Consider the following 115,343-nt stretch of genomic DNA (forward strand, 5'->3'; position numbering starts at 1 on the left):
GCGATTAGGTACCACTATTTACAATCCTTAAAAAACCTATCAGAGGAACAAATCATTGATTGGAAACAACAAAAAACCAATGAAGATTATATCAAGGAAATCTCTCAAGACAAACTAAAAACAGAATTCACAACTATTACCCGAATCTATGACTATGTATGGTATGGGGAATTCCCTATAGATGACATAAAGTTTGGAACCCTGAGTACCGTTTTTGAAAAACTTAACCTAAGCCTCAAAGCCAATTGAATAGAAAAGGAAAAATATATATCGCCTTAGCAGTCTTTACTTTGTTGAGTATCGTGGCATTGGAAGCTACCAAACCCAAAGAGCTCAATTGGTTCCCATCCTATGCCAAACACCATAAAATCCCGTTGGGCACCTACGTGTTCCAAGAACAATTGCAGAGATTATTTTCAGAATCCCAACTTCTCAATGTAGACAGGCCTCCTTTTGAATATTTAGAAAACACTCCTGACTCCATTGGCTCCTACGTTTTTATAAACAATGAGATTAATTTTGGCCAAAGCGAGTTAGATAAACTATTAGATTGGACTTCCAAAGGCAACACGCTTTTTGTGGCAGCTTCTGTTTTGGAACAACAATTATTAGACACCCTAAAACTAGAGACTTCCCATTTAAGCCAATTTGATGGTTTTGGATTTGACTATGAATTACAACTAAAAAATAAAGTACTTGACACGGGCAAAGTAAGCTTCAATAATAAAGACGCCAAAGGGCTTTTAGCTTACTTCAGCAGTATTGATACTTTAAACTCGAAGATTGTTGGGATAATCGAGAAAATGAATAGTTCAGATTCGCTAAACCTCGCCCACCCAAATATCATTAAAACCCCTTTTGGAGAAGGAACAGTTATTGTGAGCTTATTTCCACAGGCCTTTACCAATTATTTTATGCTTACCCCTCCCAACCAACAATATACCGCCGGTTTGATGTCGTATCTCAATGAGGAGCAGCCCATATACTTGGATGAATATTATAAATCTGGTAAAATATTTTACAGCTCCCCTTTGTACCTCATGCTTAACAACAAGCATTTAAAATGGGCCTATTACATCATGCTTATCGGTGTTCTATTCTATATCCTTTTTGAAGGCAAACGCAAGCAAAGAGCTATTCCTATAGTAACACCATTACGCAACCAAACCCTTGATTTTACCAGAACTATTGCCAATATGTATTTTGAAAAGGGCAACCATCATGATATTGCGTTGCATAAAATTCAGCATTTTATGGATTACATTCGTACCCAACTTTACTTGTCTACCGAAACCGTCAATACTGAATTCATCAATAACCTGGCGGCAAGAAGCAACAACAGTGTTGAAGCTACCAAAAACTTATTCAACACCATCGAAAGAATATCCAACACTCCTAACATAACCGCCACGGAATTGGAAACACTAAACAACTTAATTGAAACTTTTAAATCCAAACATGCCTAAGGTGCATGCTTAAAATATTGTAACATGGATGAACAGATAACACCACAACAGGACAATTTGGAATTCAATAACCGTATTCCCCTGGAAGACCTTAAAAATGCCGTAGAACAAATTAAAGCGGAGCTACAAAAAGTCATTGTTGGTCAGGACCAATTTGTAGAATTACTTATCGTAGCCCTTTTGGCTGATGGTCATGCTCTTATTGAAGGAGTTCCCGGAATTGCAAAAACGGTTACAGCAAAACTATTTGCCAAGGTGTTGAAAACAGATTTCAATAGAATTCAGTTCACCCCCGATTTAATGCCGAGTGATGTGTTGGGAACCTCTGTATTGAACATGAAAACCTCCGATTTTGAATTTAAAAAAGGGCCTATTTTTTCAAACATTGTCCTGATAGACGAAATCAACAGAGCCCCAGCCAAAACACAAGCGGCCCTATTTGAAACCATGGAGGAAAGACAGGCGTCCATAGACGGTACCACTTATAAATTTGAAGCCCCTTTTATGGTTTTGGCCACGCAAAACCCAATTGAGCAGGAAGGCACCTATGCCCTTCCCGAGGCACAATTGGACCGTTTTCTATTCAAAATAAAAGTGGATTACCCATCTTTGGAGGAAGAAATTAAAATTTTGGACACCCATCACCAACGTCAGGGAAAACAACCACAAACGTTGATTTCTCCAATCTTGGATGCAGAACAATTGGCTGTATTTAAAGAGAAAACACAAGCCATTTTGGTAGAGGAAAAGATCATAAAATACATTGCTGAATTGGTGTCTAAAACCAGAAATCATCCACATTTATATTTGGGAGGTTCTCCAAGAGCATCCATTGCAATTTTGAATACTGCCAAAGCCTTTGCAGCAATTAGTGGTAGAGATTTTGTTATTCCTGAAGACGTTAAAAAGGCCATTGCTCCAGTATTAAACCACAGAATCATTTTAACTCCAGAACGTGAAATGGAAGGCATGACTACAGAACAGGTCATCGATATGGTTGTACAATCTGTTGAAGTGCCTAGATAAGCCATGAAGTTTATTAAATCCCTGTACATTCACAGTCGCTTTTTTGTCTACATGGCAATTGTCAGTCTATGTTTCTTAGCATCCTTTTGGCTTACTGCTTTATATGCTCTAGCTTGGGCCATGGTTTTGACACTTGGTATTCTGTTTGTCATGGATTTAATATTGCTATATCGCTTTAAAAATGCTATCGAAGGAAGACGTTTGCTACCCGAAAAATTTTCAAATAGCGATGAAAATGAGGTTCCTATTACAATATCCAACAGATATCCTTTTAAAACATTTATCCAGGTGATAGATGAACTTCCTGTGCAATTTCAAAAACGGGATTTTTCATATACATCTATTTTAGCTCCAAACGCTACCCATAATTTCAATTATTCAGTTCGTCCGGTGGAACGCGGTGAATATGTGTTTGCTCAATTGAATGTTTTTGCGTCTACGGCCCTTAAAATTGTTAAACGGAAATATCAATTTCAGAACGAGCAAATGGTAGCAGTCTATCCGTCCTTCATTCAAATGCAGAAATACGACTTTTTGGCTATTGGCAATAAATTGACTGAATTTGGTCTGAAAAAAATAAGACGTATTGGGCATACTTTGGAATTTGAACAAATAAAGGAATATGTTCCCGGTGATGATTTTAGAACCATCAACTGGAAAGCTACCGCCAAAAGGGCCCAATTGATGGCTAATCAATACCAAGACGAAAAATCGCAGCCCATTTACTCCATCATTGATACTGGACGGGTAATGAAAATGCCTTTCAATGAACTGAAACTTTTGGATTACGCTATCAATTCTACTTTAGCTTTTAGCAATGTTGCTTTAAAAAAACATGACAAGGTAGGACTAATGACCTTTTCAAAAAACATTGAAACCCTCTTGCCGGCCAACCAAAAATTGACCTATCTCAACAGGATTTTGGAGACGCTATACAATGTCAACACTCAATTTACCGATAGTGATTATAGCTTGCTTTATGCTCAAATAAAACGAAAAATCACTCATAGAAGTTTACTATTGCTTTATACCAATTTTGAGCATATCAGTGCCTTGAAACGGCAATTGCCTTTTCTTCAGGCTATTTCCAAAACACATATGCTGGTGGTCATTTTCTTTGAAAACACCGAATTGGAATCCCTTATTAACACGGATGCCGAAGATTTACAAAGCATCTACCATAAAACCATTGCGGAGAAATTCTCCTATGAAAAACGTTTAATGGTTAAAGAACTGAACAAACATGGCATCCAAACCATATTGACTGCTCCAGAAAACCTAACCATAAATACCATTAACAAATACCTCGAAATAAAAGCTCGAGGATTATTATAACAAAAAAACCACTGCTTACGCAGTGGTTTCACCAATCATTATCAATTAACACTCATTAGATGCTTTCATCTAACCAAGCCTTCATCATCCAAACGGTTTTTTCCTGTTCTGTAATAAAATCACTCATCATAGAATTGGTTCCTTCGTCACTAGCCTCACCTGCAGCCTCTAAAATCTCTCTTTCAATCTGCAACAATTCCTTTAAGGAATCTACAATCAGGCGGACCGCCTTTTCATCTTGTGAAATATTTTTTCCCACTGGTACTTTGGCACTTTTGGTGTAATCCTCAAATGTATGCAACGGTGTCGCTCCCAAAGTCAAGATACGCTCTGCAATTTCATCCACCTTCACATTGGCATCGGTATACAATTCTTCAAATTTCACGTGTAAATCGAAGAAACGCTTTCCTTTTATGTTCCAGTGAATTCCTCTTAAGTTTTGGTAATATATCTGAAAGTTAGCCAACAGCACATTTAGGTCTTCTGCAATGGCTTTTGTTTGTTTAGTATCTAATCCAATACTGTTAAATGTCATAACGTTTTGATTTTTAGGTTTAATACAAATTTACGGCATAATTAACACATTGCTCCATAAGTTTTATTAATAGTTTTTATATTTTTATAGCTTAAATTAATAACCCATGACCATAACCCAGCTTCACTATGTTTTAGCCATTGCGGAATACAAAAACTTTACCAAAGCCGCAGAAAAATGCTTCGTAACACAACCTACTTTAAGTACCCAAATACAGAAATTGGAGGACGAATTGGATGTGCTCATTTTCGACAGAAGTAAAAAACCAATAGAATTGACGGATGTAGGTCGGAAAATTGTTCAGCAGGCCCGAAATATTGTAAATGAATCAGACCGAATTCAAGATATTGTAGACCAACAAAAAGGCTATGTTGGAGGTGAATTTAGGTTAGGAATCATCCCAACCGTTATGCCTACTTTATTACCTATGTTCCTAAAAACCTTTATCAAAAGGCATCCAAAAGTAAAATTGATTATTGAGGAACTTACTACGGAAGAAATCATAACCCGTATTAGTGAAGGGCATTTGGATGCTGCCATTGCCGCAACCCCATTACAAAATGAGTCAATAAAAGAACGTGTATTGTATTACGAGCCTTTCGTTGCCTACATTCCTGAAAGCCATCGACTTCATGCAAAATCGAAAATTGGCACAGATGACCTTGAAATTGATGACATGCTCCTTTTGGAAGATGGGCATTGCTTTAGGGATGGCGTCATCAACCTCTGTAAAGTATTTAAAAGCCACGTAGACGACAATTTTCAATTGGAAAGCGGTAGTATTGAAACCTTGGTAAAACTCTCAAATGAAGGCCTTGGAATGACTTTATTGCCATATCTGCATACTTTGGAATTAAATGATAAACTCCAATCCAACCTACGTCATTTTGAAGAGCCCTCTCCTGCTCGCGAAGTCAGTATTATTTACCACAAAAGTGAGCTGAAAATGCAAATTATCGAGGCCCTTCAAACCGTGATTTCTGGCATTATTAGAGGCGCCATTGCCTTTCAGAATGTAAAAATTATCAGTCCGCTGCCGGCTTCAAAATAAACAGACAAACCTTTATAAATCATTATATCTCAACTATAGGCTATAGTTGAGATATAATGAATACTGTTGTTGGGAATTCACATCTCCACCAAACAAATCTTGGGCAATCGGTAAGGTATATTTTAATCCCAGTATAAATTTATTCTTTGAAACTTCAGCTCCCAAAGAACCATAAATGATATGGCCATTGGTATCGGCCAATGTTTCTCCATACTGCTCTATGCTTTCGTAAACATCTCCAGACACTCCTAGAAAGGGCCTCAATGTGGTGGTTTTCAAATTCACATCATAAAACACATTTGCAGCACTGCTGAACTGGTTTCCGAACTTATAGTCATTCTCGTTTTCAGTCTTCAGGTAATAAGCTAAACTAGCCCCTACTCCCAAGTTCTTCTTTTTATAACTATACAAAACGGTAGCAACCATATCCCAACTTCCAGTACCAACCTGAAACCCTGGGTTGACTCTATCGGTAAGTTGCTCTTCAAATTCTCCTGTTGGCAATTTCATTCCCAAACCAAAATTCAAGCCATGTCCAGACAGTTCTCTATTAGCAAACACCAAGCTATCCCTTTTCTGCTTTTTATAAAAATTAAGCTGGTACCATCCCATTATATTGATATCTCCCAAACCATGAATATGCTCTGTACGGTCATCAAAATGTCTGTACAAATCCTGAAATGGTACAATCGCACTTACATAAATATTTTTGGACAGTGGAACCCTTCCCCACAATTGATAGGTATGAAACGTTTCTTCACTTTTGGGTGAATTCGAAAAAATGCCATCCCTAGATTCAAAATCTTGATGGATATAGCGTACCCCAACAAAATTGGAAGTACTTAAATCTCCAAAACTGGAGCTCCCACTACTAGTGGTACAACCACATAAATCACAAGCTTGCGAAGCAGTTACAACCCCCAAACACAGAAATAAAGCGGTATAAAACGTCTGTTTTTTAATATTCTGAAAAACGTTCATCAGTCAAAAATTCATTATCGGTTAAAGTTTTCAAAAAGGCAATAAGACTTTCCTTTTCATAAGCATCCAAAGAGATACCATAGGTTTGATCCTCTCTTAATAATATTGGATCTACATTGCCATTTTCTACCATCCCATGGTCATAAAAATCCAACACAGCCTCTAGGGTTTGGAACCTCCCATCATGCATATAAGGATAGGATTTTTCTACATTTCGTAAACTCGGCACCCTAAACTTGTAAAGGTCATTTGGGTCTTCGAAAATGTCAAAACGTCCTTTATCATCCAATTGCGGATTGATGGGCAAACCATTGTCTCGATAGGTTTGATCTGTAAACAAATCGGTGGCATGGCAAGAAGCACATTTGTTTTCAAAAGTTTGCAAGCCATCCAATTCCATAGCAGATAAGGTAACGTCATCTTCATTGCGAACATATTTATCATATTTTGAATTGGAAGACACCATCATCACCATAAACTGTGATAATGCCTTGAGCATATTGGCAGCGTTCACGGCACCATCTTCAAAGGCCCTTTCAAACTGCTGTTGGTAATTAGGGTCGGACTTTAGCTTTTCAACCACATTGCCAATGGTTTCCCCCATTTCCAAATGACTCGTAATAGGAATAATGGGCTGCATATCAAGATGCGTAGCCGCTCCGTCCCACATAAATTCATTTAGAAAGGCCAAATTTTGAATTGGAAGAGAATTACGCAGGCCAATGGCACCATCAACACCATGACTCAAATTATGCCCATGGTGGGTAAAGGCAAAGGCCTGTTCATGGCAAAAAGCACATGGAATGGCATCATTCACCGAAAGCTTTCCTTCGTAAAACAAGGATTTCCCAAGCTCAAAACCTGCTTCGGTAAGTGGATTGTTATCCAAATTATAAGTCAATTCAGGGAAATTGGATGGCGCTTCCAAAGCTAAGGGTACTGGTACATAACCAACTTCCTGATCTTTGGAACAAGACAACACAAACACCTGAAGAAACATTATTACAATGATCTTTTTCATCACAACGTCATATTAAATGATAGTGCACAGGCTGGAACATCCTTTAGAATGCTCCAGACAAACACTAGCTTATTAATTAGTTATTATGAACATGATGTACTTCGAACATGCCAGGAAGATTGTTTGCAATTACAGGCGTTGTTTCAGAACTGGTATGCACCTGACCGTAACCATCGGCAAAATTCACAGAGGTTTCTCCATCAAAAACCTTGGCAAAATCCGCCTTGATATGTACTTCAGGGGAAGCTGTTTCTCTTACTCTTACGGTGTTTGGAAATGACAAGGTTACTTCTCTATAGTTGTCCAATGAAGTCCCCACACTTCCCATATGAATGTTCAAAGGTTCATCCACAAGCTCTCCTGTTGAAAAGGTGCCGTCAAAACGTGTAAATTTATACCCGGTTGCCCAAGACCACATCATTCCTGCCGCTTCGGCTTCTACAAGAAAATCGCCTTGTCCTTCAGCTCCCATCGCAAAACGCTCCTGATCAATCCCAATACCAAAGGTAATTTCAGTATAGTCGGCTGCATCAACATTGTCCAAGGTCACAAAAATCTCACCGGCATTGTTACCGTTGCTCTCATCAATAATAAAAGCGTTGTTTTCCAAAGGGTAGGTAAATGTATTTCCTTCGGCATCCTTTACGCGAATGTTGCTTATGATATATTTAAGGGTTTCCAATTGATAGGATTCTCCGTTGGACTTATTATAGGTCACGCCAAAAATAAAATCTTGGTCACCTACGCCATTGTCGAATTTTAAAGCTAGAGTTCCTGTTTGACCTGTTAAGTCTGTTGTATTATTGTCATCATCAGATGAACATGATATAATTGAGGTGCATAGCAATACTGCAAATGCAAATTTGATAATCTTCATTTGTAAAATTTAATATTGGGGTGCTTTTCATGGCAAGCACCATAAGCCTTGTAAAAAAATTGAATATTAAATTTTAGGCCATTGGAGGCTTGTAGATGGAGTGCTCAACTAGATGGGCATACTGCTTGTTGTAGTAGAATCTGGGTTTCTTCTGAAAGCTAAAATTGTTGCTTTTAAAGATTACTTCAGACTGTTGAACCAAAAACACCGGAAAAAAAGCTTCTGCCAAAAATGTAGCTTCGGTACTATCTTCTGAAGACGTTGAAGTAAGCTGCAATTGTTTTGCTAAATGACATTTACCATTACATTGCAACTGCGGTTTGTCCTTATTGACACAATAAGTTTCAATAATGTAGTCGATATTCAACTCATAATAGCCTATCTGGCCCAAGTAGAACATGGGGCGCAAGGAAAAAGCAAAAAGCAATATGAGAAGAAATATCTTTTTCAGAATGAAATTTTCGGCAAAGATAACTCGCTAATCCTTATTATTCTAAAAAAGAGTCATAAAAAAGGCCACCAATTGGTCGCCTTTTTCTTTATGCTTTTAAATAAATTAAACATTGATTTAGTTCTGGGTTTTGCTGTACAAGTGAATCGATAAAGATTCTAAGTTCGTCAATTTCATATGGTAATAATCTATTGACTGCCTTTTGTACCTCTTTGCAAAACAACGTAGCATCAAAACTCACTTTTTTAAGGATTGTTTTGGTGTACTCAAACATTGCTCTTGCCATGCGTTTGTTAGGTTTTTAGGTTTAAAGTAGATTTATGTATAGGCTCTTTTGTTAGATTTTCCATGTTTTAAATGTAGTAAAAAAACCTTTATGTCTGACCAAAATCTTCAAATTTTAACACGAAAAAACAAACATTAATACAGCTTTAAGAAACTATTATTAAAGCCTTAAAAACGGTTGTCCCCATCCAATAAATCGCCCAAACCGCCAAGAATACTGCCTTCTCCTTTACTTCGTCCTCCTGCCTGAGGCGCATTGGCCAATACCCTTCCCGCAAGTCGGCTGAATGGTAAAGATTGAATGTAAACCGTTCCTGGTCCCTGTAATCTGGCAAAGAACAATCCTTCTCCTCCAAAGATGGAGTTTCTTATACCTCCAACAAATTCAACGTCATAATCTACCTCCTTGGTAAACCCAACAATACACCCTGTGTCAACCTTAAGAACCTCTCCTGGTTGTAGAACTTTTTTGGCCAAAGTTCCTCCGGCGTGAACAAATACCATTCCGTCTCCTTCCAACTTCTGCATGATAAATCCTTCACCACCAAAAAGCCCTCTCCCCAAGCGTTTACTAAATTCTATACCAACACTCACTCCTTTAGCCGCACAAAGAAAAGCATCCTTTTGGCAAATAAACTTCCCTCCAAATTCGGTTAAATCCAAAGGCACAATTTTTCCAGGATAAGGCGATGCAAAAGATACATTTCGCTTTCCGGGTAGGGTATTATAAAACGCTGTCATAAACAGGCTCTCACCTGTTAAAATACGCTTACCAGCTCCCAAAATGGAGTCTAAAAAACCACCGCTCTTTGTAGAGCCATCTCCAAAAATAGTTTCCATCTTCACACCATCATCCATCATCATAAAACTACCGGCTTCGGCTACAACCCCTTCATTGGGATCGAGTTCAATTTCTACAAATTGCATTTCTTCTCCATAAATTCTATAGTCGATTTCGTGTGCTGTCATCTTTTCCTTTTTTAATTAAACATCTATAAGTTGTTCATTTTTACACTTTGTTACAGCCGCTCCTTTAATTTAATGGTCCATTCAAAACTAAATGAAGACACCTCTTCCCCTTCACTATTCACGCCTTTGGCATGCATTACAAAACTTTGCCCCTCCTTAGTAGCAATTGCCTTTTCTATAGCTTCATCCAATTTAAGACCATCCACACATTGGAACATAATTTTGCCCACAGCCTTTTTTGAAAAAGTAGAACTGTTGGAAGCTACCAACATAGAAATTGACTTTCCTGATTCCCTAATTTTAGAAAGTACCAAAGCCCCTGTGGTTAATTCGGCCGCCATTCCCTGAACAGCCCAAAACATGGATCGAAATGGGTTTTGGTTGATCCAACGATGCCTCACCCTAACCTCGCAACGTTCATCATCGATATAGGTAGCACGGACGCCCGTAAAGTAGGCTGCCGGTAATTTGTACATTAAGAAAAGGTTGATTTTTGCTGGAGTAAGCTTCATAATAACGATTAAAATTTCACTAAAAGTATTGAAAATTAAGGAATTGATTATTGTTAATATTTTGTTAATTTTAAGTACTTTGTATTGCATAATACCTTCTTTTGGATATATATTTGCATAAGAAACTATTATATGTTTTAAAACCATGCTAGACAATCACCAAAAAAATATCGCCACATTTATTCATTTATCCACCTTTTCAAGGTTTGTAATTCCCATGGGAAATTTTATCGGGCCTATTGTTTTGTGGATTGCGAACAAGGATAAATCGGAGTTTGTAGACCAACACGGCAAACAGGCCATCAATTTTCAAATTAGCATTTTATTATATGCCTTGATTATTGGAACCCTTACCGTTCCCTTTTTCGTTTTTAAATTGCTTCATGGCATAGACTTTATAGATTTTCACGGGTTGCACGATTTCCATATCAATATTGGCAAACCTTCACCACTTTTATATATAGGTGGTGGATTGGGAGTTTTGGCCTTTATAGGATTTATCCTGGAATTGGTTTTCATCATAAAAGCCAGTCTTAAGGCTAGAGATGGCGAACCGTTCCACTACCCTTTTACAATAAATTTCATCAAATAATCAATCAAAAAATGAACAGTTTAACTTTTAATTGCCCAGGACCATGACACGAACAGTATCAGGAAGTTTCCACCAAAAAATTAACCCAATGGACCTGTTGGCTCCATTGAAAAACAGCATTGACACATGAAAATAGAAAACACAAAAGCACAGATGCGCAAAGGTGTCCTTGAATACTGCATACTCTCCATTCTAAAAGATGACGATGCTTATGTTGCAGAAATTTTGGATACACTAAAAGACGCAAAAATGCTTGTGGTAGAAGGCACCATATACCCCCTACTAACAAGATTAAAGAATGCCGGGCTTCTCAATTACCGTTGGGAAGAATCCACCTCTGGACCTCCAAGAAAATATTACGGACTTACCGAAACCGGAAAGCTGTTTTTAAAAGAACTAAATACCACTTGGAGTGAATTGCAACACGCCGTAAACCTAGTAACAAGCCAAAAAAACAAACAAAATGAATAAAACAGTCAACATAAATTTAGCAGGTATATTTTTTCATATCGATGAAGATGCATACTTAAAACTGCAACGCTATCTTGAGGCTATCAAACGTTCATTTACCGACTCCCAAGGTCGCTCAGAAATCATTGCAGACATTGAAGCCCGCATTGCGGAACTGTTCAACGAACGTGTACAGCACGATAAACAAGTAATTGGCAACAAGGAAGTAGAGGAAGTCATCGCCATCATGGGGCAACCAGAGGATTATCTTGTGGATGACGAGATTTTTGAGGACGAACCAAAAACAAGCTACCAAAGCAAGTCTAGAACTTCAAAAAAACTGTATCGCGATACCGACAACTCTTATATAGGAGGTGTGTCTTCCGGTTTGGGACACTACTTAGGAGTGGATGCCATCTGGATTCGTTTGTTGTGGATTTTATTGGCTTTGGGCTCAGGAGGTACTTTCGTGTTCATCTATATCCTGTTTTGGGTATTGGTCCCGGAGGCCGTGACCACTGCTGAGAAACTCACAATGACCGGAGAGCCTGTAAACATCAGCAACATTGAAAAAAAAATTAAAGACGGGTTTGAAAATGTCTCCCAAACGGTATCGGACACCGTAAAAAGTATCGATTTGCCCAAACAGGGCAACAGAATCAAATCGACATCCAAATCGTTCTTTGATACCATTGGGGACATTATCATGTTCTTCCTTAAAATATTTGCCAAGTTTATTGGCATCATTTTAATCATTTTTGGAGCGATTTTGCTTTTTGGGCTTATCATCAGCTTGTTCTCTCTTGGAGGCTCTAGTTTCTACAGCCCTTGGTGGATGGATTACCCTGAAGCATTAAACACCACTGGACTGCCATTATGGGTAGGCTCGGTGCTATTGTTCCTGTTGTTTGGGATCCCGTTGTTTTTCATTTTCTATTTAGGATTGAAAATATTGATCAACAATCTTAAGTCCATAGGAAATGTGGCCAAATTCACCTTATTAGGATTGTGGTTATTGTCTCTAGTAAGCATCATTGTCATTGGAATTACTGAAGCATCTCATTTTGCTTTGGAAAATTCAGTCACTCAAACCGAAACCTTAGATCTTTCTAAAAAGGACACCTTGTCCATTAAAATGGTGTCCAGCGAATTTGATAAGTACAGATATGGTATGCACAGAGAAGGTGGCTTTGAAATCAAGTATAACAATGAAGACCAAAAGGTGATTTTCTCAAAGAATGTGATGCTTAACATTCGTTCTACCTCAGACAGTATGGCCTATTTGCAAATTGTAAAAGAAGCCAAGGGTAGCGACTATATTGAAGCTAGGGAAACGGCCGAGAAAATAGATTATGAGTTTGAGCTCAAAAACAACCAGTTATTGCTGAGCAACTATTTGCATACGGATTATAAAAACAAATTTTCCGATCAAAACGTTACCGTGATCCTGTATTTACCAGAAGGTATGGTGTTCAATTTACATGGCAATACGCGATCCTACTTAAGACACAATAGGAACAGTGACAATATTGCAACTTATGACGACACCTCTCACACTTTAAAAGTAATGGAAGACAACACCATTTGTTTGGATTGTGACGATAATGAGTTCAAAGTAAAAGTGAATGTCAATGATGAAAATTCAGGCCTTAACATTGATGAAGAAGGAGTTCGCTTTAAAAAGGACAGTGTTCAAATTGAAATTAACGACCAAGGACTGAAGGCTAAAAAAGAAGATGTAAAGGTCAACATTTCAGATGAGGGCATTGAAATTACCTCAGACGACAACTAAGCTACAGTTCATCATTAAAAATCGACAACCCATACGTTTATAAAACCATTCATCAACAACAAATCATACATTTACACAAGCAATTATCAATCAAAAAACAATCAGTTATGACAACCTTATCCAAAATTATTATTGCAGCCCTGTTGGGAGCTCTAGCAAGCTCCTGCAACCTGGATTTTAAAATTTCTGGGATAAAGGGCAATGGAAACGTAACTACTGAACAACGCCAGGTAACCGGCGAGTATACAGAAATAAAAATCAGTAGAGGACTTGATGTCTACCTAACACAAAGTGACACACCTAGCATTTCGGTGGAAGCCGATGAAAATCTTCAAGACGTTATAGTAACGGAAGTTGATGGAGATGTCTTGAAGATTTACGCTAACCAAAACATTTCCAGTTCAGCCTCTAAAAAGGTGATGGTGAATTTTGACAAAGTATCCAGAATCAAAGCCACTAGCGGCAGCGATGTGCATGGCACCAATACCATTGAAGGCGATCATTTTGTATTGGAAACTTCCAGCGGTAGCGACATGGAGTTGGACATACAGGCCAAATCCATCGATTGTAGTTCTTCCAGCGGAAGCGAATTGGACCTATCCGGAAGTACTACCGATTTTATTGCATCCGCCAGCAGCGGTAGCGATATTGATGCCGAAAACCTAAGCACCGAATCTTCGCACGTCAAAGCATCCAGTGGTGCAGGAATCAAGGTAAACACTTCCAAGGAACTCATTGCAACGGCCACCAGTGGCGGCGATGTAACCTACTATGGCAATCCAGAAAAGATAGAAAAAAGCGATAACGTTTCGGGAAGTATCAAAAAGCACTAGACAGCACAATAAACACCAACAAGCCAATCATTTTGAAAACCATTTCAAGCTCATTTTAGAGTTTGGGATGGTTTTTGTATATATTTGCTTAACGAACCTTAAATAAACCTAATGAGCAAAATCCTTTTAACGTTATGTATCGGCATAGGTTTTATTCTAACGGCCTCTGGCCAAAGCGACGATAAAATAAAAGGTGACAGGAATGTAACCATCAAGCAAACCTACATTGATGCATTCAACAAAATTATAGTTGGCGAGGACTTTTCAGTAGAAATCATCTATAACTCAAAGCCCTCCGTAGAAATTGAAACCGACGATAACCTACACGAAATCATTCTTTTTGAAGTAAAGGACAGCACCTTGGTCTTCAGCTCTTCAAAAAAAATTACCTCCTCCAAGAAAATGCACATTACGGTCAATTATAGTCATGACCTGAAATATATTGAAGTGAAGGACGATGGCGAAGTAAGGTCTCTCACTTCTTTGGAATTAAAAAATACCTCTCTAAAAACCTCTGGTTCTGCCCGTGCCTATCTCAACATTAATGCAACTAATTTTGAGTTTTCAAGCCATGACAAATCCAAGGTGAAATTGAATGTTTCTGCAGATAGCTCCAAGATTATCTTAAACGACAACAGCAAAACCGAAGCCTTGATCAACAGCAAATATGTAAAATTGGACATGTACCAACGTGCAGATGCCAATATTGAAGGGGCTTCAAAATCCTGCTTGATTCGCACTGATAACTCGTCAAGTTTTGAAGGAAAAGAGTTTACGGTTAAAACCTGTAATCTGGTAAGCGACCTCAGCAGTTATGTGGCCATTGGAGTTGAAGAAAATGTAACTATAGACGCCGCCGGAAATTCTGAAATATACCTGTACCACGAACCGCAAATAACCATCAACAAATTTACGGGAACGGCCAAACTTCAAAAAAAAGAAACTAATTAAATTCTATAATTATACTACACAAATGAGAAAATTAACCCCTTTAGTTTTTCTTCTGCTTGCAATGTTTGCTTGTAAAGAAGAAGACAAAAAACAAGAGGCGTCTTCTAATGTCAAAGAGGAAGCTCAAGCCTTTTTGGATGACTATTCCAAAACCTACAAAAAATTGTACTATGATTCTTCCAAAGCAGAATGGGCTGCCAATACACACATTGTAGCAGGTGACAGCACCAACGCTTACAACGTACAAAAAGCCAATGAAGCTTACGCTAAATTCACAGGAAGCACGGAAGTTATTGAAAAAACAAAACAGTTTTTAGAGCATAAGGACGAATTGGACATCGTGCAGGTACGCCAATTGAACACCATTCTTTACGGTGCAGGAAACAACCCTGAAACTGTTTCGGATATTGTATCCAAAAGAATTGCTGCTCAAAATGCACAAAGTGAAACCCTTTATGGTTTCGATTTTCAAGTGGATGGAAAATCAATAACTACTGGAGATATAGATAAAGTTTTAAGAGAATCTTCGAACGAAACCGAGCGTCTTAAAAACTGGGAAGCCTCAAAAGCAGTTGGAAAAGATCTAAAAGACGGCTTGGAAAACTTACGTCAATTGCGCAACCAAACGGTACAGGCTTTAGGTTATGACGATTACTTTAGTTACCAAGTTTCTGAATACGGAATGAACCGCCAGGAAATGCTTGCCGAAATGAACAAAATGGTGAAAGAGGTTTGGCCTCTATACCGCGAACTCCATACTTGGGCACGTTACGAATTGGCTAAAAAATATAATGCCGAAGTACCTGAGTACATTCCTGCCCACTGGTTGCCTAACCGTTGGGGACAAGACTGGAGTCCATTGGTAAATGTTGAAGGGTTGGATATTGACGCTGCCTTGGCTGACAAAGATCCTGAGTGGATTGTAAAAGAAGGAGAAAACTTTTATGTGAGCATTGGTTTCGATCCACTTCCAGCGAGTTTCTACGAAAAATCAAGCATGTACCCACTACCTGCCGATGCTGATTACAAAAAGAATAACCACGCTTCTGCATGGCACATGGATCTTGAAAATGATTTGCGTTGTTTGATGAGTGTAGAGCCTACAGCAGATTACTATGAGACCATTCACCATGAATTGGGACATATTTACTACTACCAAGCCTATACCAATCCAAATGTACCACCATTATTACGCGCTGGAGCCAATAGAGGGTACCACGAAGCCATTGGAAGTTTATTAGGATTGGCTGCAATGCAAAAGCCTTTCTTGGCCAGTAAAGGTCTAGTTGACGAAAGTGTACAAATTGACGAGACTCAAAACCTATTGAAAGAAGCCTTGAACTATGTTGTGTTTTTACCATTCTCTGCAGGAGTAATGAGTGAGTTTGAAAACGCTTTGTATGCAGAAAACTTACCAAAAGACCAATACAATGCAAAATGGTGGGAATTGGCTAAAAAATACCAAGGTATGGTACCTCCATCAGAAAGAGGAGAAGAATTCTGTGATGCTGCTTCAAAAACACACATCAATGATGATGCAGCTCAATATTATGACTATGCCATCTCCTACATTTTATTGTTCCAATTCCACGATCACATTGCTAAAAACATCTTACACCAAGATCCACATGCTACCAACTACTTTGGAAGCAAGGACGTAGGGACTTTCTTAAGAGGAGTATTGGAAACTGGAGCTAACAATGATTGGAGAGAGCTTTTAAAATCAAGTGTAGGAAGCGAAATGAGCGCGAAACCTATGCTGGATTACTTTGCGCCTTTAATGGACTATTTAAAAGAACAAAACAAAGGAAGAACTTATACGTTACCTGAAACAATATAAGTTCTTAAACAAATAGATATAAAAAATCCGAAGCAGTTACGCTTCGGATTTTTTTATTGTAGTTTTTGTAGTTTTAGTTGTAGTTTATGCTTTCTAATTGATATCCCCTTGTATGTAAACCGATACCGGGATATAACCTTTTCCGTCAACAAATTCTGCGTCCGGAACTTCAATTTTAAATGAGTGTGTCCCTTGAGAAACTTCTCCCAATTCATAACTTCTAATAGGAATAACATCTCCAGGACACCAGTTGTTCCAAGACGTCCATTGAGCTTCTGTTCTTGGTGAACTACCATAAATTCCGTTACCTTGAGTGTTATATTGACGATAAGGCTCACAAGATTTACCTCCAGGCTTATACATATCTAATTGGGTATTGTCAAAATATATAAAATGCTCTCTTCTCACATACTCTTCACCCCCAGAATTAGCTCCGTGATTGGAAGTTATCACATGTATTTTGGCATTGCTTAAATTTTCTTCAACATCGAAGGTAAATGTCTTGGTAGTTTCTCCTATAACATCTGTTCCATTGGAGTTATAGTTATTCACACGCACACTAGAAGCAATTGGCTCTAAATGTTGTGCCACATGCTCATAGGTTTTATCACTAGAAATAAACTTTAAAGTTCCTAAGAAGGTATCAATTCTTCCCGTACATCCTGACACTTCTTTTTGAGCCGCAGAAGAGACACCGAACACATATAATTCAATCCAAAAATCATAAGTACTACTGATTACTGGGTCATTGAATAACAAGGCTAAATTGCCAACTTCAAATTCGTAAGGCACTTCTGTAGGCTGATAATTTTTATTCATGAATGGTGTGATAAAACGTCCTATTTCGATGCGCTCTTCTACAATATCTGTACTAAATTCCGAACCACTAGGCACCAAATTTAAATACACACCACCAATTCTATCATAGTTATCACACAAAGCACCAATAGTTACTTGCATAGTTAACTCATCACTAAATAACTCAATCGCTTCAGCACTTAATTTAGTTATATTTGAAGCATTACTTTTTCGAATAACTCCCGCAGGTACCGGCTCACTTACAGTTCCTTGGTAACCATCATAAAATACCACCTCATCAAAAACAGTTACTTCGGTTGACTGATACGTTACTTCCAAAGCCAACAGCTCAGTTTCCAAAAGCGTTCCTTCATGCATATAGGTAGCCTTTACTTCATAAGTACCTATTTCTTCAGGAGTATATTCGTTAAAGGAAATTTCTTCTCCATTAATATAGTAAGTGGCCTCAGATGTTACATCAGTACCATTGTTTCCTTTTACACCAAAAGTGAAAGTATCCCCAATTTCAATGCTTTCAGCTTCCGCAGTAATTTCGATAGAAGTTAAAAGCATTTCTGTTACGGCGAAAGTAACAGTATTACTGGTAAGATTAGAACCGTTTAAAGCAAAGGTTGCCCTAGCAGTGTACTGTCCCTCCGCTTCCGGAGTAAATACATTTGATTGTAAAATAGTATTGTTCACCAAATATGTGGCATTCCCCGTCACGTTTTGGTTTTCATGGGTCATTACTTCAAAAGTAATGCTTTCTCCTAAAGGAATAGATTCTGCATTGGTAGATAAGGTAATTGCTGGACTTTCTGATTTCGTGCCATCATCATCGCTACAGGAAAGTGTTATAAAAAACACTGCTAAAAAACTAGCTAAAAGTAATTTTGAATATTGCTTCATAATTATAATTAGGGTTAATAAAGCCGCTAATTTAGAAAATAATACTTAAGCCCAAAGTTTTAACATGCCTTTAACCTATAATTAATTAAGAATTGCAAAATTTTAAATATGTCCTAATCAAATTCAAAATTCGACAAAAAAAAAAATCCGAAGTACAGACTTCGGATTTTATATTATTGAAGAAAAAATTTCTTTATGCTTCTACAGGCGCTTCTTTGGCTGCCAAATAACGTTCAGCATCTAAGGCCGCCATACATCCAGTACCCGCAGCTGTAATAGCCTGTCTGTAGACGTGATCTGCAGCGTCTCCACTAACAAATACACCCTCAACATTGGTTTTTGAAGTACCAGGTTTGTTGATAATATACCCTGTTTTATCCAAATCTAAATACTCCTTAAAAATATCTGTATTCGGTTTATGACCAATGGCCACAAAGAAGCCGGTAGCAGGAATGGTTTTAACTTCTCCTGTAACATTGTCTTTAACTTTTACACCCGTTACTACTTGTCCGTCCCCCAATACTTCCTCTGTTTCTGTATTGAATAGAATCTCAATATTCTTGGTATTTTTAACCCTATTGGCCATGATTTTTGAAGCGCGGAATACATCTCTTCTTACCAACATCGTTACTTTTGAACACAATTTTGATAGATAGTGAGCTTCTTCACAAGCCGAATCTCCTGCGCCTACAATCACTACCTCTTGATTTCTATAAAAGAAACCATCACAAACGGCACAGGCAGAAACCCCGCCTCCAAGCTTCAAATATTTTTGTTCAGAAACCAATCCCAAATATTTTGCAGAGGCTCCTGTAGAGATAATTACAGAATCACAGTGGATTTCCTTATGGTCATTTACCCAAACTCTGTGTACATCTCCAGAAAAATCAACTCTGGTAACCCAACCATCTCTAATATCGGTTCCAAAACGGCCCGCTTGCTTTTGAAGCTCCATCATCATTTCTGGCCCTGTGATTCCTTCTGGATACCCAGGAAAGTTCTCTACTTCATTGGTGGTGGTTAACTGCCCCCCTGGTTGGGTTCCTTGGTACAATACCGGTGCCATGTTAGCTCTAGCTGCATATATAGCTGCAGTATATCCTGCAGGTCCCGAACCTATGATAAGGCATTTTACTTTTTCAATTGTATCTGACATAATTTCTCTGATTTAATCTTAACAAAAGTAGAACTTTTACACAAAAACTTACATGGAAGTTATTAAAAGTTATTATACATCAATAGGAGACGTTTATTGGTCACTATAAACCACAAAAAACCCCGAAACATCCTTGCTTTACAAAATGTTCGGGGTAGATTTGTTTCAGAACTATTTGAGCTGTTTAAAACAACTTTTTAAACAATAAATAAGCACCATATTTTCCTACGGAATTTAACACTAACTGCATCCAATTGGAAGGTCGCAAATCTTCCTTCAAGCCACCTTTAACGCCTTTCAGTTCTTCCAAAGCAATCTTCCGTTCCAAATCCAACCGCTTTAAGTCGTGCTCTATTTCTGCAAACGAACTATACTTTTTCATAAAAATCAATTAAAGAATTTATGTGACATGGTCTGTATCACTTTTTTGTTGATAAGATGTCTAAGCAGGTACACCAAAAGGGCCAATAGCAAAAAGAAACCGCCAACTATGGTAGTGGACAAAGCATAGTCGTCCAAGACTCTCCCTAAGGCGATGGCAGCGGCAATGGCAAAAAAGAAAAAACCAATCAATATAAAACTGCCTATTAAAAGGGCCTTGCCCAATAAGCTCATAGAAATGGTGAGCTGTTCAAAGACCTTTAACTTGGCATATTCCTTGGATTTGATCAAAAATACTTCGCCCGAATCTACGGCTTTGGATGATGCTTCATTTAATGACTCAAACAAATTCATACTAGGCTTTTTGATATTTCTTGTTTTGAGCTTTTAGGTCCGCCAATTTTTTCTCCAAAACAGAGATAACGTCCTCCGCTTTTACACTGGCTTCTTTCACCAAGCTTTCCAAATTAGAACCAAGCGAGTCCTTATCATGGCTCATAAAACTTGAAACCTTATCTTTTAAATCGTGTGCCTTAGAACTGGCTTTATCCTTTAAATCATGTGCGGTACTGTTAAACTTGTCTGCTGCCGACATGGCTTCATCCGCGATGCGTTGTCTTGTAACACTACCCTTTTCTGGTGCAAAAAGAATTCCTAAAGTAGCGCCAACCGCGGTTCCTACCAAAAGTCCGAAAATTGAATTACTGTTGCTCATAATACTATTTTTTTTATGGATTAATATTTTCAGTGCTTGCTACTAATCGAATGGAAACTTCAAAATAAACATTTTGTAGTTCACTCACTAAAATTAACGCTAAAAGCTTAATTAACAATGACTAAACAAAATTATTTTTGTGAATTTCAAAAAAAATGGCCAATCAAAATTGATTGGCCATTTTATAGTAAGGTTCAGAAAAATTAACTCGTAAAATACGATAGAATAGCGACCACAATGACAACTAAAAGTACCGAAAGTACTATGTCGATTGTAGCATAACTACCTTTTGAAGCAGCTTTATCTTCAGCTGTCAAGGTTCCAAAAGAAAGACCACTGATTTTCTCATAATTTGGAGCCCCAGTAGCCAAACTAACAGTGACACATAAAATCACTGAGAAAATAAACATGAAGATAGCCATATGGGCAAAATTGATGGAGGCAAAACTAAACATAATGCTATCTACCGTTTCCCCGGAAGCAATTTGTGGCTGATAATAAATTTCAGATCCCAAACGTAAAATCAACAACACCAATCCCGTCATTAAAGTTGTAATGGCCGCTTGGGAATTGACACGTTTCCAGATAATCCCCAAAAGGAATACCGCAGTTACAGGAGGCGCAATATACGACTGTACATTTTGAAGATATTGGTACATCACACCACCTCCAATTTTTTCCATAATAGGAATCCAGATAATCCCCAATATTACAATAAAACCGGTAGCTACTTTACCAATGGTAAGCAATTCACGTTCGCTTTTTTGTGGTTTCAACTTCTTGTAAATATCAATAGTGAAAATCGTCGAGCAAGAATTGAACACTGATGCCAACGAACTCATAAGCGCTGCCATCAATCCTCCTGCAACCAAACCTTTCAATCCAACTGGCAACAAGGTTTTCACCAACATTGGAAATGCTCTATCCGCTTTCTCTACCCCGAACATTTCTGGGTTTTGAATGGTCAAAGCAAAAGCGATGATACCGGGAATCAAGAAAATCAAGATAGGCAACAACTTTAAATACGCTCCAAAAATGGCGCCTCTTCTACCTATTTTAATATTATGGGCTGCCAAGGTACGCTGCACGATATATTGATCGGTACACCAATACCAAACCCCTACAACGGTCCCTCCAAATAACATTCCTGTCCAAGGAAAATCGGGGTCAGTTATTGGACGCCACATGTTGAAATGATCTGGGCTCACCGCCGTAACAGTTTCCCTCAATTGCGACCACCCGCCTACTTCCTGCATTCCTAAATAGGTAATGATCATCGATCCCAAAATAAGGATAACCGTTTGAAGCGTTTCCGTATAAATTACGGCCTTCATCCCTCCCACTACGGTATAAATTCCAGTGAAAATGACGATGCCAATAGCGCCATACCAAAAAGGGATTCCCAACAATTCAGAAACCACAATTCCTCCGGCGTAAATGGTTACAGACACCTTAGTCAAAACATAAGCCAACAATGAAAAAACCGACAAGAACCATCTAGAGCGACTATCAAATCGTTTTTCCAAAAATTCGGGCATGGTAAAAGCACCACTCCTAATGTAAAATGGTAAAAACAACCATCCCAAAAGCAGTACAATCCAAGCATGCAATTCATAATGCGCCATTGGAGTGCCCGATTCAAAACCCGTCCCCGCTAATCCAACAACGTGCTCCGACCCGATATTTGAAGCAAAAATAGAGGCTCCAATAACGAACCAGCCCACATTACGGCCTGCCAAAAAGTAATCTTCTGTGTTTTTATTCTTTTGAAGTACAACCCATACCGCCACGGCAATAAGGGCCAAAAAATAGAGTCCCAAAACCCACCAGTCGGCGGTTTGCAAAACTGTTTCCATAAATAGTAGTTTAGTTATTAGGTATTATAATTTTTACTGTTGTAAGGTAAGACTTATATTTAAAATTTAATTGATTTTTTAATGGCCATAAGAAATTTGGGAGCTAACCTTTATCGTTAATCCCTATAACTTTAAAAATGACATATATCCGATTTAAATGTATTGGCTAATAATATTTTCAAACAACTCCTGTTTACCACTTTGCAATGGAATTTCACCATCTTCTGCAGCGATTTCATACAAATCTGACAAGTCCAACTTTCCTTTTTCAAACTCTTTACCTTTTCCTGAATCGAAAGAACTGTAACGCTGTTTTCTTAAGGAATCATAACCAGAATAGGAAATGATTTTGTCTGCTGTAATCAAAGCTCTGGCAAACGTATCGGCACCTCCAATATGTGCCAAAAAGATGTCTTCCAAATCGGTAGAATTACGACGGATTTTAGCATCAAAATTAACACCGCCCCCCTGCAAACCACCTGCCTTTAAAAACACTAACATAGCTTCGGTGACTTCTTGTATGTTGTTAGGAAATTGATCGGTGTCCCAACCATTTTGGTAATCCCCTCTATTCGCATCGATACTGCCCAACATTCCCGCCCGTGCAGCCACTTCCAATTCGTGCTGAAAAGTGTGCTGTGCCAAGGTTGCATGGTTAACTTCCACATTGATTTTAAAATCGCGTTCCAATCCATATTCCTTTAAAAACCCAATGGCCGTGGCGGTGTCAAAATCATATTGGTGCTTTGTAGGTTCCATAGGTTTGGGCTCAATGAAAAAAGTGCCTTTAAAGCCTTGCTTTCTGGCATAATCGCGAGCCATAGTTAAAAACTGGGCCAAATGGTTCAACTCCCTTGCCATATCTGTATTCAATAAGGACATATAACCTTCTCGACCACCCCAAAACACATAGTTTTCACCATTTAAGGCAATGGTCGCATCTATAGCTAATTTTACCTGTCCTCCTGCTCTTGCCAACACTTTAAAATCTGGATTGGTAGCTGCACCATTCATATACCTAGGGTGTGTGAAGCAATTGGAGGTTCCCCAAAGTAACTTTTTACCATGGAATTTCTGCTTATTCTTGATATAATCCACAATAGTACTCAAGCGCTTTTCCGATTCTGCAAAAGTTGGAGCTTCCTGAACCAGATCAAAATCGTGCATACAGTAATAATCAAATCCAATTTTGTCTAGGAACTCAAACGCGGCATCTGCCTTGTCTTTCGCGGCCTGAATGGGATCTGAAGACTGATCCCAAGGAAAATTCTGCGTGCCCACTCCAAAAGGATCGGCACCTTGGCCACAGAACGTATGCCAATACGCTACGGCAAACTTAAAATGCTCCCGCATGGTTTTCCCTGCCACTATCCTATTGGGGTCATAATATTTAAATGCCAATGGATTATGGGACAAATTCCCCTCATACTCGATATGTTTGATGCCCTTGAAATATTCTTTAGTTGCCATTTTAGTTATATTTAGTCAAGATTATGATGTTTAAATTTTATGAATATTAGCTTACAAATTGCTTAAATACCTTCGCCTCAAATCCAGCTCCCATAATTGAAACGCCTCTGTATATGGGCCTTTATCTTTAACGGGACCATAAGTGCAGACTTTTTCATTGTCTGAAAAAACGTCTTCCAAACTTTTAAAATCTCCCATACTTACCCCTGCCGCCCTTGCAGCTCCAATGGCCCCTGTAGTATCCAAAATGTCTATTTCGGAATCAATAAGGGTTGCCAAAGTGGTTGCGAATATTCCAGATCGGAATAGGTTATCGTTGCCTGCCCTAATATTGGACACCTTTACACCATCTCCTTTCATAATATTGACTCCGTACACAAACGAAAAGGCAATGCCCTCCAAAGCAGCCCTAAAAAGATGCTCAGAATGATGTTTATTAAAATTTAGGTTGAATATGGCCGCCCCGTCATTACTGTTGTTCATCATGCGCTCTACTCCATTTCCAAATGGAATAACCCGCAAACCATCAGAGCCAATAGGAACGTTTGCCGCCATGGCGTTCATCTGTTCATAGTTTTCACCTTTCAGCACATGTTCCTTCATCCAACTGTATTGAATCCCTGCGCCATTTATATTGAGAAGTTTGCCAATAATAGATTGTTCCGTGGTATAATTTACATGGGCAAAATTGTTGATACGAAGACTTTCTTGAGTGCTTTTATTGTCAGTTACAGCATACACGACTCCCGAAGTGCCTCCAGTAGCGGCAATTTCACCAGGTCTCAAAACATTTAAGGACAAAGCATTGTTAGGTTGGTCGCCTGCACGATATAGCACTGGAATGCCACTGGGCAACCCTGTAAGCTTTGCCGCCGATTTGGTCACGGATCCCTGAACAGAAAAAGTAGGCACCATGTTAGGAATCAAACCAGTATCAATTCCCATATAATCAAACAACCAATTCGCAGGGGTATTGGCCTTGAAATCCCACATAATCCCTTCGGAAAGTCCAGAAATGGTGGTAGTAGCTTCTCCTGTTAATTTGAGAGCAATAAAATCGCCGGGCAATAAAAACTTATGTACTTTTTCATAAAGCGAAGGTTCATTGTCCTTCACCCATTTGAGTTTGGATAAGGTGAAATTCCCTGGAGAATTCAAAAGATGTGTCATGCACTTTTCTTCTCCCAGATCTTGAAACACCTTATTTCCGATCATAGCAGCCCTACTATCACACCAAATAATGGAAGGTCGTAAAACCTCGAAATCCTTATCTACCAAAACCAAACCGTGCATTTGATAGGCAATGCCCACTCCCTTTATTCTAGCTTTGGCAACACCTGTGTCCTTGATTAATTTTTGTGTCAAGATACCCAGATATTCCCACCAAAGATTAGGGTCCTGTTCGGCCCAACCAGCTTTGAGGGACATAATCTCCATTTCCTTATCAGGATATTGGGCAAGTCCCAAAACCTTGCCAGAAGCAGCATTGACCAATGCGGCTTTTATTGATGAACTTCCTAAATCGTATCCTATATAATACATCTTGTGATTAGTTAATAACAGTGGTTTTCAAAAATGATTGCTGGAAGCGTACATTGCCAACATGCTCCCTACAAATCCCTTGGCTACTTTGGTACTCAATAATGAGGCATCCACATTTGCTTTCAGCAATCGCCAATCCTCATCTTTATGTTGTTTATAATAGAAATCGTAATATTTACTGCGCCCCACAATTTTCACCCAAAGGTTTTGATTGTGTTCCTCCAAAGCTTTGGAGGCCAAAATCTCTAACGAATCGCCAAAACTTTGCTCTAAGAATACCTCTGAGTTTCCCTGATCAGTCAAACGTTTACCTATAAATAAATAATGCTTTTCATTTTGAAAGGCCACCAACCCAGCAGCACCAGTTGATTGAGAAGGCACAAATGAAAATTCGGTAGCCACCTCAAAACTGGCATGCTGTTGCCGTCTCCCAATAAAGGAAAACTTGGTTTCCTCATGCATATTTTCATCTTGTGGCGTTACCAGTAATTGACCATTTTCCAAAGTGTACCATTGCGAATTGGGAGTTCTAATGAAATTCCAAATATTTCCCAATGACCCTGAATCAAAGTCATCTCTATTCACAAAATTGCCCGTGGTTGGAGGAATCTGTTCTGTATTTAACGCTAATTCGGGTCTTGTATACACAAATAGATGTGGATCATTGCCCTGTTCAAAAACAGGCCAACCGTTGGCTTCCCATTTCAAGGGCAGCATAAAGGTTTCCCTACCTGTGTTGTAATGGTCGTCACCATAAGGTCGACATCCTAAATATACGCCCCACCAATCGCCATTGGGCAATTCCACAAAATCGGCATGACCTGTTGTTGTAATTTGGTTGGAACGCTCTTTAGGCAAATGTCTTTGGGTCAATATCGGGTTGTTTTCATAACTGGTATATGGCCCGTAAATATGCTTGCTTCTAAACACCACTTCGGAATGGTTATAGCCCGTTCCCCCTTCCGCACAAAACAAATAATAGTAGCCATCCTTTTTGAAAATATGTGGAGCTTCAATCCAGACTGGCTCCTTGGCCATGTCAGTACCTCCATCAACCAATAATTTTTGATCAGAAATTACCTTCTGCTTTTTCAAATCGTATTCCCAGGTATAAATGGCTCTATGCCCATTGTGTTTGGAAATATTCCCTGGAGGTGGACCATTATGGGTAATGTAGATTTTACCATCGTCGTCAAAAAACAAATCAGGATCTATGCCGTCTATTTCGGGCAACCAAATGGGTTCGGACCAACCTTCCTCCGGATTTGTACTGGTCACGATAAAATTCCCTTTGGAACTTACATTAGTGCATATCACAAAAAAAGTTCCTTGGTGGTATCTAATAGTAGGTGCAAAAAGCCCTCTGGACACTCCTCCATTAAAATCTGCTTGTGATTTTCTAGTAATGACATGGCCAATCTGCTTCCAATTAACCAAATCACTACTTTTAAAAATAGGCAATCCAGGAAAATAGGAAAATGACGAAGTCACTAAATAATAAGCGTTTTCTGCCCTACAAATACTAGGGTCAGGATAAAACCCTGCCAATATTGGATTTACATATTCATTTTGTGTTGGAATGTTACTATCAAACATGGTATCCTGTCCTTGATATTCAAACCAATCAAAGGCGACTTCTTCATTATACGCAATCGGTTGCTTTAAATTGGAAAAAAATTTGGCATTGGAAACCAATACCAAACCCAAACTTATTAGCGCCACAAAAAGAATAAATTGATTTTTTAAAACTTTCATAACCCGAATCAAGGATGTGAGCAAAAATTATTTCTTGACAATTTACAAAAGTTTTACATAAAAATTAACAATTAAATAATTTTTATCTGTCTAATTTTCGTATTACTAATTTTTAAGCTAAAAAAATTCAACAATCGGTAATTTGTTAAAAAAGATTATTTTTGTAGGTACGCACAAACCTCATCCATGACACAAAAAAAGGACATTACCATCTATGATATTGCCAAGGCCCTCAATTTATCAACTTCCACGATTTCCAGAGCCTTAAAAAACCATCATAGCATTAGTAAAAAAACCATTGCAAAAGTAAAGCAAGCGGCTCAGGAAATGGGCTATTCCCCCAACATCATTGCAGCTAGTTTACGAAACAACAAGACCTATACTATCGGTGTTCTTATTTCAAGAATCAATCGTCCTTTTATTTCAGCCCTGATTAGTGGTATTGAAGAGCGGGCCCAAAAATCGGGATTCAACGTGATTATCACCCAGTCCAACGATTCCTATGAAAATGAAATCAACATGGCCCAGGCCCTATATAACAGTAGGGTAAGTGGAGTCATTTGTTCCTTGGCCATGGAAACTAGGGATACCTCCCATTTTAAACAATTTCTGGATAAAAATATCCCCATCGTGTTTGTGGATCGTGTGCCAAAGGACATTGAAACCTATAGAGTGATGATTGACAATTACTCGGCAGCCTACAAGGCCACAAAACACCTAATTGAACAAGGTTGTAAACGTATTGCCCACTTTGCGGGGTCACAATACATGAATATTTATAGCGAACGAAAACGAGGCTACATGGATGCCTTAAAGGATTACAATTTGGAAGTGAATGAAGACCTTATCATCCCATTCAGCACTTTAAGTTATGAGGAAGGGGAAAAGGCCACAAAAAAATTGCTTACAATGGATAATCCACCTGATGGCATCTTCTCTTCAAACGATACTACAGGGGTGAGCGCCATTCAAATAGCCAAACGTCTTAATGTGAAGGTTCCTGAAGAATTGGCGGTAATCGGGTTTAATGACGACCCTATTGCATCCATCATCGATCCTGGATTGTCAACCGTAACACATCCAGCATTTAAAATGGGACAAACCTCAGCTGAAAAAATAGTGAAACATCTTAAAAATGCTTTGGACGATGATATTACAGAAATCACCTTCCTAAATACCGAAGTGGTGGTTAGACAATCATCCAAACGTCATTAAAAAAGTCACTTTACCTTTTTTGGATTATCGAACTTCTACAGTGGTTTCCGCCATTTGGGGAGCACCCAAATCAGTACTCCTTCCCATAGGACTCGAACCTCCAATATAGATTTTAAAGGTCCCTGGTTCTATAAGTCGTTCCCCTTTGTCGTTTACCATTTCAAAGGCTTTGGGCCCTAGTTCAAACGTTAAGGTTTTGCTTTCTCCTGCATTAAAATGGCTTCTTTTTACCCCTTGCAACTGAAAATTGGGTACTTCAAAGCTCGCTTCCATATCGGCCACATATAATTGTACGACTTCATCGGAATCTACCTTACCTGAATTAGTAACCTCAACTGACACAGTTACGGTATCATTGGAAGTAATGGATTTTGAAGACAACTTTGGACTGCCATAAGTAAATAAAGTATAGGACAACCCAAAACCGAAGGGATACAAAGGTTCTTTTTCCATGTATTTATAGGTGCGCCCTTTCATAGTATAATCTTCATAGGCAGGCAGCTGTTCGTACGATTTCGGGAAAGTAATTGGTAAACGCCCTGAAGGCGACACCTTTCCAAAGATGATATCGGCAACGGCATTTCCTCCTTCTTCCCCAGGATACCAAACAAACAACACCGCATCCGACAAAGCTTCTACTTCAGCCAAGTCAATGGGACTACCACCGGTAACCACCGTGATAATAGGGCGCTCTCCTGCTTCCTTTCGTAATTTTCTCAAAAACTCCAATTGATTTTCCGGCAAACCATATTCAAAACGGTCGCCAAGAGTGGCTGAAGCGATAGATTCTCCTTCCTCTCCTTCCAAAAGTCCTGAAATCCCCAAAACCGCAATGGTAGCATCACTTTTCCCTGCATTTGGAGTAGTCCAATCTTGTGGATTGGAATTGGGGCGGTCCAACATAATTCCCATTCGGTACTGCAATTGACTGGCATGGTCTACTGCTCCTGCAATACCTTCCAAAACGGTGACCAATTTTGGATTCACACCAAAGTAATTCCCTAATAAAATATCAGAATTGGCAGCATTGGGCCCCGTTACAAAATAACGTGCCAAGTCATTCTTTAAGGGCAAAGCGCCGTTATTTTTCAACATGACAATTCCTTTTTGGGCCACTTCCCTCGCCAAAGCACGATGCTCATCACTATCCACAACATCTATTGGAATATCATCATAATGATGACTCCCTAGCGGATCAAAAAGCCCCAATTTAAATCGAGTTTTCAACAAAGTAGCCAATTCCCTGTCTACTTCAGCTTCCGTTAAAAGCCCTTGTTTTACTGCTTCAGGAATACCTTCCAAATAGGTACTACCACAATTTAAACTCACTCTATTTTTTACCGCCAAAGCCGAAGCTTGAGCAGCTGTTTCCACAGCGCCATGCCCTCCTTTATCAGATGGTGTGTAAAAATCAACGATGGCCCAACAATCACTCAACACATGCCCCTTAAATCCCCATTTGTTTAAAAGCACATCCGAGATCAAGTAGGTATTGGCACAGCAAGGAGCGCCATTGGTACTGTTATAGGCGCACATCACAGATTCCACATCGGCCTGTACCAAGGCCTCAAAAGCAGGCAAATAAGTTTCCCATAAATCCTTGGGATTGGCTTCGGCATCAAATTCATGGCGCAACTTTTCCGGTCCACTATGTACTGCGTAATGTTTAGCGCAAGCGGCTGTTTTTAAATAGTTGGGATTATCACCCTGTAGTCCCTTTACAAAAGCAGTCCCTAAACGAGACGTTAAATAAGGATCTTCTCCATAGGTCTCCTGCCCCCTGCCCCATCTAGGGTCTCTGAAAATATTGATATTGGGCGTCCAAAAGGTCAATCCGCTGTATCGTTTATAATACCCTTTAGCTTTGGCTGCATTGTGCATGGCTCTGGCTTCATCGGAAATGGCCGAGGAAACCCTTAAGGCCAATTCGTCATCAAAAGTTGCTCCCAAACCGATAGCCTGCGGAAATACTGTGGCTACTCCAGAACGTCCCACGCCATGCAATGCTTCATTCCACCAACTGTATGGCGGTATGCCCAATCGTTCGATGGCATTGGTGTTGTGCATCATTTGGTCGGCCTTCTCTTCCAATGTCAATCTTGAAATCAAATCCTGTACCCGTTCTTCCAAAGATAAAGACGGATCATAAAACGGAAAATCATAATCTTGGTGGGATTCTGCTAAAACAATATCTTCTGAAGAATCTGACGAGTCTTTAGAATTTACATTCTTTTGGCACGCAACAACCATCAAAAGAACCATTGCAAAACCTAATAAAGTAGGAAGGGATTTCTGTCTATGAAATGAAAACCGCATAATATTATGAAATTGATAATAAAACCAAATATCATTTAAAAAAACAATAAATGCAAACGATTGCATTTATTGTTTTGACAATAGCATTATTTTTGTTTATTTTACACTTAATTCCATTTTTAGAGGTTTTAGGGCTTCAAAAATGGGGTGTATAATAATTCTTGTTCCTATGCCTAGATGCTTAAAATGGCTTTTCTCTTTTAGTCTCATTTTGCTCTTCCAAAGTGCGACCTACGCAACCGATGGCTATAAACTGTGGTTGGACTATAAGACGATTTCAGATAGCGCGCTTTTAAAAGAATACCAATCATTACTTGGAGGGATTCAATTTTACGGAAACTCTGAAACCATTGAGAAAGCTAGCAGGGAAATCCAACAGGGAATTTCTGGCCTATTGGGAATGGATTCCGAAAAACTAAATGGAAAATATAGGCTTGTTATTGGCTCCTATAGCAACTTACCAAAAGACATAGCCCATCAGTTTTCAAAAGAGTTGGAATACCTCAACAAAGAAGGCTATGTGATAAAATCAATTTCCAATTCCATCGTAATAACGGCAAAAACCGATATAGGCGTTTTATATGGAACCTTTAACTTTTTAAAAAGGCTCCAAACCCAACAATCCATTGAAAACCTAAATATAACTGACAGTCCTAAAATAGACATCCGGATTTTAAACCATTGGGATAATTTGGACAGAACTGTTGAACGTGGCTATGCAGGGTTTTCACTTTGGAACTGGCACCAACTACCAGAATATAAAGATCCTCGTTACGAAGATTATGCAAGAGCCAATGCCTCAATAGGCATCAATGGCACAGTACTCACCAATGTCAATTCCAATGCCTTGGTGCTTACCCCTCAATATTTGGAAAAAGTGAAAGCCTTGGCGGATATTTTCCGTCCTTATGGCTTAAAAGTATACCTGACGGCGAGATTCTCTGCCCCAATGGAAATCGGCGGACTTAAAACTGCCGACCCTTTGCATGCCGAGGTCAAAAACTGGTGGAAAAATAAGGTAGAAGAAATTTACACTTATATTCCTGATTTTGGAGGTTTCTTGGTAAAAGCCAATTCCGAAGGGCAACCGGGACCTCAAAACTATGGTCGCAACCATGTGGATGGTGCCAATATGATGGCGGAAGCCTTGGCCCCTTTCAATGGCGTAGTGATGTGGCGTGCCTTTGTGTATTCGGAACATGATACTACCGATAGAGCCAAACAAGCGTATAATGAATTTGTGCCCCATGATGGCCAATTCAAGGACAATGTCATTATTCAAGTGAAAAATGGCCCTATCGACTTTCAGCCTAGGGAGCCCTTCCACCCAATGTTTGGCGCCATGGCCAATACCAATCTGATGATTGAATTTCAAATCACCCAAGAATATATGGGTGGCGCTACACATCTAGTCTATCAACCCAAATTATTTGAAGAGGTCTTCGAAGCAGACACCTACCGAAAAGGAAAAGGGTCTACCGTTGCAAAAGTGATTGATGGCAGCCTGCACAACAAAAAAATTACGGGGGTTGCTGGAGTTTCCAACATTGGAACCGATCGTAACTGGACCGGCCACCATTTTCTACAGGCCAATTGGTATGGTTTTGGCCGCTTGGCATGGGATCCTTATTTAAATTCCGAAGACATTGCCAAGGAATGGGTAAAAATGACCTTTTCCAATAAAGAGCCATTCGTAGAAAAGGTATCTGCCATGATGATAGAATCCAGGGAAGCGGTAGTTAATTATATGACACCACTTGGCTTACATCATATTATGGCTACGGGTCATCACTATGGTCCGGGACCATGGGTAAGCGATCTGTCCAGACCTGAATGGAACCCCGTTTATTACCATAAAGCAGATAACAGCGGTGTTGGTTTTGACCGTACACCTAGTGGAAGTAATGCTACAGCGCAGTATGCACCTGAGGTGGCGGCCATGTTCAATAATTTAGAAACCTGCCCCGAAGAGGATTTACTATGGTTCCACCATGTGCCATGGAACTATAAGCTCAAAAATGGCCACACACTATGGGACGGATTAGCCCTTAAATACCAGGAAGGCGTCAATGAAGTAGCACAAATGCAAGCCACTTGGAACCAATTGGAAAACGACGTGGATGCCCAACGCTTCAACGAAGTAAAAATGCTATTGAACATACAATACAAGGAAGCCAAATGGTGGCAGGATGCCTGCCTATTGTATTTTCAACAATTTTCAAAAATGGAGCTTCCAAAAGGAGTTGAAGCTCCTGCACACACATTACAATATTATCAAAATTTACAATTTCCGTATGCCCCAGGCATACGGCCACAATGGTAACGTTTAAACGTTTAAATGACAAGAAGAACACATGAGTAAAATAGCAATTGTAACAGGAGGAAATTCGGGTTTGGGCTATGCCACCGCAAAAAAATTATGCGACAACGGGATTGTTACCTACATCATAGGACGCTCGGAAGACAAAACCAACAATGCCTGTAAGGAAATAGGTCCGAATGCCGTGCCAGTCATCTTTGACTTGAATAATTTGGAGGGTATTCCAGACATGATTCAGGATATAGCGGGTGATGAAAATATAGACATTTTGGTCAATAATGCAGGGATCAACCTCAAAAAACCTTTTGAAGACGTCTCGGATGAAGAATTTGCAAACATCATCCACACCAATGTTTTGAGTGTATTTGCCGTGAGCAGGGAGGTGGTAAAAACTATGAAACAGCACCAAGGCGGAAGCATTATTAATATCAGCTCCATGGCGTCCCAATATGGGATTCCAAAAGTAATTGCCTATACGGCCAGTAAAGGAGCCATAGAAGCCATGACAAGATCTATGGCCGTGGATTTGGCGCAATATGGCATTCGGGTGAACTGTATTGCCCCTGGCTTTATTAAAACCAAAATGTCTGCCAAAGCTTTGGACGATGATCCAGAACGCAAAAACAAGGTATTGGGTAGAACACCTATGGGAATTTTGGGAGAACCTTCCAACATTGCAGATGCCGTGTACTTTTTCGCCTTAAATGAAGCCAGCTTTGTTACAGGAACCGTACTTCCTGTAGATGGCGGTAACAGTATTGGATTTTAATTGGAATGGCCATGATACAAATGCAACAAACAATGCGATGGTTTGGACCAAATGATACCATTAGCCTTAAGGATCTTAAGGAATGTGGCATCACAGGGATTGTAAGTGCTCTGCACCATATTCCAGTGGGGGACGTTTGGGAAATTGAGGACATCCAAAAACACCAACAAACCATTGCGAACGCAGGACTGGAATGGACCGTCATAGAGAGTCTTCCCGTACACGAGGACATCAAACGTCGTGCGGGCAACTATCAAACCTATATTGAAAACTATAAAGAAAGTCTTAAAAATATTGCCCATTGTGGCATTAAAATCATTACCTACAATTTCATGCCCATTTTGGATTGGGTAAGGACGCATCATAGCTTTACAAATCCCGATGGCACCAAGGCCCTATTGTACAACCCTAAGGCTTTTATCTATTTTGATGTATTTCTATTGAAACGCCCTGGGGCAAAAGACGACTATACCGAAGTACAAAAAGCCGATGCCTTAGCCTACGGGGAACAGCTTTCACAACAAGACAAAGCAACCTTGTTCAGAAATGTACTTTTGGGACTTCCGGGAAGCAAAAAGAATTTTACAGCAGAAGAAATTTTGTCCCTTTTGGATAATTACAAAGGCATTGACGACGATACTTTACGAAATAACCTCATTAATTTCCTTGAAGAAGTAGCTCCAGTAGCTGAATCCTTGGATTTGAAATTAGCGATCCATCCAGACGACCCGCCTTTTTCGGTATTGGGATTGCCAAGGGTCATGTGTACCTCCAAAGATGTGCAAGCAATTTTTGATGCGGTGCCCCTTAAAGCGAATGGTCTTTGTTACTGCACGGGATCCTTTGGAGCCCATCCAGACAACGATTTGCTGCAAATGATAGACGATTTTGGAGATCGCATCCATTTCTTGCATTTGCGCAATGTTACCAGGGAAAAAGAAGGTATCTTTAGGGAATCCGAACACCTTTACGGAAACAATCCAATTGCACAAATTATGGAACGTCTCATAATTCTAATGCAAGAACGACAAACCAGTCTCCCCATGCGGCCAGACCATGGCTTTTTACATTCCATTGAAGAAGGAAAAGAACAATACCCCGGCTATTCATTAGTAGGCAGATTAAAAGGATTAGCGGAATTGCGTGGTTTGGAACTTGGGATCATCCATAAACTGTCCAAAACTTAAAATATAACAGAAGTGCGTTACTGTTACAAAAAAGCACAATGGGAATATGCCGAACCACCATTTAAATTTTGAAGTAGGCAAAACTTAAAAAAAAATATAGATGAAGAAGATTTTCAAACTCCTTATCTGTGTGCTCATCGTTTCCTGTAGTAGCGATGATGGTGGGAACAGTCCTATAGTAGGCGGTCCTTCCAACCCCAACCCAAACCCTAGCACTCCGGACTATTTACAAGACCAGGTAAATTTTCCAATAGGAAATACAGTATCAGCGGCCGAACTTGCTTCTAGTTCCGCGACCAATACCGCCTTTAAGGAGGTTTTGCTTAACGATTATAACAGCATCACGGCAGGCAATGACATGAAGATGTACAATATGTATATGGGTCCCAACAGCTACGATTGGAGTGATGGCGATGCTATTGTAGCCTATGCCAAAGACAACGACTTACGAGTTCATGGTCATACCTTGCTTTGGCATCCAGAATATGCCATTCCAAATTGGTTGGAAAATTTCTCTGGAACCGATGCCGAATTTGAAACTCTTATAAAAGATTACATTCAGGCCGCCGTAGCCCATTTTGCGGATGCTTTGGATGATGATGGCAATCCTATCGTACAAAGTTGGGATGTGGTAAATGAAGGATACGATGGTGGCGCTTTGCGCTCCACTCTATTTCAACAGCGTATTGGAGATGATTATATAGCCAAAGCCTTTCAATGGGCTAGAGAAGCCGACCCTGATGTAAAATTGTTTTACAACGATTATAACATTGCTGGAACTCCTGCAAAAAGAGCAGCCATCCTGAACATGGTTAGCGAATTCCAAAACAATGGCACTCCTATTGATGGTATTGGGATGCAAATGCACCTCAACCACGATTGGCCTACCAGCGACCTGCCATTGGCTATTCAGGAAATTGCCAACACTGGGCTTTTAGTTCATGTTTCGGAATTGGATGTTAAAGTGAATTATGCCGATGACCTTACAGAATTAACAGCGGAAAGAGCAGCTCTTCAATCTGATCAATACCAACGCGTGTCCTATTACTATAAGACTATAGTTCCTACCAACCAGCAATTTGGAATCACGGTTTGGGGCGTAAGGGATGTTGACAGTTGGCTGTACGACAATGGTACCGAATGGCCTTTGATGTATGATGCGGACTTTGAACCCAAACCAGCCTATGACGGTTTTAAAGATGGTTTAAACGGAACGAACGTTCCTTAAAAAAACAAAGTATTAAAAAAGCCTGCAAGTGTTGCAGGCTTTTTTATTTTTAGCTTTTTCAAAACAGAGCTATTGCTGCTCCTGGTTGGCTTTAATATTTTTTACCACATCCAACATCGTATCCGTCCAAATAACATCTTCATGAGCCTTTAAATAACGCACAAGGGCTTCGTGGGCCTCCAAAGAAACATTCAAGGAATGGCCTCCTCCAACACCATGAAACAAAAACACCAAAAGGCCCTTGTTTTTCATCGCCTTTTCCACTTCGGCAATCAACTCTTCTCCTGATTCGCCATTCACCCCAAAACACTTAATAGCATATGGATCTATAGCATCTATCGGTTCAATGCCTTTATAGACCGTTCTAGCGCCTACCAAATCTCCTCTCAACAAATCCATAAACGTTCTATCTTCTATGGCCATATCTCCACAAGTAAAAGCAAAGGTGCGCTCGGCTTTGTGGTCTAGAACACCTAAAAAGGCATTGGTCAATCTAATTTCCTCCACCATTTTCTCAATACTGTAGGTACTTAAATCATAGTTGGGATCAACCCATTCCCTTCCGGGAAGATTTCCTAAACAGGGGTGATACAGGGTATGGTTGCCCAATTCGTGTCCATTGGAAGCTAAGGTTTGCCATTCCTTTGTTCGTGATGTAAAACCGCTTGCTGCTGCAGAAATGTAAAAGGTCGCTTTCATGCCTAATTCATCCAATAGTGGTGCTACATTATCCAAGTGCACATCCAAGGCATCATCATAAGTCAGTACCACTGCGCACTGCTTTCCTTGCCAAGCTACTTTGTGCAACGTTTCGGGATCATAATTTCTAAAAGGCGATGCCGGCAATCCTTCTTTGTTGTATAAATTTGCTTCCACAGGGTTGTTGGCCCAAGCGTATCTTACATATTGAGGATCGGCAATATTGGGATTGTTTACTACGACAGTATGATTCTCAATAGTAGCGTTAGCTTTTACAAAACACAAATCGGCTCCTGCTATTTCAAAACCTTTCAATGCATCCCCATGGAAAACCAAGCCTTCTCCCTCATTTTTAAAATTGACATACAAAGCACCATTCCTTTCAATAGCTGATGTAAACAAAGGTCCCGATGCCACCAAGTTTTGTTCCCCATAAGCCAAGGAACGTGCCTGCAAGGCCAAACGTTTTCCTATAACCTCCTTATTCAATGGGTGGATATCATTCCATTCACCCGCATCTATAGCGACGGCCATTCCCGTATTTGGAAGCGACAAAGCCTTCCATTGGGCTTCACGTAATTGCGCCCACTGACTCTCCTTTTCTGTGTTATATTGCTGCATATAATTAGGCAACTGCACATAAAGAAAAGGGAAATCTCCTTGTCCCCATTGAGCTCTCCAATCGGAAATGAGAGCAGGAAATTGTTTTGCGAACAACTGAGGATCGTAGGTATTGGATTCACCTTGGTAAAACAACACACCCTTTATTTTGAATTGGGTTAAAGGCGCAATCATTTTGTTGTAAAGCCCTAAGGGTTTCCATCTAATAAAAGTTGGAGAAGCCAAAGATGACATGGAAGTCCCTAAACGGTACTTCCAAATCCCTTTTAAGTCAATGGTATCCTTACCAACAGCTAGGTAATAGGGTTTATCATAGAAGAAACCACCTCTTCCCGACTGGTTCACAACTCTAACGGTAATGACATTTTTACCATCTTTCAAAATATCAGGAGCCACCTCATAGCGTCTCGGCGGGTATTGATAACTGATACTGCCCACCTGTTGCCCATTGATATAGGTGAAATCTTGGTCCACTACGCGCCCCATCATAAGTTTTGCTGGCTTTCCAGCCATGGACTTGGGCACATCGATAGTTTTTCTGAACCAAACTGCTCCATTCACAAAGCCCAACGATTGGTCTGCCCAAAATCCAGGTACCATCATTTGGCTCCAATGGGAATCGTCATATTGCGGATCACTCCATTGCGATGACTGATTAACACCCAAATCATTTAAGTTTAATTCTTTATACCAATCTTCCGCTCTTTTATTGTCGGCTGTTGTAATAGCCTCAATCAGACTGTCATTTTTAAACTCTTGAGCAACTTGGTAATCCTCTGGAAACTCCTTAAGGGCCTCTTCACTCAAAAAACAAGACACCCTAGCCCCTCCAAGGGCGGCATTAACCAAACCAATAGGCACCTGATAAGTATCATACAATTCTTTGGCAAAAAAGTAGGCCACTGCAGAAAACTTATAAATAGTTTCGGGATTGGCCTCCAACCATTGCATAGGAGCCTCAAAATCTGTTTGGGGTTGATGAAAATCATAAGCATCAACCACCTCGATTTGGCGGATAAAAGAATTCTTGGAAGCCGCAATTTCCTTTGGGTATTTTTCCTTGACCCGTTCCATGGAAATTTCCATATTGGATTGCCCTGAACAAATCCATACATCTCCAAAAAGGATATTATTTACCTCAATTGAGTTCTTCCCCCTAAAAGTCATTTGGTAAGGACCTCCTGCTTTTTGAGGCGGTATTAAGAATTCCCATGCCCCCAAAGCATTGGAAACCGTTTCAAAATTTTGTTTGTTGAATTGTAAGCGAACGGTCTCTCCCGCTGAAGCCCAACCAAAAATCCTCAGTTCCTTATCCCTCTGTAATACCACCCCATCACTTAAAAGCTTGGGAAGCCTAATTTGAGCCAAAAGGTTTGAGCTACAAACAATAAACGCCAAAATTGTCAGTGCGCTCTTAAATATGGATTTGGAGTTCATATACAAGTTGTTTTCTTTTAACGATTTTAAATGTAGCTATAAAAAAACCGTCAGGCTTCTAGACCTGACGATTTTCCAACTAATTCAAAACTAATTCTAATTTAACTCTGTTTCTATTTTTTTAATCGCAGGCATCGTATGGAACCACTGACACATCATCTACAAAAAAGGTTTGTGTACTAGCGCCCATATCGAACAGCAATCTATATTCTCCTGAAGGTACTGCAGCCGCATTCACTACGAAAGAATAATAAGTCCAGTCTTCTGGAATGCTTAAATCATCCGAATAAAAGAAATCCGATCCATTGCCATCCCATTGCGACATAGAAATTCTGAAGACACCATCAGGTCCTGCGGCTTTCGCCCAGAAACTAATTTTATAGTCATTTCCTTCCTCCATATCCATTGGGTCTGATGCCATCTGCACATCCCAAGGGTTGCCTCCAGCGCCCGTAGCTGTCATGGAAGCCGATCCCGAATGGGATTCTGTTGTGGAAACCTCATGGGCGCCATTTAGGGTATTCCAATTGGTTAGCCCATCTTCAAAACCGCCATTGGCAGCCAAGCTACTTCCTACAACTTCATATTCTTTAACTGTTACGGCATCCACAAAGAAGGTTTGCGAAGTAGCTCCCATATCGAACAATAATCTATATACTCCCGAAGGAACTGAAGCCGCTTCTACTACAAAGGAGAAATACTTCCAATCTTCTGGAATACTCAAATCATCCGAATAAAAGAAATCCGATCCGTTGCCATCCCATTGTGACATGGAAATTCTAAATACGCCATCAGGTCCTGCTGCTTTGGCCCAAAAACCAATTTCATATTGGGTTCCCACAACCAAATCCATAGGGTCTGAAGCCAATTGGGAATCCCAAGGGTTTCCTCCCGCTCCAGTAGCCGTTAAAGATTGATCACCACAATAGGCTTCAGAAGTAGAGATGTCGTGGGCACCATTCAAGCTTTCCCAACCAGTCAAACCATCTTCAAAACTTCCGTTAGACAATAATTCTGGTGGCCCAGCGACAGCTGAAAATGCTCCAGGTACTAAAGCAATATGATCTATCCCAAAAGGAACGCTTCCCATTCCCATATCCAACACTACTTTGTGGGTTGGTAAATCATTGGTCACAGTAAAGGTCCATGTATAAGGCAGCCAATCGGCATTGGAAATTTCAACAGTGTCTCCATAAAAATAATCCGCGCCATTGCCATCCCATTGCGATACCGATACACGCATTTGCGCTCCTGCAGATTCTGCCTTGGCAAATAAGATAATGGTATACTGCTCGCCGAAAGTTAACGGTGTTGGCGTACTGGCAAACTGTCGGTCCCAAGGGTTACCTCCAGCAGGTGCCACTCTCATTGAGCGACCGCCTCCATAAGCATCATTTCCTGTTAACTCGGTCATGGTTTCACCTCCATTAAGTTTTTCCCATCCGGTAAACTCATCCCCTGAACCTTCGCTTAAGGTACTATTCACTAGGAAATTTTGTCTTGCCACAAAAGCTGTTGAAGCCGTTGCTTCTCCAAAATCATTACTAACAGTAAGATCCAAAAATGCATTGTCATCTACCCCAGCAGGCACGGTCACCACCAATTCAGTATCGGTATTGGAAACTATTGTGGCTGGCACATCATCTATTGTTACTACCGGGTTATATCCCGCATTAAAACTAGTTCCTGTTATGGTAACATTGCTGCCTACTGCCACAAAAGCATCAAAGTTTTGTATGATAGGTACCGGAGTTAATAAGACTTCAATATTAAAGTGAACTCTATAATCATTAACCATGGCCAAAGTCACCACATTGTTGCCTACTTGGGCATTTTCTGGAACGACAAAGGTTAAAGTACCATCCTCGTTGAGGAAAAATTCCGTGTGTTTATCTCCAACAAAAACAAACTGTACATAATCGAAATTTGAACCTTGAATGGTTACACTTTCAAGAGGATATACAGATGTTGGATTTACCGCTGTTACCGAAACCTCAGTAAAATCGTCATCATTGTTACAGTTCACAAGTGTCAAGGCCAACACTATTGTGAATGCACTAAAAAGAAATTTTAAAAATTTATTCATAACTTATTCTTTACTTGTTAGTAACCAGGGTTTTGAGTAGCACCTGTTTGATCTATAAAACTTTGAGGAATAGGCCAACGCTCATGTTTTCCCGCAGTTATATTTCCAGCTGCATTTGGATTGTACATATTGGTTCTTTCAATTAATAGGCCATTTCTTTTTAAGAAATACCAGCGATGACCCTCATGGCCCAATTCGCGAGCGTGCTCTTCAATAATATCTTCAAAAGTGATGTTGGAAAAATTCCCAGAAGTATTACCATAAGCACGTTCTCTTAACACATTAAGATATTGCATGGCCTGTCCGGTATTTCCTAACTGAAAATGTGCCTCGGCCGCATCAAGATAAGCATGGGCCAATCTGAAAATAATAATATTTCTCCAACCTTCAGCTAAAGCAGTTGTTCTATTATATTGCCCATTTTCCCAAGTTTTAGTGGACGTTGGTTCAATATATCTTACATTGGTTGAGGCTGCGTGCTCTTCTAAAACTACATCTCCTATTTCTACACCATCTGGTAAGTTTTCAGGGTCATCAAAAGTCCAAAACAACTTATGCCAAGCTTGTACACGACCGTCGGCTTCATCCATAACATCACCATCACCATCGGTGTCAAATAAAGACCAATAGTATTCTGAAGGCGATAACCTTGACCAAGGTCTTCCGCCACTTTCCATAGTTCTGGCTACACCTGGGATTCTGTCGTACAGTGGTACAAACATTTGTGATGTCCATTGCACAGTAGATGAGGACTCTTGAAAAGCAATTGAAAAAATTAACTCGCTGTTATTTTCTTCGCCACCTTTGCCTCCATCCAATCCAAAAATATTATCCAATGGCTGTAATACATAAGACCCATCGTTAATCACGGCCTCTGCTGCTGCAACGGCTTTTGTATAATCACCTATATCTAAACTGGCTTCTGCCAACATCATATTGGCTAAACCTTTGGATATAGAAATTGCCTGATCATCACCCTCACTTCTGGTTTTCAATAAAGGTATGGCAGCTTCAAGGTCTGAGATAATTAAATCGTATACTTCCTCTTTCGAATTTTGCTCTGTTGTAAACACAGGTCCTGTTTCTTCCAAATCGGCTACTTCAACTATTGGGATATTTTCAAACCTTCTCACCAATTCAAGATACAAATAGGCTCTCATGGTATACGCTTGGCCCAATGCATCCTTGATTTCTGGATCCAAATCTTCAATAGGGCCTGAAGCCTCTATACCACTAATTGCAATATTGGCAGGAGTGACGCCTGAGTAATAATAATTCCACATGGCATCAAGCGGCCCACTGGCAGCAGAGAAATTACCGTCATAGGTATTCATTCCCAACAAACCATCTGCTGGTTCATCTGTTAAATTGGTCCCACTCCGCACGATATCCGTACCGCAGGGCTTAAATACTGAAATTCCAGCGCCTCCATCAGCAAATATACTTCTGGCGTAAATCAAACCACTGGCAATTAAAGCTTTATTACCATTTACCGTATTCGCTGCATCCTCTGCAGATAAAGTATGGCGTAAGTCTTGATCTAAAAAATCATCTTGGCACCCTGTAAAAAAGAGTGTAACTGCAAAAAGCGCAATTGAAATTTTATAAAACTTTCTCATTGTCTTCTTTTTTAAAAGGTTAATTTAATTCCCATCACCCAAGTTTTAGAAATAGGATACTGATCTGTATTTGTTATCTCTGGAGAATAGGCATTTGTATAATCTGTCCAATATTTTAAATTGTTACCACTAACGGATAAGGTCAAACCATTTAGAAAAGTTCTATCCAGCATTTCACTTGGCAAACTATAGGACAAGGAGACATTTCTTAAAGATACAAAACTGGCATCTTCAAGAAAAATAGAATTGTAGAAAGTTCCTCCTGGAGTCATCGCACTACCTTCACCTACTCTAGGATAATCGTTGGTTGGATTGTCTGGCGTCCAATAATTGATATTTATTCTATTCTGTCTGGCAGAATTATAACTATTGTAGATAGAGTTGATTCTCTTTACGCCCTCTACAAATTCAAATAAAACCGAAAGCTCCAAACCTTTATATCGGAACACATTGTTGATACCACCATACCAATCTGGTGTTGGATTCCCCAAAAAGGTTCTGTCTTCAAAATCTACATTGCCATCGCCATTGGTATCTCTGATTTTAGGATCTCCTGGTTGTGGAACCGCTCCCAAATTAGTAACATCTGGAGTTTCACCTATTTGCCAAACTCCTAAATATTCAAATCCATAAATTTCCTGGAAATCTTGACCAATAAACCAACCATTATCTATATCATCCAATGGTTCTCCATCTTCTCCAAGTTCATTCAATCTTATAATTTTACTTTTCGAAGTAGCCCAATTAACACCCATGTTCCATGAAAAATCTTCGGTTCTAATGATATCACCTCTTAAGCCAACTTCAACTCCCGAATTCTCAGTCTCACCAATATTTGATGGGTAGAATTCATAGCCATTGTTAAGCGCCGCTGGGATGCGCTGATAAAGCAATACATCTGTTGTTTTGGTGTTATAAACTTCTACGGAACCATTAACCCGACTATTGAAAAAGCCAAAATCTACCCCAACATTGAACTGTTTACTTGTTTCCCACTTAATATCTGGATTTCCAGCAACATTTCCAGGGATTAAGCCTGTTTCAGCATCTGCCGGTGGAATTAACACTGCATTTGTATTAGCTTGATACGAAAATGAAGGAATATTATCGTTACCCAATTCTCCATAACTCAAACGTACTTTAAAATTACTAAAGGTATCTCCTCCAAACCACCAAGCTTCATTGTGCGCATTCCATGCAAAAGCTGCCGATGGAAAGTAACCTACTCTATTGTCTCCAATAAATTTATTGGACACATCTCTACGCAACGTTAAGGTAGCACTATAGCGACCATCGTAATTATAACCAAGTCTTCCGGCTAGATAGGATTTAGCCCAATCACTAGTGTTTACTCCTGTACTTTGAAGCTCCTGAGGAGCCGTTCCAAGGCCCCAATACCCCAACTCATCGGCTGCGGTTCTAGTAGCTTGGGAATTAACCTCTGTCCATTCAGATTTTTGCATTCCGTATATCAATGCTACATCGAACCCGTGCTTACCAAAATCCTTTTTATAGGAAAGAATATTATCAATCAAATAGGTAACTTGTTGACGCTCTCTTATTTGAGCTAAATTGTCTGCACCATCTGTAAAATTAGTTGATTGGAATCTTCCTAAAAACTCTCTTCTGTCTTCAGCAAAAGTATTCAAGGTATAATCCAAGCCTTCGGCTATATCAATATTCACATAAGGATTCACATAAGACCTTGTAATATTAACATCCAGTTCACTTTCGTTAAACTTGTGCAATGGGTTTACTGCAAACAGGTCAGTTGTTGCAAACTTGCTATAATTACCATCTTCATCGTATAAATTACCATACGGACTGGACTCAACCAATGCAGAAAGGGCCGGTACTCCTCCATTTCCAAAACCAACAATGGCTGTTCTTTGGTCGGCAAAACTTTTAGATAGTTGAACTCTAGCTCCAATTTTCAACCAATCTGTAGCTTGTAGGTCTCCATTGAAGCGTACAGAAAACCGCTTATAATCTGAAGCCACCAATGGCCCTGATTCTCTAAAGAAATCCCCATTTAAGTAAAAAGTTGTCTTCTCCGTTCCTCCGGAAACCGTCAACCCTACATTGTTTTGAACGCCTGTTCTAGCAACCTCATCCATCCAATCTACTTGATTTCCTTCAATATAGTTAGCATATTCAATAGGATCCAATCCCAAAGTATTTGGAAAATACTGCGCTCCTGAACTACTGTTCTGATTGACATCTATCCTAAATTTCACGAATTCATCCCCAGTCATGATATCAGGCCTTTGAGCCAAACTAACAAAACCGGATGAACTGTTAACTGTGATTTGAGTTTTTCCCTTTTTCCCACTTTTGGTTGTGATCAAAACGACCCCATTAGCGCCACTGGAACCATAAATAGAAGCGGAAGCGGCATCTTTTAAGATATTTATACTTTCGATATCGTCTGGGTTAAACTCGGCCATATTACCACCAACCAATGGAACACCGTCCACAACAATGATAGGCTGGTTCACCGTATCAAGATTTGTCCCCCCGTTTGTAGAAGCCCCCAAAGAGTTGTTACCTCTAATCTTAAGTACTGGCGGCGAACCTGGTTGCCCAGTATTTCTGCTAATCTGTACCCCGGCAACCTGTCCTCTTAAAGACTCTACCACATTGACTACAGGAGCTTTAGCTACCTCCTCCATTTCAACCGTTGAAATGGCTCCGGTTACATTGGCACGTTCCATTGTACCATATCCAACTACCACCACTTCATCCAACTGAGCAAGGTCTTCTTGCAGAGTGATATTGATGACACTTCTTCCTGCAACGGCTACTTCTTGGGTAAGATACCCCACATAGCTAAAAACCAAGGTGGCATTGGAGTCTACCCCATCCAAGGTATAATTCCCATCAAAATCGGTTGCGGTTCCTGTGGTAGTTCCCTTTACTATTATGCTAACCCCCAACAGAGGGCCAGTAGCATCAGCAACCTTTCCTGAAACACTAACCGTTTGTGCTTGCACCGCCAAGGCAAAGGCCATGAGCAGCAACGTTAAAAAACCCTTTTGGGGTTTATTCCTGTAATTACTTTTGAATTGATCGGTCATTTTGTCAAAATATTAATTTAAGGTCTGTTAATTTAAGGTTATGGTATTTTTAACCTAGTATAATTTTGATATCGATAAATATACGTAATTATTTCTTTTACTCAATCGGTTGCGTTATTTTTTTGTTAATTTTTCACAACAACTCAATGCATATCAATAATTCAAAGGGAAATAAATTACGATATTCGTATAAAAATGAGTATTTTTACATATGTTAACAATTGGTAATTTCTAATATTTTCTGCGAGCAAACAGCTATCGTGTCATCTTTTTTAAAGCATTCCATCATGAAAAAACTACTCCCTTTTTTAGCCATTTGTATACTTATAGCATCCTGCAACAACTCGAAATCTTCCAACACAACGGAAGCCATGGACCCCATTAACAAGGATAAAATGATGAACAAAAAAACCTTGGAAGGGGCTTGGGAACTGGTGAGTTTTTACAATTATGAAGACAATAAAATAGTAGACTCCTTCCAAACCAGTGAAGGTTACCGTCAAGTAAAAATGTATACCAAATCTAAGGTGATGTGGTGTAAAAATGTACCGTCAGATTCCTCGGAATGGTTTGGCTACGGCAGTTACGAAATCCATGGAGATACCCTAACGGAAGTGTTGGATTATGGTTCTAAAATCATGACCAAAATCATCGATTTGAAAACAAAATTCAATAACGAATTGCAACTGGGTCCTAACACCTTTACGCAAATCGAGATTGACGATGAGGGCAATAGAATCTATTCCGAAAACTACAGACGCATAGAATAACCCTTCGCATATATACCATACTTTTAAACAAACATGCAAATATGCGTTTACCTCTTTGTGCCAAGCAAATACCTCATTTTTTTCAAATCACTATCTTTAAGGGGTATTTTTGAAACATGAATTTCAGCCCTTTTAAAAACAGGTACCTCCTCATCAATCTATTGATTGGTATTGGTTTGGTGAGCATCCCTTTTTTAACCTCCCCCGACCTTGGTTCGGGTTTGGAATTACTTAAGGTAAAACCATTTCAGCGCAGCCTTTTAAGCTATGTACTATTACTCTTGGTATTTTATGGCAACTACTATTTTATTGTACCAGAATTTTATATCAAAAAGCGCTGGTTTTGGTTTTTGGGGCTCTCTCTCTTGGGGTATCTCCTTGTATTTAATTTACCGCAAATACTCATTCCAGAACACTTCCCAAATAACATGGGAAGACCCAAAATGCCCGCAATGCCGCCCGAACCGAGAAATCGGTTGTTACCTTTTGGCATTTTTTCAAGAGACAGCTATTTCTTCCACTACATCGTCGTGTTTTTACTGTCCCTATTTTTAAGATTGGAAGAACATCTGCATAGCGTGCAAAATGAAAAATTGGCCACTGAAGTCTCCTATTTAAAAGCTCAGATCAATCCGCATTTTCTGTTTAACACCCTTAATAGTCTGTATGCCCTAACCCTGACAAAATCTGATGAAGCACCAAAAGCAGTCATCAAACTTTCCAACCTAATGCGCTATGTGGTGACGGAAAGCGATCAAAAAATGGTGGATCTCAAAAAGGAAATTGCCTATATAGAGAATTTTATCGCTCTTCAAAAATTGCGTCTTTCAGAGGACATAAAGGTAACTGCCAATTTTTCGGGGGACTTTTCCAACAAAAAAATAGCGCCTTTGCTTTTGATCAATTTTATTGAAAATGCCTTTAAATACGGGCCTTCCGCAGAAAACAACTCAGAGATTCTCATAGACCTATCCATAAACGAAGAGAATTCCTTATTTTTGAGAGTAGAGAATACATTCTCCAAAAAATATCAAGATGAGCAAACCTCTACCATGCAAGGATTGAAAAACACAAAGCGTCGCCTAAACATTCTCTACCCCAATGCACATAAACTCACAACTACGGTAGCATCAGGAAGGTTTAAAGTGGCTTTACAACTAAACTTATCATGATCACGGCAGTTGCCATAGACGACGAACCCCTGGCGCTTAAAGTCATAGAGACCTTTTGTGAGCAGCTTGATGGTATCCAATTGGAAAAAACCTTCTCCAATCTTACAAATGCCAAAAAATACATCAATAAATTTCCGGTAGATGTCATTTTTTTGGACATAGAAATGCCTAATATCAATGGGATCGATTTTTATGCCTCTCTCACCAAACCGGTAAAGGTCATTTTTACCACGGCCTATGATGAATATGCCGTAGAAGGCTTCAATTTGAATGCTACAGACTATTTGTTAAAACCTTTTTCCTTGGAACGCTTCACCGAAGCGGTCTCGAGGGTCCAAAAAAGCTTGGAATTGGAACAGGCACACGAAAATGCCAACCCCTTGCTATCGATAAGGGCCGACTACAAACTTCACCGCATCCCAATTCAGGACATTCTTTATTTGGAAGCCATGGACGACTATGTAAAAATTCACATCCAAGACAAAAAAAGTCTGGTTACAAGATCCACCATGAAAGGCATCTTGGAAAAACTCCCGAAAGCACAGTTTGCCAGAATCCACAAATCCTATATTGTGCCTTTGCACAATATTAAAAGTATCGCTTCCCAAGAAGTAGACCTAGGCTATACCAAACTGCCCATTGGTAACAGTTACAAACAAAATTTGGAGCCGCTCAACTAAACACACTTTTGGTTAATTAACCGCAAATTTTCTCCCTTTCCTCTCAATTTGTTCATTTCTCATTAAGCTTTTTATAATTTGGTTGAAGAATTAAAACATACAGCTTATGAAACGAAAAGATTTTTTAAAAAACGGACTTTTGGGAGTTGGAACCATCGTGGCCATTCCAACAGTTCTAACAGGCTGTTCCAGTGATGATGATTCAGGATCAGGTAATGCAACGGGAGACAATGCAGGAAATAACTCTGGTAGTACCATTGGGGACTGTGTACTATCCCCCAGTGAGACCAAAGGTCCCTTCCCTATCAAAACACCCTCGCAATTGGTTAGGGAAAACATTATAGGAGATCGCTCTGGTTTGGCTTTCCTAATGACCCTTACCGTACAAGATAAAGACAACGATTGTGCTCCATTGGAAGGAGTATTGGTGGATATATGGCATTGTGATGCAGATGGAAACTATTCTGAATATGGAGGCGTTCAAATGCAGACGGCCGATTATACCGACAATCACTTTTTAAGAGGGCGTCAAACTACCGATAGTAACGGACAAGCCTCCTTTATCAGTATTTTTCCTGGATGGTACATGGGCAGGGCTCCTCACATCCACGTGGAAATTCTAGATGCCAATGGCAACTCAAAAAGAGTCACCCAAATTGCCTTTCCTAAAGATATATGCGACACCGTTTACGCCACGTCTGGCTACCACGGTACAGCAGACACCTCCAACGAAACCGATAATGTGTTCTCTGATAGTTTGGAGGATAATATGGCCGACACCCTTACCGGAAACACTACCGACGGGTATACTTTGACCAAAATAATCACTGTATAGCCCTTGAGGGTGTCGACATATAAACCCTAAAAATTCCATTGTTTTGATCTTTAGAGTTGTTAGCCGAAAAGAGGTGTTCAAAATTGAACACCTCTTTTCATATCACTACTTTCCTATTTCATTATATTAACTGAACTTCAACAACTTAAGTTTTAGAATGAAAAGTTTGCAAACAATTTCCCTAAAATCAAAAATTTCTACATAAAACACTAATTAGCAACACTTTGTAGTAAAAGTTTGACTTATTTTGTTTACATTAGATACTGATTACCAGCCCCTCTACAATTCTCCTCCTACTTCACAGCTATTAATCAATAACTTTTAATTAATCTCAAAAATCATGAAACAAAAACTTCACCCTCTAAAGTTGTTTTTATTGTTGATGCTGATACCTTTATGCTCTTTCAGTCAGGAAAAACCAAACATTTTGGTTATTTGGGGCGATGATATTGGTACCTGGAACATTAGTCACAACAACCGCGGTATGATGGGCTACAAAACCCCAAACATCGACCGAATTGCTAAAGAAGGCCTTGCCTTTACCGATTATTATGCGCAACAAAGTTGTACCGCCGGTCGGGCAGCTTTTATTGGTGGCAACGTCCCCGTAAGAACTGGAATGACCAAAGTAGGGCTGCCAGGTGCTGCCCAAGGTTGGCAAAAAAGCGATGTGACCATGGCAACTGTTTTGAAAAGCCAGGGATACGCAACTGGACAATTTGGCAAAAACCACCAAGGCGATTTGGACGAACATCTCCCAACCATGCATGGCTTTGATGAATTTTTAGGAAACCTGTACCACCTCAATGCCGAGGAAGAACCCGAAAATTTTGATTACCCAAGGGATATGAAAATGAAAGACGGCAAAACCTTTTTGGAAAAATATGGGCCAAGAGGAGTGCTTCATTGTTGGGCCGACGGAAAAGGAGGTCAACGCATTGAAGATACAGGACCTTTGACAAAAAAACGCATGGAAACCATTGATGACGAAACTGTAGCGGCAGCTAAAGATTTTATCAGAAAAGCAGTAAAAGACGGCAAGCGCTTTTTTGTATGGTGGAATGGTACGCGTATGCACTTCCGTACCCATGTTAGGGAAGAACATCGCCACCCTGGTAATGATGAATATACCGATGGTATGATAGAACACGACGGTAACGTTGGAGAGCTCTTGGATTTATTGGATGAATTGGGCATTACTGATAATACGGTGGTGATGTACTCTACAGATAATGGTCCTCACTACAACACTTGGCCAGATGCCGGGACCACGCCTTTTAGAGGGGAGAAAAACTCCAACTGGGAAGGCGCCTACCGTGTGCCAACCTTTATTAAATGGCCTGGACATTTCCCTGCTGATAAAACTTTAAACGGCATTGTGTCCCATGAAGATTGGCTGCCAACCTTTGCTTCCATTGCTGGAGCTCCCGGCATTAAGGACAAAATCAAAAAAGGAGTCTCCTTAAATGGCAGAAGCTATAAAAATTATATTGATGGGTATGATTTAACCGACTATCTTACTGGAAAAACAGAGGAATCCCCACGTCACGAATTTTGGTATGTCAACGACGACGGACAAATTGTGGCCGCACGTTATGATGACTGGAAAGTTATCTTTTTGGAAAATAGGGGTGAAAAGTTCGGTGTTTGGATGGAACCTTGGGCGGAACTACGGGTTCCTGTTATTGAAAACCTAAGACGAGACCCCTTTGAAAAAGCCCAACACAACTCCAACACTTACTACGATTGGCTTTTGGACCGTGCCTATGTATTGGTCCCTATACAAGGTTTGGCTGCCAATTTCCTAATGACCATGAAGGATTACCCACCTAGCCAGACCCCAGGTTCGTTTAATTTGAGCGCCGTTGAGGAAAAACTGAAATCATCCATAGGCGGTAACTAGTCTTACCATTTTAAATAAAATCCAGTTTCATGCTGCAATAGGGTGAAACTGGATTTTTTATTCTGTAAATTAGTAATGTTCCTTCTATTTTAAATTAAACAACAAAACAGTGCATGGTTAGAAATGTTGAAATGAGCGATGCTGAAGAAATTTCAAACATCTATAATTACTATATCAAAAATACCGTGATTACCTTTGAGGAAATGCCCCTTAGCAAAGAGGTGATGGCAGAGCGGATCAAAACCAATAGCGCTCAATACCCTTGGATTGTTTACGAAGAAAATAATGAAATATTGGGCTATGCCTATGCCACAGCTTGGAAATCAAGATCTGCTTATCGATATGCTGTTGAAAGTACCGTATATCTTAGGTACGACCAACATGGAAAAGGATTGGGTACCCAACTCTACAAAAGCCTTATAAATCAACTTAAAAAACAGAAATTCCATGCGGTTATTGGTGGTATTGCCCTACCCAATGATTTAAGTATAGCACTTCATGAAAAACTAGGTTTTAAAAAGATTGCCCAATTCAAAGAGGTCGGCTATAAGTTTGAAAAATGGATTGATGTAGGTTATTGGGAACTCATTTTTAAGTAGCAATAGTATAATCTATGACAAACTTATAATAGTACGCTCTAAAAACTCACCTTTAAAAAGACATAAACACCTGAAAATCATTCAGTTTCTAGTTTTTATATTGTAATTTTATTATACCTAACACAAAATCAATCACTTAAAATGATTCTTTAACTAAAAGGGTGAAAGAATCATTACTTCAAAGAGATTGACATCCTAACAAAACTACTCGCTTCTAAGTTATAGGTTCCGATGGAATCGCAACCACAGTGATGACGCAACCTTTTCTTATTGTGAAAATTCCAATATCCAATTTGCCTATAGTATTTCAATTACTCCGCCTCATTACCCCTATCATAATTCATTGCGTTGTTTTTCACACTGAAATGCGACGCGATGTTTTTCTCTCACAACTCCATTTAAAACCAAATTATTTAAGGATAGCTACTGCGCGAGCATATCATATATAAAGCGTAATTTTACTTGATTTTTAGCAGAAAGTATATTTCCAGGTTTGAATATATTGTAGCCTAATATACTATAATCTATTAGGCAAGAACAAACGAAGGAGAATTTAGTAGTAAAACCTCAACGATGAACAAAAAGCATTACGGAGCAAAACCCACCAACGACCATATCACCCAATATGCCAAGAGCCCCAATTGGAACAATGATAAATTCCAAAATTTGGAAGAAACTATCATGTCCATCAGCATACAAAACCTTCCCAAATTACTGTACAAACAGTTTTTCAAAAAGCAAGATCGTGAACCCAAAACACACCTGCCAATAGAAACCTTCAATAAAGAACAGTTTCTCTCACCTTCCGAAAACACCAAATTTATCTGGTACGGACACTCCGTGATATTACTGCGTATGCAGAACAAAACACTCCTGATCGACCCTATGTTAGGACCAGATGCAGCGCCAATTGCGCCCTTTCCTGTAAAAAGATTTAGCAAAAACACCTTGGACTTGATTGAAGAATTCCCAGAGATTGACCTTGTATTGATAACCCACGACCATTACGATCATTTAGACTATAAAAGCATCAAAAAACTGAGGTCAAAGGTGAAACATTTTTATGTAGCCTTGGGGGTTGGGCGTCATTTGGAGAAATGGGGAGTTCCTAATGATCAAATCACCGAATTCGATTGGTGGGAAAAAAGTTCCTTTGAAGGGATCGATATCTCCTTTACTCCCACCCGCCACTTTTCGGGTAGAGGGCTTACCGACAGGGCTAAATGCCTTTGGGGAGGCTGGGCGTTTAAAACACCTTCCGAAAACATCTGGTTCTCTGGCGATGGTGGCTATGGCAAACATTTTAAAGAAATAGGAGACCGATTGGGCCCCTTCGATTTTGGATTTATGGAATGTGGCCAATACAACCAAAATTGGCACCTTATCCACATGTTCCCAAAAGAAAGTGTGCAAGCGGCTCGGGATGCAAAAGTACAATGCATCATGCCTGTGCACTGGGCTGGCTTTTCCTTGGCGCAACACAGTTGGCAAGAACCCATGGAAGCATTTTTAGATGCTGCACAAGGCAATAAGAGTGCCCATATCCATCCAAAATTGGGTGAATTGGTCGATTATAAAAATCATGAGAATAAAGTTTGGTGGAAAGACTAATACTCTTGATACCGCTCTTAAATCTATTTTCAAACAATACAAACTAAACAATTCTATTTCAAAAACTTACCGTTTCACCTATCCATTCCTAAAAAACCACTAACTTTAGATACCCTTCCCTACTAAAAACATTCCTTCTTCTCACCTAAACAATGGCGTCATGAGAAAACTGATTATGTGGAACCTCATCACACTAGATGGCTACTTCGAAGGCAATGAGCCCTGGGATTTATCCTTCCATCATAAGGTCTGGGGACCTGAGCTTGAACAACTAAGCATCGAACAACTGCACTCCGCAGACTATCTCATATTCGGACGTTTGACCTATGAAGGGATGGCGGCCTATTGGACCAACGCCGAAGGAGAAATTGCTGATTTAATGAATCAAATTCCCAAAATTGTGGTTTCTCAAACATTATCTAACGCCGAATGGAACAATACCACACTCATTAAGGAAAACCCTTCAGAAGAAATCTCCAAATTAAAAGCTCAACAAGGTGGTAACATGTTTGTGTTTGGAAGTGCCAACCTCTCCAAAACGTTGATGAACGACCATCTGTTCGACGAATACCGTATTGGGATTGCTCCCGTTATTTTGGGTAGTGGCCGTCCGCTCTTCTATCAAGGTTTAACACCAAAGCACCTGTCATTGGTTTCTATTCAACAATTAGTAAATGGAGGGATTGTTTTAAAATACATCGAACAACCCACTGAGGACATTTAACATAGAAACTCTAAAATATTAGCACAAACTGCAAATAGGGCAATGTAACTCAAGCTCTACAACTATTCACCATAGGCACCTTTGCCCAATTAGGACTTATAGCCACAAACAAGAGCAACTAGCCAGAGAGCAACTGCACTACACATCATCAGCTTAACCTCAACTCCAAAAAAATATTAGTGGCGTCCACCACCATAAAAGTCAACACCTACATGAGGTGACATATGAGGTCCATTGGGGCCGAAACGCATGTCTACCCCCACATTGGTATGGGCAGAGCCACAGGCCGCTAAAAGAAATAAGAACAAAATAACGACGAGAACGGAAAAGGATTTATGTATTTTCATTTTAAGGAGTTTTAATGTTATTGATTCCAGATTTGAACGGCGAAAGGCGCTCCATTAGGATCTTGAATGATGGCTACAGAACCATTTCTGATATCCTGCTGAGGTTCGAGCATTATTTTGGCTCCCAAAGAAACCGCCTTTGTAGAAACGCTTTCGACATCCACCACTTTAATGTAAGGTAACCAGGCTGATCTCATGTTGGCAACTGGATTTTTCATGACACCGCACAGCTTTTGATCTCCTGATTTCAAGATGAAGTAAGGCACCTTTTCTTCATTGTTTTCAACAGCAGCATATGGGGCTACTCCCTTATAATAGTCCAGAGAGCCTGTCACATCATTGGTCCACAGCTCGTTCCAGAGCCATGAATTATTGGCTACTTGAAATTGAGGATCTCCAGTTTCTGAATGGACATAAGCAACATAGGCCCCCTGTGGATCTTGCACAAGAGCAGATCGCCCTCTACCTTTAAAGTTGGAAGGTTTAAACAAGGTCTTTCCTCCTTTGGCGGTATTGTATTCCACCGCTTTGTCGACATCGGTCACTGAAACAGAACTGAGCCATTCCCCAGAAGGATGCGTTGCTACATTTAACGGAATAATACCGCCAATGGCATGGCCTCCGCTATAGATGACATGATAGGCCATATCATCCGTACCAAGGGACTTATAGGTCCACCCAAAAAGGTTAGCATAAAAATCCATAGCCTGTTTCGGATTAGGCGTGATCAAATCATGCCAAACAATCTGACCGTGATTGTATTGGATAGAATCAGAGGTGGACAAAGTAGGGTACTCCGTCTGATCGCATGACAGCGTAAAAAACAAAAACAAGAGCGCAATTAATTTGGGGATTCCATTTTGACTAACTTTCATATTTACAGTATTTTACAGCGAGAATTTATTCATATAAAGATAGGGATTTTCTTAAAACAATTAACAGTGGAAATAATTAAAAGATTTATGATGGTTATAGTCATGGTAATAACGACTACCGCCTCTTACAATACTGTTCCTTTTTCCTGAATTCAAATATTTCTAGGGTCTTGTCTTAAACCCAATTTCCTACTCCACAGGATATCCAAACTACAAAAATCATGGTCTTCCGTGACAGTACCATAGCAAGCATACACCCCAATGCCGTGAATAGGATACAAATCGACCACTTTTGTAAAATGTACCGTATCAAAATATTGCCCCTCCTTGTCAATAAAAGTACAAAACCGAATACGCTTCCCTTGGGATGTTTTATGAAACCTTGTATGTACCAAAGCACCATACAACAACACCTGTTTATTGACATACTTTTTAAAATCTTTAACCAATATATGAGGCATCAAAGTCTCCTCCACCAAATCAAAATACCCACAGAGAGGAAAGCCTAACAACTCCATTTGGTCATAGGCATTTTCCAACCAATTGCCATTTAGCTTTGGCAGTTTATAAGTTTTGTGCTCAGGTTTAAACAACAATGCCTGAGAAGACTTCAACTTGTTTTTATTGAGTTTGAACATGGCCTGCCATAACAGTTCCGTTTTGGGCTGCCCCGTAAACCTAAAAGCTTCTATCCTAATCAAGATGGACAGCTGCTCTACACTAATATGTACCCTGTCAATAAAATCATCCAAGGATTTATAAGCCCCGTAAAGTTGGCGTTCTGAAAGGAGTCGTCTTATAGTATAGTGTTCCAATTGTTTGAGATAGCCCAAGCCCAAGTAGATGCTATCTCCCTGAATGGTTATGGGATGGTCGCTTGTATTGACACAGGGAGGATGTACTTTACCTCCGCACATCTGGGCTTCGTGGATGTAATGTTCGGTGCTGTAAAAACCACCACCATTGTTGAGCACCGCTACCATAAATTCCAACGGATAGTAACATTTAAGATAGAGGCTTTGATAACTTTCCACAGCATAGGAAGCAGAATGCCCTTTGGCAAAGGCATAGCCTGCAAAACTTTTTATCTGCTCCCAAACCTCTATGGTAAGAGTATCGGGATAACCCCTTTCCCTGCAATTGGCAATGAACTTTTGTTCCACTTCCAAAAACTCTGCCCTCGACCGGAACTTACCACTCATCCCTCTTCTTAACACATCTGCCTCTCCAAAATTTAACCCCGCAAATTGATGGGCCACTTTTAAGACATCTTCTTGATAAACCATGATGCCATAGGTTTCAGGCATGATTTTGAGCAGCATAGGATTGGCCTCCTTCCTCCTTTCGGGGTGACGTTGACGGATGATATATTCCTGTTTCATTCCGGAACTGGATACTCCTGGCCTGATAATAGAGCTTGCCGCCACCAACCCCAAATAGTCCTGTGTCTGTAATTTTTGCATCAAGCCCCTCATAGCGGGAGACTCTACGTAATAAGCCCCAATGGCTTTGCCCTGTTTGAGAAGGTCATTGACTTTGGGATCCCGTTTGAACTTTTCCACATCGGTGATGTCTATGGGAGGTAAATTGGGATTATTCTGTTTGATAAGCTCCAAGGCATCCTTGATTTTGGCAAGACCCCGTTGCCCCAAAATATCAAATTTGAAGATGCCCACATCCTCAGCAATGATCATGTCGAACTGTACCGTTGGAAACCCTTTTGGTGGCATGTCTGTAGCGGAGTAATAATGGATAGGTCTATCCAAAATTAAAATGCCACAAGAATGAACACTGAGATGGTTGGGAAACCCCTTTATCAATTGACCATACTTTAGTACCAATTTTGCCATGTCGTCCAATTGGTGCTGAGGCACTTTACCACCACTCAGTTTATCAATCTCTTCCTTAGGCAGACCAAAGACTTTCCCTATTTCCCTTACTACGCCACGGTATTTAAAGGTGTTATAAGTAGCCAAAAGGGCTGTATGCGGAAACCTTTGGAAGATATAAGCTGTAATATCTTCGCGTTCCTTCCATGAAAAATCAATATCGAAATCTGGAGGCGAGGTCCGATAGGGATTGATAAACCTTTCAAAATAAAGATCCAACTCAATAGGGTCCACATCAGTAATCCCAATTAAATAGGCAACGATACTATTGGCCCCACTCCCTCTGCCCACATGGACATAGCCCTGTTGATTGGCATAATTCACAATATCGTAATTGACCAAGAAATAAGACACAAAGTTCATATTCCTAATGGTATTGAGCTCCACCTCCAAGCGTTCCAACACTTGTTTGGACGGATTGCCATAGCGTTTTGAAAGCCCTTGATAGCTAAGATCTTTGAGCATTTCAAAATCTTTTTCGGCACTATCCAAATACAGGCTTTGGTTTTGGGAGCTGCGTGCCTTTCCAAATTCAAAGTCTATACTACATTCTTCCAAGAGCTGTTGTGTGTTTTGGATGACATGTGGATATTCTTGAAACGCTTCACACAATTTGTCTAAGGGGAGCATCTTATCATTTTCGCTGCATTCTTCAGACTTAGGCAGCTTACTAAGCAGTGTATTGTTATCAATGGCCCTTAGCAATCTGTGGGCATTGAAATCCTTTTTGTTCCTCACAGTAACCTGCTGCTGTATGACCAATTTGTCCTTATACTCCCTATAATGACTAAAGGGCAGTTTTCTCAAATCCTGGACACTGATCCCAATGAACTCGTTAGCAGCAAAGGATTCCTTTTCCATTTGCATAACCTGTTCGAAAGGATAGACCACAAAGGCATTGGCAAAGCATGGCGTCTGTTCAGGAAGCGGCTTGTTTTGGTGAGTATGTTGAGACAAAAAACTGTTGAGCTCCCTAAAGCCCTCATTGTTTTTCGCCAAGCCTACAAATAGCTGTGAGACGCCATTTCTAAAGTCGATACCCACAATTGGTTTGATATGATATGCTTTGGCCGTGCGGATAAAATTTAGGCAGGCAGAGGTATTGTTGATATCGGTTAAAGCCATTGCTTGCACGCCATTTTGAACGGCCAACTCCAAGAGTTCTGCTTCGGAAAACGTTCCGTAACGCAGGGAATAATATGTATGACAATTGATATACACGACAATTCTTTATTGGTTGCGGTGCGCCAATACAATAGGTGGCTCGCCATTGAATGGATTATTGAAGCGCCCGATGGTTTTAGCCCCCATGGAAGCAGCCTTTTGGATACTGAGTTCCCCAAATCGGTTGCGGATATGGTCCATGGCACTGTAGAGCCTTAGCATTTCCTCGGTATCGTCGAAAAGGTTGATCTGGTAATTACCACTAATCAAATCACTGAACTTAACACCCACCAACCTGATGAGCAAGCGACGTTCATACAACCTGTCGAAAAGTTCCATAATCTTCGGAATGATAACATGATCTGCACTGGTATAGGGAATCTTCAACTGCTTGGTATGGGTATTAAAATCGGAATACCTAATCTTGACCGCAATACAGGCCGTTAACTTTTCCCCTTTCCTTAGCTGAAAGGCCAAGTTTTCTGCCATGGCAAAAATGGTAGTCCTCAACTTTAGCATGTCGATGGTATCCTTATTGAAGGTACGCTCGGTGGAAATGGACTTGCGTTCATGAAACGGAATAAGCGGTGGATTGTCGATGCCCTGAGCCCTTCTCCAGATAGTCCGCCCATTGGCGCCCAATACCGTTTCCATCATTTCCAAGGGCATTTGCTGTACCGTAGCCACTTTATCGATACCCAAATTGCGCAGGGTATGATAAGTCTTTTCACCTACAGAAGGTATTTTCCTAATAGACAAGGGTGCCAAAAAAGGCTTTTCAAAACCGTGCTCTATACGCAATTGGTTGTTCGGTTTTGCTTCTCCTGTAGCCATTTTAGATACTATCTTATTAGCTGAAAGTCCAAAGGAAATAGGCAAACCTGTTTCCTTCATAATACTCCCTCTTAACTCTGTAGCATATTTATAACTGCCAAAAAACTTGTCCATCCCACTGAGGTCTGCATAGAACTCATCGATACTGGCCTTTTCAAATACGGGCACCCTTTCCCTTATAATTTCAGTGACCATTTGTGATTGTTTAGTATAGATGGAAGCATCGCCACGGATGACCACCGCTTCAGGACACAGGCGCCTTGCCATTTTCATAGGCATCCCTGAATGTATACCAAAGCGTCTGGTCTCATAACTGCATGCCGCCACAACCCCTCTATCCCCCGTTCCGCCTACCAATAAGGGCCTTTTTTGAAGCCGACTGTCTATGAGGCGTTCACAGGAAACAAAGAAGGTATCGAGGTCCAAATGCAGAATATTTTTGTTCATTTCGCAAAGTTAGCTACATATTTAAGCAGTTATTGCTTATATTTGTAGCAAACAAAATCAACCTCCTTTTTACGATGTAACCATGACAGCACTTTCTAGAAATATCAGTCATTTGCGGGAACTTAAACGCATTACCCAAGAAACCCTTGCGGAAGATCTTGGTATTACCCGATCCCGAGTAAGTTCGTATGAAGAAGGGCGTTCGGCCCCACCCATTGAGCTACTTATCAAACTTTCGGATTATTTTAAATTGCCCATTGATGTGTTGGTACGGCACGACCTTACCAAAGGGAGCGAACATTCCTTTATTGAACTACGGAACCAGCGGGTACTGTTCCCCATTACTATCAACTCTGAGGGCGATGATTTGATTGAAGTGGTTCCCGTAAAAACCTCTGCCGGGTATTTGGCCGGTTATGACGACCCCGAATATATTGAGCAATTAGAAAAAATAAAGCTTCCTTTTTTACCCACCGGCAAGCACCGTGCCTTCCCTATAAAAGGAGACTCTATGTTGCCCCTGAAACCAGGTAGTTATGTGGTGGGAAAATTTATTGAGGACCGACGGGATATCATGGATGGCCGTTCATATATCTTGTTGACCCAAAATGACGGAATGGTGTACAAACGGGTAAAAGACCAAATTAAGGACAATAACACCTTGTTGTTGGTTTCGGACAATCCACAATACCAACCCTATGAAGTGCCTATTGACGAAGTCCTGGAACTTTGGGAATTCACCTGTAGCATCAACACCCAAGAATACGACCCGCACGAACTAAAAATTAGTAGTATTTTGGAAATGTTCAACAGTTTGGGAGTGGAATTGGAAGCCCTTAAAAAAGCCCTATAATGCACTACACCATTATCGATATTGAAACCACTGGAGGTCAAAACATCACCGAAATTGCCATGTGCAGGCATGACGGCACCAAAATCATTGACAGCTACAGTACTTTGGTGAACCCACAGGCTTATATCCCCGATTACATCACGGCATTAACAGGGATTGACAACGCCATGGTAGCTGAGGCACCTACCTTTTCCGAAATTGCCGAGACTATTTTAAACTTTACCCAAGACAGCATTTTTGTGGCCCACAATGTCAATTTCGATTACAATATCATTCGGAATGAGTTTAAAACACTAGGCATTGATTTCAACAGAAAAAAACTTTGTACCATACGCCTATCCCGAAAACTATTGCCTGGGCACGCTTCCTACAGTTTGGGTAAACTATGCAAAGCCCTCAATATAGACATCCAAAATAGGCACCGTGCCAAGGGAGATACCGATGCCACGGTGATATTGTTCGAAATGTTATTGGCTCAAGACGGATCGGAAAATGTCTTTCAGGATTTTTTACGAAAGACCTCCAAAGAGGCTACACTTCCGCCCCATTTACCTAATCAGGTTTTCAATAGGATTCCCAATGCACCAGGCATTTATTATTTCAAAAACAAAAAGGGCAAAATTATTTATGTTGGAAAAGCCAAAGACCTCAAAAAACGGGTGCTGGGACATTTCTACAACAAAAGCCAAAAAGAACTGGATCTTTGCCGAGACACTGCAGATATTGATTTTGAACTTTCCGGTAGCGAGACCATTGCCCTATTAATGGAAGATGCCGCTATCAAACATCATTTCCCTGCATACAACCAAGCGGCCAAACGGCCACCAAAAAGCTATGCTGTATTTTCATATCAAGACCGTCAGGGCATTTTACATTTAGCCTATAACACATTAAAATCGGCACCCAATCCCATTCAGATATTCCATGGCATTAGGGAATGTAGAAGCTATTTGGAAACTTTATGCCGAACCTACGAACTCTGCCCAAAATATTGCCATTTACAGGAAGGTGTTTCGGAATGTTCCCACTATGCCATACACACTTGCCATGGTATTTGCCGACAAGAAGAAACTGTTACCAAATACAACCAAAGGGTTGCCGAGGCCATCGAGCAGCTACAGAACAGCACTAAAGATATCGTCATCAAACAAACGGGAAGACACCCTGAAGAGGAGAGTTTTATTCTCATTCAGAACGGTTCCTATAGAGGTTATGGCTTTGTGGATAAATCGGAACAAATTATGCACAGCTCAGATCTTGAAACCTTTTTGATTCCGCAAAAAGACACTATAGATATCCAAAGGGTTTTACGACCTTTGATTTTAAAAGCAACCAACTCCCACTAAAAATGAGAATCCTACAACTAATTATCATATTTCTTCTGCATACCTCTATTACCTCATGCAAAGAGAATACCAACAAGGAAACCGCTGATGTACAAATTGAAAACACCGAACCAGAAATCACTATTAATGAGTTAGAACACGATTTTAAAAAATGGTGGACTTACCATTCCTACAACATTTCTTTATCTTCCAATTTTAAAGCTTTAAATGAACATTCTGATACAATTGATAAAAAACAATTTTTAGAAAAATTAATTACAGGAAATTATATCCCTTTAAAGTTGAACTCCAATACCAAATTTGAAACTTACAAACTTTTCAAACTGGATTCGACCGCCAACGAAAGTATTGTAAACACCATAAAAAGTGTGTCATCCATAAACTTCAAACACTTCAAAATGGAAGGAAAATCTTTTCCTAAATTTGACCTTACAGACCTCGACGGCAATCGCTACACTAACGAAAGCACAAGGGGAAAAACCATCATACTAAAGACTTGGTTTATAAATTGTAAATCTTGCGTTGCTGAATTTCCTGAACTCAATGAATTGGTTAAAAGATACCAACAAAAAAATGACATACTTTTCTTGAGCTTGGCTTTGGATTCAGAAAATGAATTGCAAGATTTCTTAGAGGGCAACAATTTCAACTATCAGGTAATTGCCAATCAACAAGAGTTTATCAAAGAAAAATTAAAATTACAAATCTTCCCTACCCATATCATAGTAGATGAAAATGGCACAATATTAAAAGTGGTAAATAAGGCTTCTGAAATGATTTCATTTATTGAAAATGAAAAGACGTCCAGTGAAAACCTTCCTCCTCCTTCGCCAATGTAAAATCACAATCCATATTTGTGCATATCACATCACTTCTTAGCTATAATGAGACTTTCACCTCCAAACCGAAATAATCCGGTAATTCGTGAATGTCATATGGATGGAAGTTACTGAACAACAAATCCTCAATATAAATCCCGTCGATGTGCCTATAAAGCGCCGCTTCTCCCAATACATCCTGAAGGATGGTATGGATAAAGCTACAATACAGCTCTTCCCCTATCTCTTTCACAGTCTCGTTATACCCCATAACAAAACACATCAAGTTTGATTTTCCAGAAGCACCTTCATCATCCATGGGAAACCATTTAATATCACTAGCCTTGATGGTCAAACCTTCAAATTCATAAGGCTCATCCAACCCTTGTTTGCATTCCTCCAAATCATGTTTAGGCTGATAAAATGCCTGAAACTTCCATTTTGGCACATTGGGAGCCGCGTTGATTAAATTCACCACATACATGGCCCCATTGGGATTACCATTAGCCGACAAGGTCAATACGGCCCTATCAAAAGGACCATTGGGCAGCGAAATTTCAAAGCCCAAGCATTCATCAAAAAGCTCTAAATATTCCGTAAGCATATTACTGTAATAAGCTTTGGATACCTCCGAACTATTATGAAGATTATAAAAGGCTTCTTGGTTTTCTTGAAACCACAGCCAAAAGTCTTTGATTTTCTGCATGGGTACTTGGTTTGAGACTAAATTTATAAAATAAATCCTTAAGACAGCACTAAAAAAACGGGGAGACTCTAAGAATCTCCCCGTTTAAATATACTCATTATACAAGCCTTTTAAAAGACCTCAACATGTCATTTTACAAAAGCTCGCGTCCTTCCTTATCTGGATCGTTTTTCACCTCGCAGGCTGCATCAAAAAGCATGGTTTCGCCATTTTCCAAGGTGTAAGCCGGCCATTCAGGTAAAACAGCCGTGTTTGGATTCCCTGTTTTCATGAACTGTAACAGAGCACCTGACATTTTCTCGGCCAAAGCACGCGGCTCAGCACCTCCACCGGTATGGGTAAACATCAAATCTGTGTTATTGAACCAAAAACTAATATCCAAGCAGTGGAAGGCTCTCATTTTTCCATCAAACAAAGGAGGTTCCCAACCAAACCAAGCCACATATACTGGAGCTTCTTGATTTGCCTTGGCATTGGCTGTTTCCACCACGCCTTTACGGTTACTGGCAATAAGCGTCATGATTTCCACAGGTTTTGCCTCTGGAAACGACTTTTCATACGCTTCATAAACTGGTGCGGCCTTATCTCCCAATCCACCACCAAATCCAGCTCGCTGTGCTAAGCCCTCAATAGCTTTATCCTTGGTGATGTCCTCAAGTCCCGGCACATATCTAGACATAGACCATTCGTGAAAGGTACTACTGATAAGCATTGGCACCTCTGATGACAGCCCATTGGCTTCGCTGTAAAATGTTCCTTCTGGGATATGAATTCCATCCGCAACAGGACCAAATCCTCCACGGAAAAAATCGGTGATGTTATTCTCCTCTACATATCGTTTGGTAGCACGATTGGCAATATCGATATACTCACGCCAAGGAATTTCCTGTAATTTATCAATCTCTGAAGCCTTAAGACCTGCTTCTTGCAAGATATACTCTCCTATTTTTCTAGACGATTCCTGATTTTTTGCAGAAGTCGTAGACCCACTCAACGGCACGGCCTTATGGAACAATCCTTTGGCCTCTGGCATGGCTGTAAGCGTACATACCTTGGCACCTCCACCAGACTGCCCCATGATGGTAACATTATTTGGATCGCCACCAAAATTGGAGATATTCTCATTTACCCATTTAAGGGCCGCTACCATATCTAAAGCCCCTACATTTCCAGAATGCGCATACTTATCGCCTCCTACTCCTGACAAGTCTGAAAAACCAATAGGTCCTAAACGATGATTGATGGACACAAAGACCACATCGCCTTTACGACTCAAGTTTTCGCCATTATAACTATCCTGTTCAATACCGTTACCATTGGTATAACCACCTCCATGCAACCACACCAATACTGGTCGTTTTTTAGCACTTCCAATTTCGGGTGTCCAAACATTCAATTTCAAACAGTCTTCACTTACATCATCATAATTCCAGTGATCGGTAAATGATGAAGCTGCATTGGCATATCTATTCTCCATAATTTGCGGAGCGGTATTTCCCCACCATAATGCTGGATAGACATTCTCCCAAGCTTCAGGTTCCTGTGGTGGCATAAAACGGTTTTTACCCGCTGTACTGGCTCCATAGGGAATGCCCCTAAAATTGTAAATATCCCTAAGTATGAAGCCCTGCACCTTTCCATATTTGGTCTGGGCAATAGCAATGGTATCTCCAATAAACAGTTGCTGTTCATCAGCCTGTGCTGTAAGCGTTGTTTTTTCCGCCTGCTGTGTACAGGAAAGTCCTAAACTCAAGACCGCTGTACACAAGACGAATTGTTGTAATCTTTTCATAATTGATTTCGATTTAGTATTAGCTTTTTGTGACTTCCCGCCACATATTTATTTCCTTTTGAAAACGATTGTAAATAATCTCACAAGAAGCATCGATGCGCATGGTTGGTCGCTGCTTCAAATTATAGGGTTCCCACGACGGAATTCCTTCCGCTTGAGGGATGCCATTTTTGGCAAATGAGGTCCAAAGCTTCGCCATATTATCAGCCGCTTGAAAACGCTCCGGTCTATTTCCTGCCATACCCGTACTTTCATTCCCCGATTTATCTTTCATGGGGGCCACATTGTAGAATTTAAAAGGAATATCCAAAGCATGCATAGCACCAAATTCCACATCGGTACCGGGTACTTTCACCTCCGATTTATATCCAAAATTGTACAGGTAGACAGGAGCGCCTCCTTGAGCCGCTTTCTTCTCGGCTATTTGCACCGAGCCTAAGCCCATAAAGAGAATGGAGCGGATTGTGATGTATAGTTCGGAAGGTGTTTTTCCTGGATTGGTTTCTTTATAAACAGCTAGGATCTCGTTTGCTTGGTCTCCAAATTCTTCATTTAGTTTTTCCTGCAACTGAGCCTCACTAAGATTGAACACCGATGTATCTCCCCCGAACATCGCAAAGAAAATGTACTCATCCTCATTCCAACCTACCATCAATGGTTTGCCTTTTGACAGTGCTACAGCTGTAGGTTCGAATGGATGATGAGGCAACACTGTTCCATCAACCACGGCTCCAAATCCGTTGGTACCAATACCTCCTATTCCCATAAAGCCTCCCCGCACTTTACCCTGAGCTGGCAAGCTCTGTATTTTCAATTGTGCCTGCAACAATTCCTGAGCAGAAAGATTGAGTAGTTTTCTCCAGTCCTTTGAAGCTATGCCTAGCTCCTTTAAAACCAAGTCTGTTGTAATGGCGGCATCTTCTGCAGTTTTTAAAATCACGCCAGGACCACTTTCTATGGAGGCCTTATTAAAATACGGCGCTGCCTCTGGCATGGCATACAGACAAGAGGTTTTCATACCGCCACCAGACTCTCCAAAAATCATCACATTATCAGGATCTCCTCCAAATTCTGCTATATTTTCCTTTACCCATTTCAAGGCTATGGCAATATCCTGAACTCCCCTGTTCCCAGAACCTTGATAGTCCTCATCTGCTAAATGATCCAGATAAAGAAAGCCCAATAACCCCAAACGGTGATTGGTTTCCACTACCACCACATCATAATATCTCGCTAGATTAGCCCCATCTTGATAGACACTTCCTCCAGATCCATTATTATATCCACCGCCATGGTTGTAAACCATTACTGGGCGCTTTTTATAATCTGTTTCAGGCGTCCAAATATTGAGCACCAAACAATCTTCGGCAGGAGCCGGCTCATTAATTCCAAAGGTTTGATTAGGTGTTTGAATGGAAGGCGAGCCCAATTGTATAGCATCTTTAATACCGGTCCAAGGCTTCAACTTATCGGGAGTCAAAAACCGTCTTTCCCCTGAAACCTTACCAGCATATGGTACCCCTTTAAATATAGAAACACCTTCCTGACGATACCCTTTTATTTTACCGTAAGCGGTGTTTGCTATAATATTATCAGAACTATTAAATGTTCCAGGAAATACGAGTTGAGGAATCAATGGAACCGCCACCAAACCTAGAGATGATAGTTTAAGAAAGTTTCTTCTGTTATAGTACATACGCTTTAGTTTTCTGTTGGCATTAAATCTCCATTTCCAATAAATAGGAACTCAAGGATTTGCCGTGTTTATCTAGGGCTGTGGAACTGGTCACCCCTCCGAATAGAGCCTCTTTCAACACAAAATTCAAAGCTCCTAGTTGCGGCAATTCGTAGCGTTTCACATCTCCTTTCACCTGCTTAGACAACCATTGTTTGACCCTTTCGGGGGTTACCTTTTCCTGAATGATTTTATAATCTTCTGGATTGTATACTATGAGTGACAGGTTACTGATATTTCCCTTGTCCCCACTTCTGGCATGTGCAATTTCCCAAAGTTTCATCTTGCTATATATTTGTGTAAACCACTTCGATTTTAATATCTGATTTAGACCATAATACCGACAGGACCGATATGACTTCCTCTACTTTTTGGCTTGCACCACCGCCTCCTGCTGGACCATTGGTATAAAGCGCTTCCACTTCCCTACCAATATGTCTCGCCAGTTCGGCTGTAGCTGCCCTTCCGGACACACTAAGCCTGACTTCAGGAACCTCCATAACTTCCACATTGAAAGGCGCCAATGAATTCACCCCAATAAGATCGAAGCGTAAATCTTCAAACCCATAAACAGCCAAACGCTGTTTCATAATATCTATAGCCAAATTGGCTCTTGCCAAGGCATTTGCCCCTCCATAACTGATTTGTCCTTCTCCAAAAAAGCCGTTAACATAGCCCACGCTTACCTTATAGGTATTGGTAGCAGGATGTCCACTGGCATTTTTAAATTGAACGGTATCCGTGTCGATTTCATCAAATGTTACTTTTGAAAAATCGGCCACCACATCTGGTGTAAAATATTTGGAAGGGTCATGAATTTCATAGAGTAATTGTTCTGTACAAGTGGCCGTATTGATAAGTCCGCCTGTGTCTTTCACTTTGGAAATAAAACCATACCCATGTTCATTGACCTCCACAAAAGGAAACCCAATATTAGCCAAATCTGGCACGATCTTTTTAGGAGGATCGGCAAAATAACCGCCACATACCTGAGCAGCACATTCCAACAAATGCCCTATCATGGTGCCTTTGCCAAGTTTATCCGTGTCTGTAAGTTGCCAATTGAATTCAAATACCATAGGCGCCAAAAATAGTGAAGGATCGGCCACACGGCCTGTTACGATAATGTCTGCGCCATTGTTTAGAGCCTCAACAATACCTTCTACCCCTAGATAGGCATTGGCTGAAATCATGCTATCGCTAATAGAACTCAAAGGTTGACCTGTCTCCAAAATCTTCAAATGAAGTGCTTCTTTTACATTCTCAAGGACATCATCTCCCAAGACGGCAGCTATTTTCAATCCTTTAAGCTTCTGCTGATTTGCCATAGTAGCTATCACCTCCATGGCTTCTATTGGATTGGCTGCTCCCATATTGGTAATGACCTTGATCTTGTGCTCATAAGCCAATGGCAATACTTTTTCCATTCGGTATTCCAAAAGATGATTATATCCCTTATTGGGATTGGCCTTTTTCTCTTTTTGAGCTAAGGCAATGGTGCGTTCTGCCAAACATTCAAAACAGATGTAATCGAGATTACCCTGTTCCATTAAAGTTAAGGCCGGCTCCAACCTGTCTCCTCCATAACCAGCTCCGCTACCAATTCTAATTGTTTTCATAGTTAAAATGTTATGGCTCCTACCAATAATGACATGATTAAAATAATTAGGCTTATACCAAAGGCATAAGGAATGGTCTTCCGTTGGTGTTCTCCCAAATCCACGCCTGTCAATCCTATCAACAAAAATGTTGCTCCTGTTAAAGGACTCACGGGAAATCCTGTAGTCATTTGCCCCGTTATGGCAGCACGACCAATTTCAATGGCGTCCCCACCAAAATGAGCTGAAGTGCTCGACAGCAAGGGCAAAACCCCAAAATAAAAGGAATCGGGGTCGAACAATAAACTTGCAGGCATGGCCAATACTCCCGTTATCACCGGTAAATGACCACCCACCCAATTTGGAATATAGGTTACGGCAGCTTCTGCCATAGCCTCTATCATTCCAGAGCCTTTCAAAATTCCCGTAAAGCAACCTGCCGCAAATAAAATACTCGCCATAAGCATGGCTGCTTTGGCATGGGCGTTGACCCGTTCAGATTGTTCTTTGATATTTGGATAATTAATACTTAAGGCCAGCACAAAGGCTATCATAAAAATAACGTGGGGTGGTGCCACACCAGAAATCAAGGTGCCAACAGCCAAAAGAATCAATAGGTTGTTCACCCAAAATAATTTAGGACGTTCCAAATCTGAAGCCGTTTCATCTGTATCAATAGTAACTTCCGAAATATCTACGTGCAGCTCTTTGCTCCCCAACCTATAGGCTAACAATAACACACTGAGCAAGCCTATCACTACAGGGATCAACATAGGATTAAACAATTCGGTTACCGAAATATCCAAAGCCGTTGCCGCCCTTATGGTTGGTCCGCCCCAAGGCACAATGTTCATGGTACCTGCGGCCAAAGCGACAATACAGGCCAAAGTGGAACGTTTCATATTCAGTTGATCGTACACGGGTAAAAACGCAGGAACCGTCACCAAAAAAGTTACAGCACCCGAGCCATCCAAATGCACAATCATTGCCAAAAGCGCCGAGGCTACTGCTACCCTAGCAGGATCGTTTCCTGCCAATTTCAATAAACGTTGAATGATTGGGCGAAAAGTGCCCGCATCGGTCAAGATGCCAAAAAAGAGAATGGCGAATATAAACATGACGCCTGTTGGCGCTATGGATTTGATCCCTTCCGTGATAAGGTCTACCACCTCAAAACCTAATCCCGCCATCAATCCTGTAACCACAGGAACGATTATCAAGGCCACTACCGGAGAGGCTTTTTTGGCCATTACCAAATAAAGCAAAAGTAGTATTGAAACGAGTCCTAGGGTGGCCAACATAAGCTATTCAAATTTTAAATATTCATCAAAAAACGGTAAGACCTGCTGTGGAATTCGGCCTTGTTTGGTATAGATATCGCTTACATGGGTTCCTATGTATTCTTCGGCAAAATGGGTGATGCCCACATTTTCCAAACGCTGACTAAACATTTCACATTGAACCGTAAAGCGGTCGCCTGCATTTCGTCCCCAATCCAATTTAATAGCTTCCAATTGCTGTAAATTCCCTAAATAGGTATCAATCATATAAAAGGGCATGTTGTCATACCACTTTTGCAAGGTTTCCTGATGCACAATCAATTTATCCCCTTGATATTCAAAAGGCATATCACAGTAAAATGGGGCTTTATCTGGATTAGGTGACCATGAGCGACCAAAGGCCACCATCACGGCACCGAAATAAGTTTTCCACAAATCCTCCATAGTTTCGGCTTTGGAAAGCTCCTTAAAAGTCTCACTATTGGGTCCATATTCCCGAACGATAGCCAAAGCCCCTGGGCTAATGGCATATACCGAACTAAACACATCCGGATGTTTCATGGCCAGCAACAGAGCTCCATATCCTCCCATGCTGTGGCCTGTAATACCCCTGCTTTCTTTTTTAGGAAGGGTTCTGTACGTTTTGTCTATATGCCCCACCAAATCCTGAACCGTAAAATCCTCCCAATTACCAAACACTCCCGAATTGCTGTAAAAACTGCCACCATAGGTTGTTTTTTGATCGGAAGTCACCAAAATAAATGGCCGTATTCTTTGGGAAGCAATGGCATAATCCAAAAGCTCCTCCATATAATTCATAATGGTATGGTCGTTTGTAAATCCGTGAAGAAAATAAACAACAGGATATTTCTGTTTGGTTTCGTGGTAGCCCGGAGGCAAGTACACGGCAATAGCGCGTTTGGGATTCTCGCCAAAAGCATTTTCCAGATGTTTGGAGTAAATTGAATCGATTTCAACGGTTCCTTTTGGTATGGAAGATTGTGCATTGCAGATCAAAAACTTGGTGAGCAACACTACCAATAAGAGTACTATTCTTTTCATGATTCTTTAAAATATTGGATAAAAAAGGAGGAGCGCTGCCCCTCCCTTCTATCCAGTTGGTTAACACTAAAAAACGTCTTTATTAGCTTAGTTTCTGCTTAGTTTTTTAAAGTCTGCCTGAGGTACTAATGCTTTATGCACTTTATCCCCTAAAATCTCTTGAGCTACATTGAACTTGGCCGTACCATTGATTTTTGTTGAAGAAGCACCTACTTTCAACTCATAGTCTCCTGCCTCAACAATCCAACTAGAACGCGCCACATCAAAAGACGCCAAATCTTTGGTTCTTAATACAAAATGAAGGGTCTCAGTAGCACCTGGAGCCAACATTTTAGTTTTTCCAAAAGCTACCAACTCTTGCTCTGGTTTTTCCAATATCACAGTAGGCGCGCTTAAGTACAGCTGCACTACTTCTCTTCCTGCTACTGTTCCCGTATTCTTCACCGTTACAGATACCAATAATTCATCGGTAAATGTTTGTTTGTCAACTTCCATATTGGAATACTCAAAATTGGTATAGGAAAGTCCGTAACCAAACTCATAGGCTACTGGTACCTCAAAGGTGTTGTAGTAACGATATCCTACATAGATATCTTCCTCATAAACAGTTTCCCAAGGCACTCTTCTCATAAATGAAAATCCTGAAAGATCTTCCTCGTCTCCTGTTTCTCCTTCAATGGAATATCCAGGGAAAGATTTTGAAGAAGGCGCATCTTCATATTTTACAGGGAAGGAGATCGCCAATTTCCCAGAAGGGTTCACTTTTCCAGAAATTACGTCCACTACCGAATTTCCAGCTTCCTGTCCTGGTTGCCATGCACACAACACTGCATCTGGAATCTGTGCCCAGCTCTTGGTTTCAACCACACCACCTACATTCAATACTACGATGGCTTTTTTACCCGCTGCATGGAAGGTTTTAGTAACCTCTGCAATTAATTGTTTTTCGGTATTGGTTAAGTAGAAATCTCCAGCCTCAGGCTTACGATCTCCACCTTCACCAGAATTTCTTCCAATAGTAATCAAAGCGATTTCTGAACTTTCAGCTGCTTTTGAAACGTCCTGAGCCTTGATAGGCATTTCAGCCACAGGATCCTTAGCTCCCATAATAGCCGCTAACCAATTGTCTGGCTTTCCTTGTTTAGCTCTAGCATCCTTAATGTAGGCCTCGTAGGTAGTTTGAAGTGCATCGTTGATTTGGAACCCGCCATTTTTCAAACCGTCAATAAGTGATATGGTATAGGCTTCATTTACATCGCCACTACCGGTACCTCCTGAAATGAAATCGTAAGATGTGGTTCCAAAAACCGCTACTTTTTTAACATCCGTCAAAGGCAAAGTATTGTCTTTATTTTCCAAAAGCACCATCCCATCAGTAGCTGCTTGTCTAGTTACCTCTGCATGTTTTTTCAAGTTTGGTTTTCCAGACACATCATACCCCTTGAATCGAGGTGTTTTCACCATGATTTCCAAAATTCTTTTGATGTTTTTATCCAAAACAGCCTCATCCATTTTGTTCTCTTCAACAGCTTTGATCAAAGTTTCAATTTGCTCTTTTTGCCCCGGCATGATCAAATCATTACCAGCTTCCATTTGGGTAACAATATCACTTCCACCACCCCAATCGGTCATTACATAGCCTTCAAAGCCCCAATCTTCTCTTAAAATATTGGTCAGCAAATCTTTGCTTTCAGACACATATTGCCCATTGATTTTATTGTAGGCAGACATCACGGTCCAAGGTTGCGACTCCTTAACTGCAATTTCAAACCCTTTCAAGTAAATTTCACGAAGAGCACGTTCGCTTACCACAGTATTGGTAGACATACGATTGGTTTCTTGGTTATTGGCAGCAAAGTGCTTTACAGAAGTCCCAACACCGTTGGACTGAATCCCGTTCACCATAGCCGCAGCCATTTTACCAGTTACCAAAGGATCTTCGGAATAGTACTCGAAGTTACGTCCACACAATGGATCTCTTTGAATGTTCATCCCTGGCGCCAATAGTACATCGGCACCATATTCCAACACTTCTTTCCCCATGGTTTTACCCACTTCGTTTACCAATTCGGTATCCCAAGTAGACGCCAAAACCGTAGCAATTGGGAATGCTGTACAGTAATAAGTATTGTCATCATCTTTTCTGGTTGGGGAGATACGCAAACCTGCAGGTCCGTCGGCCAAAACTTGGGTAGTAATGCCTATTTCTGGATATTCAGAAGTGTTCCCCGCTGCGCCTGGCAAATAGGTTCTAATTCTCTTTACCATATCCGCATAAGCGGTATCTGGATCTACCGGAGGTTTTGGCATTTTGCTTAAGATAGAGTCTGGAATATGAAAATCCATTCCTGTTCCCACCACAAGTTTTGCCTTTTGCTCCAAGCTCATTTTGCCTATCATGGCATCTACATCCACGGTAGGTTTTGCGGGTGCTTCCTGCGTTTCTTTATCTCCACATCCCATTAGTGCCATGGCACCGAAAAACAATGGTATCAATTTCGTTTTCATTGGTTTTTTAGTTTAATTATTTGACAATTTCATCCCATGACACCTTCATTTCTGAAGCATCAAAGCAATGATTGATATGTTAGTTTTGATTATCCTATTTAAATTCTCTTTTCTAACTTCTGAAAAAGTTAGACACATATGGCAGGGCCAAATACAGGGCTGAGTGCCAATAGTCCCAAGTGTGGTTGCCATCACGAATGCGCAATTGATACGGTATTTGCAATTCCCTAAGAACAGTTACAAATTCCATATTGGGACCGAATGTAAAATCGTCATCCCCGCAATCGATAAACCACTTCAGTTCTTTTATTTGCGCAAGCTTCGCCGCATCCACAGTTTTTAAATAATCCATAGGGTTATTGTCTTCTACCAACTGATGGATCTTCTTCTGGGTAGGCTCATTAAAATCTATCCAAAACAATTCTGTTTGGCGCTTTAGGTAAGCACTCATAATATATACCGAAGAGAATTTTTCTGGATGGTGCACCGCATAGACGGCAGAACCACCACCTCCCATAGACAATCCTGCAATGGCTCTATGTTGCCTATCGGCAATCACACGGTAATTGCTTTCGATATAAGGGATCAATTCTTCAAAGAAATAATCTTCATACCTCCAATCAGGATTGTTGAAGTAATTCATAAAATCCTTTCCTGCCTCTGGACACACAATGATCATTTCGGCCGCCGCATCTGAAGTGATCAATTGATTAGCAACGCCTTCCAAGCTACCTTGTTTAGGCCAATCGGTATGGCTACCTCCTCCTCCGTGCAACAAATAAAGCACTGGATATTTTTTATCGGTATTGGTTTTGTAATCCCTAGGCAAGTAAATGGCATATTCCCGATCCTTTTTCAGGATTTTACTGGGCATTGATTTGTACTCAACTATACCCATACCCGGCCACTGTGCATGGCCGAGTTGAGCAAGAAAAATACATATAACTAATCCAAATATTTTTTTCATTCCTAAGACTATTTAAAAAGTTTTGGGGCAAAAACGCATAAATAGTCTCTCCAGTTGGTCCAAGTATGCCCTCCTTCACTTTCGTGATATTCATACTTCATGTTTATGGCATCCAATTCCTTGCGATATTCTACCATTCCTTGGTATAAGAAATCTGTTTTTCCCATTCCAATCCAGTACAGCTTGTAACCATTTTTGTTTTGAGCTTTTATGGAAGTCATCATATCCTCATAAAATTTTGAAGTGGTGCCTTCCATAGGTTTTACTGCCGCAGAAAACAATCCTACATAACCAAAAGTTTTTGGGTAGGATCTTGAAATGTGCAAAGAGTGGAACCCTCCCATTGACAATCCTGCAATAGCCGTATTGTCCATACCTTTTTTAACGCGATAATTACTTTCCACAAAAGTCATGATATCCTTAAAAGTCTCTTCCATTTTACCATCCATGGTATGATCTAAACGCATGGTTGGCTTATAAAGCCCTTTTGGAGACTCTCCCGGTGCTGCTTGTTGAGCCACATTTCCGTTAGGCATTACTACAATCATAGGTTCTGCTTTTCCTTGTGCGATAAGGTTGTCCATAATTTGGGCTGTTCTTCCTAAAGCAATCCAAGCTTCTTCATCACCTCCCATACCGTGCAACAAATAGAATACAGGATAATCTTTTTTGCTGGTTTCATAGCCTGCAGGGGTGTAAACCGTTAATCGTCTCTTCATATTATTCCCAGGAGAATCGTACCAACGTCTGGCCACTGTACCGTGAGGCACTTCATTCACCTCATACATATCGGCTTTACCACCTCCAACGATAAACACACTGAACACAGAACTCACATCGCGGATCATATAAACATTACTAGGATCGGTAGTCATGACACCGTCTACAACAATATTGTAACTGTATAAATCTGGTGATAAGGTAGCAGTGGTAAGCGTCCAAAGACCTTCGGCATCCTTATTCATGGCTTGCGGCTTTCTAACCCAACCTTCCATAGGCATCCAGTCTCCCACAAGCTTCACTTCATTGGCTGCAGGTGCCTTGACCCTGAAAGTAACCGTTCCGTTGTCATGGATTTCTGGCGACACGATTTCGGCACCACCAAACAAGGCTTGCTGCGCCGATATTGACATACTTGTAAAAAGTAGTAACAGTGCTAAAAATAGTTTGTTCATTGTTATTGTTTTAGTTTGAATTTTGGGAGCTTACCACCCAGGATTCTGGTTAATATTTTGGTTAACATTCATTTCGTGTTCTGGGAATGGCAACAAATTGTGCTTGGCCTGGAATCCGTAGTTTGGATTGCTGTAGGGATAGGTGACATTAAAAGACCCATCGGCGTTCAAACCACTAAAGATTGGAATTTCATGGCCTCTTTCCGAAAGTGCATCGGTGTCTCCCCAACGAACCAAATCTTGGTAGCGTATACCTTCAAAACACAATTCCAAGCGCTTTTCCTTTTTAATATCCTGTAAGGTCACTGCACCTAAGGCTGGTAATTCAACACGAGATCTCACCTCATTGATATATTGCAACGCACTCGCCGTATCACCTGATTGTAAACACGCCTCAGACGCCATTAACAACACTTCGGCATAACGCATCACTCTAATATTTGCAGTGGTGGTAAAGCCATAGGATGTTTCAATAACCTCATAACCTACATATCTGTGCTTCCAATTAAAATACCCCTCATTTCCATACACACTACTTCCTTCGTTAAGCGCAATGTACATTCCTAAAAGTTCATAATACGTTTTGATGGTCCCTTGCAATCTTACCCCTTGAGGTCCTTCCATTTCCACAAAAGCACTGTATAGTTCCTCAGTTGGATTTGCAAAACCCCAACCAGCAGGATAAATTGGGTGCAAGCCCCCGAAATAGCCAAACAGATTCAATTTATCACTTCTCCATCCATGCATAATTCCCCACAACAAATTTCCCTGCGTCCATGGATTGGCGGCATCATTTAAGGAATTATATTCGAAAACTGATTCAGAAGAAAAATCTGAAACCTCGCGAAGTACATCGTCAAAAGTTGGATACAGTTGAAAGTTTCCAGAATTGATTACCTCTTTTAAAACAGTAGCAGATTCGGCATAACGCTCTTGAAACAACAATGCTTTTCCGTAGAAAGATTTTGCCGCCTCCACTGTTAATCTTGCCGGTTCTGCCATATCCTCCGCGCTTCCCTTAGTTGGTAACGCACCACTATCTATGGCATAGGTTAAATCGTCTTCCACCAAAGCCCAAAGCTCTGAAAGAGATCCGTTTGGTTGTTGGTACTCTTCAGGAGAAAGTTCACTGATTACATAAGGCACCTCTCCCCAAAGGGTAATTAAATCAAAATATACGGCACCTCTAATAGCATGCGCTTCTGCTACGGCCCTTTGTCTTATTTCTGTATCAGACCCCACACGGTTAATCACCAAGTTAGACAGATAGATTACGTTGTAATAAGTCGCAAAAAGATCACTTACTGAAGTATTGGCAGGCGTGAAATTATATTCATTGAGCTGCTCAAACTGTGAATTATCACCTCTAGCTCCTCCCCCACAATGAATATCGTCTGACAAGAGGTTTTTCAAAAAATACTGTGTGTACAAAGACCCTCTCCACGATTCGTAAACGGCCGCAATGGCTTCCAAAGCATCGGAATCGGACTGGTAGAAATTCTCCGAACTGGTCACCCCTTGTTGCTCAATATCCAAATTAGACTCACAACCCAAAAAAGCTGCGGCTATCATCACCAAAAAGAGGCGTTTGTAAGTGTTTAAATATTTAGTTTTCATAATCATCGGTTTAAAAAGTTATGTTGACTCCCAATACTGCCTTTCTTGAAATTGGATAGGCTCCTTTGTCTACTCCTAGGCTAGATACAGCTCCTGCAGAGGCCTCTGGATCCATTCCCGGATATTTTGTAAACACAAACCAGTCTTCCAAAGAGCCGTAAAATCTACAGTTACTGATAAAGGTTTTATCCAACAACGACTTTGGCAAGGAATATCCCAACTGAATTTGCTTGATCTTAAAGTAAGAGCCATCAAAAATCGCGGCATCACTTATCCAGTACTTATCCTCGCCATTGGCGTTTGGTCTAGGTCTAGATGCATCTGTATTATCTGGTGTCCAACGGTCATTGTAAAAAGTCGTCAATTTGTTTCCTCTTGGGCGGTCGGTACGTGTTAAGGCATTGAAAATGTCATTTCCTTCCGATCCTGCTCCAAAAACGGTGAAATCGAATCCTTTAAAACTAGCCGTCAAGGTAATACCATATGTAAAATCTGGGATTGCGCTTCCTATGTTGGTTTTATCATCGTCGTTGATAATACCATCGGCCGTATCTGGTTTTCCATCACCATCGGTGTCAATGGTCAACTGATCTCTAAAAATTGGATCTCCGGTAGCATCATCGATATCCTCCAACTCGTAACCTCTAAAATACCACACTGGATAACCTTCCTCAAAAGCGGTAATCCCTTGGTTGGTATGGTAAGACGCTCCTGAAATTCTTGAAATACTAGGATCCAAATAGGTTACCTTGTTGTTCAATGTGGCAAGGTTTCCACGAATACCATATGAAAAATCTTCTCCAATACGGTCGTTCCATCCCACTTCAATCTCGATACCATCATTGTTTACATTACCGGCATTCACCACGGTAGACCCTACCCCAGTTTCATACGGCGGTGTAATGGCCACCAAAAGGTCTTCGGTTTTCTTTTGAAAATAATCATAAGAAATGGTCAATCTGCTATTGAAAGCACGAATATCGAAACCAATATCCAACTGCTCTGAAGTCTCCCAAGTCAAGTCCTCATTGTTCAAAGTTGAAGGCGAAGACGCTACTTGATAAATCAAAGCATTTGAGAATGGATAGCTGGACGAAGACCCAATAGCGGCACGGTAGGCAAAATTCCCTAAAGGACCGGTACTACCGTTTTGCCCCCAGCTGGCTCTAATTTTAAAGAAGTCCAAATGTTTGATCTCTGGAAAAAATTCTTCCTTGGTGATCACATATCCCGCAGAGAAGGATGGGAAAGTTCCCCAACGGTTGCTCTCTGGCAAGAAAGACGTATCACTAGCATCACGTCTTACAGAAGCTTGGAACAGATATTTCTCCAAATAGTTATAACTCAACCTTCCAAAATAGGACATTTGGCGGGTATAAAAACTGTTACCACCTACGGTACGGGTTGCAGAATCCGTGATAAAATCCAAATCCCAATAGGCAGGATCGTTACGGGTAATTTCATCGGCACCACCATTTACCGAAGTAATCTCATTGTGCTGGTATGAGGTACCTAGCATTGCTGTGAAATTGTGGTCCTTGATATTGAACATATAGTTCATAAAGTTCTCCCACTGGTAATAGATATTGTTGGAAGTGGTTCTGCTCAGATTGATTTTATCCCTGTAGGTCACGGCATTGGCATAATAAATATCCCCAAAGGAATAGTTATTTGTAAAGCCTCCTCGGTACCCAAGTTTGGAAGTGAAGGTAAATCCTTTAAACGGCATAATATCGGCAAACATCGTTCCTAAAATGTTCCCTCCATCATTCTTGTTCTTCGAATTATCCCTCATGATTCCTGGGTGCACCTGCTCCGACTCAAAAATTTGAGAGATCCCATAGTAATCCCCATTTTTATTAGTAAGCAGTACTTTTCCATTGTCCAGCAAATTTTGCATAAAGGCAGGAATTTCGTCTGGTGAATACAGATTAGGTGTTAATGGATCCATGGTCATTACCGCTGCCAAAAGACTTCCGTACTCAGAGTTTTCAGAAACAAATTTACTTTCCCATTTTTCAATGGTATTGGTTGTTCCCACTCTTAACCAATCGTTGATTTTATAATCCCCATTGATCATTCCAGTGACACGGGTATACACATCGCTGTCCCCTTTTACAATACCATCTTGATCCAAATAAGACAATGCCAAATAATAAGAGCCTTTGTCATTTCCGTTTTGGAAGCCCAAGTTGTGTTTTTGCATCAAAGAAGTTTCAAAAGCCACGTCTACCCAATCAGTATCGGTAACTCCATCATATAAATTATCAAGTTCACTTTCAGGGATAATATTCCCTTCGGTCATATAATTAATGTACTGCTCTGCATTCATTACATCTGGAACATTGCTCAGCTCATTCACAGCATATTGAAAACTGTAATCCATTTTCCCGATACCAGACTTCCCTTTTTTGGTAGTAATAAGGACAACCCCATTCCCAGCCTGAGCTCCATAAATAGCAGCCGAAGCGGCATCTTTCAAGATTTCGATACTTTCAATATTGTTGGGGTCTATGGCCCCAATATCTTGGGTTCTTAATCCATCAACCACAAATAAAGGATCGGAACCTGAGTTGGAACTATACCCACGTATTCTAATGGAAGCCGTGGCACCAGGTGCTCCAGAAGTCTGTACAACTTGCACCCCTGCAGCTTTACCTTGAAGTGCCTGTTGGGTATTGATAACCGTTCTGTTTTCCAAATCTTCCGATTTTACTTGGGCCACCGCACCTGTAAGGTCACTTTTACGTTGCACCCCATATCCTACTACTACCACTTCTTCCAAAGCGGCAGCATCCTCTTCCAAAGCAATATTGAAAACAGTTTGGTTGCCAACCGCAACTTCTTGAGGCACAAACCCTACATAAGAAATATGTAACGTAGCACCAGGATTCACATCAAGAGTGAAATTTCCATCAAAATCGGTAGACGTACCATTGCTGGTGCCTTTTTCAATAATATTGGCCCCAAGCAGTGGCATTCCAGATTTATCTTTTACGGTTCCTGAAATGGTAATTTTTTGAACAGCTTTTGTTTTTGTAGCAGTTTGCTCAATAACGGCTTCAGGTGCTTTTTCCTTAACGACTACCTGACGTTCGTTAATACTATACTCTAAAGGATACTTCCCAAAAGCAATATTTAGGATTTCTTCTATGGAAGCTCCTGTGAGCTGAACTGAAATTTTATAGTTGCGTTGCAGAATTTCGTCATTGTAAAAAAAGACATACTCGCTCTTTTTCTGAATATCATTGAACAATTCCTCAATGGGTACATTGGTTTTGTTAATATCTATTTTCTGAGCGAAAGTGGTATTGGCAAAGGCGCTTGTAAGCCCAAAAACCAGTGTTAGCAAAAATATCTTCATAAAAATAATGACGTATTTTCTGAATATCAGTATTTCTCCCCGCAATAGTGGAGCAAAATGAATTTTATTCATAATTTTGTTGTATTAGTTAATTAGTATTACTGACTAAGTGATATTAAAGTGTACCGGAAGATGTTGGCGCATCTTTCGGTTTTTTTTATAGGGTACTATTTCATAGGCGACTCTGTTTTAGTGGTATATACATAAATGGATTTTCCGTTACGGTTTTCAAATTCAAACTCTGTAGACTGCTTGATCAGTTCCAACACCTGCCCTACACTGTCCTTTAAATCCAGATATCCTGAGAATTTTTGGTTTTTAAGCTGCTCATCCTCTATCTGAATCTCGACATTATAGTATTTGGATAGTCTGTTTAGGATATAGCCCAGGTTGTCATTTTTAAAGACAATCAAGCCGTCTCTCCACAAAAAGTATTTGTTGATATTCTCATCTGCCTTGGTCACTATAGACTTTTTATGTCTGCTGTAAGAAGCCACATTGCCTGGCAACAAGGTCACAGACTCTGTTTTTGTAAGCAAGCCTGGTTTGTGGTAGCTAATTTTAACCTTTCCACTTTGAAGTGCGGTATTCACCGAAGGTTCATCGGCATAACTGCTCACGTTAAAAACGGTTCCCAATACTTCAATTTCTTGACCTTGGGTAAGAACAATAAACGGGTGTTCCTTGTCATGGGCCACATCAAAGGCAGCTTCCCCTTCCAAGTAAACCGTTCTTTTATCTTCTTTGAATTCTGAAGGGTAAATCAATTTAGATCCTGAATTCACCCAAATTTTAGTCCCGTCAGACAATTGCAATTCGGTGCGTCTTCCATAAGGCACCACCAAGGTGTTCATTACCGAGGCCAAATCCTTATCTACACTTTTATCGTTTCCAATAGAAATTTTGTTGGATTCTTTATTATAGGAAATCACCTGATCGTCCTCGGCTACCGAAATAGTGCGCTCCTGAAGTACCAAGCTTACCTCCGAAATGGAATCTACCTCCAGACTATTGGCCAATTCGGTGTAGGTTCCTACCTGTTTGTCTGTTGAAAAGAACACAGCTTTGGCTCCAATGCCCAAACCAATCACCAAAGAAGCCGCAATAGATACTTTGCCTAAAAAACGTCTTCGTTTATATTGGTGAACCGACTTAAAAATGCGCTTTTTAAGCAGGTATTTTTCGTCTTCCGAAAGTGAGTCTGTAGTTGATTTTTTATGGAATGCTGTCATGATAGTTTATATAAAAAAACTCTAGGTCTTTATTATATAAAGTCAGACATACACATTTTATAGACAAAAAAATTTAGGAATTTTCAAAAAAGAGCACTAAAAATTACACAATTAGGAAGTTACAATGTTTTCGTATTACGAAATCATCAATATCAAGCAAAATAGCAAAAAGGCCTTTCTCAGGGATTTTAGGCCTCTGTAAATGATGGTTCTTGAAGTTTCCACATTCACATTCATAATATCTGCAATCTCTTCGTAATCCTTATTTTGAATAAACTTAAGAATCACCCCTTGCTTTTGTCTTTTGGGAAGTAAGTTTAGGGCCTGCATTAATTTGGAAGAATTCTCTTGGGTAATTTCATCCAAGATTACCAACTCCTCAATAGACTGTTCTTTGGCTGTGCCATAATCCTTATTAAGGGTGAAGACTTCTTGGGTTTGGGATTTTTTGAACTCGGGATTCTTTAGGATTTTATTCTTGAGTGCCCTTAACAGATAGAATTTGACATTATCGGTTTCCGAGAGATTTTGGCGATATTTATAAAGGTCCAAAAACAAATCATGGATGCTATCCTTTACAATACTTTCTTTAGAAGTTATTTTACACCCATACACATACAGCTCGTCTACGTACCTATCGTATAAGGTACCTAGAGCAAGGGTAGAACCTTCCTTTAATTGGCTCCAAAGTGATTTATCAGAACAATCTGTAGTCAATGGGCGCTTTAGTTAGTGTAAAGAGAAAATTAGCTTAGCGTCAATAAACTTCGCTCTAAAAAATGAATTTTACAAAAAAAAGACGTAAAAAATAAATAATTTATAATACTCACGTTTGCAATGCCCTGAAGGTCGGAGTGAACAATCCAGCAAACAGCCACCCTGCATTTCAACGAAAATATTGGTTAAGTTCAAGATAAAGAACTCATTTAATGGTCAAAATTTCATCTGAAATTTAAATGAATTAACTTTAAATGCCTCCCAAAAAGGATTTACGGAAACCAACAACATTCTGCCCGATTTTTAGTACCTTAGAAGTCACATTCTTATCGCCGTTACACTACAACATTACGCGATATTGCACTTTCATACAATACACGTAAAATATAAGTGACCATAGATACTTTAACCTACACCAAAAGTCATTTATAACTTAAAATAGACAGTTTATGATTGAGCAGTTAAAAACATTTCAGGACAACCAATTGGCCATAGAAGTCATTGATGGATTTTCAGAAACCGATGAACAACTCTGCCAAAAGTGGTTTCAGAAGAAACTTGACGAAGGTTTTGAGCAAGTGAATGTATTGGTAAAACTTGACGAATTAAAATTAAGCCATAGCAGCGTTAAAGCGTTTATGGAAGACTCTATTTGGGCATTGAGGCATTACAAACAATTGGGGCATCTTGCCATAGTGGCGCATTCCAAAATTATAAAAGCATTGGTACCTATTGACAATCTGTTTTTTCAAAGAGCCAGCAAGGGAAGATTGGAACGCTATTTTGACGTGTCGCAATTGGATGAGGCCTTTGCATTTATAAACAACTAAAACAATCATTCACCTAGGTTTTGAACTTCAATATGATGCTCGTTTTAGGAATCGGGCTAGTGATAGTTTACGATTTTACCAACGGTTTCCACGATGCGGCAGATATGGTAGCAACCGCAATTGCCTCAAGCACCATGTCTCCCGGAAGAGCTATTTTTATCGTGTGCCTGTTTACATTTTTAGGGCCATTGTTGGGTGGTCTTGCTGTGGCCAATACCATTGGAGAGTTTGTAGATATAAGCGATACCAGCAGCCATTTGGCCCAAAGCGTGGTTTTGGCCGCCATCATGGCTGCCATATCTTACAACCTCATCACCTGGAAGTTCGGGCTGCCCAGTTCCTCATCCAACTCCCTTACCAGTGGTCTTGTAGGAGCGGCTATTTTTGCCCTAGGGAGCAACTATATCAATTGGGGATTCTCGGCTTTGGAAAATGGGCATTTGGAAGGGTTTACCAAAATTCTCATTGGTTTGGCCTTCTCGCCTTTGGCAGGCTTTATTGTTGGTTTTTTGATGATGAAGCTCTTCCTTTCAATCTTGAAGCGTTTTTCTTCAAAATCTAAAAAGCTATTTCTATTTACCCAATATATCACGGTAAGCTGGCTCGCATTCAGTCACGGAACAAACGACAGCCAGAAAGGCATGGGGGTTATTGGCATGTTGTTATTGGCCAATAACATGTATTCGGAATTTACAGTCCCTCTTTGGGTGATTCTACTTTGTGCCAGTTCCATCACTTTGGGCACCCTTTTTGGGGGCTGGAGCATTATAAAAACGGTGGGGTTTGATATTTATAAGGTGAAATTGATCCATTCCATTACCGACCAAATAAGCGCCGCCACCGTGATACTTGGCTCCTCCTTGATTGGGGCCCCAACCTCCACTACCCAAGTAGTAACTACTTCCCTAATGGGTGTGGGTGCTGCCGAACGTCCAAAGCACGTGCGTTGGATGGTGGCCGGTTCCATCCTAAAGGGATGGCTGTTAAACATCCCAATATCATTCCTTTTGGGACTCCTCTATTGTTTCCTAATCACACGAATTTTTTAAACCCATGATATTACAAAAACTAAAAAGCTGGATTTTACCCAAAGAAATAAACTTCTTCAATGCGCTGGTACAACAAAGCCTACAAACCCAACATATCATAGAAGCTTTGGGGAATTTTTATGTAGAGAATGCCCCAAAAAACCAGGACGCCTTACTTGGATTGATTGCCGAGGCAAAAAAAAGTTATTCAGCCAATCTAAAAGAGCTGAATGCCACCTTTATCACACCCATTGACAAAGAAGCCATCAGCAGGGAACACAACCAATTGTATTGGGTCACTTTAAGTGTTAAACATTTAATGGTGGAAATAGACACCTATCAAATCTATAATTTAAGTGAGTACAGCAAGCTCTTCGATTTACTGCAACAGCAAATGGAACAGCTTACCGAAGGCTTCAAAAAACTAGAAGCCAAACAGTATGAAGACGTCCTAAGAAACATAGACCAAATCATCCATTTGGGCAATGACCTCATAAAAGCCTATGCCAATGCCTTAGCATTATTGTTTAAGGAACAAGACATGCCACATGTGCTCATGCACAAGGAAATACTCTCCCAATTAAAGGAAATTAGCAAACGTATCCACATTTGCGCCAACCTTTTGGAGGACATTATTTTTAAAATCAACTAAAAACAATACGCTTCCCAAAGCGTCGCTCAACTTATTTTAACTGCTTCTTACTGAAAATCAACCACAAGCGTTAAAATTCACATCTCTTTCATTATCTTTAAGGTAACAACTTCCAAACCATGCCGTTAAACAAACCTTTCCAAAACACCAACCCCCACACCACACTATGAAACTATTCATATGCATAGTACTCACTGTTTTCTGTAACATACCCATTTGGGGACAAGAAACACTACTGTGCAAGGGCAACTATTGGACGGAAGACGAAGCCGCATTGAGGATGAAAACCTTTGCTTCGGAATGGGATGATTTACCCTCCTGGGAAGCAAGAGCCAATAGAATTAGAAAAGGGATCATTGAAGGCCTACAGCTTGAAAAAATGCCGAATATCTCAGGAAACTTTAATACCATTATTAAAGGGACGAAAACAATGGACGGGTATATTGTAGAGAATATCGCCATTGAAAGTTTCCCTGGCTTTTATATCACGGGAAACCTCTACAGACCTATAAACAACAACGAAACACATGCCGCCATTTTAAGCCCTCACGGCCATTTAAAAAACAAGCGTTTTACAGAATACATTCAAAATCGCTGCGCAGTATTGGCACGTATGGGAGCCGTAGTATTTGCCTATGACATGGTAGGTTATGGCGAATGCACCCAAGTAAAACATGACATCCCTATAGCTATGCTCCTTCAGACCTGGAACAGTAAAAAGGTCCTCGACTATTTAGTGTCTCGCCCAGATGTAGACCCCGAGCGTATAGGAATGACGGGGGGCTCTGGTGGCGGCACACAAACCTTTATTTTAACGGCCATTGATGATCGCATCAAGGCCTCGGCTCCCGTGGTTCAGGTATCAGCACACTTTTTTGGCGGCTGCGTTTGCGAAAGTGGCATGCCCATTCATAAAAATCACGACCACCAAACCAATAATGTGGAAATTGCCGCCCTATGTGCCCCAAGACCGATGTTATTAGTATCAGACGGGGATGATTGGACACGCAACACGCCACAAGTGGAATATCCATATATTCAAAAAGTATATGCTATGTATGGTGAAGCGTCTAAAGTAGCAAATGTGCATTTACACTTGGAAAAACACGATTACGGTTTTTCCAAACGAACTGCGATGTACAATTTTTTCTCACATTACCTAAAACTGGACAATAGTGAGGTTCTCAGCGATAAAGGTTACCAAGAAGACTTTGTGACCATATTACATGAAGAAGACTTGAAAGTGTTTGATAAGAACAGTTCCAAACCAAAAAACTTATTACATGGCAACAAAGCGGTGATGAAATATCTTGATGTGGACCTTAAATAATGAACTTTTCAAACCCCAATGCATTTGGCAACAAACCATTACACAACCAAAACACCAATAATGAAACACCTCTTTTTTATTGCAGGCCTAAGTTTATTCGTATTTACATCATTTGGACCACAGCCCTTAAAAACAGAAAAGCTGGAGCTAAGCTTCCATAAGAATATAGAATTGATAGGTCTTGCCTATTTTATAGAATTTGAAGGGGTCGATATTGAAAATAAAACCATTGAAGCGGATGGCAAAACAATACCCAAAAAGGAATGGCATCGATACGGTTATAAAATCTACCAAGAATATCAGGCTTTTGCCTCCAGTGAAAACCTGGCCAAAAGCTTCTCCGTGGCCGACCATTTATGGCTGGATTATATAAACGCCTTATTGCTCCAAACCGAGGAGGTTCCTAACGCCAAACTTACTCCTAAAATCAAGGAAAGTTATTATATCAATTTCTCTAAAAACAAAGACCTTGAAGAAGCCAAAAAGAATGTCCAAATTTTCTTGAACGGCTTAAATGCATTTTCAAAAGAAATCAATTTTGATGCCTATATAAGCAATTCAAAAGTTTACTATGATAGGGCCCTTCAAGAAATAGAAAACAGTTTGCCCGAAGGGAATTTCATCAACACCATGGAATCCTTTTACCAGAAGAAATTTGACAGCTATGCCCTAATCCCAAGTTTAACAACCCCAAAAGGAATGGGCTTTGGAATAAGAATTACCGATAACAACCAAACCACGGTATTTAATGTTTTTGGAGCCACCGATGTTCAGGATCTAAGCGATACCTCCAACCTCCAAATGGGTTTTGCCAATGAAGAGAAACTGCAAGAGCTAAGTGTCCATGAATTTGGCCATTCCTTTGTAAATCCAGTTGTCGCGCAATTGCCGGATAGCTTGTTCAAGCAAACGGAACACCTCTTTATTCCCATAAAACCCCAAATGAAAGCACAAGGGTACAACTCATGGAAAGTCTGTGTTTACGAACATTTTGTAAGAGCAGGCGAAGTGGTTATTTCTGAAAAAATGGGAAACAAGGCCCATGCCCAAAAACTACTTACCGACTATACCGAATACCGCGCCTTCAAATACCTTCCCGAAATCATTTCTGAATTAAAAAAATTCGAACAGGGTGACTATAAAACCTTTGAAGAAACAGTCCAAAAAACAATGGAGATGCTATCCAATAAAACCTAGAACTACTATGTAACCACCAACCAAACCAACTTAAAATGAAACTAAAAAGATATGCTTCATGGGGCCTGCTAAGCCTGCTTTTAGTCACAATCATAGCAGGCATCTTTGTGTCATTAAGAGTCAAGTCGCAGGTCAAGGAACTCTTCAAAATGAATAAACATTTACAGGAAGATGGCTATTATATGGGCGAATTTGAGTTTCATATGGTTGGTTTTGGCTATTTGATTGGCAAGGGCCATTATTTGGAGGCCCTTCAAGGCGTTTCAAAATACCATGCCTTCTTGAGCAATAAAGAGAACCTTATAAAAATACCCAACTTTAAGAGCAAGCAGGACGAAATTGACTTTTATCTCAACCTTCAAAACCCAGAAACTGGAGCCTTTATGGACAGTTCCGCGCCGTTTTGCACCTACTTTTCCAACACCGAAAATATGGTAATGCATCTGGAAGCCTTGCAAGATTCCACAAGCAAACCGTTACAACTGAAATACCCCCTCTCCTTTCTCGATAACATCAACACGCCCCAAAAACTGGAAGCTTACCTCAACGACATTTCCTATATGAACCGATTGGGAGCCAAATTCCCCCAAACCTCGTTTCACTTTGCTCGGGACATCTTCAGCAATGTAGAGCCCAATAATGTTATTGAAAGAAACGGCCTGTACCACTTTACTCCCGAATGGAAACAAACCATTTTACAATGGATGTACAATTTTCAGGATGCAGAAACCGGCTTATGGGGTCCAAAACACACAAAAACCAAGGAATTATTGAAATTTGATATCAACAACAGCTATTCCATTGTAAAGAAATTTCGGGACACCAATGGCAAGGATATCTACCAGGAATTTCCCCTGAGATACGGTGACAAACTGTTTGGGGCTACCCTTGAAGGGCTGAAAGTCCCCATGCCGGCGGATGATGAACTGGAATGGGTACACGAATGGAATTTGAAGCAGGCCAAAGGGATTAAAATGCTCCTGGCCTGTTTATGGAAAGATGCCTCTGCTGAAGACCGAAAAGCTGCAAAAGACATCATTGCCAACTTCATCAAGGTGAGCTTCGACAAATACTATGTGGCCGATGAAGGCGCCTTTAGTTACTATCCCAACTCAGAGCACGCCACGGTAGATGGCATGAACAACATGATCCTGAAAAGAATAGGCGCCCTTTCCTATGCGCGGCAAAAACGGTATTGGGGTGCTGCGGAAGCAAATGCCAAAGCATTGGAACCCCTGACGGTGGACACTTTGGCCGAAAACGACCTTGAGGAGATTTCAAACATCCCAGACATCAACTCTTGGCGGATTTATACCAGTCAACCCGATTTCAAAAAGCTTTATGACCATGTTTCTGTGCTGTGTTATCCAACCAACACCAAGGTTTTGGACATCACGGAACTTGTGCCCAACATCATTATATGGACGGAAACCACAAGCCTTTCCACAGGCAATTGGAAATCGATGGCAGACATTACAAACGAATACAGCTCCTACCACATCCAAAAGCCCCTTATTTACCGTGAAAAGGTCCCGTATGAAGACCTCAACCAACTTCTGGAACAAACTTCGGAGCTGTATATTATTGGATTTGATATGTTGCAAATCCCTCGGTTTGTCCAGAGGATTACTAAAGAGAACAAAAGAGACACCTTATGAGAATTGCCTTTGTCTTCTTCATGCTACTCCACGCACTTATCCATTTGTTTGGATTTGCCAAAGCGTTTGGCTTGGCTGAATTAAAAGATCTCAGGTTGCCCATTTCAAAACCTACAGGCATGGTATGGCTGCTGGCAGCGGTTCTGCTCGGCATCTACGGTGTACTGTACCTCACAGGTGCCAAGTACCATTGGCTTTTTGGAATGTTGGCCGTACTCCTTTCCCAAGGGTTGATTGTCTACTATTGGAAAGACGCCAAGTTTGGCAGCATCCCAAATGTCCTCATCATAGTGGTGGCTTTTGTGAGTTTGGGATCCTTTTTACTAAAACGTGAATTAACTTCCAGGGTGCAACATGACCTTTTAGAGAACAATAGCTTCCCAACCGATATCTTGACTGAAAAAGACATCGCGCACCTCCCCGCTCCTGTGCAAGGCTATTTACGATACACCAAATCTGTTGGGCAGGAAAAAGTAAAAAACTTCAGGGCCGAGTTTGCGGGCGTGCTGCATTCCAAACCAAACGACCAAGGCATGAAAGTGCAATCTGTGCAGTACAATTTTTATGAAAACCCATCCCGCTATTTTTATATTACCGCCACCAAAATGGGCTTACCGGCCACTGCCCTGCATTTGTACCAAAATGAAACCGCCACATTTCAAGTAAAGTTGCTTAACTGGATCACTTTGGTGGATGCCAAAGGCACACAAATGAACCTAGGGGAAACCGTTACCCTATTTAACGACATGTGCGTAATTGCTCCCGCAACCCTTATTGATCACAGGATACGTTGGGAAGCCATTAACGATACGGTAGCCAAAGCCAACTTTACCAACGGCAACATCACCATAAGTGCCAAATTATACTTCAACAAGAACCACGAACTGGTAAATTTTATTAGTTCTGACCGCTACGAAACAGATGGCAACACCTATCATAACTTTCCTTGGTCTACCCCTGTAAAGGACTACAAAATGATGAATGGCTATTTGCTGCCAAGCCAAGGAAGTATGATATACCATAAGCCTGAGGGCGATTTCACCTATGGAGAATTAGGCTATAAAAGCGTTACCTATAATGTCACGGAACTAAAAGACTAAGTATTTCAAACAACACCAAGAACAACCACGGCAAACCTTGAAATATACCTCAGCCTACAAAAGACAGTTTTTTCATGCAATTTATTTAAACAAATACCTACATTTGGCCAAAATAAACAATCACAAAATCAAAATAAATATAAGCAACTAATTTTTACCCTATGCTATCAAACATAAATCTGAATTATGAAAACTAACACACAATTTAAATTATTTCTTTTAATCATTTTTATTTATTCCAACGTAAGTTCTCAAACCTTTATTAGTGGAGGTATAAATGCAGATACAAACTGGACAACACAAAATAGTCCTTATATAATAACTGGCAACACTGTTATTTTTGGAAACAACACGCTTACAATTGAACCTGGTGTAATTGTTAAATTTGAAAATAATGTTCAGTTACGCATTCAAGGGTCATTAATTGCTAATGGCAACAGTACAAATAACATAACATTCACATCTAATGATTCTAATCCTCAAAAAGGTTCATGGAATGAAATCAACCTTGAATTTAATGCCGTATGTATTTTGGATTACGTTTTAATGGAATATGCCGATAATGCTCTAAGATATAATCAAATTAGTACTTCAAGTACCATAAAGAATTCTATTTTTCAGTTTAACAATAATGGAATTAATGTAAATTACGGAAGCCCACAATTTCCCATTACCATAGAATCTGTAAAATTTATTGATAATAATAAAGGAATTGCTAATTTTTACGATGAAGTAAATTTAACTGATTGTGAGTTTAAAAATAATGAAGTTGGAGCAGAATTGGTAGAAAGTTTCATAGATTCATGTATTTTCGAGGGAAATACAAATATTGGACTTGTTGGCCATACATCCACTATACAAAATTCAACTTTTATTTCAAATAATATAGGATTAGAGCAAAGCTTCAGTGGAGGAAGTGATTCATCCATAATGTGGGGAAATACGATTAAGAATAACTCTATTGGTTTAAAAATAACAGGAAACAGTCCAATGGCAACATTTACAGATAATACAATATGTAATAATTATACTTATAATGTTGAGAACACAAGTTCATATAGCGGACAAGATTTGTCCAATAATTGTTGGTGTACTGAGGATAATAATGAAATTGAGAATAGTATTTTTCATGGTATGGACGATATTAACTTTGGAGTTGTAGTTTTTACACCAACCACAACAAATTGTACAGATAATACACTAAATACTAATGACTTTTTTGAATCTAAAGAGGATTATTTGTTTTATCCTAATCCAGTTGTTGAAGAATTAAATTTTAATAATAATTTTGATAAAGAGTATGAAATTTACTCCATAAATGGTGTTCTTGTAAAAAAAGGAGTAGCCTCAATTAAAATTGATCTCTCTAATATTAAACCTGGAATATATATGATGAAAATACAAACTTCAAATCAATCAAAATCAATATTTAAAAGATTAATTAAAAAATAATATTACAGTCCCCTGAATAGCTCATAGGCAAAGCAATTTCTTAGTAAAATCCTTGTTCATGAGCTTTGAGCGCCAACCAATTGATATCTTTTCAATCAGGAAACCAAACCATATTAATACTAAGGTTCCAATACTTATTTCAAAAAGCAGCTCAAATAAAACCTATGACGGCACCACCAAAGCCATAGGTGCCAATGATACAAATAAGCCGTATGCTATAGTTTGAAATTAGATTACCTATTTCAAAATCCTCAGTCCAATATTCAAATAGGCCCTGCTTTTTACGTCCAAATCCAATTCCGTATTAAGGTTGTCATCTTGTACCTGAAACACATTCCTAACGGCAATACCGCATCCTGTATTCACGTAAAGATCTCCAATGAGCTTAAATTGAAACTCTGGTCCCAAGGTGATTCTGGAATAGGACAGCCTGTTTAAATCTAAAGTGGAGGTAATATCATCAAAATGCACGTTGTACAAATTACCATACACCGCAGCCTTAAGCCCCAATCGGTACTTGTCATTGAACACATAGTATTGACTTGCATAGGCCGGCAAAATCACAGAGGTCAACCACTTCTCTTTTTTATAAGTAAGGCTCACAAGCGGAATGATGGTTAAATTTCCAAAACGGCTAGTATAGGCCAATCCAAAACCATACTGAAAATTTTGGCTTGCCCTTTTGGTAGCCATGGCCGACACCTGGAAGATAAAATCGTCGGAATTCAAACGTTTATGAAAATCGGAGGCTATGGTAGGCATGGCATTAAACACAAGCCTCCAACGTTTGGGCAGCACACTAATAAGCCCTATAGACAATTGAATAGAATGATAGCTCTCATGGATGTCCAAGGCACTTTGGTCGAACGTTGTATGATAGTTGAATAAGGTATAGTTGATGCTATTGAACAAATAGGTCTTTTTTTCCTTTAAGGGAAAGGCGATTTGCATGGTCAAGCGTTGCTCGTTTATTTCCAGTTCTCCCCTATCGGTATCGGTATTAAAACTTGTTTTGGGGTAATTGAAATGGTCCAAGGTTAACAATGGAAACTTATGGAACTGTTTATATACGGTAGAATCCTGTGCGCTTTCTTGGGCCGTAACAGTTAGCGTGATTAGCACTAAAAAACATAAGATAAGGTGTCGATTGAGGTGTTGTGGGGGGAATATCATTCTCTGTTTCGTAGGTATTACAATTTAAACATACCTGCAGCCTGCTGGCTCAGGTATGTTGGTAAAATTCGTTTATTTAAGTGGGGATGGTTTAGACTATTTCGGAACATTCAAAACCGTTGGATGTCAGACATTGTATCACAAGGTCCGAAACCATGCGGTTACCGCTCAAGCGCAAGATGTTATCACAGTCTTCCAAGTCAAAATTGATCATAAAATCAGGGATGATGGCCTGTAAGTGTGTAATGACCTGTTGCGCTACATGTTCATTGTTCACATTCGTTTTATAGATGGTAACGTCCATATGGATATAAATTGTATAGTTTTTAAAAATTGAATTGCTATAAAACCGAACGGTTGGTATGCCTATGGATCAAAAGAAATTTAATCCTTACTAATACTTTTATAAATAGCTTGAAATTGTTCTTTCATCTGCTCTAAAGCTTCATCGGCCTGCGATCTCGAAAAATAATAGACGCCAATGCCATAGTTTTGAAACAGGAACAGCTTTGCCATTTGTTCGTCGGTGAGCGGTGTGGCTATTTCTCCGCTGGCCTTGGCCTTGGCAATAACCGTTTTCCAAAGCTCCAATTCTTCTTCATGAATTTGAGTTTGGCGTTCCTTAAAACCGTCCAAAAGCTTGATGGCATCAAACACCAAGGCATAATGGTTGGCCTTTAGTACCTCTTTAGAGGCTCCACTCTCTTCCCTGTATTTCATGATCCGCTTTTCCAATACGTCTATATAAGCGCTGTAGAATTCTTTAAGCGTTCCTTCTGAAAAGGCTGCCAATTCTTCAACTTTTGTGCGTTGAATAAAGACATTCACCACCGCTTCAAAGACCTTTTCCTTACTACTAAAATAATGATAGAAGCCCCCTTTAGAGAGGCCTGTAGCCTTGACAATATCCTGCATGGTTACCTCATTATAACTTTTGCTGATAAAGAGGTTAAAGGCAGTTTTGACAATTAAATCTTTTGAATCACTCATAAATAAACCGACCGTTTGGTCTGTAAAAGTAATTCATTTTTTTGGATAGACAAAAAACCGCTCCTTTTTTACCAAATGTCTCCTCTAGATTCGAAGAACATAGCTCTTCGAAACCAAAAAGCTTGCCTCCTTCCCACTTGGAACATCATTAGCAAAGACCTAAGTCGGTTTTCTTTAATTATCTTTGGACCAAATTCCCCTACAACGAACCATTGGCATCTTGTTGAACCAAGACCAGCCATTTATTTAACATGAAGACAAAAGCACCAAGCACAATTTCCTACCCTCTTATGGTACCAACCGAATGGTATCAGTTTTTGGAACACCAACATCTAGGTAACATTGACCAAGAAACATTTGTATTCAATCCAACCTTTGGGCAAGGGCATTTGCAGTATATGGAGTTTCAAAAAGGGTTTTGGGCACAACAGATGAATTTTACACTAAAGGATCCTTTTGACATTACACAAACTGCCGGCACAACCAACGACCTTTTTATTGTTAACTTTTATCTTACCAAGGCCCCTATCAGCCAACAGATAGATGAAAAAATGTTCGAATTTAATTATGACAGTATCAGTATCATGCTAAGCTCTTCGGCCTCCATTAGCCTATACCACATTCCTGCCAATGAAGAGGTAAAGATATTTCAGATAGGATTTACTAGAGATTGGTTGCAGGCCAATGCCTTCGAGGACAGCAATCCAAATTTGAAACGTTTATTTGTGAGTGATGACCCCATCTATCTGGCCGAAAATTTGGATTACCAGTTTAAATATTTGGTAAAAGAAATGGACTTGCTCAGTTCCAATCGCTTGTTGCTGTTTTCAGGTTCCCTACAGCTGCTCAATACCTTATTTACGAAATTCGAGAATAGGCAGTTGAACAGCTCCAAACATTCCAATATTCACCATGATGATTTGGAAAGTTTATTACAGGTGCGCACTTTAATGGATGAAAACCCCTTGCACCCCATTAGTTTGGATGAACTTGCCCAACAATCTGGGATGAGCCTTTCCAAATTCAAGCGTTATTTTAAACAGGTCTATGGGCTTAGTCCTTACCAATATCATCTGCAGAACAAATTGGCGGTTGGTTTGGATCGACTGCATCAAAACTACTCGGTTTCGGAAGTTGCTTTTCTATTGGGCTATAACAACCTCAGTCATTTTTCAAAAGCATTTAAAAAGCATTACGGTTTTCTACCTAGCAACGTACAAAAAGACACCTAATAACCAAATATACAAATGGCCCTAACACTAAGTTGCTGGGCCTTTTTTATGTGTTTTTGTTCAAAGAATTTAGGCGTTTGGATTGAATGCCTTTGCCATAATTACGGTATTGTCTTTGGTAGAATTGACCCTAAATGCACGAACCGCTTGGTATTCCTCACTGTTGAAACATTCCATGGCCATCTCCTGTGAAGGGAATTTAATGATGGCATGCATCATTTTCCTTTCTCCTTCAATTACTACCGCATCGGTATCGGATACCAACAACTCACCACCGTACTGTTGTAAAATTTTCAAGACTGTTGGTGGATAGTTTTGAAAGGTTTCAAAATCTACAATATCGTAACTGATGATAAAATAGGCTTCCATGTTATTTACTTTTGGTTTTATGGTTAGGTGTAATGAATTTTAAATTATGCTTCGTTCAGTAACGCTTTGGAACTCACAATGCCCAGCTCGTTGGCGGCTTTAGGTCCATCTCCTGAAATCAATTTTCTATCAACAATTACTTTGCCATTCATGGTCTTGTTGACAATCTTAATGCCTAGACTGTTTAATTTCTCCCCATAGAACCAAGGCATGCCTCCTGGCAAATACCCCGTAGCTGGCAGCAGTTTGTCCATACCATCCGGACAAGCAGCAATAGCATAACCACTGTAGGGAGAGCTGTCCCCGGTTGACAACAATGCCGAGGGCCCGTGACAAATGGTAATGAAGTGTTTGTTGTGCTTGGCAGTCCAATTAACGAGCTTTTCAACAGCCCCACTGAATGGTAGATCTGCAATAACACCATGGCCTCCCGGAAAATAAACAGCGACATAAGGACTACGGTCATTCAACTGACCAACCAATTCCCAAAGATTCAATGGCTTCTCAAGCTTGGATTTGTATTTATCAAATAGAGCCATCACGGCCTCATCTTCTGTAGGCATGGCCCAATGTTCCAATGCCATAGCATCACCAGTTGGTGTGGCAATATCTATAGCAAAGCCAGCAGCCTCCCAATGCAACATGGGTATAAATAACTCAAAAGGATGGTTGCCCGTTTGAAACAATGTTCCGTTTGCCATTTTCAATAAGTCGGTTTCTGTTCCAACTATCAAAATCTTCTTTGAGGAATCCTGATTTCTATTTTCAAAATTATAGGGTGTATAATCCGTCTTTTTATCAACGGCCATTTTCAATGCCAGTTTAGAAGGCGAATATGTATTCTCTCCTTCTTCATGGGGTGCTACACCAAATATTTGCTTGATACAATTCATAGGGTTTGGTTCGTCGGTTTTTAAGTGTCTCTACCTATTGTTTTGCAATGATAACACCAATACCCTAGCAACAATTACCCCAAGAAGGCCAAGAATTAACGGTAAAAGGTTTTCTGAAATCACAAATCAGTTTCCCCAAGTATTGTTGAAATGAAAGTTTAGCTATCTTTAGGCAAACAGCTTTCTACAATGAAACTAACTATTAAAGCCACAACACTAATTAGCATAACAGATGGATATTGTAAACTATAATAAAGCGGCCTGGGACACTTATGTTGACAAAAAGGACCGATGGACCATCCCCGTATCTGAACAAGCATTGGAGGCTGCCAAAAACGGCAACTGGCATGTTGTGTTGACGCCTACAAAATCTGTTCCCCACAATTGGTTTCCCGATCTGAAGGGTTTAAAAATTTTGGGACTGGCCTCTGGTGGCGGGCAACAAGGCCCTATTCTGGCTGCTTTGGGCGCCAATGTTACAATTTTTGACAACTCGGAAAAGCAATTGCTACAAGACAAAACCTTGAGCGATAAATTTAACCTTGGCATAAAAACAGTTCAAGGCGATATGAAAGATCTTTCCGTTTTTGAAGACAATTCATTCGACTTGATCTTCAATCCATGTTCCATACTTTTTGTAGAAAACGTGTTGCCCGTTTGGAAGGAATGCTTCCGGATTTTAAAACCAAATGGTGTTTTAATGACAGGGCTCATCAATCCTATTTCATTTCAGTTGGACGAAGAACACTTGCAAATTATTTACAAACAACCCTATTCAGACATAGACTCCTTACCAGACGATAAATTGGAAGCATTGACAAAAAACAACGACCCTTTAGTATTTGGACATAGTTTGACGGACCAAATTGGCGGGCAATTGGAATCCGGCTTTTGTATAACCCATATGTACGAAGACGATTGGGGTGGAGAAAACAAGTTGGATGCCTTTTTCCCTGCTTTTATAGCAACAAGAGCCATCAAACCTTTATAATCTAAAAATTTCAGTATCGACGAGAGATATACTTTCCTTAACACATCGTCCATCTTTAATTTAGTACCTTTAGTGTTTAATCTTTAAAGACCTCCTGTTTTGGACAAACCAAGAAAACCATCAAAACTATTTTTACGTTTCATTAAACACGTTAATGTCATCAGGGACCATTCAAGACATGACAATGTTTTGATCAATACGTCTCTGTACAAGCACTTTTCAGAACAGGACATCAAAATCAATTTAGATAACTTTACGGAGGAATATGATTTTGCTATAGAATACGGCTATTTATATCCAGACCTAACTCCAAACTTTACTTTTAACGACGAGACCATCCCTGACGACCCCATCGATATGCAAATCCTGGGTAAATCCCTCAAAAAAATCATTGACTTTATGGATATTGGAGCCCCTGTAGGCTTTATGAAATATTACCAGGATTACTTTGAAGCACCTTTTGACAAAACAGACAAGAAGTTTTGGGAAGAGGTTTTTAAAATGAAGATTCAGGATTAAAACCCTATAAAAAAGGAAAACCACCTAAATCTTGAGACTTAAGTGGTTCTTGAACTAATTTCCATTTCAAAAGTGACCTCGACAGGATTCAAACCTGTAACCTTCTGAGCCGTAATCAGATGCGCTATTCAGTTGCGCCACGAGGCCGTTTTTTTGTGGGTGCAAATATAAAACATTTATTCAGAAACTTCCAAAATTTATTCCAATATTTTTAAATACTTTTTTTCAACCCCTGCTGCGATAGCATAAAGTTCGAAACCTTTTTGTAACTTATATTACATTGCAAAAAGTAAAAACAGCTTATTTTTGCAACTTTTTTAAAAATTTCTATGGACTATATTCTTCAACCTTGGCCCTGGTATGTAAGCGGCCCTTTAATAGCAATCGTGATGTTCCTTTTACTGTATTTTGGTAAAACATTTGGAATGTCATCCAATTTAAGAACCCTTTGTGCCATTGGTGGTGCGGGTAAAAAAGTACCTTTCTTCAATTTTAACTGGAGAGAGCAAAAATGGAACTTGGTGGTGGTTATTGGAACTGTCATTGGAGGCTTCATCGCTCACTTTTTACTTTCTGCCCCTACCAATATAGATTTGAATCCTGATACCGTTGCCAAATTAAATGAGCTAGGATTTGACAACGTTGGCAAATCATTATTGCCTCAGGAGCTTTTTAGTTGGGATGCCGTATTTTCAGTAAAAGGATTGGCCATTTTAATTATTGGAGGTTTTCTAGTTGGCTTTGGTACCCGTTATGCAGGAGGATGCACTTCTGGGCATGCCATTACCGGATTAAGCAGTTTACAGTTGCCTTCATTAATTGCTGTAATAGGCTTTTTTATTGGAGGACTTATCATGGTCCACCTATTGTTTCCTTTAATCTTTTAGACACACATTATGATGAAATATATTAAGTTTTTATTGGTTGGTATCCTGTTTGGAATTGTTTTGGTAAAATCGGAAGCAGTATCCTGGTACCGTATTTATGAAATGTTCCGTTTTGAATCCTTCCATATGTACGGCATCATAGGAAGTGCTGTGACCACTGGGGTATTGATCCTTTTGGTATCCAAAAAAATGAAACTAAAAAACATTACAGGCCAATTGCTGGATGTTCCTAAAAAAGAAAAGGGCTTGATGCGTTATATCATCGGGGGCTCCATTTTTGGATTGGGCTGGGCATTGTCGGGAGCCTGTCCTGGACCAATGTATATCTTGGTAGGAACAGGCGTTTTTCAAATGCTCATAGTGATTTTGGCCGCCATCTTAGGCACCTATGTCTATGGGAAGTTTAAAGACAAACTGCCTCACTAAAGAGGCTTATACAATTTCTGCGCTTAGGCCTGCCTCCAACATCTTGGAACAACGCGGCAATAAATCGTCGTAATCACCAGTCTTTACGGTGCATTTTCCATTGTAATGTACAATAATGGAACATTGTTCAGCTTGTTCTGCAGTGTGGTCGCAGGCATAAATAAGCGTCTCAATAACGTGGTCGAAGGTATTGACATCGTCATTGTACAATACTATCTCATTTTGTTTTAGGACTTCTTCTGCATACAGTAAATCTTCCGATGTTTTTTCTCTTACACTCATAATCTCAAAAAACGTAATATATTGATAATAAGACTAAATTGTCTCTAATTTAAGAATTTTAAAGCAACCCAATGGTTTTTTTCCAAAATATCCACGCACTTCAAACCATGGGCAGCACACTCTTTTTCAATGGCTTCAATGTCATCTTTATAAAAACCACTCAAAAATAAGCTCCCTCCTTGGTTCAAACATTTGCTGTAATATTTTAGGTCGTTCAGCAGGATATTGCGGTTGATGTTGGCAATAATCACATCATAATGTTTGCCTTCCAACAATTGGGCATCGCCTTCGTAAACGGTGATGTGTTCGCAATTATTACGCTCTACATTCTCCAAACTGTTTAGGTAGCACCAATTGTCAATGTCGATGGCATCAATAGGATGTGCGCCTTTCATTTCTGCCAAAATAGCCAAAACACCTGTACCGCAGCCCATATCCAACACCGATTTGTCCTTCACATCATTCTTTAAAAGATGCTGAATCATCATGTGCGTGGTTTCATGATGCCCAGTACCAAAACTCATTTTAGGTTCAATGACGATATCGTATTCCGTATTGAATTTATCGTGGAAAGGCGCTCTTACCGCACAACGATCGTCTACTACAATAGGACTGAAGTTCTTTTCCCATTCCTGGTTCCAGTTGGTCTGCTCTATTTCTTCAAACGTATAACTTATCTGAAATTCTTCTGAATCCAAAATCTGAATATCCTCAAGGATGTTTTCATTCCATTCTTCCTTTTGGATATAGGCAGTCACGCCTTCTTCGGTTTCCACAAAACTTTCAAAACCGGCATAGCCCAGTTCTGCAATTAAAATTTCGGTACCCGGGTTTAACGGTTCTACCTTGAATTCATACCCAATGTATATTTCAGACATAGTTAAAATTTTTGCAAATTTAGGAAACCTAGAATAGCCACCACACTTTTTAACGTTTTCATAAAAAAATCCCATAGCCAAAATTTCGACTATGGGATTACTATTTTATGTTTGAAAGCCTAGGACTTAAAACGCATTTACAATAGCAAAGAAATCATCGGCGTTTAACGAAGCGCCTCCAATCAATCCACCATCAACGTCTGGTTTAGAGAAAATTTCCTGGGCATTCGCAGGTTTTACACTTCCTCCGTATAAAATAGAAACTTCATCGGCAACCTCAGCACCATATTTGTCGGCCAAAGTCTTTCTGATAAACGCATGCATATCCTGTGCTTGCTCCGGGGAGGCGGTTTCTCCTGTACCAATGGCCCAAACAGGCTCATAGGCCAAAACAATATGTTCAAAAGCCGAAGCATCCAAATGGAACAATGCATTAGCAATTTGAGAACCTACAACCTCTTGTTCTTTTCCTGCCTTTCTTTCTGCCAACTCTTCACCAAAACAGAAAATAACACGCATATCGTTTGCCAAGGCTGCATCTACCTTTTTGGCCAATAGCTCATCTGTTTCGTTAAAGTATTCTCTACGCTCGCTATGACCTAAAATCACCGTTTTTACCCCCACACTTTTTAACATACTCGCACTTACCTCTCCTGTGTAGGCACCACTTTCCGCAAAATGCATGTTTTGGGCAATCACTTCAATATCGCTGTCCTTCAAGGCTTGGTAAGCAGGCCAAAGGTTGGTAAATACTGGAGCAATCATCACTTCAGCATCCGATGTAATCGTTTGTTTTTTCAGTTCAGAAATCAATGTTTCTGTCATGGACAAATCATTGTTCATTTTCCAGTTTCCTGCTACAATATGTTTTCTCATTTTAATGCTCACCTTCTGCTGAAGGACTTTTATTAATTAAACTTTTGTTTTTATTTTAATGCTTCAATAATCATGGGGTCGTCAGCTTTTACTGCACGAAACAGGCTAATAGTCCCTTCTGGTGACACCACCATATATCTAGGAATCCAATCCAGATTGGCAAAACTGCCAAAATCCCCCTTTCTTCCGGATTGCATATAATAATGCTCTCCAGCTATCCCATATTTTTCTAGTGCAAATTTCCAGGATTCGATAGACCTATCCAATGATAAAAATAAGTAAACCACATTTTTTTCCTGTTCCTGCAAACTTTTCACCTTTGGCAAGCCTTGTAAACAATCCTTGCACCATGAGGCCCAAACATCTATCAAAATGGTTTTGCCTTGGTATTTTGTTAGTATCTGCTGAAAAGAGATTTCCTGTCCGTCAAGCGTTGTAAAAGTATCCTCTAGAGCGGCTTGGGAGAATGTAGTAGGGACTTCCTGGGCTTTACAGCCAATGCAAACGAAAAGAAGAAGGACTAAAATTTTTATTGATTTCATAACACCCCTGTTTTCTTGCCCAGACCCTATTCCAATTTTATCTTGGGATCGAGCCAAGCATAAATAATATCTACAAAAATATTAATAATTACGAAGAGGGTGGCAATAATCAGCACCGAACCCATAATGACGGGAAGGTCCAAAGTGTTTAGGGCATTCACGATTTCCTTTCCCAAACCGTTCCAACCGAATATATATTCTACAAAAACAGCACCTGCCAACATGGAGGCAAACCAACCGGAAATGGCCGTTACTACAGGATTCATGGCATTTTTGAGGGCATGTTTTTTTATAATTTGAAATTCGCTCAAACCCTTAGCCCTTGCAGTCCTGATATAATCTTGGTTAAATACTTCCAACAAGGAATTTCGCATCAACTGAATGACCACTGCCAACGGACGAATCCCCAATACAATGGAAGGTAATATCAAGTTTTTCCATTTAATATGGATACCTTCCCCAAAATCATCCATTTCATATAGACTTCCGGTCATTTCCAAATGGGTGTATTTGTGCAATACAAACCCAAAAAACCAAGCAAACAAAATGGCACTGAAAAAAGAAGGCACACTCATTCCCAAAGTACTCAACACCTGAATGATTTTGTCCAGCCATTGATCTTTGCAAAGTGCTGAAACGATTCCTAAAAATATCCCCACACCAATGGCGATGATTATGGATGAAATAGCCAATACAAACGTATTGGGAAGCGTCTCAGCAATCACTTGACTGACCTCTTTCCCCTGTTTGGTAAAGGACTCCCGTAAATAAGGTAGTTTTAAAACAACATTGGTCTTCCCAACTTCAAAAAGTGTCATCGCAGAGTATTTCCCAGGCCTTAAAAAAGTATAATCCTCAGGGTTTGTAGAATGGAAAGACACCGGTGACAAATCGTTTAAATAGTAAGCATATTGGGTGGAAATTGGTTTGTCAAAACCATATTTTGCCTTAACGGCCGCCAATTGCTTACTATCTTCATTTTGCCCCAACATCATTTGGGCAGGATCGCCTGGCAATACATTAAATAAAAAGAAAATGACGGTCACCACTCCAAACAAAGTGAGCAGCGCATACCATATTTTATTTAACAGATAATTGACCAAGCAGCTAGTTGTCTTTAAGGGTCACTTTTATAGCTCCTGTGGCTTGCTCATCAGCTTCCAACTCAAGTTCTTTTAACAAAGTGCTGTCCTTGATAACTTCCATTTGTTGGATCATAGTAGAATCCAAAGCCTCTACAGCCTCTTTGGTAGCACGTTCATCATTGATAAAATACACAATGTGCTCCTCTACTTTTTCAACCTTAGGCTCTGGTTTGCGAGCAACTTTAGGAAGGTCTAAATCATCAACATCGTTCCAATGTACTTTCTGCATGATGGTACCTTTCTCCAATACCAACACTCCCGGATTGGAACGTACGATGGTTTTCAACACCTTTTCATCACATAAATAAAAATCGAAATCTAATTTATAGTCAGTTTTTATCTTTTCCTTTACAGTAGCTCCCGAAGCCGATAAACCAATGACGGTATATCCATTTTCAATGGCCTTATCGGTAACCGCTTTCAAAACGTCTAAACCTTGCTTTTCGGCATTTTCCAAGCTATAGCTTACCACCATTACCAAATGATCTTCTTCAAGAAAATGTGCCGTGAAGTCATCATCTTCCGACTCTATGGAGAAATCCAAAATAGTAGGCTCGTAACCAGGTTCAATAACCGTTGTTTCAACACTGATGTATTCCCCGTCTACACTTGGGTAGCTTCCGTTGGTCACAAATTCTTTTTCTTCACCATTCACCTTGAACAACCATTTCCACTCCATAACTGGTTCTTTAGCGCCTTCTGGAATACTCATTTTTTCCTGAATATTACTTCCTACGCTATAGGCTCTAAAATCGATAGCAGGCAAATGCATCAGCACATGGTAAGCAAACCACATACACACAATAAAGCTCAATAGCGATACCATGGTCACTCCCAACTTACTGAAGATTGGCTTGATATACCTAACGTTGAAGAATAGCACCAATATCAGCACCAACAAAATCACGTCTTTTGTAAAGGATTCCCATGGGGTTAGTTTGATGGCATCCCCAAAACAACCACAGTCCTTTACCTTATCAAAATAAGCTGAGTAGAACGTCAAGAATGTGAAGAACACAATCATGCCCAACAAACTCCATACAGTGAATTTAGGTTTGTAGCCCACCAAAAGGAACACTCCCAAAACCACTTCAAAAATCACAACGAACACCGAAATCCCCAAAGCATAAGGCTCCAAGGAAGGAATGTTCAACACGTCGTAGCTAAAGTATTCTTGAAGCTTATAGGAAAACCCAAGTGGGTCGTTCAATTTTATAAATCCTGAAAAAATAAAAAGTGCCCCTACCAAGAGACGGCAAATGTTTACTATAAATTTCATAAAAAGCTTATTGGGTTAAATGAATCATGGCAAATACCGAGTAGTTGATCATATCCTGATAATTGGCATCAATCCCCTCACTCACCAGTGTTTTGCCCTTGTTGTTTTCAATCTCTTTTACGCGAAGTAATTTTTGAAGGATCAAATCCGTAAGGCTGCTCACACGCATGTCTCTCCAAGCCTCACCATAATCATGGTTTTTGTCCATCATGAGTTGTTTAGTCAAAGCAATCTTTTCATCATACAATTTGGTGGCTTCCTCAACAGACATATCTGGTTTTTCAACCACACCCTTCTCCAATTGAATCAAAGCCATGGTGCAATAGTTGATAATTCCAATGAATTCACTGGTTTCATCTTCGTCAATCTTTCTTACGTCGTTTTCCTGTAATCCGCGAATGCGTTGGGCTTTTATAAAAATTTGGTCTGTTAGGGAAGGAAGTCTTAAAATGCGCCACGCGCTCCCATAATCTTTCATTTTATTGATAAAAAGGGCTCTACAGGTGGCAATGACTTCATCGTATTGTTTTGAAGTTTCTTGCATTGAATACATTTAATTTTCCGTAAATTTCGCATAAAAAACTTTAAACATCAAAGTTTAGGGTTTAAAGTTTGGGTGATGTCCAAAAATGTATTGGGATTTTCTTTTTTCTCAAATAAGCGCCTTAATTTTGACACTTCATTCCTCCTTAAAAACCATGACCATAAATTGCAAAGGACAACTTGTAGAGCTTTCAACCCCAAAAGTAATGGGGATTTTAAACGTGACCCCCGACTCTTTTTACGATGGTGGCAGCTACAAAAATGAAAAGGATATTTTGGATAAAGTAGCCTCCATGCTCAAGGATGGCGCCACATTTATCGACTTAGGGGCATACAGTTCACGCCCAAATGCCGCGCATGTTTCCGAAGCTGAAGAACTGCAACGCAGTGTTCCTATTGTGGAATTGATTTTAAAGGAATTTCCTGAGACCTTAATTTCCATAGATACCTTTAGGAGCAAAGTGGCCAAAGCCTGTATTGAAGCAGGTGCAGCCTTGGTCAACGATATTTCAGCGGGCCTATTGGATGAGAACATGTTGTCTACCGTAGCAAAACTTCATGTGCCATATATCATGATGCATATGAGAGGGACGCCGCAAACCATGCAACAGCACACCCAATATGAAAACCTAACCAAGGACATTCTGTCCTATTTTGGGGAGCGTATGGCTGCCGCAAGAGCTTTGGGCATCCACGACCTTATTGCCGATCCGGGATTTGGGTTTTCAAAGACCTTAGCCCAAAATTACGAGCTACTACAACACATGGAACTCTTTAAAAACTTGGAGATCCCGTTTTTGGTAGGCATTTCCAGAAAATCGATGATTCACAAAGTTTTGGACACCACTCCAGAACACGCTTTAAACGGCACAACGGTTTTAAACACCATTGCCCTACAAAAAGGCGCTTCCATTTTGCGTGTACACGATGTCAAGGAAGCTATGGAATGTGTGCAACTTTTTAATCAACTAAACTCTTAATCTCAAAATGAAATATTTCAGCTTATTGGCATTGATGCTCTGTTTGTCCTGTGGCAATGACAAACTGGTTATGTTACCGGAAATCGAACATGCCAGCATCACTAAAATCCATGATGTATCTGCCGCTTACCTATTTTATGATGAAACTTTGCCCGACAGTATCGAACTGAACCGTAAAAATTTGATCAGCACCACCAATTGGCTGATCAATGTAGACAAGCGATTGACTTTGGAACAGGCCATTCCCAAAATCATGCTTTTACAGGACAAAAAGCGCAATGCAGAGCTTCACAAAAATGAAAATGCCAAGAACTATTTCACCTGTAATGATACCAGCATCCAAAACTTGGGCTTTTTGGAATTCACCGAAGTTATTTACGATACCATTGCCCCAACAATACCTGATAGCAGTTCAACAAAAAAGATGTCTTTGCTGAAATTCCACAACCCAGAACATATCGAAATTCTGAGTTCAGATACAGAGGTTTTAAATATAAATTTAGAACAGCTCATACGTACTCTGGAAGATTCTTTGTCACTACAAAACACTCCAAGAATCCTAACCTTGGCCATTGAAAAGCACAATACTTTTCAGGACTACATCTCTTTAAAATCTATACTTTCAAACGCTGAAATTAGCCCCGATACAATAGACAACAGAGAATTTATTTATTAATCTTATTTTGTTACATTTACAAAAACACCTACGCCTTGGAGAACTTAAAATTTTGGGATTTTAGTATTGTAGACTTTATAGACGTCTTTCTGGTAGCTATCCTTCTTTACTATGTTTACAAGCTCGTAAAAGGCACCGTAGCCATCAACATTTTCATTGGGATCATGATTATTTACTCCGTTTGGAAGATAACGGATTTGCTCAATATGAAAATGCTCCACAACATTTTCGATGGCTTTATGAAGGTGGGAATTATTGCTTTGATAGTCGTCTTCCAACCAGAAATCAGGAAGTTTTTGTTGATGGTAGGTTCTACTAATTTAGGAGGCAAGCGAAAGATTTTCAGTAAAATGAAATTCCTCAAAAATGAGGTGGAAACCAACACCGATATTACAGCGATTGTAAATGCTTGCACAAGAATGGGCTCCACGCAAACAGGAGCACTTATCGTTTTGGAACGAAATAATAATCTGGACTTTTTAACAGGAACTGGTGATGCCATGAGTATTGGCGTAACCCAACCCATTATTGAAAGTATCTTTTTTAAGAATAGCCCGCTGCACGATGGGGCCATCATTATTGAAAATAATGTGGTAAAGGCCACACGGGTTATTTTGCCTGTAAACAATGAAAAAAACATCCCGCAGCGTTTTGGTTTACGCCATAGGGCGGCTATAGGGATCACGGAAAAAACCGATGCTTTGGCTTTGGTGGTGAGTGAGGAAACGGGGCAGATTTCCTATATTAAAAATGGAGAGTTTGTAATGTTTAAGGATCCTGATGATTTAGTGGGAATGCTCAAACGAGATTTGGCCTAAAGCATGGAATGCAAAAACTGCCATACACAGCTTTCTGAGGTTAGTTTATATTGCAACCTGTGTGGTGGAAAGGTCATAAAAAATCGCCTGACTTTAAAAAATCTATTAGAATATTTTACGGAGACTTTCCTAAACTACGACAATCAGTTTCTTCAAACCTTTATAGCACTTTTTAAAGTTCCAGAAGATGTCATTATTGGCTACATCAATGGAGTCAGAAAAAAGTATGTAGATGTTATTAGCTATTTTGCCATTGCCCTGACCGTATTAGGAATTCAATATTATATATTATCCCATATATTCCCTAAAACCTTTGAAATGGGGGCATTGCTTCATGGAGGCTCAGAAGAACTTCAAAAGAAGAATTTTGACTTTATGATGGAGTACCAATCCCTTTTCTTTATGCTCTACATTCCTGTTCACGCCTTGATATCCCGCATCGTGTTTTACAATGTCAAGACCTTTAACTATACAGAGCACCTGGTTATATTTTTATACCTTATTTCCCAATCGTCTATTTATGGTGCTATTATTATGGTATTTTTAGCTGCCTTTGGCATTCACTACAATGACATTTCATTATCAGTAATACTCCCTTTGCAAACCATCTACATATCGTATTGCCTCATCAGACTGTTCAAACTGAATTTCAAGCAATTCCTGTTTCGATTTCTAATATTCCTTGCTGTTGGGGGAATCTTCTTTATAATCTACACCCTATTGTACATAGGCATTCTATATCTAAATGGAGACATGCATTACCTCTTCGAGGATTAAATAGATACCATAAAAAAGAAAAGGATTAAGAAGCCACTTCCTCTTTCATAAACTGCACTTCATACAGATTTTTGTAGTATCCATCTGTTTTCTTGAGCAATTCTTTATGAGTACCCTGCTCCACTATTTTCCCTGCATCCATCACCAAAATCATATCGGCCTTTTTGATGGTTGCCAACCTATGGGCAATGACAATAGAAGTTCGGCCTTTGGTGATTTTATCGGTAGCATCCTGAATCAATTGTTCGGAATGGGAATCGACTGAAGATGTGGCTTCATCCAATACCAACACACTAGGATTGGTAACATAAGCTCTTAAAAAGGAAATCAATTGACGTTGCCCCGAAGACAACATGACACCACGTTCCTTCACATTATACTGATAACCGTTAGGCAAGCTCATGATAAAATCATGAATTCCAATATTCTTGGCTGCAGTTTCCACCTCTTCCTGTGTAATATTCGGATCGTTTAAAGTGATATTGTTGAAAATAGTATCGGCAAACAAAAAGACGTTTTGTAACACCACGGCAATCTGCGCCCTTAATGATTTAAGCGTCATATCCTTGATGTCAATCCCATCGATTAAGATATGTCCACTTTGAATATCATAAAAACGATTCAACAAATTGATAATGGTAGATTTTCCAGCACCGGTAGCACCAACAATGGCCACCGTTTGTCCTGCTTTCACCTCAAACGACACGCCTTTCAGCACTTCTTCATTTTCCACATACGAAAAACGCACATCCCTAAAGGATATATCCCCTTTAAAATGTTCGGCTTCCAAAGAGCCGGTATCGTCTATTTGAGAGGTTGTATCCAACACCTTAAACACCCTATCGGCCGCCACCATACCCATTTGCAAGGTATTGAACTTATTAGCTATTTGGTTCAAAGGTCTGAACAACATAGGAATCATCATGATAAAAGCGGTCAATTCACCCACCGAAGCTGTGCTGTCGTTTATGACTTGAAGTCCACCATACCACACCACTAACCCAATGGTAATGGAAGATAGAAATTCGGCTACTGGAAAGAAAATGGAGTTATACCATACCGTTTTCAACCACCCTTTTTTATGGCGCTCGTTAATGGCCATGAAGTTCTTGTACTCAATATCTTCTCGGGTAAACAACTGCAAAATCTTCATTCCCGTCACACGCTCCTGAACAAAACTGTTTAAGTTGGAAACTTCCGTCCTTACATCCTGGAAAGCCAACTTCATGTACTTTTGGAAAATTCTAGTTGCAAATAACACCAAGGGTAAAGTAGTAAAGACAATTAATGACAATTCCCAATTCATATAAAACATCATTGCTCCCACAGCGAGCATTTTAAGGACATCACTAAAAATCATAAAAAGGCCTTCCCCAAAAATATCAGCAATACGTTCCATATCGGTTACGGCTCTTGTAATCAGGATTCCCACGGAAGAATTATCAAAATACTTCATTTTGAAACTTAGCATATGCTTGAAAAGTTTCACCCGAATATCCTTTACTACCGATTGTCCCAACCAGGAAGCATAATAAATGAATAGCAATTGGCAAACTACCTCCAACACCAATACCAATACCATTAATAGGATATAGTTCAAGAAGCCATCATACTCGTGGGTTGCCATTTTTGTATCTATGGCCAGCTGTAAAATTTTTGGACGTATCGCTCCAAAAACAGCAAGCCCCACTACAAAAGCCATCGTCCACCAAAACACTTTTTTGTAAGGGCGCGTATAGTGCATTAAGCGCTTGAACAAGGTGACATCAAAAACATTTCCTTTCTTGGACATAACTTACTTTATAGTTTTATTGATTCGGGATAGACCACCTCCGTTAAATATAATCCGTGTGCTGGTACCGAAAAACCAGCTTCACTTCTACTCTTGGATGCGATAATTTGATGCAGATCTTCCAAAGAAGTTTTGCCTAAACCTATGTTCACCATAGTGCCCACAATGGCTCTTACCATGTTTCGTAAAAACCTATCGGCGGTAATGATAAAAATAAGCTCTCCATTGGCCTCCTCCCACATGGCTTCCTTGATATCACATATATATGTTTTTACATCTGTGTTGGTCTTGGAAAAACACTGAAAGTCCTTATACTGTTTCAATATTTCACAGGCTTCATTCATCTTTTCCACATCTAAAGAAACGGTCATTAAATAAGCATAATCAAAAGAAAACACATTTTTACGATTGGAAATTTTATAATGATAAGTCCTTCCAGTAGCATCAAAACGTGCATGGGCATCTTCCTTCACCCTGAAAATATCATGAATAGCGACATCCTTTGGCAGAAACGAATTTAGTCTGAATACCAAGTTAAGGTCTTCCACCACTTTATCGGTATCAAAATGGGCAAACATCTGCGAGGCATGCACCCCAGTATCCGTTCTTCCCGCTCCTACAATCGCTATGTCCTCCTGCAACAACATAGACAATGCCTTTTCCAAAACTTCCTGCACCGAAATGGCATTGGGCTGGTTTTGCCAACCATGGTAGGCCTTGCCGTTGTATGACAATTCAATAAAATATCTCAATCGAAAATCTTAATTTTGCTTATGAACCCACAAAGATAAAGTTATTCCCGCTAAGGCAGGAATCTAATATTTAAAAAAAGGAAAAACGCTTTTCCATTCCTAAAGATGAAACGGATACTTTTACTCTCAGATACCCACAGCTATATGGATGACGACATCCTGAAATATGTTAAACAGGCCGATGAAGTGTGGCATGCAGGAGATATTGGTGACTTAAAAGTAACAGACGCCATTAAAGCCTTAAAACCTTTAAGAGCTGTTTATGGGAATATTGATGACACCAAAGTTAGAACCGAATTCCCCGAAAACAATCGTTTTATGTGCGAGGATGTAGAGGTATGGATTACCCATATTGGAGGGTATCCGCCTCGATACAACCCTAGGGTAAAACCAGAGATTTACGAAAATCCCCCAAGGCTATTTATCTGCGGACACTCGCATATACTAAAGGTTATGCCCGATAAGAAATTGAACCTACTCCATATGAATCCCGGCGCCGTGGGCACCCATGGCTTTCATAAAGTAAGAACCATGCTGCGTTTTACCATAGATGGTCCAAAAATTGACAATTTGGAAGTGATAGAATTCAAACGCTAAACCCTCTTTCAAAATACCCCATAAAAAAACCCAGAACTTTCGCTCTGGGTTTTTTACGCACTAAAATAATTAAGATATAAGGTTTTATCGTAATCGATCTACAGATTTTACAAGATCTTCATCCTTTTTGATGGCTTTATTGGCTAAAACCAAAAATACGATAGAAAAGATAGGAAGAAGAATCCCAATACCTTTCTCAGAAACATCTGCTTCTCCAGATAAATTTAGAGATTGATATACAAATAATCCTAATAAAATAAAGTTCAATATGATGTTAAGTCGTCCCAATACAAATTGTGACTTCCTATTGTTATATCTAAATACAGACACCAAAGATAATATTGCTGACAATAAAAACAAACCTAAATACAATATATTGTCTTTGGCAAAAAAAGGTGCCCCTTCAGAGGTAGTCCATAAATGGAATACAAAACTCAAACCGGCCGAAATACCAGTAGCAATCAATAAATAAACAGTTTGAATACGCTGTAGCATCTATTTTTAAAAATTTAGCCACAAAACTAAGAGTTTCTTTTTAAAAGATGTATTAAATTATAAAATAAAATTGTATTATTGCATAAGTAAGCTGCTACCCAAAAGGTTTACAGCCTATTAAATCTTCAGATTTTTTTCTAGTTTTTCCCATTTATTTCAATTTCAGAAAACTTCGAATCAAATCAATTCAGTAAATATTACATTATTTTTTATTAATATACATGTTTGAAATTTCGCAATTAAAGGAAAAGAAGCTTTCCGAGCTACAGGAAATCGCTAAGCAATTAGACGTACCTAAGTTCCGCACCCTTAAAAAATTGGATTTGGTATACCAAATCCTAGATCATCAGGCAGCCAATCCGGAAGCCTTCAAAAAAGAAATCATCGCTCAGGCCAGCACTAATGAAGCGCAACCTGAGAAAAAAGAAACCGCTCCGGCCAGCACGAATAAATCGCAACCTGAGAAAAAAGAAACCACTCAGCCCGAAAGAGCCCCTAGAAAGAAAAGAGAGCGCATAAAAAAACCAGCCACACAACAAAAAGAACAACAGCAAATGGAATTTGCTGAAGCCAAAAAAGAGGCCGCTCCTGCCCCTAAAGAACCTAAAGCAGCCGAAACAGCTGCCCCTGCAGTTGCCGAACAAAAGAAAACCAACGACAAGAACATCAAACAGCGTCCTAAAGAGTCTGACAAAAAGCAACGCAACGACAACAAGCAAAATCAAAGAGATAACAAAAACGAACATCAAGGAAACAACGGTAACAAGGACACTAGAAACCGCTACCGTGAACCTGATTACGAATTTGATGCTATTATAAAAAGTGAAGGCGTTTTGGACATCATGCAAGACGGTTACGGTTTCCTTCGCTCATCAGATTATAATTATTTGTCTTCACCTGACGATATTTATGTATCGCAATCACAAATTAGATTATTTGGACTAAAAACCGGAGATACCGTTTTAGGACATGTACGCCCTCCAAAAGAAGGTGAAAAGTATTTCCCGTTAATTAAAGTAAGTAAGATTAATGGTCAAAAACCTGAAGTGGTGAGAGACCGTGTTTCTTTTGAGCACTTAACACCTTTGTTCCCTCAGGAGAAATTCAATATCGCTGAAAAACAAGCCACTATTTCTACAAGAATTATGGATTTGTTCTCTCCTATCGGAAAGGGACAACGTGGAATGATCGTTGCTCAGCCAAAAACTGGTAAAACCATGCTTCTTAAGGATGTGGCAAACGCCATTGCGGCAAACCACCCAGAAGTATACCAAATGATTTTGTTAATTGACGAACGTCCAGAGGAGGTTACAGACATGCAACGAAACGTGCGTGGTGAAGTAATTGCTTCGACGTTTGATAAAGAAGCTCACGAACACGTAAAAATTGCCAATATTGTATTGGAAAAAGCCAAACGTTTGGTTGAATGTGGTCACGATGTGGTAATTCTTTTGGATTCCATTACAAGATTGGCTAGAGCCTACAATACTGTACAGCCTGCCTCAGGGAAAATATTAAGTGGTGGTGTTGATGCCAATGCCCTTCACAAACCAAAACGTTTCTTTGGAGCTGCGCGTAATATTGAAAATGGAGGTTCCTTGACCATTATCGCAACTGCATTAACCGAAACAGGTTCTAAAATGGACGAGGTAATCTTTGAAGAATTTAAAGGAACAGGTAACATGGAACTGCAATTGGATAGAAAAATCTCCAACCGTAGAATCTTCCCTGCTATCGATCTTACCTCTTCAAGTACCCGTAGAGACGATTTGTTACTGGACGACAACACCATTCAAAGAATGTGGGTAATGAGAAAATACCTTGCCGATATGAACCCTGTAGAGGCTATGGAGTTTATCAACGATCGCTTTAAACAAACCAGAAACAACGAAGAGTTCCTGATCTCCATGAATGGATAGAAATTGAGTATTTGAACATTGTATATTTAACCCCATGATATTCTTCGTGGGGTTTTTAAATTATCCAATAAATTCTACATATTGTTCTATATCTTAGCAAATAAAAACAAAAAAAACATGTCTAACATTCCTAAAAATGAGTATTTCACAAAAGAACAAGAACTCACGGCAAGATTTGCCAAGGCATTGGCACACCCCGTACGGATTGCCATTTTGGAATTGTTACATTCTCAAGCCTGTTGCTATCACGGAGATATGGCAGAGGAACTTCCTATTGCAAAATCCACCCTGTCACAACATTTAAAGGAACTCAAAGAGGCAGGCCTTATCCAAGGAGACATTACCCCTCCTACGACGAAGTACTGTATTCACAAAGAAAATTTTGCCCTAGCCAAATCCCTTCTTAGCAAAGTCTTTGGCTAAAGTTTTTTTTAAAAATACTGTTCGTATTATTACGAACTTTTGATATATGTTCGTATCTTTACGAATAGAATCATACCTTCAAAAAAATGACACAGATAAAAGTCTTAGGTCCTGGTTGTGCCAAATGCAAAATCACCTACAACAATGTTCTGGAGGCTCTTAAGCAAACCCACAAAGAAGCTCAGGTAGAAAAAGTAGAAGACATTGAAGAAATGTTGAAATACAATATCATGTCCACACCTGCGCTGGTGATTGATGATGAAATAAAAATCAAGGGCAGGGTGCCACTTACAAGTGAAATTGTAGAGCTTTTAAAAAACTAATCCTTTTACTATTGAAAAAAAGAGAACCTTTGGCCTCCGTCTAGATGACGAAGACTCCAAAATATGAATTATGTTCAATTGGATACAACAGTTTGCGGATTGGCTCATTTATAGCGTTTTTGGCTTGGCTCCAGAATCCCATTTGGCAAAAGCGCTCAATTTCTTTGTCTACGACAGCTTAAAAATAGGGTTACTGCTTTTTTTTATGGTGCTCCTAATGGGAATGGTGAATGCCTACTTCCCTGTGGAGCGCCTTAAAAATTACCTTTCAACAAAAAAACTATTTGGCTTGGAATATATCTTCGCCTCTTTTTTTGGAGCCATTACCCCATTTTGCTCCTGCTCCTCTGTACCATTGTTCATAGGGTTTGTACGGGGAGGGATTCCCTTAAGCGTTACTTTGGCCTTTCTCATCACCTCTCCTTTGGTAAATGAAGTAGCCATAGCCATGTTCCTTGGCTTGTTTGGACTAAAAACGACCCTCATTTATGTAATATCAGGAATCTTATTGGGCTCTGTTGGCGGTTGGGTATTAGGGAAATTCAACCTAGACCCCTTGCTCACAGATTGGGTAAAAAAACTACTAACCCAAAACCAACAACAGTCGCTATATGAAGAGGAAACTTCAAGTTTTATGCAACGTTTGCCTAGTATAGCCAGAGATGCTTGGCAAATTGTAAAAAGCGTGACCCCATATGTTATTTTAGGCCTTGCCATTGGAGCAGCCATGCATGGCTATGTCCCTGAAAACTTTTTTGAACACTATTTGAGCGGCT

At 39.9% G+C, this 115,343-nt stretch carries 104 protein-coding genes and 1 tRNA gene (2 of these 105 cut by a window edge); 49 read left to right on the plus strand and 56 right to left on the minus strand.

The window, feature by feature from the left end:
* The 4 genes from ZA06_RS00325 to ZA06_RS00340 form a co-directional block, all read left to right on the plus strand.
* Positions 1–249, plus strand: partial view of a DUF4129 domain-containing protein gene (locus ZA06_RS00325; RefSeq protein WP_053975434.1) — the end only. The gene continues 501 nt to the left of window position 1, outside the view; 249 of the gene's 750 nt are visible here — the last part of the coding sequence; its start codon lies off the left edge, out of view; its stop codon occupies positions 247–249.
* Positions 246–1,466, plus strand: coding sequence for a DUF4350 domain-containing protein (locus tag ZA06_RS00330; RefSeq protein ID WP_053975435.1), 1,221 nt, complete (start codon positions 246–248; stop codon positions 1,464–1,466). The genes ZA06_RS00325 and ZA06_RS00330 overlap by 4 nt, the downstream gene beginning before the upstream one ends.
* A 24-nt stretch (positions 1,467–1,490) precedes the next feature.
* Positions 1,491–2,492 (plus strand): AAA family ATPase, encoded by a 1,002-nt coding sequence (locus ZA06_RS00335; protein WP_053975436.1) that lies wholly within the window; start codon positions 1,491–1,493, stop codon positions 2,490–2,492.
* A gap of 150 nt (positions 2,493–2,642) precedes the next feature.
* Positions 2,643–3,827: a DUF58 domain-containing protein gene (locus ZA06_RS00340; protein WP_240472182.1), complete on the plus strand. Its 1,185-nt coding sequence runs from the start codon at positions 2,643–2,645 to the stop codon at positions 3,825–3,827.
* A 55-nt stretch (positions 3,828–3,882) separates the two neighbouring features.
* On the opposite strand, the gene ZA06_RS00345 is transcribed toward ZA06_RS00340, so the two are convergent.
* Complete coding sequence (locus tag ZA06_RS00345; protein WP_053975438.1) at positions 3,883–4,362, minus strand: Dps family protein; 480 nt, start codon at positions 4,360–4,362, stop codon at positions 3,883–3,885.
* A gap of 106 nt (positions 4,363–4,468) precedes the next feature.
* Here ZA06_RS00345 and ZA06_RS00350 point away from each other — a divergent pair, with 106 nt between their 5' ends.
* Entirely contained in the window at positions 4,469–5,413 is a 945-nt protein-coding gene (locus ZA06_RS00350) for a hydrogen peroxide-inducible genes activator (RefSeq protein WP_053975439.1), read from the plus strand.
* A gap of 33 nt (positions 5,414–5,446) precedes the next feature.
* Here the strand turns inward: ZA06_RS00350 and ZA06_RS00355 are convergent, their stop codons facing one another.
* The 7 genes from ZA06_RS00355 to ZA06_RS00385 form a co-directional block, all read right to left on the minus strand.
* Positions 5,447–6,394 carry a transporter family protein gene (locus ZA06_RS00355; protein WP_240472183.1) on the minus strand — a complete coding sequence of 316 codons (948 nt, stop codon included), beginning with the start codon at positions 6,392–6,394 and terminating at the stop codon, positions 5,447–5,449.
* Positions 6,372–7,415: a cytochrome-c peroxidase gene (locus ZA06_RS00360; RefSeq protein WP_053975441.1), complete on the minus strand. Its 1,044-nt coding sequence runs from the start codon at positions 7,413–7,415 to the stop codon at positions 6,372–6,374. The genes ZA06_RS00355 and ZA06_RS00360 overlap by 23 nt, the downstream gene beginning before the upstream one ends.
* 76 nt (positions 7,416–7,491) lie before the next feature.
* Positions 7,492–8,292: an MbnP family protein gene (locus ZA06_RS00365; protein ID WP_053975442.1), complete on the minus strand. Its 801-nt coding sequence runs from the start codon at positions 8,290–8,292 to the stop codon at positions 7,492–7,494.
* Between the two features lie 73 nt (positions 8,293–8,365).
* Positions 8,366–8,692, minus strand: a complete 327-nt coding sequence (locus ZA06_RS00370; protein ID WP_053975443.1) for a hypothetical protein — start codon at positions 8,690–8,692, stop codon at positions 8,366–8,368.
* Between the two features lie 139 nt (positions 8,693–8,831).
* Positions 8,832–9,029 (minus strand): hypothetical protein, encoded by a 198-nt coding sequence (locus tag ZA06_RS00375; RefSeq protein WP_053975444.1) that lies wholly within the window; start codon positions 9,027–9,029, stop codon positions 8,832–8,834.
* A 167-nt stretch (positions 9,030–9,196) separates the two neighbouring features.
* Entirely contained in the window at positions 9,197–9,997 is an 801-nt protein-coding gene (locus ZA06_RS00380) for a TIGR00266 family protein (protein WP_053975445.1), read from the minus strand.
* A 50-nt stretch (positions 9,998–10,047) separates the two neighbouring features.
* Positions 10,048–10,509: a DUF4442 domain-containing protein gene (locus tag ZA06_RS00385; RefSeq protein ID WP_053977001.1), complete on the minus strand. Its 462-nt coding sequence runs from the start codon at positions 10,507–10,509 to the stop codon at positions 10,048–10,050.
* A gap of 145 nt (positions 10,510–10,654) precedes the next feature.
* Here ZA06_RS00385 and ZA06_RS00390 point away from each other — a divergent pair, with 145 nt between their 5' ends.
* The 6 genes from ZA06_RS00390 to ZA06_RS00415 all read left to right on the plus strand — a co-directional run bounded on the left by ZA06_RS00390 (position 10,655) and on the right by ZA06_RS00415 (position 16,967).
* Positions 10,655–11,101 carry a DUF4870 domain-containing protein gene (locus ZA06_RS00390; protein WP_053975446.1) on the plus strand — a complete coding sequence of 149 codons (447 nt, stop codon included), beginning with the start codon at positions 10,655–10,657 and terminating at the stop codon, positions 11,099–11,101.
* A 126-nt stretch (positions 11,102–11,227) separates the two neighbouring features.
* A complete protein-coding gene (locus ZA06_RS00395) occupies positions 11,228–11,572 on the plus strand; it encodes a PadR family transcriptional regulator (RefSeq protein WP_053975447.1) in 345 nt (114 codons plus the stop codon).
* Positions 11,565–13,343, plus strand: coding sequence for a PspC domain-containing protein (locus ZA06_RS00400; protein ID WP_053975448.1), 1,779 nt, complete (start codon positions 11,565–11,567; stop codon positions 13,341–13,343). The genes ZA06_RS00395 and ZA06_RS00400 overlap by 8 nt, the downstream gene beginning before the upstream one ends.
* A gap of 107 nt (positions 13,344–13,450) precedes the next feature.
* Complete coding sequence (locus ZA06_RS00405; RefSeq protein ID WP_053975449.1) at positions 13,451–14,176, plus strand: head GIN domain-containing protein; 726 nt, start codon at positions 13,451–13,453, stop codon at positions 14,174–14,176.
* A gap of 111 nt (positions 14,177–14,287) precedes the next feature.
* Positions 14,288–15,127, plus strand: a complete 840-nt coding sequence (locus tag ZA06_RS00410) for a GIN domain-containing protein (RefSeq protein ID WP_053975450.1) — start codon at positions 14,288–14,290, stop codon at positions 15,125–15,127.
* Positions 15,128–15,149: 22 nt separating this feature from the next.
* Positions 15,150–16,967 (plus strand): M2 family metallopeptidase, encoded by a 1,818-nt coding sequence (locus tag ZA06_RS00415; protein ID WP_053975451.1) that lies wholly within the window; start codon positions 15,150–15,152, stop codon positions 16,965–16,967.
* 93 nt (positions 16,968–17,060) lie between these two features.
* Here ZA06_RS00415 and ZA06_RS00420 read toward each other — a convergent pair whose 3' ends face one another.
* The 9 genes from ZA06_RS00420 to ZA06_RS00460 all read right to left on the minus strand — a co-directional run bounded on the left by ZA06_RS00420 (position 17,061) and on the right by ZA06_RS00460 (position 27,516).
* Positions 17,061–18,674 (minus strand): peptide-N-glycosidase F-related protein, encoded by a 1,614-nt coding sequence (locus ZA06_RS00420; RefSeq protein ID WP_205625689.1) that lies wholly within the window; start codon positions 18,672–18,674, stop codon positions 17,061–17,063.
* 193 nt (positions 18,675–18,867) lie between these two features.
* Positions 18,868–19,830, minus strand: a complete 963-nt coding sequence (gene trxB, locus ZA06_RS00425; protein ID WP_053975452.1) for a thioredoxin-disulfide reductase — start codon at positions 19,828–19,830, stop codon at positions 18,868–18,870.
* 184 nt (positions 19,831–20,014) lie between these two features.
* Positions 20,015–20,212 carry a DUF6327 family protein gene (locus tag ZA06_RS00430; protein WP_053975453.1) on the minus strand — a complete coding sequence of 66 codons (198 nt, stop codon included), beginning with the start codon at positions 20,210–20,212 and terminating at the stop codon, positions 20,015–20,017.
* A 5-nt stretch (positions 20,213–20,217) separates the two neighbouring features.
* The gene (locus ZA06_RS00435) at positions 20,218–20,565 is read right to left on the minus strand and encodes a hypothetical protein (protein ID WP_053975454.1); all 348 of its coding nucleotides are present in this window, start codon (positions 20,563–20,565) and stop codon (positions 20,218–20,220) included.
* A gap of 1 nt (position 20,566) precedes the next feature.
* Positions 20,567–20,926: a YtxH domain-containing protein gene (locus ZA06_RS00440; protein ID WP_053975455.1), complete on the minus strand. Its 360-nt coding sequence runs from the start codon at positions 20,924–20,926 to the stop codon at positions 20,567–20,569.
* A gap of 203 nt (positions 20,927–21,129) precedes the next feature.
* Complete coding sequence (locus ZA06_RS00445) at positions 21,130–22,782, minus strand: sodium:solute symporter (protein WP_053975456.1); 1,653 nt, start codon at positions 22,780–22,782, stop codon at positions 21,130–21,132.
* Between the two features lie 153 nt (positions 22,783–22,935).
* Complete coding sequence (xylA, locus tag ZA06_RS00450; protein ID WP_053975457.1) at positions 22,936–24,252, minus strand: xylose isomerase; 1,317 nt, start codon at positions 24,250–24,252, stop codon at positions 22,936–22,938.
* A 51-nt stretch (positions 24,253–24,303) separates the two neighbouring features.
* Positions 24,304–25,794 carry a xylulokinase gene (locus tag ZA06_RS00455; RefSeq protein WP_053975458.1) on the minus strand — a complete coding sequence of 497 codons (1,491 nt, stop codon included), beginning with the start codon at positions 25,792–25,794 and terminating at the stop codon, positions 24,304–24,306.
* 27 nt (positions 25,795–25,821) lie between these two features.
* The gene (locus ZA06_RS00460; RefSeq protein ID WP_205625690.1) at positions 25,822–27,516 is read right to left on the minus strand and encodes a glycoside hydrolase family 43 protein; all 1,695 of its coding nucleotides are present in this window, start codon (positions 27,514–27,516) and stop codon (positions 25,822–25,824) included.
* Positions 27,517–27,735: 219 nt separating this feature from the next.
* Between ZA06_RS00460 and ZA06_RS00465 the strand changes: the two genes are divergently transcribed.
* Positions 27,736–28,764, plus strand: coding sequence for a LacI family DNA-binding transcriptional regulator (locus ZA06_RS00465; protein ID WP_053975459.1), 1,029 nt, complete (start codon positions 27,736–27,738; stop codon positions 28,762–28,764).
* A gap of 24 nt (positions 28,765–28,788) precedes the next feature.
* Here the strand turns inward: ZA06_RS00465 and ZA06_RS00470 are convergent, their stop codons facing one another.
* On the minus strand, positions 28,789–31,080 hold the full coding sequence (locus ZA06_RS00470; protein WP_240472185.1) for a glycoside hydrolase family 3 C-terminal domain-containing protein: 2,292 nt from the start codon (positions 31,078–31,080) through the stop codon (positions 28,789–28,791).
* 169 nt (positions 31,081–31,249) lie between these two features.
* Here ZA06_RS00470 and ZA06_RS00475 point away from each other — a divergent pair, with 169 nt between their 5' ends.
* From ZA06_RS00475 to ZA06_RS00490, 4 genes are all read left to right on the plus strand, one after another.
* On the plus strand, positions 31,250–33,403 hold the full coding sequence (locus ZA06_RS00475; protein WP_053977004.1) for an alpha-glucuronidase family glycosyl hydrolase: 2,154 nt from the start codon (positions 31,250–31,252) through the stop codon (positions 33,401–33,403).
* Positions 33,404–33,434: 31 nt separating this feature from the next.
* On the plus strand, positions 33,435–34,169 hold the full coding sequence (locus ZA06_RS00480; RefSeq protein WP_053975460.1) for an SDR family NAD(P)-dependent oxidoreductase: 735 nt from the start codon (positions 33,435–33,437) through the stop codon (positions 34,167–34,169).
* 20 nt (positions 34,170–34,189) lie between these two features.
* Entirely contained in the window at positions 34,190–35,356 is a 1,167-nt protein-coding gene (gene uxuA / locus ZA06_RS00485) for a mannonate dehydratase (RefSeq protein WP_205625698.1), read from the plus strand.
* A gap of 100 nt (positions 35,357–35,456) precedes the next feature.
* Positions 35,457–36,584 carry an endo-1,4-beta-xylanase gene (locus tag ZA06_RS00490; RefSeq protein WP_053975461.1) on the plus strand — a complete coding sequence of 376 codons (1,128 nt, stop codon included), beginning with the start codon at positions 35,457–35,459 and terminating at the stop codon, positions 36,582–36,584.
* Between the two features lie 69 nt (positions 36,585–36,653).
* On the opposite strand, the gene ZA06_RS00495 is transcribed toward ZA06_RS00490, so the two are convergent.
* The 4 genes from ZA06_RS00495 to ZA06_RS00510 form a co-directional block, all read right to left on the minus strand.
* Positions 36,654–39,341, minus strand: a complete 2,688-nt coding sequence (locus ZA06_RS00495; protein ID WP_082331886.1) for a sialate O-acetylesterase — start codon at positions 39,339–39,341, stop codon at positions 36,654–36,656.
* Between the two features lie 121 nt (positions 39,342–39,462).
* Complete coding sequence (locus ZA06_RS00500; protein WP_082331887.1) at positions 39,463–41,427, minus strand: carbohydrate binding domain-containing protein; 1,965 nt, start codon at positions 41,425–41,427, stop codon at positions 39,463–39,465.
* 17 nt (positions 41,428–41,444) lie between these two features.
* Positions 41,445–43,046: a RagB/SusD family nutrient uptake outer membrane protein gene (locus ZA06_RS00505; protein WP_053975463.1), complete on the minus strand. Its 1,602-nt coding sequence runs from the start codon at positions 43,044–43,046 to the stop codon at positions 41,445–41,447.
* Positions 43,047–43,057: 11 nt separating this feature from the next.
* Complete coding sequence (locus ZA06_RS00510; RefSeq protein WP_053975464.1) at positions 43,058–46,123, minus strand: SusC/RagA family TonB-linked outer membrane protein; 3,066 nt, start codon at positions 46,121–46,123, stop codon at positions 43,058–43,060.
* A 287-nt stretch (positions 46,124–46,410) separates the two neighbouring features.
* On the opposite strand from ZA06_RS00510, the gene ZA06_RS00515 reads away from it, so the two are divergent.
* The 8 genes from ZA06_RS00515 (at position 46,411) to ZA06_RS00550 (ending at position 54,417) form a co-directional block, all read left to right on the plus strand.
* Entirely contained in the window at positions 46,411–46,893 is a 483-nt protein-coding gene (locus tag ZA06_RS00515; RefSeq protein WP_082331888.1) for a hypothetical protein, read from the plus strand.
* 116 nt (positions 46,894–47,009) lie between these two features.
* Entirely contained in the window at positions 47,010–48,065 is a 1,056-nt protein-coding gene (locus ZA06_RS00520) for a sensor histidine kinase (RefSeq protein WP_053975465.1), read from the plus strand.
* Positions 48,062–48,745, plus strand: coding sequence for a LytR/AlgR family response regulator transcription factor (locus ZA06_RS00525; RefSeq protein ID WP_053975466.1), 684 nt, complete (start codon positions 48,062–48,064; stop codon positions 48,743–48,745). Before ZA06_RS00520 ends, ZA06_RS00525 begins: the two co-directional genes overlap by 4 nt.
* A 106-nt stretch (positions 48,746–48,851) precedes the next feature.
* Positions 48,852–49,580: a dioxygenase family protein gene (locus ZA06_RS00530; RefSeq protein ID WP_053975467.1), complete on the plus strand. Its 729-nt coding sequence runs from the start codon at positions 48,852–48,854 to the stop codon at positions 49,578–49,580.
* A gap of 340 nt (positions 49,581–49,920) precedes the next feature.
* Positions 49,921–51,483: an arylsulfatase gene (locus ZA06_RS00535; protein WP_082331889.1), complete on the plus strand. Its 1,563-nt coding sequence runs from the start codon at positions 49,921–49,923 to the stop codon at positions 51,481–51,483.
* A gap of 113 nt (positions 51,484–51,596) precedes the next feature.
* Entirely contained in the window at positions 51,597–52,082 is a 486-nt protein-coding gene (locus ZA06_RS00540) for an arsinothricin resistance N-acetyltransferase ArsN1 family B (RefSeq protein ID WP_053975468.1), read from the plus strand.
* A 573-nt stretch (positions 52,083–52,655) separates the two neighbouring features.
* Positions 52,656–53,693, plus strand: coding sequence for an MBL fold metallo-hydrolase (locus ZA06_RS00545; RefSeq protein ID WP_053975469.1), 1,038 nt, complete (start codon positions 52,656–52,658; stop codon positions 53,691–53,693).
* Between the two features lie 160 nt (positions 53,694–53,853).
* Positions 53,854–54,417, plus strand: a complete 564-nt coding sequence (locus ZA06_RS00550; RefSeq protein ID WP_053975470.1) for a dihydrofolate reductase family protein — start codon at positions 53,854–53,856, stop codon at positions 54,415–54,417.
* A gap of 176 nt (positions 54,418–54,593) precedes the next feature.
* Here the strand turns inward: ZA06_RS00550 and ZA06_RS16845 are convergent, their stop codons facing one another.
* From ZA06_RS16845 to dinB, 4 genes are all read right to left on the minus strand, one after another.
* Positions 54,594–54,764, minus strand: coding sequence for a hypothetical protein (locus ZA06_RS16845; protein WP_157503021.1), 171 nt, complete (start codon positions 54,762–54,764; stop codon positions 54,594–54,596).
* Between the two features lie 17 nt (positions 54,765–54,781).
* A complete protein-coding gene (locus ZA06_RS00555; RefSeq protein ID WP_053975471.1) occupies positions 54,782–55,639 on the minus strand; it encodes a VOC family protein in 858 nt (285 codons plus the stop codon).
* A gap of 152 nt (positions 55,640–55,791) precedes the next feature.
* Positions 55,792–58,749 (minus strand): DNA polymerase III subunit alpha, encoded by a 2,958-nt coding sequence (locus ZA06_RS00560; RefSeq protein WP_053975472.1) that lies wholly within the window; start codon positions 58,747–58,749, stop codon positions 55,792–55,794.
* 9 nt (positions 58,750–58,758) lie between these two features.
* Positions 58,759–59,973, minus strand: coding sequence for a DNA polymerase IV (gene dinB, locus ZA06_RS00565; protein ID WP_053975473.1), 1,215 nt, complete (start codon positions 59,971–59,973; stop codon positions 58,759–58,761).
* Positions 59,974–60,055: 82 nt separating this feature from the next.
* On the opposite strand from dinB, the gene ZA06_RS00570 reads away from it, so the two are divergent.
* Genes ZA06_RS00570 through ZA06_RS00580 form a run of 3 tightly spaced genes read left to right on the plus strand, consistent with a single transcriptional unit; the run spans position 60,056 to position 63,011 of the window.
* Positions 60,056–60,826: an XRE family transcriptional regulator gene (locus ZA06_RS00570; RefSeq protein ID WP_053975474.1), complete on the plus strand. Its 771-nt coding sequence runs from the start codon at positions 60,056–60,058 to the stop codon at positions 60,824–60,826.
* Positions 60,826–62,172, plus strand: a complete 1,347-nt coding sequence (locus ZA06_RS00575; protein WP_053975475.1) for an exonuclease domain-containing protein — start codon at positions 60,826–60,828, stop codon at positions 62,170–62,172. Before ZA06_RS00570 ends, ZA06_RS00575 begins: the two co-directional genes overlap by 1 nt.
* A gap of 2 nt (positions 62,173–62,174) precedes the next feature.
* Complete coding sequence (locus ZA06_RS00580) at positions 62,175–63,011, plus strand: TlpA family protein disulfide reductase (protein WP_053975476.1); 837 nt, start codon at positions 62,175–62,177, stop codon at positions 63,009–63,011.
* Positions 63,012–63,051: 40 nt separating this feature from the next.
* Here the strand turns inward: ZA06_RS00580 and ZA06_RS00585 are convergent, their stop codons facing one another.
* The 14 genes from ZA06_RS00585 to ZA06_RS00650 form a co-directional block, all read right to left on the minus strand.
* On the minus strand, positions 63,052–63,696 hold the full coding sequence (locus ZA06_RS00585; RefSeq protein WP_053975477.1) for a hypothetical protein: 645 nt from the start codon (positions 63,694–63,696) through the stop codon (positions 63,052–63,054).
* A gap of 133 nt (positions 63,697–63,829) precedes the next feature.
* Complete coding sequence (locus ZA06_RS00590; protein ID WP_053975478.1) at positions 63,830–65,488, minus strand: carboxylesterase/lipase family protein; 1,659 nt, start codon at positions 65,486–65,488, stop codon at positions 63,830–63,832.
* A 19-nt stretch (positions 65,489–65,507) separates the two neighbouring features.
* A complete protein-coding gene (locus ZA06_RS00595) occupies positions 65,508–67,184 on the minus strand; it encodes a carboxylesterase/lipase family protein (protein ID WP_053975479.1) in 1,677 nt (558 codons plus the stop codon).
* A gap of 22 nt (positions 67,185–67,206) precedes the next feature.
* Entirely contained in the window at positions 67,207–67,506 is a 300-nt protein-coding gene (locus ZA06_RS00600; RefSeq protein ID WP_053975480.1) for an AtuA-related protein, read from the minus strand.
* A gap of 4 nt (positions 67,507–67,510) precedes the next feature.
* Positions 67,511–68,842, minus strand: a complete 1,332-nt coding sequence (locus ZA06_RS00605) for an acyclic terpene utilization AtuA family protein (protein ID WP_053975481.1) — start codon at positions 68,840–68,842, stop codon at positions 67,511–67,513.
* 2 nt (positions 68,843–68,844) lie between these two features.
* Positions 68,845–70,122, minus strand: coding sequence for a CitMHS family transporter (locus tag ZA06_RS00610; RefSeq protein WP_053975482.1), 1,278 nt, complete (start codon positions 70,120–70,122; stop codon positions 68,845–68,847).
* A 3-nt stretch (positions 70,123–70,125) separates the two neighbouring features.
* On the minus strand, positions 70,126–71,163 hold the full coding sequence (locus ZA06_RS00615) for an alpha/beta hydrolase (RefSeq protein ID WP_053975483.1): 1,038 nt from the start codon (positions 71,161–71,163) through the stop codon (positions 70,126–70,128).
* 87 nt (positions 71,164–71,250) lie between these two features.
* The gene (locus ZA06_RS00620) at positions 71,251–73,671 is read right to left on the minus strand and encodes a beta-glucosidase (protein WP_053975484.1); all 2,421 of its coding nucleotides are present in this window, start codon (positions 73,669–73,671) and stop codon (positions 71,251–71,253) included.
* A 112-nt stretch (positions 73,672–73,783) separates the two neighbouring features.
* A complete protein-coding gene (locus ZA06_RS00625; protein ID WP_168155194.1) occupies positions 73,784–74,545 on the minus strand; it encodes an alpha/beta hydrolase in 762 nt (253 codons plus the stop codon).
* Positions 74,546–74,646: 101 nt separating this feature from the next.
* On the minus strand, positions 74,647–75,813 hold the full coding sequence (locus tag ZA06_RS00630) for an esterase (protein WP_053975486.1): 1,167 nt from the start codon (positions 75,811–75,813) through the stop codon (positions 74,647–74,649).
* Positions 75,814–75,843: 30 nt separating this feature from the next.
* On the minus strand, positions 75,844–77,430 hold the full coding sequence (locus ZA06_RS00635) for a RagB/SusD family nutrient uptake outer membrane protein (RefSeq protein WP_168155195.1): 1,587 nt from the start codon (positions 77,428–77,430) through the stop codon (positions 75,844–75,846).
* A 10-nt stretch (positions 77,431–77,440) separates the two neighbouring features.
* Positions 77,441–80,794: a TonB-dependent receptor gene (locus ZA06_RS00640; RefSeq protein WP_082331890.1), complete on the minus strand. Its 3,354-nt coding sequence runs from the start codon at positions 80,792–80,794 to the stop codon at positions 77,441–77,443.
* Between the two features lie 167 nt (positions 80,795–80,961).
* Positions 80,962–82,026 carry a FecR family protein gene (locus ZA06_RS00645; RefSeq protein WP_053975488.1) on the minus strand — a complete coding sequence of 355 codons (1,065 nt, stop codon included), beginning with the start codon at positions 82,024–82,026 and terminating at the stop codon, positions 80,962–80,964.
* 135 nt (positions 82,027–82,161) lie between these two features.
* Positions 82,162–82,743, minus strand: a complete 582-nt coding sequence (locus ZA06_RS00650; RefSeq protein ID WP_053975489.1) for an RNA polymerase sigma factor — start codon at positions 82,741–82,743, stop codon at positions 82,162–82,164.
* 449 nt (positions 82,744–83,192) lie between these two features.
* Here ZA06_RS00650 and ZA06_RS00655 point away from each other — a divergent pair, with 449 nt between their 5' ends.
* From ZA06_RS00655 to ZA06_RS00690, 8 genes are all read left to right on the plus strand, one after another.
* The gene (locus ZA06_RS00655) at positions 83,193–83,573 is read left to right on the plus strand and encodes a SpoIIAA family protein (protein ID WP_053975490.1); all 381 of its coding nucleotides are present in this window, start codon (positions 83,193–83,195) and stop codon (positions 83,571–83,573) included.
* A 32-nt stretch (positions 83,574–83,605) separates the two neighbouring features.
* Positions 83,606–84,622: an inorganic phosphate transporter gene (locus tag ZA06_RS00660; protein ID WP_082331891.1), complete on the plus strand. Its 1,017-nt coding sequence runs from the start codon at positions 83,606–83,608 to the stop codon at positions 84,620–84,622.
* A gap of 4 nt (positions 84,623–84,626) precedes the next feature.
* On the plus strand, positions 84,627–85,253 hold the full coding sequence (locus ZA06_RS00665) for a DUF47 domain-containing protein (RefSeq protein WP_053975492.1): 627 nt from the start codon (positions 84,627–84,629) through the stop codon (positions 85,251–85,253).
* A 166-nt stretch (positions 85,254–85,419) separates the two neighbouring features.
* Positions 85,420–86,583 carry an alpha/beta hydrolase family protein gene (locus tag ZA06_RS00670; protein ID WP_053975493.1) on the plus strand — a complete coding sequence of 388 codons (1,164 nt, stop codon included), beginning with the start codon at positions 85,420–85,422 and terminating at the stop codon, positions 86,581–86,583.
* Positions 86,584–86,643: 60 nt separating this feature from the next.
* A complete protein-coding gene (locus ZA06_RS00675; protein WP_168155196.1) occupies positions 86,644–87,780 on the plus strand; it encodes a DUF4932 domain-containing protein in 1,137 nt (378 codons plus the stop codon).
* A gap of 35 nt (positions 87,781–87,815) precedes the next feature.
* Positions 87,816–89,438: a hypothetical protein gene (locus tag ZA06_RS00680; protein ID WP_157503023.1), complete on the plus strand. Its 1,623-nt coding sequence runs from the start codon at positions 87,816–87,818 to the stop codon at positions 89,436–89,438.
* On the plus strand, positions 89,435–90,538 hold the full coding sequence (locus tag ZA06_RS00685) for a DUF6544 family protein (protein WP_157503025.1): 1,104 nt from the start codon (positions 89,435–89,437) through the stop codon (positions 90,536–90,538). The genes ZA06_RS00680 and ZA06_RS00685 overlap by 4 nt, the downstream gene beginning before the upstream one ends.
* Positions 90,539–90,724: 186 nt before the next feature.
* A complete protein-coding gene (locus ZA06_RS00690; protein WP_053975497.1) occupies positions 90,725–91,990 on the plus strand; it encodes a T9SS type A sorting domain-containing protein in 1,266 nt (421 codons plus the stop codon).
* A gap of 237 nt (positions 91,991–92,227) precedes the next feature.
* Here ZA06_RS00690 and ZA06_RS00695 read toward each other — a convergent pair whose 3' ends face one another.
* The 3 genes from ZA06_RS00695 to ZA06_RS00705 all read right to left on the minus strand — a co-directional run bounded on the left by ZA06_RS00695 (position 92,228) and on the right by ZA06_RS00705 (position 94,153).
* Positions 92,228–93,112, minus strand: coding sequence for a DUF6268 family outer membrane beta-barrel protein (locus ZA06_RS00695; protein WP_053975498.1), 885 nt, complete (start codon positions 93,110–93,112; stop codon positions 92,228–92,230).
* A 142-nt stretch (positions 93,113–93,254) separates the two neighbouring features.
* Positions 93,255–93,467, minus strand: a complete 213-nt coding sequence (locus ZA06_RS00700; protein WP_053975499.1) for a hypothetical protein — start codon at positions 93,465–93,467, stop codon at positions 93,255–93,257.
* A gap of 80 nt (positions 93,468–93,547) precedes the next feature.
* Positions 93,548–94,153: a TetR/AcrR family transcriptional regulator gene (locus tag ZA06_RS00705; protein ID WP_053975500.1), complete on the minus strand. Its 606-nt coding sequence runs from the start codon at positions 94,151–94,153 to the stop codon at positions 93,548–93,550.
* Between the two features lie 251 nt (positions 94,154–94,404).
* Between ZA06_RS00705 and ZA06_RS00710 the strand changes: the two genes are divergently transcribed.
* Positions 94,405–95,385 (plus strand): helix-turn-helix domain-containing protein, encoded by a 981-nt coding sequence (locus tag ZA06_RS00710; RefSeq protein ID WP_053975501.1) that lies wholly within the window; start codon positions 94,405–94,407, stop codon positions 95,383–95,385.
* A gap of 69 nt (positions 95,386–95,454) precedes the next feature.
* Here ZA06_RS00710 and ZA06_RS00715 read toward each other — a convergent pair whose 3' ends face one another.
* Positions 95,455–95,754 (minus strand): DUF1330 domain-containing protein, encoded by a 300-nt coding sequence (locus ZA06_RS00715; protein ID WP_053975502.1) that lies wholly within the window; start codon positions 95,752–95,754, stop codon positions 95,455–95,457.
* 44 nt (positions 95,755–95,798) lie between these two features.
* On the minus strand, positions 95,799–96,647 hold the full coding sequence (locus tag ZA06_RS00720) for a DJ-1/PfpI family protein (RefSeq protein WP_053975503.1): 849 nt from the start codon (positions 96,645–96,647) through the stop codon (positions 95,799–95,801).
* A 232-nt stretch (positions 96,648–96,879) separates the two neighbouring features.
* On the opposite strand from ZA06_RS00720, the gene ZA06_RS00725 reads away from it, so the two are divergent.
* Together ZA06_RS00725 and ZA06_RS00730 are read left to right on the plus strand one after the other, a co-directional pair.
* A complete protein-coding gene (locus ZA06_RS00725; RefSeq protein ID WP_053975504.1) occupies positions 96,880–97,638 on the plus strand; it encodes a class I SAM-dependent methyltransferase in 759 nt (252 codons plus the stop codon).
* Positions 97,639–97,737: 99 nt separating this feature from the next.
* A complete protein-coding gene (locus ZA06_RS00730; protein ID WP_053975505.1) occupies positions 97,738–98,157 on the plus strand; it encodes a hypothetical protein in 420 nt (139 codons plus the stop codon).
* A gap of 73 nt (positions 98,158–98,230) precedes the next feature.
* Here the strand turns inward: ZA06_RS00730 and ZA06_RS00735 are convergent.
* A tRNA-Arg gene (locus ZA06_RS00735) sits at positions 98,231–98,304 on the minus strand.
* A 182-nt stretch (positions 98,305–98,486) separates the two neighbouring features.
* On the opposite strand from ZA06_RS00735, the gene ZA06_RS00740 reads away from it, so the two are divergent.
* Together ZA06_RS00740 and ZA06_RS00745 are read left to right on the plus strand one after the other, a co-directional pair.
* On the plus strand, positions 98,487–99,044 hold the full coding sequence (locus tag ZA06_RS00740) for a YeeE/YedE family protein (protein ID WP_053975506.1): 558 nt from the start codon (positions 98,487–98,489) through the stop codon (positions 99,042–99,044).
* Between the two features lie 12 nt (positions 99,045–99,056).
* On the plus strand, positions 99,057–99,470 hold the full coding sequence (locus tag ZA06_RS00745) for a DUF6691 family protein (protein ID WP_053975507.1): 414 nt from the start codon (positions 99,057–99,059) through the stop codon (positions 99,468–99,470).
* A gap of 6 nt (positions 99,471–99,476) precedes the next feature.
* On the opposite strand, the gene ZA06_RS00750 is transcribed toward ZA06_RS00745, so the two are convergent.
* The 7 genes from ZA06_RS00750 to ZA06_RS00780 all read right to left on the minus strand — a co-directional run bounded on the left by ZA06_RS00750 (position 99,477) and on the right by ZA06_RS00780 (position 105,016).
* The gene (locus ZA06_RS00750) at positions 99,477–99,752 is read right to left on the minus strand and encodes an ATP-dependent Clp protease adaptor ClpS (protein WP_053975508.1); all 276 of its coding nucleotides are present in this window, start codon (positions 99,750–99,752) and stop codon (positions 99,477–99,479) included.
* A gap of 44 nt (positions 99,753–99,796) precedes the next feature.
* Positions 99,797–100,630 (minus strand): 50S ribosomal protein L11 methyltransferase, encoded by an 834-nt coding sequence (gene prmA / locus ZA06_RS00755; protein ID WP_053977009.1) that lies wholly within the window; start codon positions 100,628–100,630, stop codon positions 99,797–99,799.
* 126 nt (positions 100,631–100,756) lie between these two features.
* Positions 100,757–101,506 (minus strand): triose-phosphate isomerase, encoded by a 750-nt coding sequence (tpiA, locus tag ZA06_RS00760; protein WP_053975509.1) that lies wholly within the window; start codon positions 101,504–101,506, stop codon positions 100,757–100,759.
* Positions 101,507–101,556: 50 nt separating this feature from the next.
* Complete coding sequence (locus tag ZA06_RS00765; RefSeq protein ID WP_082331968.1) at positions 101,557–102,048, minus strand: TlpA family protein disulfide reductase; 492 nt, start codon at positions 102,046–102,048, stop codon at positions 101,557–101,559.
* Between the two features lie 26 nt (positions 102,049–102,074).
* The gene (locus ZA06_RS00770) at positions 102,075–103,151 is read right to left on the minus strand and encodes an ABC transporter permease (protein ID WP_053975510.1); all 1,077 of its coding nucleotides are present in this window, start codon (positions 103,149–103,151) and stop codon (positions 102,075–102,077) included.
* A 4-nt stretch (positions 103,152–103,155) separates the two neighbouring features.
* On the minus strand, positions 103,156–104,472 hold the full coding sequence (locus ZA06_RS00775) for a BT_3928 family protein (protein ID WP_053975511.1): 1,317 nt from the start codon (positions 104,470–104,472) through the stop codon (positions 103,156–103,158).
* 7 nt (positions 104,473–104,479) lie between these two features.
* Positions 104,480–105,016, minus strand: a complete 537-nt coding sequence (locus ZA06_RS00780; protein ID WP_053975512.1) for a DUF1599 domain-containing protein — start codon at positions 105,014–105,016, stop codon at positions 104,480–104,482.
* A gap of 154 nt (positions 105,017–105,170) precedes the next feature.
* On the opposite strand from ZA06_RS00780, the gene folP reads away from it, so the two are divergent.
* From folP to ZA06_RS00800, 4 genes are read left to right on the plus strand one after another with little or no spacing between them, the layout of a single operon-like run.
* Complete coding sequence (folP, locus tag ZA06_RS00785) at positions 105,171–105,995, plus strand: dihydropteroate synthase (protein WP_053977011.1); 825 nt, start codon at positions 105,171–105,173, stop codon at positions 105,993–105,995.
* A gap of 7 nt (positions 105,996–106,002) precedes the next feature.
* Positions 106,003–106,671: a hypothetical protein gene (locus ZA06_RS00790; protein ID WP_053975513.1), complete on the plus strand. Its 669-nt coding sequence runs from the start codon at positions 106,003–106,005 to the stop codon at positions 106,669–106,671.
* A 35-nt stretch (positions 106,672–106,706) separates the two neighbouring features.
* Entirely contained in the window at positions 106,707–107,489 is a 783-nt protein-coding gene (gene cdaA, locus ZA06_RS00795; RefSeq protein ID WP_053975514.1) for a diadenylate cyclase CdaA, read from the plus strand.
* Between the two features lie 3 nt (positions 107,490–107,492).
* Positions 107,493–108,266: a DUF3667 domain-containing protein gene (locus ZA06_RS00800; protein ID WP_053975515.1), complete on the plus strand. Its 774-nt coding sequence runs from the start codon at positions 107,493–107,495 to the stop codon at positions 108,264–108,266.
* Positions 108,267–108,291: 25 nt separating this feature from the next.
* Here the strand turns inward: ZA06_RS00800 and ZA06_RS00805 are convergent, their stop codons facing one another.
* Both ZA06_RS00805 and truA read right to left on the minus strand, forming a co-directional pair.
* Positions 108,292–110,058 (minus strand): ABC transporter ATP-binding protein, encoded by a 1,767-nt coding sequence (locus tag ZA06_RS00805; RefSeq protein ID WP_053975516.1) that lies wholly within the window; start codon positions 110,056–110,058, stop codon positions 108,292–108,294.
* 8 nt (positions 110,059–110,066) lie between these two features.
* Positions 110,067–110,810, minus strand: a complete 744-nt coding sequence (truA, locus tag ZA06_RS00810) for a tRNA pseudouridine(38-40) synthase TruA (protein WP_053975517.1) — start codon at positions 110,808–110,810, stop codon at positions 110,067–110,069.
* A 105-nt stretch (positions 110,811–110,915) separates the two neighbouring features.
* Between truA and ZA06_RS00815 the strand changes: the two genes are divergently transcribed.
* A complete protein-coding gene (locus ZA06_RS00815; RefSeq protein WP_053975518.1) occupies positions 110,916–111,407 on the plus strand; it encodes a metallophosphoesterase family protein in 492 nt (163 codons plus the stop codon).
* Between the two features lie 84 nt (positions 111,408–111,491).
* On the opposite strand, the gene ZA06_RS00820 is transcribed toward ZA06_RS00815, so the two are convergent.
* Positions 111,492–111,902 (minus strand): DUF4293 domain-containing protein, encoded by a 411-nt coding sequence (locus ZA06_RS00820; protein ID WP_053975519.1) that lies wholly within the window; start codon positions 111,900–111,902, stop codon positions 111,492–111,494.
* Positions 111,903–112,123: 221 nt separating this feature from the next.
* Between ZA06_RS00820 and rho the strand changes: the two genes are divergently transcribed.
* The 4 genes from rho to ZA06_RS00840 all read left to right on the plus strand — a co-directional run.
* A complete protein-coding gene (gene rho / locus ZA06_RS00825) occupies positions 112,124–113,821 on the plus strand; it encodes a transcription termination factor Rho (RefSeq protein ID WP_053975520.1) in 1,698 nt (565 codons plus the stop codon).
* 117 nt (positions 113,822–113,938) lie between these two features.
* On the plus strand, positions 113,939–114,244 hold the full coding sequence (locus ZA06_RS00830; protein ID WP_123812126.1) for an ArsR/SmtB family transcription factor: 306 nt from the start codon (positions 113,939–113,941) through the stop codon (positions 114,242–114,244).
* A gap of 86 nt (positions 114,245–114,330) precedes the next feature.
* Positions 114,331–114,567, plus strand: coding sequence for a thioredoxin family protein (locus ZA06_RS00835; protein ID WP_053975521.1), 237 nt, complete (start codon positions 114,331–114,333; stop codon positions 114,565–114,567).
* A gap of 70 nt (positions 114,568–114,637) precedes the next feature.
* Positions 114,638–115,343 carry the 5' portion of a permease gene (locus ZA06_RS00840; RefSeq protein WP_053975522.1) on the plus strand. The gene runs 269 nt beyond the window's last position, so only the first 706 of its 975 coding nucleotides appear in the window; the start codon lies at positions 114,638–114,640; its stop codon lies off the right edge, out of view.

This window comes from Mangrovimonas xylaniphaga (genome assembly GCF_001280435.1).
GTDB classification, from domain to species: Bacteria; Bacteroidota; Bacteroidia; order Flavobacteriales; family Flavobacteriaceae; genus Mangrovimonas_A; species Mangrovimonas_A xylaniphaga.

Bases quoted from the DNA above. Each gene is read 5' to 3' on its own strand.
- ZA06_RS00580 (WP_053975476.1), top strand. From the start codon at position 62,175: ATGAGAATCCTACAACTAATTATCATATTTCTTCTGCATACCTCTATT.
- ZA06_RS00335 (WP_053975436.1), top strand. From the start codon at position 1,491: ATGGATGAACAGATAACACCACAACAGGACAATTTGGAATTCAATAAC.
- ZA06_RS00680 (WP_157503023.1), top strand. From the start codon at position 87,816: ATGAAACTAAAAAGATATGCTTCATGGGGCCTGCTAAGCCTGCTTTTA.
- ZA06_RS00685 (WP_157503025.1), top strand. From the start codon at position 89,435: ATGAGAATTGCCTTTGTCTTCTTCATGCTACTCCACGCACTTATCCAT.
- ZA06_RS00400 (WP_053975448.1), top strand. From the start codon at position 11,565: ATGAATAAAACAGTCAACATAAATTTAGCAGGTATATTTTTTCATATC.
- ZA06_RS00470 (WP_240472185.1), bottom strand. From the start codon at position 31,080: ATGCGGTTTTCATTTCATAGACAGAAATCCCTTCCTACTTTATTAGGT.
- ZA06_RS00525 (WP_053975466.1), top strand. From the start codon at position 48,062: ATGATCACGGCAGTTGCCATAGACGACGAACCCCTGGCGCTTAAAGTC.
- folP (WP_053977011.1), top strand. From the start codon at position 105,171: ATGACCATAAATTGCAAAGGACAACTTGTAGAGCTTTCAACCCCAAAA.
- ZA06_RS00665 (WP_053975492.1), top strand. From the start codon at position 84,627: ATGATATTACAAAAACTAAAAAGCTGGATTTTACCCAAAGAAATAAAC.
- ZA06_RS00815 (WP_053975518.1), top strand. From the start codon at position 110,916: ATGAAACGGATACTTTTACTCTCAGATACCCACAGCTATATGGATGAC.
- ZA06_RS00670 (WP_053975493.1), top strand. From the start codon at position 85,420: ATGAAACTATTCATATGCATAGTACTCACTGTTTTCTGTAACATACCC.
- ZA06_RS00740 (WP_053975506.1), top strand. From the start codon at position 98,487: ATGGACTATATTCTTCAACCTTGGCCCTGGTATGTAAGCGGCCCTTTA.
- ZA06_RS00385 (WP_053977001.1), bottom strand. From the start codon at position 10,509: ATGAAGCTTACTCCAGCAAAAATCAACCTTTTCTTAATGTACAAATTA.
- ZA06_RS00745 (WP_053975507.1), top strand. From the start codon at position 99,057: ATGAAATATATTAAGTTTTTATTGGTTGGTATCCTGTTTGGAATTGTT.
- ZA06_RS00750 (WP_053975508.1), bottom strand. From the start codon at position 99,752: ATGAGTGTAAGAGAAAAAACATCGGAAGATTTACTGTATGCAGAAGAA.
- ZA06_RS00340 (WP_240472182.1), top strand. From the start codon at position 2,643: ATGGATTTAATATTGCTATATCGCTTTAAAAATGCTATCGAAGGAAGA.
- ZA06_RS00515 (WP_082331888.1), top strand. From the start codon at position 46,411: ATGAAAAAACTACTCCCTTTTTTAGCCATTTGTATACTTATAGCATCC.
- rho (WP_053975520.1), top strand. From the start codon at position 112,124: ATGTTTGAAATTTCGCAATTAAAGGAAAAGAAGCTTTCCGAGCTACAG.
- ZA06_RS00415 (WP_053975451.1), top strand. From the start codon at position 15,150: ATGAGAAAATTAACCCCTTTAGTTTTTCTTCTGCTTGCAATGTTTGCT.
- ZA06_RS00605 (WP_053975481.1), bottom strand. From the start codon at position 68,842: ATGAAAACAATTAGAATTGGTAGCGGAGCTGGTTATGGAGGAGACAGG.
- ZA06_RS16845 (WP_157503021.1), bottom strand. From the start codon at position 54,764: ATGAAAATACATAAATCCTTTTCCGTTCTCGTCGTTATTTTGTTCTTA.
- ZA06_RS00765 (WP_082331968.1), bottom strand. From the start codon at position 102,048: ATGAAATCAATAAAAATTTTAGTCCTTCTTCTTTTCGTTTGCATTGGC.
- ZA06_RS00800 (WP_053975515.1), top strand. From the start codon at position 107,493: ATGGAATGCAAAAACTGCCATACACAGCTTTCTGAGGTTAGTTTATAT.
- ZA06_RS00660 (WP_082331891.1), top strand. From the start codon at position 83,606: ATGATGCTCGTTTTAGGAATCGGGCTAGTGATAGTTTACGATTTTACC.
- ZA06_RS00510 (WP_053975464.1), bottom strand. From the start codon at position 46,123: ATGACCGATCAATTCAAAAGTAATTACAGGAATAAACCCCAAAAGGGT.
- ZA06_RS00720 (WP_053975503.1), bottom strand. From the start codon at position 96,647: ATGAATTGTATCAAGCAAATATTTGGTGTAGCACCCCATGAAGAAGGA.
- ZA06_RS00370 (WP_053975443.1), bottom strand. From the start codon at position 8,692: ATGTTCTACTTGGGCCAGATAGGCTATTATGAGTTGAATATCGACTAC.
- xylA (WP_053975457.1), bottom strand. From the start codon at position 24,252: ATGGCAACTAAAGAATATTTCAAGGGCATCAAACATATCGAGTATGAG.
- ZA06_RS00635 (WP_168155195.1), bottom strand. From the start codon at position 77,430: ATGAAAACTAAATATTTAAACACTTACAAACGCCTCTTTTTGGTGATG.
- ZA06_RS00480 (WP_053975460.1), top strand. From the start codon at position 33,435: ATGAGTAAAATAGCAATTGTAACAGGAGGAAATTCGGGTTTGGGCTAT.
- ZA06_RS00610 (WP_053975482.1), bottom strand. From the start codon at position 70,122: ATGTTGGCCACCCTAGGACTCGTTTCAATACTACTTTTGCTTTATTTG.
- ZA06_RS00500 (WP_082331887.1), bottom strand. From the start codon at position 41,427: ATGAATAAATTTTTAAAATTTCTTTTTAGTGCATTCACAATAGTGTTG.
- ZA06_RS00630 (WP_053975486.1), bottom strand. From the start codon at position 75,813: ATGAACAAACTATTTTTAGCACTGTTACTACTTTTTACAAGTATGTCA.
- ZA06_RS00405 (WP_053975449.1), top strand. From the start codon at position 13,451: ATGACAACCTTATCCAAAATTATTATTGCAGCCCTGTTGGGAGCTCTA.
- ZA06_RS00490 (WP_053975461.1), top strand. From the start codon at position 35,457: ATGAAGAAGATTTTCAAACTCCTTATCTGTGTGCTCATCGTTTCCTGT.
- ZA06_RS00775 (WP_053975511.1), bottom strand. From the start codon at position 104,472: ATGAAATTTATAGTAAACATTTGCCGTCTCTTGGTAGGGGCACTTTTT.
- ZA06_RS00595 (WP_053975479.1), bottom strand. From the start codon at position 67,184: ATGTACTATAACAGAAGAAACTTTCTTAAACTATCATCTCTAGGTTTG.
- ZA06_RS00475 (WP_053977004.1), top strand. From the start codon at position 31,250: ATGCCTAGATGCTTAAAATGGCTTTTCTCTTTTAGTCTCATTTTGCTC.
- ZA06_RS00715 (WP_053975502.1), bottom strand. From the start codon at position 95,754: ATGGAAGCCTATTTTATCATCAGTTACGATATTGTAGATTTTGAAACC.
- ZA06_RS00780 (WP_053975512.1), bottom strand. From the start codon at position 105,016: ATGCAAGAAACTTCAAAACAATACGATGAAGTCATTGCCACCTGTAGA.
- ZA06_RS00575 (WP_053975475.1), top strand. From the start codon at position 60,826: ATGCACTACACCATTATCGATATTGAAACCACTGGAGGTCAAAACATC.
- ZA06_RS00790 (WP_053975513.1), top strand. From the start codon at position 106,003: ATGAAATATTTCAGCTTATTGGCATTGATGCTCTGTTTGTCCTGTGGC.
- ZA06_RS00705 (WP_053975500.1), bottom strand. From the start codon at position 94,153: ATGAGTGATTCAAAAGATTTAATTGTCAAAACTGCCTTTAACCTCTTT.
- ZA06_RS00590 (WP_053975478.1), bottom strand. From the start codon at position 65,488: ATGAAAAGATTACAACAATTCGTCTTGTGTACAGCGGTCTTGAGTTTA.
- ZA06_RS00545 (WP_053975469.1), top strand. From the start codon at position 52,656: ATGAACAAAAAGCATTACGGAGCAAAACCCACCAACGACCATATCACC.
- ZA06_RS00710 (WP_053975501.1), top strand. From the start codon at position 94,405: ATGAAGACAAAAGCACCAAGCACAATTTCCTACCCTCTTATGGTACCA.
- ZA06_RS00390 (WP_053975446.1), top strand. From the start codon at position 10,655: ATGCTAGACAATCACCAAAAAAATATCGCCACATTTATTCATTTATCC.
- ZA06_RS00620 (WP_053975484.1), bottom strand. From the start codon at position 73,671: ATGAAAACGAAATTGATACCATTGTTTTTCGGTGCCATGGCACTAATG.
- ZA06_RS00655 (WP_053975490.1), top strand. From the start codon at position 83,193: ATGATTGAGCAGTTAAAAACATTTCAGGACAACCAATTGGCCATAGAA.
- ZA06_RS00725 (WP_053975504.1), top strand. From the start codon at position 96,880: ATGGATATTGTAAACTATAATAAAGCGGCCTGGGACACTTATGTTGAC.
- ZA06_RS00690 (WP_053975497.1), top strand. From the start codon at position 90,725: ATGAAAACTAACACACAATTTAAATTATTTCTTTTAATCATTTTTATT.
- ZA06_RS00520 (WP_053975465.1), top strand. From the start codon at position 47,010: ATGAATTTCAGCCCTTTTAAAAACAGGTACCTCCTCATCAATCTATTG.
- trxB (WP_053975452.1), bottom strand. From the start codon at position 19,830: ATGTCAGATACAATTGAAAAAGTAAAATGCCTTATCATAGGTTCGGGA.
- ZA06_RS00540 (WP_053975468.1), top strand. From the start codon at position 51,597: ATGGTTAGAAATGTTGAAATGAGCGATGCTGAAGAAATTTCAAACATC.
- ZA06_RS00585 (WP_053975477.1), bottom strand. From the start codon at position 63,696: ATGCAGAAAATCAAAGACTTTTGGCTGTGGTTTCAAGAAAACCAAGAA.
- ZA06_RS00675 (WP_168155196.1), top strand. From the start codon at position 86,644: ATGAAACACCTCTTTTTTATTGCAGGCCTAAGTTTATTCGTATTTACA.
- ZA06_RS00600 (WP_053975480.1), bottom strand. From the start codon at position 67,506: ATGAAACTTTGGGAAATTGCACATGCCAGAAGTGGGGACAAGGGAAAT.
- ZA06_RS00700 (WP_053975499.1), bottom strand. From the start codon at position 93,467: ATGGACGTTACCATCTATAAAACGAATGTGAACAATGAACATGTAGCG.
- ZA06_RS00375 (WP_053975444.1), bottom strand. From the start codon at position 9,029: ATGGCAAGAGCAATGTTTGAGTACACCAAAACAATCCTTAAAAAAGTG.
- ZA06_RS00455 (WP_053975458.1), bottom strand. From the start codon at position 25,794: ATGTATTATATAGGATACGATTTAGGAAGTTCATCAATAAAAGCCGCA.
- ZA06_RS00505 (WP_053975463.1), bottom strand. From the start codon at position 43,046: ATGAGAAAGTTTTATAAAATTTCAATTGCGCTTTTTGCAGTTACACTC.
- ZA06_RS00360 (WP_053975441.1), bottom strand. From the start codon at position 7,415: ATGAAAAAGATCATTGTAATAATGTTTCTTCAGGTGTTTGTGTTGTCT.
- ZA06_RS00625 (WP_168155194.1), bottom strand. From the start codon at position 74,545: ATGCCCAGTAAAATCCTGAAAAAGGATCGGGAATATGCCATTTACTTG.
- ZA06_RS00430 (WP_053975453.1), bottom strand. From the start codon at position 20,212: ATGAAAAAGTATAGTTCGTTTGCAGAAATAGAGCACGACTTAAAGCGG.
- ZA06_RS00380 (WP_053975445.1), bottom strand. From the start codon at position 9,997: ATGACAGCACACGAAATCGACTATAGAATTTATGGAGAAGAAATGCAA.
- ZA06_RS00645 (WP_053975488.1), bottom strand. From the start codon at position 82,026: ATGACAGCATTCCATAAAAAATCAACTACAGACTCACTTTCGGAAGAC.
- ZA06_RS00820 (WP_053975519.1), bottom strand. From the start codon at position 111,902: ATGCTACAGCGTATTCAAACTGTTTATTTATTGATTGCTACTGGTATT.
- ZA06_RS00345 (WP_053975438.1), bottom strand. From the start codon at position 4,362: ATGACATTTAACAGTATTGGATTAGATACTAAACAAACAAAAGCCATT.
- prmA (WP_053977009.1), bottom strand. From the start codon at position 100,630: ATGTCTGAAATATACATTGGGTATGAATTCAAGGTAGAACCGTTAAAC.
- ZA06_RS00410 (WP_053975450.1), top strand. From the start codon at position 14,288: ATGAGCAAAATCCTTTTAACGTTATGTATCGGCATAGGTTTTATTCTA.
- ZA06_RS00530 (WP_053975467.1), top strand. From the start codon at position 48,852: ATGAAACGAAAAGATTTTTTAAAAAACGGACTTTTGGGAGTTGGAACC.
- ZA06_RS00440 (WP_053975455.1), bottom strand. From the start codon at position 20,926: ATGAGCAACAGTAATTCAATTTTCGGACTTTTGGTAGGAACCGCGGTT.
- ZA06_RS00555 (WP_053975471.1), bottom strand. From the start codon at position 55,639: ATGAAAGTTAGTCAAAATGGAATCCCCAAATTAATTGCGCTCTTGTTT.
- uxuA (WP_205625698.1), top strand. From the start codon at position 34,190: ATGCAACAAACAATGCGATGGTTTGGACCAAATGATACCATTAGCCTT.
- ZA06_RS00615 (WP_053975483.1), bottom strand. From the start codon at position 71,163: ATGAAAAGAATAGTACTCTTATTGGTAGTGTTGCTCACCAAGTTTTTG.
- ZA06_RS00570 (WP_053975474.1), top strand. From the start codon at position 60,056: ATGACAGCACTTTCTAGAAATATCAGTCATTTGCGGGAACTTAAACGC.
- ZA06_RS00395 (WP_053975447.1), top strand. From the start codon at position 11,228: ATGAAAATAGAAAACACAAAAGCACAGATGCGCAAAGGTGTCCTTGAA.
- ZA06_RS00350 (WP_053975439.1), top strand. From the start codon at position 4,469: ATGACCATAACCCAGCTTCACTATGTTTTAGCCATTGCGGAATACAAA.
- ZA06_RS00830 (WP_123812126.1), top strand. From the start codon at position 113,939: ATGTCTAACATTCCTAAAAATGAGTATTTCACAAAAGAACAAGAACTC.
- tpiA (WP_053975509.1), bottom strand. From the start codon at position 101,506: ATGAGAAAACATATTGTAGCAGGAAACTGGAAAATGAACAATGATTTG.
- dinB (WP_053975473.1), bottom strand. From the start codon at position 59,973: ATGAACAAAAATATTCTGCATTTGGACCTCGATACCTTCTTTGTTTCC.
- ZA06_RS00365 (WP_053975442.1), bottom strand. From the start codon at position 8,292: ATGAAGATTATCAAATTTGCATTTGCAGTATTGCTATGCACCTCAATT.
- ZA06_RS00495 (WP_082331886.1), bottom strand. From the start codon at position 39,341: ATGAACTCCAAATCCATATTTAAGAGCGCACTGACAATTTTGGCGTTT.
- ZA06_RS00445 (WP_053975456.1), bottom strand. From the start codon at position 22,782: ATGGAAACAGTTTTGCAAACCGCCGACTGGTGGGTTTTGGGACTCTAT.
- ZA06_RS00835 (WP_053975521.1), top strand. From the start codon at position 114,331: ATGACACAGATAAAAGTCTTAGGTCCTGGTTGTGCCAAATGCAAAATC.
- ZA06_RS00355 (WP_240472183.1), bottom strand. From the start codon at position 6,394: ATGAACGTTTTTCAGAATATTAAAAAACAGACGTTTTATACCGCTTTA.
- ZA06_RS00420 (WP_205625689.1), bottom strand. From the start codon at position 18,674: ATGAAGCAATATTCAAAATTACTTTTAGCTAGTTTTTTAGCAGTGTTT.
- ZA06_RS00550 (WP_053975470.1), top strand. From the start codon at position 53,854: ATGAGAAAACTGATTATGTGGAACCTCATCACACTAGATGGCTACTTC.
- ZA06_RS00640 (WP_082331890.1), bottom strand. From the start codon at position 80,794: ATGAAGATATTTTTGCTAACACTGGTTTTTGGGCTTACAAGCGCCTTT.
- ZA06_RS00535 (WP_082331889.1), top strand. From the start codon at position 49,921: ATGAAACAAAAACTTCACCCTCTAAAGTTGTTTTTATTGTTGATGCTG.
- ZA06_RS00435 (WP_053975454.1), bottom strand. From the start codon at position 20,565: ATGAATTTGTTTGAGTCATTAAATGAAGCATCATCCAAAGCCGTAGAT.
- ZA06_RS00805 (WP_053975516.1), bottom strand. From the start codon at position 110,058: ATGTCCAAGAAAGGAAATGTTTTTGATGTCACCTTGTTCAAGCGCTTA.
- ZA06_RS00465 (WP_053975459.1), top strand. From the start codon at position 27,736: ATGACACAAAAAAAGGACATTACCATCTATGATATTGCCAAGGCCCTC.